Annotated in this window: 98 protein-coding genes, 1 tRNA gene and 1 riboswitch (1 of these 100 only partly in view); of the genes, 32 read left to right on the top strand and 67 right to left on the bottom strand. The window is 67.4% G+C overall.

Annotation, left to right across the window (positions count from 1 at the left end; all coding sequences use genetic code 11):
* The first annotated feature begins 532 nt into the window (after nt 1-532).
* Nucleotides 533-1780 (top strand): CoA transferase, encoded by a 1248-nt coding sequence (locus JF52_RS0112640; protein WP_033106906.1) that lies wholly within the window; start codon nt 533-535, stop codon nt 1778-1780.
* Here JF52_RS0112640 and JF52_RS0112635 read toward each other — a convergent pair.
* Genes JF52_RS0112635 through JF52_RS0112625 form a run of 3 tightly spaced genes read right to left on the bottom strand, consistent with a single transcriptional unit; the run spans nt 1707 to nt 4848 of the window.
* Nucleotides 1707-2516, bottom strand: coding sequence for a DUF4184 family protein (locus JF52_RS0112635; protein ID WP_033106905.1), 810 nt, complete (start codon nt 2514-2516; stop codon nt 1707-1709). The two genes, JF52_RS0112640 and JF52_RS0112635, sit on opposite strands and share 74 nt — an antisense overlap.
* Before the next feature lie 44 nt (nt 2517-2560).
* The gene (gene tyrS / locus JF52_RS0112630) at nt 2561-3862 is read right to left on the bottom strand and encodes a tyrosine--tRNA ligase (protein ID WP_033106904.1); all 1302 of its coding nucleotides are present in this window, start codon (nt 3860-3862) and stop codon (nt 2561-2563) included.
* Nucleotides 3863-3894: 32 nt separating this feature from the next.
* Nucleotides 3895-4848: an aldo/keto reductase gene (locus JF52_RS0112625; RefSeq protein ID WP_200881019.1), complete on the bottom strand. Its 954-nt coding sequence runs from the start codon at nt 4846-4848 to the stop codon at nt 3895-3897.
* A 53-nt stretch (nt 4849-4901) separates the two neighbouring features.
* On the opposite strand from JF52_RS0112625, the gene JF52_RS0112620 reads away from it, so the two are divergent.
* Nucleotides 4902-5258 (top strand): MerR family transcriptional regulator, encoded by a 357-nt coding sequence (locus JF52_RS0112620; protein WP_033106903.1) that lies wholly within the window; start codon nt 4902-4904, stop codon nt 5256-5258.
* A gap of 66 nt (nt 5259-5324) precedes the next feature.
* On the opposite strand, the gene JF52_RS0112615 is transcribed toward JF52_RS0112620, so the two are convergent.
* Nucleotides 5325-6488, bottom strand: a complete 1164-nt coding sequence (locus JF52_RS0112615) for an ATP-binding protein (protein ID WP_033106902.1) — start codon at nt 6486-6488, stop codon at nt 5325-5327.
* Between the two features lie 92 nt (nt 6489-6580).
* Here JF52_RS0112615 and JF52_RS0112610 point away from each other — a divergent pair, with 92 nt between their 5' ends.
* Nucleotides 6581-7153: a DUF1349 domain-containing protein gene (locus tag JF52_RS0112610; RefSeq protein ID WP_084595849.1), complete on the top strand. Its 573-nt coding sequence runs from the start codon at nt 6581-6583 to the stop codon at nt 7151-7153.
* 9 nt (nt 7154-7162) lie between these two features.
* Here the strand turns inward: JF52_RS0112610 and argH are convergent, their stop codons facing one another.
* The 19 genes from argH to JF52_RS0112520 form a co-directional block, all read right to left on the bottom strand.
* Nucleotides 7163-8593 carry an argininosuccinate lyase gene (argH, locus tag JF52_RS0112605; RefSeq protein WP_033106900.1) on the bottom strand — a complete coding sequence of 477 codons (1431 nt, stop codon included), beginning with the start codon at nt 8591-8593 and terminating at the stop codon, nt 7163-7165.
* Nucleotides 8594-8627: 34 nt separating this feature from the next.
* On the bottom strand, nt 8628-9749 hold the full coding sequence (locus JF52_RS0112600; RefSeq protein ID WP_052167016.1) for a heparan-alpha-glucosaminide N-acetyltransferase domain-containing protein: 1122 nt from the start codon (nt 9747-9749) through the stop codon (nt 8628-8630).
* Between the two features lie 3 nt (nt 9750-9752).
* Nucleotides 9753-10676: an ornithine carbamoyltransferase gene (argF, locus tag JF52_RS0112595; protein ID WP_033106899.1), complete on the bottom strand. Its 924-nt coding sequence runs from the start codon at nt 10674-10676 to the stop codon at nt 9753-9755.
* Complete coding sequence (locus JF52_RS0112590) at nt 10673-11890, bottom strand: acetylornithine transaminase (RefSeq protein ID WP_033106898.1); 1218 nt, start codon at nt 11888-11890, stop codon at nt 10673-10675. Before JF52_RS0112590 ends, argF begins: the two co-directional genes overlap by 4 nt.
* Entirely contained in the window at nt 11887-12804 is a 918-nt protein-coding gene (gene argB / locus JF52_RS0112585; RefSeq protein WP_033106897.1) for an acetylglutamate kinase, read from the bottom strand. The genes JF52_RS0112590 and argB overlap by 4 nt, the downstream gene beginning before the upstream one ends.
* On the bottom strand, nt 12801-13958 hold the full coding sequence (gene argJ / locus JF52_RS0112580; RefSeq protein WP_033106896.1) for a bifunctional glutamate N-acetyltransferase/amino-acid acetyltransferase ArgJ: 1158 nt from the start codon (nt 13956-13958) through the stop codon (nt 12801-12803). Before argJ ends, argB begins: the two co-directional genes overlap by 4 nt.
* Nucleotides 13955-14998, bottom strand: coding sequence for an N-acetyl-gamma-glutamyl-phosphate reductase (gene argC / locus JF52_RS0112575; RefSeq protein WP_033106895.1), 1044 nt, complete (start codon nt 14996-14998; stop codon nt 13955-13957). Before argC ends, argJ begins: the two co-directional genes overlap by 4 nt.
* A gap of 371 nt (nt 14999-15369) precedes the next feature.
* Entirely contained in the window at nt 15370-17583 is a 2214-nt protein-coding gene (locus tag JF52_RS0112570; RefSeq protein ID WP_084595838.1) for a bifunctional hydroxymethylpyrimidine kinase/phosphomethylpyrimidine kinase, read from the bottom strand.
* A complete protein-coding gene (gene thiM / locus JF52_RS0112565) occupies nt 17580-18449 on the bottom strand; it encodes a hydroxyethylthiazole kinase (RefSeq protein WP_033106987.1) in 870 nt (289 codons plus the stop codon). Before thiM ends, JF52_RS0112570 begins: the two co-directional genes overlap by 4 nt.
* Nucleotides 18441-18535, bottom strand: a riboswitch (TPP riboswitch). It overlaps the preceding gene by 9 nt.
* Nucleotides 18536-18561: 26 nt before the next feature.
* Nucleotides 18562-18987 (bottom strand): cupin domain-containing protein, encoded by a 426-nt coding sequence (locus JF52_RS17645; RefSeq protein ID WP_052167015.1) that lies wholly within the window; start codon nt 18985-18987, stop codon nt 18562-18564.
* A gap of 31 nt (nt 18988-19018) precedes the next feature.
* A complete protein-coding gene (locus JF52_RS17835) occupies nt 19019-19129 on the bottom strand; it encodes a pyridoxine 5'-phosphate oxidase C-terminal domain-containing protein (RefSeq protein ID WP_234001197.1) in 111 nt (36 codons plus the stop codon).
* A gap of 149 nt (nt 19130-19278) precedes the next feature.
* Nucleotides 19279-20535: an HNH endonuclease signature motif containing protein gene (locus JF52_RS0112555; RefSeq protein ID WP_033106894.1), complete on the bottom strand. Its 1257-nt coding sequence runs from the start codon at nt 20533-20535 to the stop codon at nt 19279-19281.
* A gap of 133 nt (nt 20536-20668) precedes the next feature.
* Nucleotides 20669-23203 (bottom strand): phenylalanine--tRNA ligase subunit beta, encoded by a 2535-nt coding sequence (pheT, locus tag JF52_RS0112550; protein ID WP_033106893.1) that lies wholly within the window; start codon nt 23201-23203, stop codon nt 20669-20671.
* Entirely contained in the window at nt 23203-24243 is a 1041-nt protein-coding gene (gene pheS, locus JF52_RS0112545; RefSeq protein WP_033106892.1) for a phenylalanine--tRNA ligase subunit alpha, read from the bottom strand. Before pheS ends, pheT begins: the two co-directional genes overlap by 1 nt.
* A 37-nt stretch (nt 24244-24280) precedes the next feature.
* Nucleotides 24281-25201 (bottom strand): amino acid ABC transporter permease, encoded by a 921-nt coding sequence (locus JF52_RS0112540; RefSeq protein WP_033106985.1) that lies wholly within the window; start codon nt 25199-25201, stop codon nt 24281-24283.
* Complete coding sequence (locus tag JF52_RS0112535; protein WP_033106891.1) at nt 25198-25845, bottom strand: amino acid ABC transporter permease; 648 nt, start codon at nt 25843-25845, stop codon at nt 25198-25200. The genes JF52_RS0112540 and JF52_RS0112535 overlap by 4 nt, the downstream gene beginning before the upstream one ends.
* A gap of 59 nt (nt 25846-25904) precedes the next feature.
* Complete coding sequence (locus JF52_RS0112530) at nt 25905-26807, bottom strand: glutamate ABC transporter substrate-binding protein (protein WP_033106890.1); 903 nt, start codon at nt 26805-26807, stop codon at nt 25905-25907.
* Nucleotides 26808-26842: 35 nt separating this feature from the next.
* Nucleotides 26843-27592 (bottom strand): amino acid ABC transporter ATP-binding protein, encoded by a 750-nt coding sequence (locus tag JF52_RS0112525; protein WP_033106889.1) that lies wholly within the window; start codon nt 27590-27592, stop codon nt 26843-26845.
* A gap of 103 nt (nt 27593-27695) precedes the next feature.
* Nucleotides 27696-28508, bottom strand: a complete 813-nt coding sequence (locus tag JF52_RS0112520) for a TrmH family RNA methyltransferase (RefSeq protein WP_033106888.1) — start codon at nt 28506-28508, stop codon at nt 27696-27698.
* An 86-nt stretch (nt 28509-28594) separates the two neighbouring features.
* Between JF52_RS0112520 and JF52_RS0112515 the strand changes: the two genes are divergently transcribed.
* Complete coding sequence (locus JF52_RS0112515) at nt 28595-29017, top strand: ribosomal maturation YjgA family protein (protein WP_033106887.1); 423 nt, start codon at nt 28595-28597, stop codon at nt 29015-29017.
* A gap of 68 nt (nt 29018-29085) precedes the next feature.
* Here the strand turns inward: JF52_RS0112515 and rplT are convergent, their stop codons facing one another.
* From rplT to infC, 3 genes are all read right to left on the bottom strand, one after another.
* The gene (rplT, locus tag JF52_RS0112510; RefSeq protein WP_033106886.1) at nt 29086-29472 is read right to left on the bottom strand and encodes a 50S ribosomal protein L20; all 387 of its coding nucleotides are present in this window, start codon (nt 29470-29472) and stop codon (nt 29086-29088) included.
* A 33-nt stretch (nt 29473-29505) separates the two neighbouring features.
* Nucleotides 29506-29700 carry a 50S ribosomal protein L35 gene (gene rpmI / locus JF52_RS0112505; protein WP_017828564.1) on the bottom strand — a complete coding sequence of 65 codons (195 nt, stop codon included), beginning with the start codon at nt 29698-29700 and terminating at the stop codon, nt 29506-29508.
* Nucleotides 29701-29771: 71 nt separating this feature from the next.
* Nucleotides 29772-30395: a translation initiation factor IF-3 gene (gene infC, locus JF52_RS0112500; RefSeq protein ID WP_084595836.1), complete on the bottom strand. Its 624-nt coding sequence runs from the start codon at nt 30393-30395 to the stop codon at nt 29772-29774.
* Nucleotides 30396-30665: 270 nt separating this feature from the next.
* On the opposite strand from infC, the gene JF52_RS0112495 reads away from it, so the two are divergent.
* Nucleotides 30666-31052 carry a DUF1844 domain-containing protein gene (locus tag JF52_RS0112495; RefSeq protein ID WP_372460284.1) on the top strand — a complete coding sequence of 129 codons (387 nt, stop codon included), beginning with the start codon at nt 30666-30668 and terminating at the stop codon, nt 31050-31052.
* Between the two features lie 116 nt (nt 31053-31168).
* Here the strand turns inward: JF52_RS0112495 and JF52_RS0112490 are convergent, their stop codons facing one another.
* From JF52_RS0112490 to JF52_RS0112465, 6 genes are all read right to left on the bottom strand, one after another.
* On the bottom strand, nt 31169-31972 hold the full coding sequence (locus tag JF52_RS0112490; RefSeq protein ID WP_033106884.1) for an SseB family protein: 804 nt from the start codon (nt 31970-31972) through the stop codon (nt 31169-31171).
* Entirely contained in the window at nt 31956-32702 is a 747-nt protein-coding gene (priA, locus tag JF52_RS0112485) for a bifunctional 1-(5-phosphoribosyl)-5-((5-phosphoribosylamino)methylideneamino)imidazole-4-carboxamide isomerase/phosphoribosylanthranilate isomerase PriA (RefSeq protein ID WP_033106883.1), read from the bottom strand. Before priA ends, JF52_RS0112490 begins: the two co-directional genes overlap by 17 nt.
* Nucleotides 32703-32813: 111 nt before the next feature.
* Nucleotides 32814-33449, bottom strand: a complete 636-nt coding sequence (gene hisH / locus JF52_RS0112480) for an imidazole glycerol phosphate synthase subunit HisH (RefSeq protein WP_033106882.1) — start codon at nt 33447-33449, stop codon at nt 32814-32816.
* Nucleotides 33446-34051 (bottom strand): imidazoleglycerol-phosphate dehydratase HisB, encoded by a 606-nt coding sequence (gene hisB / locus JF52_RS0112475; RefSeq protein WP_033106983.1) that lies wholly within the window; start codon nt 34049-34051, stop codon nt 33446-33448. The genes hisH and hisB overlap by 4 nt, the downstream gene beginning before the upstream one ends.
* An 8-nt stretch (nt 34052-34059) precedes the next feature.
* Nucleotides 34060-35142, bottom strand: coding sequence for a histidinol-phosphate transaminase (locus JF52_RS0112470; RefSeq protein ID WP_200881017.1), 1083 nt, complete (start codon nt 35140-35142; stop codon nt 34060-34062).
* A 13-nt stretch (nt 35143-35155) separates the two neighbouring features.
* The gene (locus JF52_RS0112465; RefSeq protein ID WP_033106880.1) at nt 35156-35530 is read right to left on the bottom strand and encodes a LysM peptidoglycan-binding domain-containing protein; all 375 of its coding nucleotides are present in this window, start codon (nt 35528-35530) and stop codon (nt 35156-35158) included.
* Between the two features lie 310 nt (nt 35531-35840).
* Between JF52_RS0112465 and lexA the strand changes: the two genes are divergently transcribed.
* Nucleotides 35841-36527, top strand: a complete 687-nt coding sequence (lexA, locus tag JF52_RS0112460; protein ID WP_033106982.1) for a transcriptional repressor LexA — start codon at nt 35841-35843, stop codon at nt 36525-36527.
* 63 nt (nt 36528-36590) lie between these two features.
* Entirely contained in the window at nt 36591-38450 is a 1860-nt protein-coding gene (locus tag JF52_RS0112455) for a S9 family peptidase (RefSeq protein ID WP_033106879.1), read from the top strand.
* 2 nt (nt 38451-38452) lie between these two features.
* Here the strand turns inward: JF52_RS0112455 and smpB are convergent, their stop codons facing one another.
* The 3 genes from smpB to ftsE form a co-directional block, all read right to left on the bottom strand.
* Complete coding sequence (smpB, locus tag JF52_RS0112450) at nt 38453-38929, bottom strand: SsrA-binding protein SmpB (RefSeq protein WP_033106878.1); 477 nt, start codon at nt 38927-38929, stop codon at nt 38453-38455.
* Between the two features lie 109 nt (nt 38930-39038).
* On the bottom strand, nt 39039-39953 hold the full coding sequence (gene ftsX / locus JF52_RS0112445) for a permease-like cell division protein FtsX (protein WP_033106877.1): 915 nt from the start codon (nt 39951-39953) through the stop codon (nt 39039-39041).
* Nucleotides 39950-40957: a cell division ATP-binding protein FtsE gene (ftsE, locus tag JF52_RS0112440; RefSeq protein ID WP_033106876.1), complete on the bottom strand. Its 1008-nt coding sequence runs from the start codon at nt 40955-40957 to the stop codon at nt 39950-39952. The genes ftsX and ftsE overlap by 4 nt, the downstream gene beginning before the upstream one ends.
* Before the next feature lie 170 nt (nt 40958-41127).
* Here ftsE and JF52_RS16585 point away from each other — a divergent pair, with 170 nt between their 5' ends.
* Nucleotides 41128-41919, top strand: coding sequence for a DUF2510 domain-containing protein (locus JF52_RS16585; protein ID WP_052167013.1), 792 nt, complete (start codon nt 41128-41130; stop codon nt 41917-41919).
* Between the two features lie 65 nt (nt 41920-41984).
* Here JF52_RS16585 and prfB read toward each other — a convergent pair whose 3' ends face one another.
* The gene (gene prfB, locus JF52_RS0112430; RefSeq protein ID WP_033106875.1) at nt 41985-43094 is read right to left on the bottom strand and encodes a peptide chain release factor 2; all 1110 of its coding nucleotides are present in this window, start codon (nt 43092-43094) and stop codon (nt 41985-41987) included.
* Nucleotides 43095-43199: 105 nt separating this feature from the next.
* Between prfB and JF52_RS0112425 the strand changes: the two genes are divergently transcribed.
* A complete protein-coding gene (locus tag JF52_RS0112425; RefSeq protein WP_052167026.1) occupies nt 43200-44414 on the top strand; it encodes an MFS transporter in 1215 nt (404 codons plus the stop codon).
* Between the two features lie 15 nt (nt 44415-44429).
* On the opposite strand, the gene JF52_RS0112420 is transcribed toward JF52_RS0112425, so the two are convergent.
* Genes JF52_RS0112420 through JF52_RS0112390 form a run of 7 tightly spaced genes read right to left on the bottom strand, consistent with a single transcriptional unit; the run spans nt 44430 to nt 48849 of the window.
* Entirely contained in the window at nt 44430-44855 is a 426-nt protein-coding gene (locus tag JF52_RS0112420; RefSeq protein ID WP_033106980.1) for a pilus assembly protein TadG-related protein, read from the bottom strand.
* Entirely contained in the window at nt 44852-45289 is a 438-nt protein-coding gene (locus tag JF52_RS0112415; RefSeq protein WP_234001186.1) for a TadE family protein, read from the bottom strand. Before JF52_RS0112415 ends, JF52_RS0112420 begins: the two co-directional genes overlap by 4 nt.
* Entirely contained in the window at nt 45276-45677 is a 402-nt protein-coding gene (locus JF52_RS0112410) for a TadE/TadG family type IV pilus assembly protein (protein WP_033106872.1), read from the bottom strand. The genes JF52_RS0112415 and JF52_RS0112410 overlap by 14 nt, the downstream gene beginning before the upstream one ends.
* Nucleotide 45678: 1 nt before the next feature.
* Entirely contained in the window at nt 45679-45879 is a 201-nt protein-coding gene (locus JF52_RS0112405) for a hypothetical protein (protein WP_033106871.1), read from the bottom strand.
* A 35-nt stretch (nt 45880-45914) separates the two neighbouring features.
* Nucleotides 45915-46853 carry a type II secretion system F family protein gene (locus tag JF52_RS0112400; RefSeq protein WP_033106870.1) on the bottom strand — a complete coding sequence of 313 codons (939 nt, stop codon included), beginning with the start codon at nt 46851-46853 and terminating at the stop codon, nt 45915-45917.
* Complete coding sequence (locus JF52_RS0112395; RefSeq protein WP_033106869.1) at nt 46850-47710, bottom strand: type II secretion system F family protein; 861 nt, start codon at nt 47708-47710, stop codon at nt 46850-46852. Before JF52_RS0112395 ends, JF52_RS0112400 begins: the two co-directional genes overlap by 4 nt.
* The gene (locus JF52_RS0112390) at nt 47707-48849 is read right to left on the bottom strand and encodes a CpaF family protein (RefSeq protein WP_033106868.1); all 1143 of its coding nucleotides are present in this window, start codon (nt 48847-48849) and stop codon (nt 47707-47709) included. Before JF52_RS0112390 ends, JF52_RS0112395 begins: the two co-directional genes overlap by 4 nt.
* Nucleotides 48850-48987: 138 nt before the next feature.
* Here JF52_RS0112390 and JF52_RS0112385 point away from each other — a divergent pair.
* Both JF52_RS0112385 and JF52_RS0112380 read left to right on the top strand, forming a co-directional pair.
* Nucleotides 48988-49069, top strand: a tRNA-Leu gene (locus JF52_RS0112385).
* Between the two features lie 45 nt (nt 49070-49114).
* Entirely contained in the window at nt 49115-49873 is a 759-nt protein-coding gene (locus JF52_RS0112380) for a DedA family protein (protein WP_033106867.1), read from the top strand.
* Between the two features lie 18 nt (nt 49874-49891).
* On the opposite strand, the gene ku is transcribed toward JF52_RS0112380, so the two are convergent.
* Nucleotides 49892-50698 carry a non-homologous end joining protein Ku gene (gene ku / locus JF52_RS0112375; protein ID WP_033106866.1) on the bottom strand — a complete coding sequence of 269 codons (807 nt, stop codon included), beginning with the start codon at nt 50696-50698 and terminating at the stop codon, nt 49892-49894.
* Nucleotides 50699-50758: 60 nt separating this feature from the next.
* On the opposite strand from ku, the gene ligD reads away from it, so the two are divergent.
* Nucleotides 50759-52762, top strand: coding sequence for a non-homologous end-joining DNA ligase (ligD, locus tag JF52_RS0112370; RefSeq protein WP_033106865.1), 2004 nt, complete (start codon nt 50759-50761; stop codon nt 52760-52762).
* Nucleotides 52763-52771: 9 nt separating this feature from the next.
* On the opposite strand, the gene JF52_RS0112365 is transcribed toward ligD, so the two are convergent.
* The 4 genes from JF52_RS0112365 to murI all read right to left on the bottom strand — a co-directional run bounded on the left by JF52_RS0112365 (nt 52772) and on the right by murI (nt 55443).
* Nucleotides 52772-53131, bottom strand: a complete 360-nt coding sequence (locus tag JF52_RS0112365) for a cation transporter dimerization domain-containing protein (protein ID WP_372460283.1) — start codon at nt 53129-53131, stop codon at nt 52772-52774.
* Nucleotides 53132-53243: 112 nt separating this feature from the next.
* The gene (gene rdgB / locus JF52_RS0112360) at nt 53244-53834 is read right to left on the bottom strand and encodes an RdgB/HAM1 family non-canonical purine NTP pyrophosphatase (RefSeq protein ID WP_033106864.1); all 591 of its coding nucleotides are present in this window, start codon (nt 53832-53834) and stop codon (nt 53244-53246) included.
* Nucleotides 53831-54580, bottom strand: a complete 750-nt coding sequence (rph, locus tag JF52_RS0112355) for a ribonuclease PH (RefSeq protein ID WP_033106863.1) — start codon at nt 54578-54580, stop codon at nt 53831-53833. Before rph ends, rdgB begins: the two co-directional genes overlap by 4 nt.
* Complete coding sequence (murI, locus tag JF52_RS0112350; RefSeq protein ID WP_052167012.1) at nt 54577-55443, bottom strand: glutamate racemase; 867 nt, start codon at nt 55441-55443, stop codon at nt 54577-54579. The genes rph and murI overlap by 4 nt, the downstream gene beginning before the upstream one ends.
* Nucleotides 55444-55505: 62 nt before the next feature.
* Between murI and JF52_RS0112345 the strand changes: the two genes are divergently transcribed.
* On the top strand, nt 55506-56831 hold the full coding sequence (locus JF52_RS0112345; protein ID WP_033106862.1) for a nicotinate phosphoribosyltransferase: 1326 nt from the start codon (nt 55506-55508) through the stop codon (nt 56829-56831).
* A gap of 42 nt (nt 56832-56873) precedes the next feature.
* Here the strand turns inward: JF52_RS0112345 and JF52_RS0112340 are convergent, their stop codons facing one another.
* Genes JF52_RS0112340 through JF52_RS17830 form a run of 3 tightly spaced genes read right to left on the bottom strand, consistent with a single transcriptional unit; the run spans nt 56874 to nt 60396 of the window.
* Nucleotides 56874-57140 (bottom strand): DUF3039 domain-containing protein, encoded by a 267-nt coding sequence (locus tag JF52_RS0112340; protein WP_033106861.1) that lies wholly within the window; start codon nt 57138-57140, stop codon nt 56874-56876.
* 50 nt (nt 57141-57190) lie between these two features.
* Nucleotides 57191-58720, bottom strand: a complete 1530-nt coding sequence (locus JF52_RS0112335; protein WP_235272424.1) for a hypothetical protein — start codon at nt 58718-58720, stop codon at nt 57191-57193.
* An 11-nt stretch (nt 58721-58731) separates the two neighbouring features.
* On the bottom strand, nt 58732-60396 hold the full coding sequence (locus tag JF52_RS17830; protein WP_235272422.1) for an ABC transporter ATP-binding protein: 1665 nt from the start codon (nt 60394-60396) through the stop codon (nt 58732-58734).
* A 233-nt stretch (nt 60397-60629) separates the two neighbouring features.
* On the opposite strand from JF52_RS17830, the gene JF52_RS0112325 reads away from it, so the two are divergent.
* From JF52_RS0112325 to JF52_RS0112315, 3 genes are all read left to right on the top strand, one after another.
* Entirely contained in the window at nt 60630-61322 is a 693-nt protein-coding gene (locus JF52_RS0112325) for a phosphocholine cytidylyltransferase family protein (protein ID WP_033106859.1), read from the top strand.
* A gap of 80 nt (nt 61323-61402) precedes the next feature.
* Nucleotides 61403-62341 (top strand): hypothetical protein, encoded by a 939-nt coding sequence (locus tag JF52_RS0112320; RefSeq protein ID WP_033106858.1) that lies wholly within the window; start codon nt 61403-61405, stop codon nt 62339-62341.
* Between the two features lie 75 nt (nt 62342-62416).
* Nucleotides 62417-62722: a hypothetical protein gene (locus JF52_RS0112315; RefSeq protein WP_033106976.1), complete on the top strand. Its 306-nt coding sequence runs from the start codon at nt 62417-62419 to the stop codon at nt 62720-62722.
* A 12-nt stretch (nt 62723-62734) separates the two neighbouring features.
* Here the strand turns inward: JF52_RS0112315 and JF52_RS0112310 are convergent, their stop codons facing one another.
* The 3 genes from JF52_RS0112310 to JF52_RS0112300 all read right to left on the bottom strand — a co-directional run bounded on the left by JF52_RS0112310 (nt 62735) and on the right by JF52_RS0112300 (nt 63659).
* Complete coding sequence (locus JF52_RS0112310; RefSeq protein ID WP_084595835.1) at nt 62735-63040, bottom strand: helix-turn-helix domain-containing protein; 306 nt, start codon at nt 63038-63040, stop codon at nt 62735-62737.
* 104 nt (nt 63041-63144) lie between these two features.
* The gene (locus JF52_RS0112305) at nt 63145-63384 is read right to left on the bottom strand and encodes a PIN domain-containing protein (RefSeq protein ID WP_033106856.1); all 240 of its coding nucleotides are present in this window, start codon (nt 63382-63384) and stop codon (nt 63145-63147) included.
* 2 nt (nt 63385-63386) lie between these two features.
* Nucleotides 63387-63659, bottom strand: coding sequence for a type II toxin-antitoxin system Phd/YefM family antitoxin (locus tag JF52_RS0112300; RefSeq protein ID WP_033106855.1), 273 nt, complete (start codon nt 63657-63659; stop codon nt 63387-63389).
* 164 nt (nt 63660-63823) lie between these two features.
* Between JF52_RS0112300 and JF52_RS0112295 the strand changes: the two genes are divergently transcribed.
* Nucleotides 63824-65419: an acyl-CoA carboxylase subunit beta gene (locus JF52_RS0112295; RefSeq protein ID WP_033106854.1), complete on the top strand. Its 1596-nt coding sequence runs from the start codon at nt 63824-63826 to the stop codon at nt 65417-65419.
* A complete protein-coding gene (locus JF52_RS0112290) occupies nt 65416-65682 on the top strand; it encodes an acyl-CoA carboxylase subunit epsilon (RefSeq protein WP_033106853.1) in 267 nt (88 codons plus the stop codon). Before JF52_RS0112295 ends, JF52_RS0112290 begins: the two co-directional genes overlap by 4 nt.
* Nucleotides 65683-65929: 247 nt before the next feature.
* Here JF52_RS0112290 and JF52_RS0112285 read toward each other — a convergent pair whose 3' ends face one another.
* The 6 genes from JF52_RS0112285 to JF52_RS0112260 all read right to left on the bottom strand — a co-directional run bounded on the left by JF52_RS0112285 (nt 65930) and on the right by JF52_RS0112260 (nt 71774).
* The gene (locus JF52_RS0112285; protein WP_033106852.1) at nt 65930-66934 is read right to left on the bottom strand and encodes a hypothetical protein; all 1005 of its coding nucleotides are present in this window, start codon (nt 66932-66934) and stop codon (nt 65930-65932) included.
* Nucleotides 66931-67680, bottom strand: a complete 750-nt coding sequence (locus tag JF52_RS0112280) for a sensor histidine kinase (RefSeq protein WP_052167011.1) — start codon at nt 67678-67680, stop codon at nt 66931-66933. The genes JF52_RS0112285 and JF52_RS0112280 overlap by 4 nt, the downstream gene beginning before the upstream one ends.
* Nucleotides 67681-67860: 180 nt before the next feature.
* Entirely contained in the window at nt 67861-69330 is a 1470-nt protein-coding gene (locus JF52_RS0112275; protein ID WP_033106851.1) for an IS1182 family transposase, read from the bottom strand.
* A 51-nt stretch (nt 69331-69381) separates the two neighbouring features.
* Nucleotides 69382-69894: a hypothetical protein gene (locus JF52_RS0112270; RefSeq protein WP_052167010.1), complete on the bottom strand. Its 513-nt coding sequence runs from the start codon at nt 69892-69894 to the stop codon at nt 69382-69384.
* The gene (locus JF52_RS0112265; RefSeq protein WP_033106850.1) at nt 69884-70546 is read right to left on the bottom strand and encodes a response regulator transcription factor; all 663 of its coding nucleotides are present in this window, start codon (nt 70544-70546) and stop codon (nt 69884-69886) included. Before JF52_RS0112265 ends, JF52_RS0112270 begins: the two co-directional genes overlap by 11 nt.
* Nucleotides 70547-70574: 28 nt before the next feature.
* Nucleotides 70575-71774 (bottom strand): class I SAM-dependent RNA methyltransferase, encoded by a 1200-nt coding sequence (locus JF52_RS0112260; protein ID WP_033106849.1) that lies wholly within the window; start codon nt 71772-71774, stop codon nt 70575-70577.
* Nucleotides 71775-71797: 23 nt separating this feature from the next.
* Between JF52_RS0112260 and JF52_RS0112255 the strand changes: the two genes are divergently transcribed.
* The gene (locus JF52_RS0112255; RefSeq protein WP_084595846.1) at nt 71798-72439 is read left to right on the top strand and encodes a Maf family protein; all 642 of its coding nucleotides are present in this window, start codon (nt 71798-71800) and stop codon (nt 72437-72439) included.
* A 78-nt stretch (nt 72440-72517) separates the two neighbouring features.
* The gene (locus JF52_RS0112250) at nt 72518-74284 is read left to right on the top strand and encodes an acetyl/propionyl/methylcrotonyl-CoA carboxylase subunit alpha (protein WP_033106847.1); all 1767 of its coding nucleotides are present in this window, start codon (nt 72518-72520) and stop codon (nt 74282-74284) included.
* Between the two features lie 33 nt (nt 74285-74317).
* On the opposite strand, the gene JF52_RS0112245 is transcribed toward JF52_RS0112250, so the two are convergent.
* Nucleotides 74318-75766, bottom strand: a complete 1449-nt coding sequence (locus tag JF52_RS0112245; RefSeq protein ID WP_200881016.1) for an NAD(P)H-quinone dehydrogenase — start codon at nt 75764-75766, stop codon at nt 74318-74320.
* Nucleotides 75767-75815: 49 nt separating this feature from the next.
* On the opposite strand from JF52_RS0112245, the gene JF52_RS0112240 reads away from it, so the two are divergent.
* Genes JF52_RS0112240 through JF52_RS0112230 form a run of 3 tightly spaced genes read left to right on the top strand, consistent with a single transcriptional unit; the run spans nt 75816 to nt 78595 of the window.
* Nucleotides 75816-76649, top strand: a complete 834-nt coding sequence (locus JF52_RS0112240) for a purine-nucleoside phosphorylase (RefSeq protein WP_033106846.1) — start codon at nt 75816-75818, stop codon at nt 76647-76649.
* The gene (locus tag JF52_RS0112235; protein WP_033106845.1) at nt 76646-78322 is read left to right on the top strand and encodes a phospho-sugar mutase; all 1677 of its coding nucleotides are present in this window, start codon (nt 76646-76648) and stop codon (nt 78320-78322) included. The genes JF52_RS0112240 and JF52_RS0112235 overlap by 4 nt, the downstream gene beginning before the upstream one ends.
* A 9-nt stretch (nt 78323-78331) precedes the next feature.
* Nucleotides 78332-78595: an HPr family phosphocarrier protein gene (locus JF52_RS0112230; protein WP_033106844.1), complete on the top strand. Its 264-nt coding sequence runs from the start codon at nt 78332-78334 to the stop codon at nt 78593-78595.
* Nucleotides 78596-78603: 8 nt separating this feature from the next.
* Here JF52_RS0112230 and JF52_RS0112225 read toward each other — a convergent pair whose 3' ends face one another.
* Complete coding sequence (locus tag JF52_RS0112225) at nt 78604-80526, bottom strand: BglG family transcription antiterminator (RefSeq protein ID WP_033106843.1); 1923 nt, start codon at nt 80524-80526, stop codon at nt 78604-78606.
* 126 nt (nt 80527-80652) lie between these two features.
* Between JF52_RS0112225 and JF52_RS0112220 the strand changes: the two genes are divergently transcribed.
* The 9 genes from JF52_RS0112220 to JF52_RS0112180 all read left to right on the top strand — a co-directional run bounded on the left by JF52_RS0112220 (nt 80653) and on the right by JF52_RS0112180 (nt 89478).
* A complete protein-coding gene (locus JF52_RS0112220) occupies nt 80653-80982 on the top strand; it encodes a PTS sugar transporter subunit IIB (protein WP_033106972.1) in 330 nt (109 codons plus the stop codon).
* Nucleotides 80979-81263 carry an HPr family phosphocarrier protein gene (locus JF52_RS0112215; RefSeq protein WP_033106842.1) on the top strand — a complete coding sequence of 95 codons (285 nt, stop codon included), beginning with the start codon at nt 80979-80981 and terminating at the stop codon, nt 81261-81263. Before JF52_RS0112220 ends, JF52_RS0112215 begins: the two co-directional genes overlap by 4 nt.
* On the top strand, nt 81260-82945 hold the full coding sequence (gene ptsP / locus JF52_RS0112210) for a phosphoenolpyruvate--protein phosphotransferase (protein ID WP_033106841.1): 1686 nt from the start codon (nt 81260-81262) through the stop codon (nt 82943-82945). The genes JF52_RS0112215 and ptsP overlap by 4 nt, the downstream gene beginning before the upstream one ends.
* Nucleotides 82942-84573, top strand: a complete 1632-nt coding sequence (locus JF52_RS0112205) for a PTS mannitol transporter subunit IICB (RefSeq protein ID WP_033106840.1) — start codon at nt 82942-82944, stop codon at nt 84571-84573. The genes ptsP and JF52_RS0112205 overlap by 4 nt, the downstream gene beginning before the upstream one ends.
* Nucleotides 84574-84628: 55 nt before the next feature.
* Nucleotides 84629-85063: a PTS sugar transporter subunit IIA gene (locus JF52_RS0112200; protein ID WP_033106839.1), complete on the top strand. Its 435-nt coding sequence runs from the start codon at nt 84629-84631 to the stop codon at nt 85061-85063.
* Nucleotides 85060-86205 carry a mannitol-1-phosphate 5-dehydrogenase gene (locus JF52_RS0112195; RefSeq protein ID WP_033106838.1) on the top strand — a complete coding sequence of 382 codons (1146 nt, stop codon included), beginning with the start codon at nt 85060-85062 and terminating at the stop codon, nt 86203-86205. Before JF52_RS0112200 ends, JF52_RS0112195 begins: the two co-directional genes overlap by 4 nt.
* 77 nt (nt 86206-86282) lie before the next feature.
* The gene (locus JF52_RS0112190; RefSeq protein ID WP_033106837.1) at nt 86283-87575 is read left to right on the top strand and encodes a flavin-containing monooxygenase; all 1293 of its coding nucleotides are present in this window, start codon (nt 86283-86285) and stop codon (nt 87573-87575) included.
* Nucleotides 87572-88525 carry a bile acid:sodium symporter family protein gene (locus tag JF52_RS0112185; protein ID WP_033106836.1) on the top strand — a complete coding sequence of 318 codons (954 nt, stop codon included), beginning with the start codon at nt 87572-87574 and terminating at the stop codon, nt 88523-88525. Before JF52_RS0112190 ends, JF52_RS0112185 begins: the two co-directional genes overlap by 4 nt.
* On the top strand, nt 88522-89478 hold the full coding sequence (locus JF52_RS0112180) for an SDR family oxidoreductase (RefSeq protein ID WP_033106835.1): 957 nt from the start codon (nt 88522-88524) through the stop codon (nt 89476-89478). The genes JF52_RS0112185 and JF52_RS0112180 overlap by 4 nt, the downstream gene beginning before the upstream one ends.
* A gap of 23 nt (nt 89479-89501) precedes the next feature.
* Here JF52_RS0112180 and JF52_RS0112175 read toward each other — a convergent pair whose 3' ends face one another.
* From JF52_RS0112175 to JF52_RS0112155, 5 genes are all read right to left on the bottom strand, one after another.
* Nucleotides 89502-90359, bottom strand: coding sequence for a carbohydrate kinase family protein (locus tag JF52_RS0112175; protein ID WP_033106834.1), 858 nt, complete (start codon nt 90357-90359; stop codon nt 89502-89504).
* A gap of 16 nt (nt 90360-90375) precedes the next feature.
* Nucleotides 90376-91494 (bottom strand): adenosine deaminase, encoded by a 1119-nt coding sequence (locus JF52_RS0112170; protein ID WP_033106833.1) that lies wholly within the window; start codon nt 91492-91494, stop codon nt 90376-90378.
* A 61-nt stretch (nt 91495-91555) separates the two neighbouring features.
* Nucleotides 91556-92848 (bottom strand): thymidine phosphorylase, encoded by a 1293-nt coding sequence (locus tag JF52_RS0112165; RefSeq protein ID WP_033106832.1) that lies wholly within the window; start codon nt 92846-92848, stop codon nt 91556-91558.
* Nucleotides 92845-93243, bottom strand: coding sequence for a cytidine deaminase (locus JF52_RS0112160; RefSeq protein WP_033106831.1), 399 nt, complete (start codon nt 93241-93243; stop codon nt 92845-92847). The genes JF52_RS0112165 and JF52_RS0112160 overlap by 4 nt, the downstream gene beginning before the upstream one ends.
* Before the next feature lie 7 nt (nt 93244-93250).
* Nucleotides 93251-93919, bottom strand: the 3' portion of a protein-coding gene (locus JF52_RS0112155) for an ABC transporter permease (protein WP_033106830.1). 612 nt of this gene lie beyond the right edge of the window; only the last 669 of its 1281 coding nucleotides appear in the window; its start codon lies off the right edge, out of view — the gene reads right to left on this strand; its stop codon occupies nt 93251-93253.

The raw sequence follows: 93919 nt of genomic DNA, 5'->3' as shown, positions 1-93919 counted from the left end.
AGTTTGAACTGACCAAAGAAATGAATCAAACTGACTTCATTTAAAATGCCAACCCCCGGAAGGGCTGGTCTTTGATCCAAAGGAATTCTCACCAGTCCGAAGACCGACGAGGATAATTTGGCATTTGACAAGTGCACGCTGTTGAGTTCTCAAGGATCGGACGCTCCCCCGACCCAACCATCACAGTCAGGCCCGAAGGGCAACTTCTCAATCTTACCCCGTGGCATCCGTTTGTCAAATCGGCGATCCGAGCGAACTCGGTCACGATCTGCGGAACCACAGAGAATCCCGACTCAGATTCTCACCGAAGTGATCTTCTTTGTTGGGAGGTGGTCCGCCACTTGAGGGGAGCTGAGCCTTGGCCCTTTCTCAACCCTGTGGGGCGAACAAGTAATAACTTACGTGGGATGCGAGGGTCGGGCAAATCACTGGGCCACCCCGGGCGTGTCGCTGACTCGCCGCGGAAGCATCATGCCTGATCAAATCGGCTTTCTGCTCGGAGGGCGCCTGCCTGGCGTACGATCGCGACCAGATGAACGCTTCCTCGCCCCTCCCCTCTCGACTCGCCACGGCAGACCTCGCCCTGGCGAGTGTGAGGTCGGTGATGAGGGCGGTCGACACGTCTGGGAAGGTCGACCCCGTCCGGATCGCGATGGCATTCCGCAGCGACCGACTGCTGCGTGTCGACGGCGAGGCCCCGTCGGTGTGGTCGCCGTTCTCCGGGTTCTGGCGAGCCGGTGACGGATGGCTGCGCACACACGGCAACTATCCCCATCACGCGAGAGCGCTGTGCCGCGGGCTCGGTATGTCGGCGGAGACGGGGGCGGATGAGCTCCACTCGCTGTTCGCCGCAGCAGCCGTTCAAGATTCCGTCGATCGCATCGTCGCTGCGGGAGGTCTGGCCGTCGCAGTCCGTCGTGAGAATCCCGACCACGATGCGGTGCTGCGCGAGCGCCCGCTCGTCGAGGTCACGCGCATCGGCGGCGGTGAGCCTTCGAAGCCTCAGGCATCACGCGACAGGGCTGCGCCGTTGCGCGGCATCCGCGTGCTCGACCTGACACGCGTGATCGCCGGCCCGGTCTGCACCCGCACACTCGCTCTCCTCGGCGCCGACGTGCTGCGTATCGATCCTCCGAATCTTCCCGAACCGGAGTGGCAGCACTTCGACACCGGGCACGGCAAGCGCAGCACTCTGCTGGATGCTCGATCGCCGCAGATGCCCGCGCTGCTCTCGAAAGCCGATGTCGTCGTGCTCGGCTACCGCCCTGCCGCGCTCGAACGCCTCGGCCTCTCTCCCGCGGTTCTCGCCAAACTGCATCCCGGCCTGATCATCGCGCAGCTGAGTGCCTGGGGCCTTGACCACCCCGACCGCGCCGGATTCGACTCATTGGTGCAGGCGGAGTCCGGGATCGCGATGATCGAATCCCCGGACGGCGAGCGGCCTGGAGCGCTTCCCGCACAGGCCCTCGATCACAGCGCCGGCTACCTGCTGGCCGCGGCGATCTGCGAGACACTGGCGCGACGAGAGCGCGAGGGCGGCACGTGGCACATCTCCACCTCGCTGCGGCGGGTGGCCGCGGAGCTGCTCGGGATGCCGCGCCGCGATGAGCCGCAACCGGAACGCGAGATCGATCCCGCCATTCACAGCCAGCAGTTCACGATCAGCGGACGCTCGGTCGCCACGGCAGCGCCGGCCCTGCCCGGATTCAGCTTCGAGGCGCCGCATGCATGGGGCGGCGACCGCCCACGATGGCGGTCACCACGCACAGCGCGAGAGTGAGCATCGCCCAGATCCCGCACGCTGAGGGCAGAGTGCGATACGCCAGATGCTGCAGCGTGAACTGCGCGGTGAACGGACCGTACGTCAGGTAGCCGATCACCCACGCGGCGACGAGGAGCACCGGAAGCGACATCGACCACACCACACGCACCCAGCCCGGCAGCACGCGATCGCGATCGGAATGCACAGCGCTTCGACGCAGCCACAGCGCCGCCCAGATGCCGATGACGACCAGTCCGACGATGCTCGAACCGTGCTGCAGCCACTTGAAACCCCGCAGCGGGCCCCACTGCTCAGCCAGCGCAGGGAACACATCGAGCCCGTCACGGCCTTCATGCGTGAAGGCGTCCCACAGGATGTGCGAGATGACGCCGAGCAGCAACGACACGATGAGCAGCGGAATGTACGACCGCCGCTGCCCGAATCCGACAGCCTCGGTCGCGGCATCCGCCGCCGGCTCCTCCCACTCGCTCGGGAGTCGACGCGCCAACCACGACGGTGACAACTCGGATGCCGCCGGCCGCAGCACCACACGCCAGATCAAGAACAGCCCGAAGGCGAGCACCATCGTCCAGAGCAGGTTCGCGTAGGTGTGCGTGAACGCGTACGTGAGGCCGAACCCTCGGAGGAACAGCGGCAGATCAGGCGACATGGCGCCGATCGCGATCGCCGCCGGGACCAGCGGTGTGCGGATGAACGGCAGGGCGAGCACCGCATGACTGGCCGTGAACGGCATCGTCCTCCTTCGCGGTCGTCCCCTGTCTCAGGAGCGACGGGTGATCAGCCGATGAAGACGCCGGCGAGTGTCTTCTTGCCGCGACGCAGCACCGACACCCCTCCGGGCAGAGTGCCCTCCACGACGGCGGTGTCGTCCTCTATGCGTGCACCGTCGAGCGTCACGCCGCCCTGGGCGATCGCCCGGCGCGCCTCGGAGAGGCTCGCGACGAGTCCGGTCGCCACGAGCGCGTCGACCACCGGCGCACCGGCCGCGACCGTCGCGTTCGGAAGCTCCTCGAGCGCAGAGCGCAGCGTCGCCGCGTCCAGCGCGGTCAAGTCACCCTGGCCGAAGAGCGCTTCGGATGCCGCGATGACCGCTGCCGTCGCCTCGATCCCGTGCACGGTCGCGACGACTTCGAGCGCCAGGCGCTTCTGCGCGGCGCGACGGAACGGCTCGCTCTCCACCAGCTGCGCGTATTCGTCGATCTCGGCGCGCGTGAGGAACGTGAAGATCTTCAAGCGCTCGATCACGTCGGCATCCGCCGTGCTGAGCCAGAACTGGTAGAACGCGTACGGGCTGGTGAGCGCCGCATCGATCCAGATCGCGTTGCCCTCGCTCTTGCCGAACTTGGTGCCGTCGCTGTTGGTGATGAGCGGCGTGCCGATCGCGTGGACCGACACGCCCTCGACGCGGTGGATGAGGTCGGTGCCGCTGGTGAGGTTGCCCCACTGATCGCTTCCGCCGGTCTGCAGCACGCAGCCGTATTGACGGTAGAGCTCGAGGAAATCGATGCCCTGCAGGATCTGGTAGCTGAACTCGGTGTAGCTGATTCCGGCATCGGAGTTGAGGCGCGCGGCGACGGCGTCCTTCTTGAGCATGGTGCCGACGCGGTAGTGCTTGCCGATCTCCCGCAGGAAGTCGATCGCCGACATCGGCGCCGTCCATTCGAGGTTGTTGACCATGCGCGCGGCGTTCTCGCCCTCGAAGCTCAGGTAGCGCTCGACCTGGGCGCGCAGGCGACCCACCCACTCCGCGACCGTCTCCGGAGTGTTCAGCGTGCGCTCTGCCGTGGGCCGCGGGTCGCCGATGAGACCGGTCGAACCGCCGACGAGGCCGAGTGGCTTGTGCCCTGCGAGCTGAAGTCGCCGCAGCACCAGCAGCTGAACGAGGTGGCCGAGGTGCAGGCTCGGAGCCGTGGGGTCGAATCCGCAGTAATACGTGATCGGGTCTCCGGCGAGAAGGGCGCGCAGCGCCTCCTGGTCGGTGGACACGTGGACGAGGCCGCGCCACACGAGTTCGTCCCACACGTTCTCGAACGTGTGATCGATCGCGGGTTCAGCAGTCGTCAGAGCAGGATTCGACACGCGCTCCAGGCTATCAGCGCGGCGCCGCCCCCTCACGCCGGCGCGTCCATCGCGGCGACCTCCTCCGGTGCGAGAGTAAGGGCTGCCGCATCCATCGCCGTTTCCAGTTGGTGGAGCTTGCTTCCACCCAGAATCGGACGGATGCCGTGAGCGAGCAGCCACGCGAGCACGATCTGACCGCGCTGGACACCGCGCTCACCGGCGATCTCATCGAGCACGGCGAGGCGCTGCGTGTTGCCGGGATGGTCGTAGACCTCCGCGATCGTCTTGTCCGGGTTGTCGTAGGCACCCGAGAGAAGCGGAGTATACGCCCACACCTCGATGCCGTGTTCCGTGGCGTAGTCGCGCTGTTCATCGTGGAGCGCCCCGAACCGGTGGACGACTCCGGGCAATTGTGTGCCGGGCCGGGCTCGCAGATAGGTGCTGTTGAGCTGGAACGCGTCGATCGGGAGGCTTCCGATCTTCTTCGCGTGCGCACGAGCGCGTTCGACCCGCCAAGCGGGGTGGTTGGATGCGCCAACGCGACGCACGGTGTTCTCCGAGGTCAGCTCGGCCAGTGCTTCCACCGTCTCCTCGATCGGCACCGACCGATCCTCCTGATGCAACCAGAGCAGATCGATGTGGTCGATCCCGAGCCGATCGAGACTGCCCGCCACCGCGTCGCGGATCGCACGAGTCGACAGCCCGGCCCGACGATCCGGCCAGGATCCGGGCCAGAGCGGTTCGGCACCGAGCTTCGTCGACAGGCGCACCTGCTCGCGCACCTCAGGACGGGCGGCGAACCAGCGACCGAGAACAGCTTCGGATGCCCCGCCGTGACCGGTAGGGCTGTCCCAGAAGCTGTAGCAGTCGGCAGTGTCGATCCAGACACCGCCGCGTTCGACGAAGCGGTCGAGCAGAGCGAACGAGGTGTCCTCGTCGATCCGGGTGCCGAAGGACATCGCACCGAGAACGAGCGGCGAGGCGGGGAGCATCTGATGAGTCATGTGCCCACTGTGCAACCTGGAGCGCACTCCAGGTCAAGCTCTATGCTCGGGACATGACGATGTACACACCCGCCGAGGCGTCAGAGCGCAGTGGATTCAGCATCGACACCCTGCGTTACTACGAGCGCGAGGGCATCCTCGCTCCGGTGCGACGCACCCCTGGCGGGCACCGGGTCTACTCGGACTCCGAGCTGGGCACACTCGATTTTCTCAAGTGCCTGCGCGACACCGGCATGCCGGTGGAGCGACTTCGTCGCTATGGCGAGTTATGCCGCGAAGAGGAGACGATCCCGGAGCGCATCGCCCTGCTCGAGGAGCACGCCGCGAGCGTGCAGCGTCAACTGGACGATGTGCTCGCGAAGCAGACACGACTCGCGGAGAAGATCGACTGGTACCGATCGACCCTCTGATAGAGATCTCGGCCGGTCGAATCGACGGTCGAAGAAGTCCTGCTGTTCGAATCGCCGGCTGACCGATCAGCGTGGATCGTCCTCGAGTTCGCGGATGTAGCCGGCGAAACCGGGGACCGGGATCGTGACGCGCCCATGCCCTTCAGAGCGGATGAGCCCCTTCGCGATCAGCCGGGCGCGCACCGAGGACAGGCTGCGAGATGACACGTCGAGCACGTCGGCCAGATCGCCACGGTCCGCGGCGTCGCCGTGCTCCTGCAACCAGGCCACCGCGACGAGGAAGCGGCGCTGGTTCGCTGTGGTGTTCGCCCAGCGCGCGGCGAAAAGATTCCGGAGATCACGATCGACGCTGGAGCGTGCGCTCTTCACATGACGCGGGGTGATCGTGCCACCGGCATCAGGTCGCCCGGCCGCGACCCACGATGCATCGCCGTACAGCTGAACCGCATACGGGTAGCCGGCGGCGAGATCAGCGGCGAGCTCGAGTGCGTCAGGCTCCCACGTCACGTCCAACTCGAACGCCGGATCGCGCAGGGCAGCGACCTGTGCGCCGACCGACAGCATCTCGAGCGGGCGGTACGCGAAACGCTCGCTGAAGGTGACGGCATCCGCGATCTGCTCCGGCGCGTTGGGGAGACCGGCAGCATAGACGGCGGCGGGGATGTCTGAGGCCTCCGCCTGCAGATGCTGCCATGCATACGCGAGGGTACGGATGCCGTCAGCATCTGCCGATTGCACCTCGTCGATGAACAGGATCAAAGCCTTCACGCGCTTCCGATCATCGGTGGTCGCGCGTATGAGCTTCTCCAGCGCCCTGGCACCGACGGCCTCGGGAGCCGGTGCCTTCGTCTTCGCGCTCACCGATGCGATCCCCGGTACCCCGACGGTGACGGTGAGCGCATCGAGGTTCTCGCGGATCGAGGCAGCCGTCGCCTGCGGCCACGAGTTGGTCGCCTCGCGGATGCCGTCGACGATCTGCGCGATCAGTCCGCTCTGCTCGCCTGCCGTGACCCAGATGCAGAGCACATCGCGTTCCTCGGCGAGGCGCTGATAGGCGCGAAGCAGCGAGGTCTTGCCGATCCCGCGCTCTCCGAACGCGACATGGATGCGACCGATCAGCCGTTGCAGGTCGACCAGCAGCGACAGCCGCTCGGTGAACTCGTCGATCAGCTCGCCTCGGCCGGGAACGGCGCGGGCGATCTCGCCCGGGGTGTACGGACTCGGCTGCATCGGTGCTCCATCATCTCGAGATACCTAGAGATACTTCGGGCCAAGTATCTCGAAGTATCCGGATGGCGTCAACGCCCGATATGGTGGCGACCATGATCGCCTGGACCGACGGAACATGGACCACTCCCCCCGCCGAGAGCAGCGAGTCCGGGAGCCACCTCGACGTGACCGCGCAGGAGGGAAGCGACGCCTGGCGCCACACCGCGTACGGCTTCGTCCACGAGAACGCCCACGCCCTGCTGGCACCCCTCGCCGTCGGCGAGGCGATGGAGATCTCGTTCCGCGCACCGTGGGATGGGCAGTTCGATCAGGCGGGACTGTATGTCCAGGCGGACGAGGAGCACTGGATGAAGGCGGGCCTGGAGTTCGCCGATGGGCACCTCGGGCTCGGCGCGGTGGTCACCGACATCCGCTCCGACTGGTCGGTCGGCAATGTCGATGACTGGCACGGTTCGGAGATCACGGTACGCGTGAGCCGCTGGGCTGACGCACTGATCGTGCGGGCGCGCGCGGACGACGGCGAGTGGCGCCTGGTGCGCGTCGCGCCGTTCGGCGGAGATGCCCTCGCCTCAGCCGGCCCGTTCCTCGCGGCGCCGACGAGTGCGAACCTCGTCGTGAGGTTCACACGCTGGGAACGCAGCGCCGCTGACGCCGCATTGCACTGAGCGTCCGCCTCAGAGCCCGAGCGCGTGCGCGGCGGTCTGAGCACGGGCGATCAACTCGGCCCGCTGCTCTGCGACGCGAATGGGTGCCGTGCCGCCGGCGCCGGTGCGCGAGCCGACGGAACCCTCGATGCTCAGGACCTCCCGCACCTCTGGCGTGAGGTGCGGTGAGACCTGCGCGAGCAGTTCGTCCGAGGCGTCTTCGAGGCCGATGCCCTGCGATTCGCAGGCCTTCACGAGCGCGCCCGAGATCTCATGCGCGTCGCGGAACGGCACCCGGCGCTTGACGAGCCACTCGGCGACATCGGTCGCGAGGGAGAACCCCTGCGGGGCGAGCTCTGCCATCCGCCCGGTGTCGAACGTGAGTGTCGCCACCATGCCTGCGAATGCGGGAAGCAGCACCTCGAGGGTGTTCACCGAGTCGAAGACCGGCTCCTTGTCCTCTTGCAGGTCACGGTTGTACGCGATGGGGAGGCCTTTGAGCGTGGCGAGCAGTCCCGAGAGGTTGCCGATCAGACGACCGGACTTGCCGCGCGCCAGCTCAGCGATGTCGGGGTTCTTCTTCTGCGGCATGATGCTCGAGCCGGTCGACCAGCTGTCGTGAAGGGTGACGAAGACGAACTCGCGAGTGTTCCAGAGGATGATCTCCTCGGCGAAGCGTGAGATGTCCACACCGGTCATCGCCGTGATGAACGCGAACTCGGCCACGACGTCGCGTGCGGCGGTGCCGTCGAGGGAGTTCTCCGCCGGTCGGTCGAGCCCCAGTTCGCGAGCGACCAGTTCGGGGTCGAGGCCGAGTGTGGATCCGGCGAGCGCTCCCCCGCCGTACGGGGAGACACCGGCGCGGACACGCCAGTCGACGAGGCGCTCGAGCTCGCGGACGAGCGGCCAGGCGTGGGCCTGGAGGTGGTGCGCGAGCAGCACCGGCTGCGCGTGTTGGAGGTGGGTACGCCCGGGAAGGATCGCTTCCGGGTGCGCCTCGGCCTGTGCCACGAGAGCGTCGATGACGCGCAGGATGTCGCGGGCGATGACCTTGGCATGATCGATCAGGTACATGCGCACCAGAGTGGCGATCTGATCGTTCCGGCTGCGACCGGCGCGCAGGCGCCCGCCGAGTTCAGGGCCGAGCTCGGCGATCAGCGCCTGCTCGAGCGCGCCATGCACGTCTTCATCGCCGGGTGCGGGGCGCAGGGAGCCGTCGGCGACGCGGAGCGCGATCGCGTCGAGTCCGGCGTGCATCTGCTGCTCCTCGTCCGGCTCGAGGTAGCCCGCCGCGGCGAGCGCCTTGGCGTGCGCGTGGGATCCGGCGATGTCGTACGGCGCGAGGATCCAGTCGAAGTGCGTCGAGCGGCTGAGCTCGGCGAGTTCGGGCGACGGTCCGCTTGCGAATCGTGCGCCCCAGAGTGCGCCCTCGTTCGTGCCGTCGTGCTTCGCGTCGCTCATGATTCCAGCCTACTGGCGCAGGACAGTGGCCCCATCAGCGCGTCGTACCAGGGCCGACCGCACGCGTCGCCCGTTCGAGGAGCCATTCCAGTGGGCCGCGGCCGATGAGCAGCGCCCAGGCCGTGCATCCGATGAGCATGCCGATCGTCATCGGCCAGAACGGTTCGAGCGCGATGAACCCCAAGTAGTCCGTGGTGTCGCCGACCGTGATCAGCGCGACGACAGCCCACACGAGCAGCTGTACGGCATAGGCCGTCAGCGGCAGCGCCCCGGTCGCGCGCAACGGCAGCGTCAGCATCCGCAGCACGCCCATGCGCGTCAGCAGCAGACAGGCCGCCAGCACGGCGATCGCGAATCCACCGGAGCCGACGGCCTCGAGCGCGCCGGACGAATGCGGATCCGCGGTCCACACCTCTTCCCAATAGGTGCCCTCAGCCGGTGCCGGCAGCTCGGCGAGCTGGTAGCCGACGGTCGCGAGCACGACTCCGACCACCAGCATCCGCCATTGGACCACGAGCCGCGTCACCCCGGCTCGAGCGACGCCGAGACCCGCGAGCACGAACGCGATCCACACGGTGAACGGGTATTGCCATCCGATCATGGCGTTCAGCTCGTCGCGGAACGGAGCCTCCCAGACCGGGAGCGCCTCGAAAACAGGCTGCAGGAACGGCATGACGACAGCGAGGCCCGCTGCTGTCCACAGCACGGTGCTCGCGCGCAGCCGTGTGAACGGCAGCGCCAGCAGGAACAGGATCGCGTAGGCGGGCAGGATGACGTATACCGGAACCCCGGTGAAGATCAGCAGGATGCCGAGAATCAGCAGCAGCAACGCGCGCAGCACCAGCTTCCACCGGGTCCACGTCATTCGCGCGTCCGGAAACGGCATGGTTCCGCCGGTGACGAGACCGATGGAGACGCCGGCCAGCGTGGCGAACAGGATCGACGATCGTCCGTCGACGACGGCCGTCCACGTGGCGGGCTCGGTCCAGACGAAGCGGTCGGCTGTCAGCAGCAGGTGCGCGGCGAACATGCCGACCACCGCGAGACCCCGGGCGAGGTCGACGCCCGCGATGCGTGACGGCCCGTTCAGCCGGCGCCAGTTGGCGCGCACGCGTTCCTTCCAACGGATCGGGGAACGCGTGCGCAGACTCGACATGACTCAGCTCTGGCGGAGCAGCCAGACCAGGAGCGCCTTCTGGGCGTGCAGGCGGTTCTCCGCCTCATCCCAGACGACGCTCTGGGGGCCGTCGATGACCTCGGGGTCCACCTCGTACCCACGGTCGGCTGGCAGGCAGTGGATGAAGATCGCCTCTGGGTCGGCGAGACTCATGGTCTCGCCGGTGACCTTGTACCCGCCGAGGTCGCGGATGCGCGCGATCTTCTCCTCCTCCTTGCCCATCGACACCCAGGTGTCGGTGACGACGACGTCGGCACCTGCCGCAGCCTCGACAGGGTCGGTGTAGAGGGTGATCGATCCGCCGGTCTCTGCGGCACGGCGGTCTGCTGCCTCGATGACATCGGCGCGAGGTGCGTAGGACTCCGGCGAGGCCATGCGCACGTGCATGCCCGCGGTGACACCGGCGAGCGCGTAGGAGTGCGCCATGTTGCTCTGCGCGTCGCCGAGGAACGTCAGCGTGAGCCCCTTCAGATCTCCCTTGTGCTCACGGATCGTGAGCAGGTCGGCGAGCAGCTGGCAGGGGTGGAAGTCATCGGACAGCGCGTTGATGACCGGCACGCGGGTGTCCCTCGCCATCTCTTCGAGCCCGGACTGGGCATACGTGCGCCAGACGATCGCCGCGACCTGACGCTCCAGCACACGCGCGGTGTCGGAGGGGGTCTCCTTGCCGCCGAGCTGGCTGTTCGCGGTCGAGATGATCAGCGGCGAGCCGCCGAGGTCTGCGATGCCCACAGCGAACGAGACCCGCGTGCGGGTGGAGGACTTGTCGAATATCACCGCGACGGTCTGCGGACCGGCGAGCGACTTGTCGGCCCAGCGATCCTTCTTCAGCTCGACGGCGAGATCGAGGATCTCGGCCTGTTCGGCTGGAGAGAGGTCGTCGTCGCGCAGCAGGTGGCGGGTCATACGTTGGCCTTTTCTGTTTCGGATGCTGCCAGCTCCACCCGCACGTCGGCGAGGGCGGTGGCGAACAGCGTCTGGAATTCTTCGATCTCGGCGTCGCCGATGTTCAGGGCGGGCGCGATGCGCACCGTGTCGGGGTTCGCGGCATTCACGATGAGTCCGCGCTTCTGCGCGGCGGTGACGACCTTGCCGGCGACCGGAGCTGTCAGAACGACGCCGATGAGCAGTCCGCGTCCGCGGACGCCGCTGACGAGCGGTGACCCGATGCCTTCGATCACGGTGCGCAACTGCGCCCCGCGAGCGGCTGCGTTCTCCACCAGACCTGCGCTCTCGATCTCGCCGAGCACGGCGTTCGCGACGGCGGTGCCCAACGGGTTGCCGCCGAAGGTCGATCCGTGCGATCCGGGCGTGAACAGTGAGCTCGCCGCGCCGAACGTGACGAGGGCGCCGATCGGGAAGCCCCCGCCGATGCCCTTCGCGAGAGTGATCGCGTCGGGAGTGATGCCCTCGTGGTTGAAGCCGAACCACGAGCCGGTGCGGCCTGCCCCGGTCTGGATCTCATCGACGATGAGCAGCGCGCCGTGCCTCAGTGTGAGCGAGCGCGCAGCCGCGAGATATCCCTCCGGAAGCTCGACGACGCCGGCCTCACCCTGGATGGGCTCGACGAAGACCGCGGCCACGCGGTCGTCGAGAGCTGCTTCCAGCGCCTCGATCGTGGCGGGGATGTGCTCGACGCCGCCGGGCATCGGCTCGAACGGTGCGCGCATCGCGGCCTTCGCCGTCATGGCAAGGGAGCCCATGGTACGACCGTGGAACGCGTTCTCCAGCGCGATGATGCGCGGCCGCTCTGCACCGCCGTGCAGGCGGGCGAGCTTGAAGGCGGCTTCGTTGGCCTCGGCTCCGGAGTTCGAGAAGTACACGCGGCCATCGATGCCGGCGCCGGCCAAACGCTTCAGTCGAGCGGCGAGCTCGAGCTGCGGAGGCGTGGCGAAGTAGTTCGAGACATGCGCGAGGGTCGCGGCCTGCTTCGAGATCGCGTCGACGAACACGGGATGCGCATGCCCCAGTGAGGTCACGGCGATGCCGCCGAGGAAGTCGAGGTGGCGCTTGCCCTGGTCGTCCCAGAAGTAGGAGCCCTCGCCGCGTGTGAGCAGCGCGAACCGCTCGCCGGCGTTGAGCACCAGATCCCGTGCTGCGTCTTCCTGCCAGACGGTCATGCCGTCACCCCTGATTCTCCGAGTACCACTTCAGTTCCGATTCCCTTGCTGGTGAACAGTTCGACGAGCACCGAGTGCGGCACGCGTCCGTCGATGATGGCTGCCGCGTCCACTCCGCCCTCTACGGCGTCGAGGCACGCGCGCATCTTCGGGATCATCCCCGATTCCAGCGACGGCAGCATCTCGGTGAGCTGTGCGGACGTGAGGTGCGAGACGAGCGACTCGCGGTTGGGCCAGTCGGCGTAGAGCCCTGGCACGTCGGTGAGGACGACGAGTTTGCGAGCGTTCAACGCGACCGCGAGGGCGGATGCCGCGGCATCCGCGTTCACGTTGAGCGACTGACCCGGGTGATCCAGGTCGGGCGCGATGCTGGAGATCACCGGGATGCGTCCGGCTGCCAGGTGATCGAGCACGGCCGTGGGGTCGACCTCGACGACGTCGCCGACGCGTCCGAGGTCGATGTTCTCCCCATCGATCACGACGCCGCGGCGTCGGCCGCCGAACAGCCCGGCGTCCTCACCACTCAGCCCGGTCGCGATGGGTCCGTGCGAGTTGATCTTCGCGACGAGCTGCGGGTTCACCTGGCCGGTGAGCACCATGCGCACCACGCTGATCGCCTCGGTGTTGGTGACGCGGTAGCCGCCCTTGAACTCGCTGGGGATCGCGAGACGATCGAGCATGTTCGAGATCTGCGGCCCTCCGCCATGCACGACGACCGGCTGCACGCCGACGTAGCGGAGGTAGGCGATGTCCTGCGCGAACGCCTCCTGCAGTTCGTCCGACACCATGGCGTTGCCGCCGTATTTGACGACGACGATCTGATCACGGAACTTCTTCAGCCACGGCAGCGACTCGATCAGCGTCGTCGCCTTGACCGCTGCGATCTCGGCGGGCGTGTCCTGGATGTCGGTCATGAGGCGTACGCGCTGTTCTCGTGCACGTAGTCGTGCGTGAGGTCGTTCGTGCGGATGGTCGCCTCGGCCTCGCCCACCTGCAGATCGATGAGCAGATCTGTTGCGCGCGGAGTGAGATCGACCTCTTCCCTCGGCCGGTCGGGGCCACCCTCGGAGCACACCCGGACGCCGTTCATCCAGACGTCGACGTTGTACGGGTCGAACTGCGCGCTCGTGGTCCCGATCGCCGCCAGCACGCGGCCCCAGTTCGCGTCGTTGCCGAAGATCGCGGCCTTGAAGAGGTTGTTGCGGGCGACCGAGCGGCCGACCTCCACAGCCTCCTGCTCGGACGCGGCGTTCGTGACGCGGATCGTGATGTCGTGGCTCGCGCCCTCGGCGTCGCCCTGCAGTTTGAGCGCGAGTTCATCGCTGAGCTCGGTCAGCGCGGCCGCGAAGTCGTCGATGTCGGGCCGGATGCCGCTGGCGCCGTTGGCGAGGAGCGTCACCTGGTCGTTGGTCGACATGCAGCCGTCGGAGTCGAGCCGGTCGAATGTCTGCCCCGTCGCGCGGCGCAGCGCGGTGTCGGCGTCGAGCGCGTCGAGGTCGGCGTCGGTCGTGATCACGACGAGCATGGTCGCGAGCCCCGGTGCCAGCATCCCGGCGCCTTTGGCCATGCCGCCGATCGTCCAACCGTCGCGTGAGACGACTGCGGTCTTCATGACGGTGTCGGTGGTCATGATGGCCTGCGCTGCGGCGTCTCCGCCGTCGGCGGCGAGTTCACTGATCGCCTGCTCCGTTCCGGCGAGCACCTTGGCGCGGAACGCCTCGTCTCCCGTGCCGATCAGTCCGGTCGAGCACACCAGGATGTCTCCGGCGCTGACGTCGAGCAGCTCGGCGGCCTTCTCGGCAGTCTGGTGCGTGGTCTGGAATCCGAACGACCCGGTGAAGCAGTTCGCTCCACCCGAGTTGAGGACCACTGCCTCGACGGTGCGGTCGAGGATGACCTGTTGCGACCAGATGATGGGGTTCGCCTTCGCGCGGTTGCTGGTGAAGACGGCCGCGCCGATCTTGCGCGGGCCGCGGTTGACGACGACGGCGACATCGGGCTTGCCGGTGGACTTGAGGCCGGCTGCGACGCCTGCCGCTTCGAATCCCTGCGGTGCGGTGACGCTCATGGCGCGACTCCGTTCAGTGACAGCGCCCGGTCCTCAGGGAGTCCGAGCGCGAGGTTCATGGACTGGATGGCGGCTCCCGCCGTGCCTTTGACGAGGTTGTCAACGGCGGTGACGACCGTGACGCGACCGGCGGCACGATCGATGGCGAGTCCGATCAGAGCGGTGTTCGCGCCGATGACGTCTGCGGTGCGAGGGAACTGCCCCTCTGGCAGGAGCTGCACGAAGGTCTCGTCACCGTACGCGTTCTCCCACGCCGCGCGGATCTCGGCATCTGTGACGCCGTCGACGATCGGCGCCGTCGAGGTGGCGAGGATGCCGCGCGCCATCGGCACGAGGACGGGGGTGAACGAGATGCGCACGTCGTCCGCGCCCGCCGCGAGCAGCGCCTGCCGGATCTCCGGGATGTGCCGATGCGTGCCGCCGACGGCGTAGGGGTTGGCGCTGCCGAGGATCTCGCTCGCGAGAAGATTCGTCTTGAGGCTCTTGCCCGCCCCGGACGGACCGACCGCCAGCACAGCGACGATGTCGCTCGGGTCGATCACTCCCGCGGCGACGCCGGGTGCGAGGCTGAGGTTCACGGTCGAGGCGTTGCATCCAGGGGCGGCGATGCGCGTCGCGCGGCGAAGAACTTCGCGCTGCTTGCCGTCGTCGACCGGGAGTTCCGGCACGCCGTACGCCCATGGCTCATGGAAGTCGCCGCCGTAGAACGCATCCCACGATTCGCGGGAGGTAAGGCGGTGGTCGGCGCCCGCGTCGATCACGAGCGGGACTTCGCCCAGAGCATCCGTGTACTGACCGGACTGGCCGTGCGGCAGCGCGAGGAAGACGATGTCGTGACCCGCGAGGATCTCGGGGGTGGTGTCCTGCAGAGTGAGGTGCGCGAGCGAGCGCAGGTGCGGTTGGTGCTGGATCAGCGGCTGGCCTGCATTGGAATGCGCGGTGACGGTGCGGATCTCGATGTCCGGGTGGCCGGCGAGCAGGCGCAGGATCTCGCCTCCCGCATAGCCGGATGCGCCGGAGACGGCGACGGAATACGTCATGTTTCTACCTTAACGGTCTGGACCTCTCGGTCCCTGAGCTTGTCGAAGGGCAGAGGCGGCGACACCGGTGCTCGACCCTCTCGTCGGCATTCGACGTTCGGGGAGCACGGGGTCGCCTAGAGTCGGCGGCCGCTCGTCAGGTTCAGAGACCGGCGGCTACGGCGTCGGCGCACCACGGTGACGCTCGGGGCGAGCGTCGAAGAGGCGGATGCAGCCGAAGGCATGTGGTGACAGTAGCGTCGTGGCGGTGCGATGCGCAAATCGACCGGTCGCTACAGCGCCTCGATCAGGAACGAGACTGGGTGCTCTCGCCGTGCAGGCCGGACACCCACGCCGTCCCGCCGAGAATGAGCACGTCAGTCATGTGCCCATCACGCCATCTTCGGCTCCCGTGCGGACGATGATCTGCTCAAAGCGGATGCGCGTCGGATGATGCTCGATCGGTCATGCTCGAGCGGTTCCGCGAAGAAGGCGAGCTCGTGCTGTGCGGAGGCTTCGAACGCACGCAGCATCCGCCCTCGGCCGGCAGCATCGGATGCCGCCGCCGCTGACGCGACGTACTCGATCGCCTGCCGCGTGGCCTCGGCGAACGACTCGTCCGCATACGTGTGCAACCACGACGCATACGGATGCGCCGGCGACCGAGCGTACTCGCCGAAACGGCCGTCACCCAGCCGCGTTCCGAGATCGGTGTACAGCCAGAAGCACGGCAGCAGCGCGGCGATCAGCTGCGCGTAGTCGCCGGCGTACGCCGTGGATCGGAGGTGGTCCAGGTACGCGGTCGTCGTGGTGGACGGCGCCGCCGAGAAGGTTTCATCGCTGACGCCGCCACCCGGTGTGAGCCACTGCGCGTGCAGCTCCAGTTCCCCGACGATCGAGCCGTGCGCGGAGTTCGCCCAGAACGCCTGCTCCGCCGCTGTCGGAGCGAGCCGTGCCGCGTCAGCGAGCACACGTGCGTACCCGCTGAGGTAGAGGGCATCCTGCGCGAGGTAGTGGATGAACGCACCCCGGTCGAGCGTTCCGTCGGCAAGCGCGCGGATGAACGGCAGTTCGTCGATACCCGCGCGGGTCGATGCGATGTGCTCCCACCACTGCGTCACGACCTCGTCGCTCGTGGGAGAGGTGTCGAGGCCGCCGCGTGCGCGGAGCCCGGCGAAATGATCGATCGGACCGTGGCCGAGGCCGACCTGCAGCGCCGTACCGGCGCGCAAGGACTCCCGCAGCCACTCCCGTGCCGCGGTCACAGCCTCGGGCCACTCCTTCCCCAACGCGCGCTGAGTGGCGAGGGCGGACGACAGCGAGCAGCCTGTGCCGTGCGTCGCATCCGTGTCTATCCGCATGCCGGCGAACTCCTGAACGGTGGCCGTCGCCGCGTCCACGAACGCATCGGGCGATTGATCGCCGCCGAGATGGCCTCCCTTGACGAGCACGGCCGCGCCGAGGTCGGCGGACAGACGCTCCGCGTCCACGATCGCTGCCGACCAGTCGGCTGCGACCGTCGCGCCCGCCAGCACGGCGAGTTCGAGGAGGTTGGGAGTGACCAGGTCGGCGCGCATGAGCAGATCGCGCAAGGCTTCCTCGGCGTCCGCCTCGAGCAGGCGGTCTCCGCTCGTCGCGACCATCACCGGATCGACGACGACGATCGGCGGGTGTACGTCGTCGAGCCAGGCGATGACGGTGCGGATTACTTCCGCATCCGCGAGCATCCCGATCTTCACGGCATCGATGTCGATGTCGTCGGCCAGTGCGTCGAGCTGTTCACGCAGGAAGTCGGCGGGAGGCACATGCACCGCCAGGACCTCTTGCGTGTTCTGCACAGTGAGCGCCGTGATCGCGGCCATCCCGTAGCCGCCGTTCGCGCCGATGGACTTCAGGTCGGCCTGGATGCCCGCACCGCCGGACGGGTCGCTTCCCGCGATGCTGAGGACACGGGGAATGGATGCCGCACCCCTCCAGCGGCGGCGGAACGCACGCGCCGCCGCTCTCGGATCATCCGCAGCGCAGAGGGCGGAGACCACAGCGAGCCCTGCTGCTCCGGCGTCGCGGAGTGCGTCGACGTCATCGATCCCGACACCGCCGATGGCGACGCAGGGGAACTCGCTGCGCTCTGCGAATGCGCGGAACCCCTCGATCCCCAGAGTCTCCGGGTGATCGGGCTTGGTGCTGGTCGGCCGGATCACTCCCACGCCGAGATGGTCGATCGTTCCTGCAGGAAGTGCGCGCACGGCGTCGAGGTGCGCTGCGGTGTTCGCGGTCAGGCCGATGATCGCAGCGGGTCCGAGCAGTTCCCTCGCGCGTTGGACCGAGACGTCGGACTGACCCAGGTGGACGCCGTCGACGCGGGCGCCTCGAGCACGTGCGTCGAGTGCCGCATCCAACCGGTCGTTCACGACGAGCGCTGCTCGCCCGGCGATGACATCGGACAGCTCGATGAGCTGTTCGACGATCTGCGCGTCGGTCGCGGTCTTGTCGCGCAGCTGGACGATGCTCACGCCCCCGGCGACTGCTTCGCGAACGACCTCGACGACTCCTCGCTCGCCGCACAGCACGGGGTCCGTGACGAGGTACAGCGACAGATCGATCATGAGGCGACCTCGGTCACGTGCGCACCGGCATCTGCGACGCGCGCGGCACCTGAGAGGTCTGCGGGTGTCGTGGCTGCGAGTTCATCGAGGAACGCGACCGCGAAACTGCCGGGCCCTGTGGATCGCGCAGCGGCGCGCTCTGCGGCGACCGTGTAAAACAGGGTCGCCGCTGTGACGGCGGTGAGCGGCGAGATCCGACTCCCGTGCGCTGCGCCCAGGAACGCGGCCATGACCGCGCCGAGCGCACAGCCGCCGCCGGTGACGCGGGTGAGCAGCTCGTCGCCGTTCGCGACGCGGTATGTGCGCTCCCCGTCGGTGATGAGGTCGACCGGACCCGACACAGCGACGACGCTGCCGTAGCGGGTCGCGAGCAGAAGGGCAGCTTCTGCCGCGGCATCCGGCGAATCCGTCGCGTCCACTCCGCGACCGCCCGCGCTCAGGCCCGCGAGTGCCAGGATCTCTGACGCGTTCCCCCTGATCGCCGTCGGGCGCTGCTCGACCAGGCTCTGCGCGTGCGCGGTGCGCACCGGCAGTGCGCCGATCGCCACCGGATCGAGCACCCACGGTGTTCCCGCGGCAGTCGCGCCTGCGGCTGCCTCGAGGCCGGCAGCACGCTGCTCAGGTGTGGGGGTGCCGAGGTTGATGAGCACACCGGTCGCGATGCCGGCGAAGAGCTCGGATTCGCCGACGATGTCGACCATCGCCGGTGCCGCGCCGACGGCGAGCAGAACGTTGGCGGTGAAGCCGGTGACGACGGCGTTGGTGATGCAATGGGTGAGCGGTGGTGCCTCACGCACCAGCTCGAGCAGTCGCATCGCGTCGGCGACTACGGGGAGGGCGGACGGTGGGCACAGAAGATCGCTCATGGGCGACATCCCTTCGCTAGTACGAACTAGATCAGGTTCGACGGGTGTGTTCTCAGCCGCTCGGCGCGGCACCCCGTGTCACTGCTCGAAGTCTAGCGATGGTGCGAGAGAGTCAGCGCGGCAGGTCGGAGAGTTGCGGGATCGACCACTCCGCGTTCTCGAGGTTCACGCACCAGCCTGCGAACGCCCAGTCCGCACCGGAAGCCTCACTCCAGAACAGCCAGACCGACCAGGGCGTGCCGGCCGCCAACCATGCCACCAGTCCCCGCTCATCGTCGCGCACGACGCGCATCGGCGCGATGTTCGACGCATCCCCCCGTCTGCCAGTTCGGCTTGCGGCAACGCCAATCGATCTGGCTTCCGGGACGCAGGAACGGTCCGATGCCGAGGTCTCTGGCTGCTCGCCGCCCGCCCTGATGCACAGCCAGCGCAGTTGCTCGGCGCTGTCCGGACGAGCACGCCACGTGCGCCAGACGTTCTGACCGACGCGGACCACCGAGCCCGGTGCACCGATCTGTGTCACCTGGTAGTCGCTCATGCCGTACTCGCTCCGTCCGCTTCGCCGTCGGTCACCGTGTGCGACCAGTTCTCGCCCTCGCGAAAGTCACGATCCGGGTGTGCCGACGATCGACCGCCCCGCACCAGAATTCGACCCTCGTCGGGATGAGGCGCCACAACACCCAGTCCCCCGGTGCGATGCCCTCGCGAGCAGAGGCCGAGCGTGCAGCCAGGTGGATACCGATTCGGAGGCCATGCTCTCATCCTGTCTGGCCATGAAGAGCGACGTCGACGGACACGCGAGTGAACCGGCCAGCGCGCTCAGCGGGGTTCAGAACGGTGGTGCGGTGACGGGTGCGTGAGGTGTCGGCTTGCTTTCATGCCCGGTCGGTGTGATGACCTGGACTGAATTGTCCGGCCGGCTGCGGTAGATCGCTCGCGTGAGATGTCGATGCACGTGGTCGCGGGGACACAGCGGCCGGAGCTCGTTGATGTCGGTCTTGCCGCCGCTCGCCCATGGGGTCTTGTGGTCGATGTCGGCGTCTTGGGCGAGGCGGTTGCAGCCGTCTCTGGCGCAGGTGCCGTGTTGGAGGATGAGCCATTCGCGCTGGGCTTGAGTGGCGCGGCGGGAGCGGCGGTCCATGTCGATGACGACGCTGCGGATGGGGTCGATGATCACCCGGCGGAAGGCCTTCGCGTCGAGGAACAGTTGCTTCGCGGTGAGCGGGTCGATCGGGCCGTGACCGACGAGATCGGCCGCAAGGAGTTCGATGGGGATGGTGACGAAGATCTTCGTCTTGACTGCCTTGTCGGTACCGATACCGCGCAACCACTCGGAGCACAGGTCGGCGCGGATCTGATCACGCGTACGGCACTCGTCCGGATGCTTCTGCAGATGCTTGGCCGCGGACGTCAACCGGCGTTTCGCGGCGATCGCCTCGATCGTCGGGATGTACGCCATGAACCAGCTCATGCCGTCCTCATCCTCGTGGACGACCACACGACGCTCGCGCACCTTCCGGCCGTGACGCTCGGCCGCGCCGACCGGGTCGAGCCGATCGACCAGAGTGCGCAACCGGCGAGCGAAGGCCGCCGGCGGACACGACAGCGCCCACTCCGACGCCGCCTGATCGATCAACCGCATCGCCTCACGCTCGAGATCGAGCTCTTCCTCCGATGCACCGAAATCGGCCCGCACCCGTGCCAGAGCGCCGACGGTGCGACCGACGAGATACATCGACACGAACCCGTCCCTGGCCTGCTGCCACAGCAACGGAAGATGCGCCATCGCCTGCTCTGCCGTGAACAGCACACCACGCACGTACTCCTCCGAGCACCGCAGCCGCAACGCGATATCGAACACCGCCGCACGCACCGCCTGATCCACGGCATCCTTATCCGTCGTGTGGTGCACATACACCTCGGGATTGCGACGCGCCAACGCGACAGCATCCGCAATCCTCACCGACCGCCGCGCCTCATACCGATTCAGATCGACATCCGCACACTGCAGATCATCCAACGCAGACTCCACGAAGAACGCGGCATCACGAGGCCGGTCATCCACATCGTCGAACCAAGGTTCCATGTGTTCAGTTTAGTTGATACATTCGATCCTTACAAGAGCTTTCTCGTAGTTTTATCGAAGATATGATCCAGAACCAGATACAGAACGCCGGCATCCCGAAAGAGACACCGGCGTTCCGAACGATACTCGGACGCTACTCGCGCAAGGTCGCCCCGAAGCGCTCAGCCGCGACAGCCACGCCGGCGAGCTTCGCCTCGGTCGCCTCGGCCGCAGTCAGCGTACGATCCTCGGCGCGAAAACGCAGCGCGAACGTCAGGCTCTTCTCGCCCTCAGTGATGCCCTCACCGCGGTAGTCGTCGACCAGTCGCAGCGACTCCAGCAGTTCGCCGGCACCTTCGACGAGAGCAGCGCGCAGCTCGTCCGCCGTCACCGAGTCTGGAACGACCAACGACACATCCTGCGTCGCGGCCGGGTACGTCGACAGCGACGCGGCGACGACGCGGTTTCCCGCCAGCGACAGGACGCCGTCCAGATCGAGCTCCAGCACCACAGCGCGACCGGGCAGATCAGCGTCGGCTGCGACATCCGGGTGCAGTTCGCCGACGTAGCCGACCTCGACGCCATCGACGCTCAGCACTCCGGTGCGTCCAGGGTGCAGCGCCGCGCGCTGTCCCTGCGCCACGACGATCTCGACTCCGGATGCGACCGCGATGACGCGCACAGCATCCAGAGCATCCGTCAGCCCTACGGCCTCCGCTGCGCGTCCGGGCTGGCGGACCGTCGCGTTGCCGGTGAAGAGCGCGGCGACATGGCGGTGCTGCGGCGGGATCGAGGCGTTGAGCTCGGCGAGAGTCTCGTCCGAGGGTCGCTGACCCAGCGGCGGCACCTCATCCGTGCCGTACACGACGCCCGGTTCCGGCAGGAACACGGCTCCGGTCTCGAAGATCGCGAGGTCGGTGAGTCCGCGCGCGATGTTGCGGTGCGCGATCTGCAGCAGACCGGGGATCAGCGAGCGGCGCAGGAACGGCGCCTGCCCGTCGAGCGGATTCGCGAGCTTGATGCTCGGAAGGTGCTCCCCCGACGCCGAACCGTGCAGATCGTTATGCGCCTCGGTGGTGAACGGGAAGGCGGGCGTCTCGACGAGCCCGGCAGCGGCCAGCGCGTTCGCGACGCGACGGCGCCCCTGCTGCAGCGCGGTGAGCCCGCGCCCGGATGGCGGCGTCGGCAGCACGGAAGGGATGCGGTCCAGCCCGTGGATACGGGCGACCTCCTCCGCCAGCGTCCACTTGTCGGTGAGATCGGGACGCCAGCTCGGCGGGATGACCTGCCAGCCGTTCGAGGTCTCGGTGACCTCCGCGCCGATCGTCTCGAGCGCGTCGACGATCTCCTGATCCGTGTAGTCGACACCGATGAGACCGGGGACGAACTCGGCGGACAGCGCGATGCCTGCGATCTCGACGTCGGAGAACAGTGCTCCGCCCACCTCGTCGATAAGGCCGCCTGCGAGCTCGACCATGAGGTCTGCCACACGTCGCGCTGCGGCGAACGGCACCAGCGGGTCGACCCCGCGCTCGAAACGCTTGGATGCCTCGCTGGGCAGCTTGTGCCGACGCGCGCTGCGGGCGATCGAGATCGGATCGAAGATCGCGGCCTCGATGAGCACGTTGCGCGTCTCATCGCCCATCTCTGTCGTGCCGCCACCCATGACGCCGGCGAGGCCGATCGGACCGGAGTCATCGGTGATGAGCAGATCTTCGACGTGGAGCGTGCGCTCCTGACCGTCGAGCGTCTTCATCTTCTCGCCGTGCTGTGCGCGACGAACCGTGATGCCGCCGGAGAGCTTGTCGAGGTCGTACCCGTGGATCGGGTTGCCCAACTCGAGCATCACGTAGTTGGTGATGTCGATGAGCACGCCCAGCGAGCGGATGCCGGCGAGCGAAAGCCGCGCGACCATCCACGGCGGCGTCGGACGGGAGGGGTCGACATCGCGCACGACGCGCACGACGAATTCCTGCACGGCAGGATTCTCGCGCAACGGCTCCGCATCGACGGTGATCGGGAATCCGGTACCGGGTTCCACCTCCGACCACTCGTGCTCCGCAGGGTCGCGGAAGTCTGCGCCGGTAGCGTGCGCGTACTCGCGGGCCACGCCGCGGATCGAGAAGGCATACCCGCGGTCGGGGGTGACGTTGATCTCGACGGCGACGTCATCAAGGCCCAGCAGGGCGATCGCATCCGCACCGACCGGCGCGTCGATGCCGAGCGAGGACAGGATCAGGATGCCGTCGTGCTCATCGCCCAGGCCGAGCTCACGCGCCGACGCGATCATGCCGTCGGACACATGACCATAGGTCTTGCGCGCGGCGATCGGGAACGGGCCTGGCAGCACAGCACCCGGCAGCGTCACCACGACCTTGTCTCCGACGGCGAAGTTGCTCGCGCCGCAGACGATGCCTCGAATGTCTCGATCGCCGCTGGCGGCGATCTCGGTCCCTGACCCTGTCGAAGTGCCGACATCGACCTGGCACCAGCGGATCGTCTTGCCGTTGGACTGCGGTTCGGCCTCGAAGGACAGCACCTGCCCGACGACGACAGGACCGGAGATCTCGAAGCGGTGGATCTCCTCTTCTTCGAAACCGACGGTCACCAACGACTCGAGGATGTCCTCTGCCGTGGCATCCGGCGCCACATCGACGTACTCACGCAACCACGAAAGCGGGACGCGCATCACACCACCATCCCGAACTGCTCACTGAAGCGCACATCGCCCTCTGCCATGTCGCGCATGTCCTGCACGTCGCTGCGGAACATCAGCCCGCGCTCGATTCCCATCCCGAAGGCGAAGCCGCTGTACACGTCGGGATCGATGCCCGCCGCGCGCAGCACGTTCGGGTTGATCATGCCGCATCCGCCCCACTCGATCCAACGCGCGCCGCCCTTGAAGGTCGGGTGCCACAGGTCGAGTTCGGCTGAAGGCTCGGTGAATGGGAAGTAGTTGGTACGGAAGCGCGTCTTGGCCTCGGGGCCGAAGAGGAGCTTCGCGAAGTGGTCGAGGGTGCCTTTGAGGTGCGCCATCGTGATGCCCTTGTCGACGACGAGGCCCTCGAACTGGGTGAACACCGGCAGGTGCGTGGCGTCGAACTCGTCAGTTCGGTACACGCGCCCTGGGCACAGCACATAGATCGGCACGTCGCGGTCGAGCATCGAGCGCACCTGCACGGGACTCGTGTGCGTGCGCATGACCAGGTGGCGATCGACGGGATCGACGAAGAATGTGTCCTGCATCTGACGCGCGGGGTGATCGACGTCGAAGTTCAGCGCGTCGAAGTTGAACCATTCGTGCTCGAGTTCAGGGCCTTCGGCGATCTCCCACCCCATGCCGACGAAGATGTCGGAGACGTCGTCCTGGAGCTGCGAGAGCGGATGCCGAGCACCGACGCGCGTACGAGAGGACACGGCCGTGATGTCGACACGCTCAGCCTCGAGTCGCGCTGCGGTCTCGGCCTCGGCGAGCTCGGCCTCACGCGCGGCGAGTGCCTTGGTGACCTGGCCGCGGCCCTGTCCGACGAGCTTGCCGAATGCGGCCTTGTGCTCGGGCGCGACCTGGCGCATCGACGCGTTCAGGACTGCCAGCGGCGATCCTTCGGCGACGTGCGCGGTTCGCGCGGCTTTCAGCTCTGCGGTATCGGCAGCGGCACCGATCGCCTCGAGCGCGGCGGCGACGGCGGATTCCACCGCCTCGGGCGTGATTTCTGGAGCGTCTGACACGAGACACGAGTCTACCGGCGCGCGGCTCCCTCTCCCGTCAGGCTCCGGGCCCCGTGCTCGTCCCGTCGAACTTTCCGGCGCCCTTCTGCGCCACGATGATCTCGGTGTCAGTGCCCTCGTGCATCACCGCCGCATTGTCAGCGGCGAGCGCCTGCAGCTTCGGCGAGTGGCGGGTGCGGATCTCGAGGTACTTCGCGATGCCGGACAGGATGAGACACATCACGATGTAGATGCCGCCGATGATGAACGCCGACTGCAGGATCGGTCGTCCCTGCTGCGAGCTGAGCAGTTTCGCGTAGTACAGCAGCTCGGGGTAGGTGATGATGAATCCGAGCGCGGTGTCCTTCATCGTCACCACGAGCTGAGCGACGATCACGGGGAGCATGGCTCTGATCGCCTGCGGCAGCAGAATCAGTTGCATGACCCCTGCCTTGCGCAGCCCGATGGCGTAGCCGGCCTCTTTCTGCCCTCGAGGCAGTGACTCGACACCGGCACGCAACACCTCGGCGAGCACGGAGCCGTTGTACATCATGAGCGCGAGAACGACCGCCCAGTAGGGATCCATCTTCACCCCGAGGGTGGGGAGGCCGTAGTACAGCAGCATCATGAAGACGAGGACAGGGACGGCACGGAAGAACTCGGTGATCACGGTCACAGGGATCCGCACCCAGGCATGTTCGGACATGCGGCCGATCGCCAGCACGAAGCCGAGCACGAGACTCAGCACCGCGGCCAGCGCGAACGCGGCGAGCGTGTTGCCGAGCGCCTCGAGAATCTGGCCCCATACCGCGGAGAAGGTGAAGATGTACCAGCGCGATGCGTCGAACTGGCCGGACTCCCAGAACCGGTAGCCGATGAACGCGATGACGGCGAGAACCACGGCGACCGTGAGGACTCCGATCAGGCGATTGCGGAGAACGGCCTTGGGCCCGGGGACGTCAAAAAGGACGGAAGTCATCGCGCGATCCTCCATTTGTTCTCGAGATATCGCTGCAGCCAGCTGAGCAGCATGACGAGGGCGACGAAGATCACGGCGACCCAGAGAAGGACCACGAGGGCGTTCTCACCGCGCTCGCTGAGATAGGAGCGGATCGCGCCGAGCTCGAGAACCGAGAATCCGGCAGCGACCGTCGTGTTCTTGAGCAGTGCGATGAACACGCTCACCATGGGCGGGACCACCGAACGGAACGCCTGCGGCAGGACGACGAGCGTCATCACCTGTCCGAATGGGAGGCCGATCGCGCGCGCGGCTTCGGCTTGACCGACCGGGACCGTGTTGATGCCGGCCCGCAGGACCTCGGCGACGTAGGTGGCCGTGTAGATGCCGATGGCCAGGATCCCGAGGATGACGGGGCTGAGTCGTGGAAGGCCGAGTTGCGGGTATCCGAAGATGAAGAAGAAGAAGACCAGCGTAAGCGGGGTGTTCCTGACGAGGTTGACGTAGAGCGTCCCCACTCCGCGTGCGATCGGGACCGGAGATACACGCGCAGCCCCGATGATCACACCGATCACGAGGGCGAGTACGCCTCCGCCAAAGAAAATCAGCAGCGTGTTGCTGATCGCCTCTCCCCATAGGTCGAGGTTCCCGAAGATGACGTCCACGCCGCCTCCCCTTCTGAAGATTGAGAGGGGGCGGCCCTACTGGACCGCCCCCGAGTCAGTCAGTCGACTGCGGGCTGTTCGACGGTGATCCCGGACGAACCGAGGTTCGCGTCGAAGATCGCCTGCCAGATGTCGCCGCCATCGGTGAAGAGGGTGTTGATGTGCTCCTGCAGAGCTTCGTCTCCCTTGGTGAGACCGACGCCGTAGCGCTCCTCGGTGAAGGGCTCTCCGACGACCTTGAGATTGTCGGGGTCTGCCGCGGCATAGCCGATCAGGATCGCCTGGTCGGTGGTGACGGCCTGGACCTCACCGTTCAGGAGAGCCTCGACGCACGCGGAGTACAGGTCGAACTCGCGAGTCGGAACGTCCGGGTAGTTGTCGCGGATGTTCTGAATCGGGGTGGACCCGGTCGCGGAGCACACCGTGGTGTCAGCAGTGAGATCTGCTTCGCTGGTGATGTCGCTGTCGCTTGTGACGAGCAGCCCCTGCCCGGTGATGAAATACGGGCCTGCGAAGCTGATCTGCTCCTTGCGCTTGTCGGTGATCGAGTAGGTGCCGACGTAGTAGTCGATGTCACCGTTGGTGATCGCCTGCTCACGGTTCGCGGACGCGATCGGCTTGAACTCGATCTTGTCCTCGTCGAAGCCGAGGGATGCCGCGATCCACCGTGCGATGTCGATGTCGAAGCCGGTGCGCTCCCCCGTCGTGACGTCGAGGTAGCCGAGGCCCGGCTGGTCTTCCTTGACTCCGACGACCACGCCGTCACGTTCGGTCATGGCGTCGAACGTCGGGCTGCCCTCGAGCGAGACGTCGGAGGCGACCTCGAACCAGGTCGAGGGCTCTTCCGCTTCGCCACCGGTGTCGTCACCGGGTGTCGCCGGGCTGCCGCTGTTGCAGGCGGTCAGGGCGAGCAGCGCAACCGCCGCGATCCCGATCCCTGCCAGTGTCCGTGTGCGTCGCATTTTCGTCTCCTTGTGTGCTGTGTGTACAAAAAAGGTCAGTGTGTGAGGAGCTTCGAGAGGAAATCCTTGGCGCGATCGCTCTTCGGCTTCGTGAAGAACTCCTCCGGCGTCGCCTCTTCGACGATCTTCCCGTCCGCCATGAAGACGACGCGGTTCGCGGCCTTGCGCGCGAAGCCCATCTCATGGGTGACGACGATCATCGTCATGCCGTCCTTCGCGAGTCCGACCATGACATCGAGCACTTCGTTGATCATCTCGGGGTCCAGGGCGCTGGTGGGCTCGTCGAAGAGCATCACCTTCGGACGCATCGCGAGAGCACGAGCGATCGCGACACGCTGCTGCTGACCTCCGGAGAGCTGGGCAGGAAGCTTGGATGCCTGCTGGGCGACCCCGACGCGTTCGAGAAGGGCCATGCCCTCCTTGTCGGCATCCGCCTTCTTGAGGCCGCGCACCTTGATCGGCCCGAGGGTCACGTTCTCGAGGATCGTCAGATGGGCGAACAGGTTGAAGGATTGGAACACCATGCCGACGTCGGCACGGAGCTTGGCCAGTCCCTTGCCCTCGGCGGGAAGCGGCTCGCCATCGATCGAGATCCTGCCGCTCGTGATCGTCTCCAGACGATTGATCGTGCGGCACAGTGTCGACTTGCCGGACCCGGACGGCCCGATCACCACGACCACCTCGCCCTTGTTCACGGTGAGGTCGATATCGGTCAGCGCCTGGAAATCGCCGTAGTGTTTCTGAACGTTCTCCACCACGACGAGGGGTGTACCAGTCTCGGTCATGACCCCACACTAGTGAGTGCATGCGGACGGGAACCAGCATCCGCGTCGGCGGGTTATCGAGTTGTAACCGACCGGTAACAGGGCGGAAGACAGGATCCGACGGTCAGCGGCCGTCTGCTGCTCGCTGCGTGAAGGCACTTTCGTAGAGACATACGCTCGCAGCCGTGGCGAGATTGAGCGACTCGGCGCGACCGAAGATCGGCAGCTTGAGCACGTGATCGGCCAGTGCGAGAGCTGAGTCCTCGAGCCCCCAGGCCTCATTGCCGAACAACCAGGCCGTGGGTTGCGCAAGAATGCCGTCCGCTCGCGCCTGCAGCAGATCATCGCCCTTCACGTCCGCGGCGAGCACGGTGATGCCCGCAGCGTGGGCGCGTTCGACCACGTCCTCAAGGTCTCCGCCGACAGATATGGGCAGGTGGAACAGCGAGCCGGTCGTCGCTCGAACGACCTTGGGGTTATGAGGATCGACCGTTCGACCTGTGAGGATCACTGCGTCGGCGCCGGCCGCATCCGCGGCACGGATGATCGTGCCGAGATTGCCCGGATCACGCACCTCCTCGCAGATCGCGATCAGGCGAGGGGATGCTGCGAAGATGTCGCGCAGCGACGTCGGGGTCTGTCGCACCACGGCGACGAGCCCCTGCGGCGTGACCGTGTCGGCCATGGCGTTGAGCACGTACTCGGTGACATGCTCGACCTTGACGGCGTTCGCGGCACTCGCGGCACGCAGATCGGGATGCTTCTCCCACCCGTTCGGCGTCGCGAACAATTCGACGATCGCCTCGGGACGGTACGCGAGGGCCTCTCGAACGGCCTGAGGCCCCTCGAGCAGAAAGAGCCCCGTCTCGGTACGCGCGCTGCGCTTCGTCAGCTTCGCGACGGCTCGGACACGCGGGGACCGGGGATTCTCCAGCACGATCCCCAGTCTAGAGACACCAGCGCGGCCCGCGCACACATCCCGGCGTCGAGCCTGCGCGCAGGTTCGCTTCGTACTGTGCTCATGTGACCGATCGCACCAGAGCCTCCTCCGCCGGACGCAGGGTTGCGCTCACGGCAGCGGCGGTGATCGTACTCGTCGCCGGTCTGCTGGTCCATCGATTCGGTTCTGGCGATACAGGCGACATCGCAGGCGACGCCCTGTACGCCGTGTTCGCGTACCTGCTGTTCGCGATCCTGCTGGCGCGGAGTTCTCGCACGCTTCCCGCGGCCCTCGCGATCATCTTCTGCACGATCATCGAGTTCCTGCAGCTCACCGATCTGCCGCGCACCTTGGCGCTCGCGTTCCCGCCGTCCGTTCTCGTTCTCGGGTCGGCCTTCGCACAGCGCGATCTGCTCGTGTATCCGGCATCCGTTCTGCTCGCATTGATCGTCGACGTCGCTGTCTCACGGGGCGCCCGACGCCGGAGGTCATCGCGAGGGCGCTGACAAGCCCGGCACCGAACGACGAAGACGGGCGCCTCCCCGAAGGGAGGCGCCCGTCTTCTGAAAGGTGCTTACGCAGCCGACTTCGGAGCGTTGACGTCGGAAGGCAGTGCCTTCTTGGCCGTCTCGACGAGCGAGACGAACGTCGCGGGCTCGTTCACCGCGAGCTCGGCGAGCATGCGACGGTCCACCTGGACGCCGGCAAGGCCGAGACCCTGGATGAAGCGGTTGTACGTGATGCCGTTCTGGCGTGCAGCGGCGTTGATGCGCTGGATCCAGAGGCGGCGGAAGTCGCCCTTGCGCTTGCGACGGTCACGGTACGCGTAGACGAGGGAGTGGGTGACCTGCTCCTTGGCCTTGCGGTAGAGGCGCGAACGCTGGCCCCGGTAGCCGGAGGCGCGCTCGAGGATGACGCGACGCTTCTTGTGGGCGTTTACCGCCCGCTTTACTCTTGCCATTTTCCTGAGTTCCTATTCCTGCGATCGGACGCGTCAGCGACCGAGAAGCTTCTTCGCGACCTTGGTGTCAGCCTTCGAGAGCACCTGGTCCTGATTCAGACGGCGGGTGCGACGACTCGACTTGTGCTCGAGGTTGTGGCGCATCCCGGCCTGCTGCTTCTTCAGCTTGCCGCTGCCGGTGATCTTGAAGCGCTTCTTAGCACCCGAGTGGGTCTTCTGCTTCGGCATCTTCTCTTCCTTCGTATGGCGCCTTCTCAGGCGACGGTTCAACCCGCGTTGCGGGAGTCTGGGGGCGGGTGTTACTCCGCGGCGGCTTCGGTCGAATCCGCTGTCTCACGCGTCGCATGCGACGCCTGCTTGTTGGCCGCACGCTGTGCGTCGCGCTGGGCGTTCTGCTCGGCCTTCGCGTCCGACTTGTTCTTCAGCGGCGCCACGACCATCACCATGTTGCGACCATCGATCGTCGGGTTCGACTCGACGGTGCCGAGCTCGGCGACGTCCTCGGCGAACTTGCGCAGCAGACGCACGCCCTGCTCGGGGCGCGACTGCTCACGACCGCGGAACAGGATCATGGCCTTGACCTTGTCGCCGGCCTTGAGGAAGCCCTCGGCGCGCTTGAGCTTCGTCGTGTAGTCGTGTGCTTCGATCTTCAGACGGAAGCGCACCTCTTTGAGAATCGTGTTCGCCTGGTTGCGACGAGCTTCCTTCGCCTTCTGCGCGGCCTCGTACTTGAACTTGCCGTAATCCATGATCTTGACCACGGGCGGCTTCGAGTTTGGGGCGACCTCGACGAGGTCTAGGTCGGCTTCCTGCGCAAGGCGCAACGCTGCCTCGATGCGGACGACGCCGATCTGCTCACCCGCGGGACCGACGAGGCGGACCTCGGGGACGCGGATGCGCTCATTGGTGCGGGGATCGCTGATGCGGAACTCCTTTTAGACGATGGATTAAGCCACCGCGACGCTGACTGCGACACGGGCGAAATCGGAATCGTCCCCCACCCACCGGCGTTCAGATGCCGGCTTCGCACCCTGAACATCGGACTTCGTCCGATCTGCCGACGTGAGCCGGTGGAGTGCAAGACCCGGTAGCCTTGAACGGCAAGCGCGGGTGGGAAGTGAATCCTCTTTCGTTCCGGAGCAGTTACGCTCCGAAGCCCGACAAAGTCTAACAGAAGGCAAGGCATAGTGACGATTCCGGTGCAGGATGACAGCCACGACGAGCGCCACGAGCGCTGGCAGCAACAGGAGGATGCGGCATCCGCAGCCACCCGCGACATCGCGGACGTGCCCGCCATCGAGGTGATCACCACGGCCGCCGTGCACCTCATGAGCGCGGCCGCGGTGAAGACTGGCCTCGCAGACGACCCAGAGGCAGAGCTCGACCTCGATGAGGCCCGCAAGCTCATCAACGCCCTCGCCGGACTCATCACGGCCGGCGCACCCGAGATCAGCGACATGCACGCGCGCTCGCTGCGCGACGGGCTGCGCTCGCTCCAGCTCGCCTTCCGCGAAGCATCCGCCATCCCCGACCCGATCGGCAAGGGGCCTGGCGAGAAGTGGACCGGACCGGTCAACTAGCCCCAGCATCCTGCGCACGAGGCGAGCATATTGCCGCGAGACCGAGCCTGCCGCACGAGACCGAGTCTGTGCACGTCGGTCTCGCGCCGCCAGGTCGGTCTCGCGGCGGGATGAGCTCAGGCGGAGCGGCGGAGCTTCACCGTCAGGGAGTCAGCCAGCACCGCGATACGGTCGTCGGCGGCCCAACGCTGCGCAAGACGCTCGAGCACGGCATCCAGCACATCGCGCTCGAGACCGTCGACGAGTTCGAGGATGACGATCAGCTCCGGGCCGCTCAGCCGCGCATCGGGATCGCCCGCGTCGACTGCGACATCGATCACGGCGAGCTCGCGCGCGACGCTCTCCTGAAGGGCCGTGAACACCTCGGGCGAGAGGAAGCTCGGCTCCCACCGCTGCCCCTGCGCGACCGCCCAGACGGCCGGGCGACGGATGACGAACTCGGTGTCGGACGTCGGATCCAGCACGATCAGGTCGGTCTGCTCGGACGATGCGGCCAGCGCGGCGCGCACTGCTTCCACCGGGATCGGTCGCGCGGTGCCGTCCCACTTCTGCATCGCGGTGACCGAGGAGAACACCGGCTGCACGGTGCGGCCATCGGGAGCCGCGACCGTCACGATCGAAAGCTCCTGCGTCTTGTCGACGGCGAGGCCGCTGGGCGCCACGCCCTCCTCGCCCTTCTCGGCGACGAGGGGAATCAGAACGCGCGCGGAGCGGAACGCGTCCACGACCTCGGCCTGACTGCCCTCCCCCGCGCGGAAGCGCAGCAGAGCGGCGAGCAGCGCAGGATCGGCAGCACCGTCATCGCCCGCATGCGGGTTCGACTCGAAGCTGCGGCCCTCCCACGGGACGCCGGCCGAGTCACCTCCTGCAGAGGCTGGACCAGCCCCGTGTTCGCAGGCGTCGTCAGTCCCCTGCGACATCCAGGGCCTCTGCCAGCGTGAATGCGCCGGCGTAGAGCGCCTTGCCGACGATCGCGCCCTCGACACCGAGGTGCACGAGATCGCGCAGTGCGGCGATGTCGTCCAGGCTCGAGATGCCGCCGGACGCGACGACCGGCTTCGGCGTGCGCGCGGTGACTTCACGCAGCAGGTCGAGGTTCGGGCCGCGCAGCGTGCCGTCCTTCGTGACGTCGGTCACGACGTAACGACTGCATCCGGCGTCCTCAAGGCGTTCGAGGACCTCCCAGAGATCGCCGCCCTCCTTCGTCCAGCCGCGGGCGGCCAGGGTCGTTCCTCGCACGTCTAGTCCGACGGCCACGGCCTCGCCGTAGCGACCGATCACGTCAGCGGCCCACTCGGGGTTCTCGAGTGCGGCGGTACCGAGGTTGAGTCGGGACGCGCCGGTCTCGAGCGCGGCTTCGAGGCTCGCGTCGTCACGAATGCCGCCGGAGAGTTCCACGTTCACGCCACGGAACTGCTTGATGACCTTGCGGAGGATGGCAGCGTTGGATCCGCGTCCGAAGGCGGCATCGAGGTCGACGAGGTGAATCCACTCGGCGCCCTGGTCGACCCATTCCGCTGCGGCATCCAGCGGGTCGCCGTAGTTCGTCTCACTGCCCGCCTCGCCCTGTGTCAGTCGGACCGCCTTGCCCCCGGCGACGTCGACAGCCGGGAGAAGGGTGAGCTTGGGCATTGACGCGAAGTCGTTCATGTCATCCTCGGGTGGAGATCGATGGGCCGTGAGCGGCACGACAACCGAGAGTAGCCCGGGTCGGCGCAGGGTTCAAAACGATGTCGTTGCTTTGCGCGGCGGCATCGCGGATCAGAGGCTCTGCACCCAGTTGCGCAGCAACTGGATACCGGCGTCGCCCGACTTCTCAGGGTGGAACTGCGTCGCCGAGAGTGGGCCGTTCTCGACCGCGGCGAGGAACGGCGTGCCGTACGTCGTCCATGTGAGCGCGGGCTGCGGGAACGGTGGGATCACGTCGAGCTCCCAGCTCTGCGCGGCATAGGAGTGCACGAAGTAGAACCGCTCGTCCTCGATGCCGCGGAACAGCACGCTGCCCTCATCGGGCGTGACGGTGTTCCAGCCCATGTGCGGCAGCACCGGTGCCTCGAGTTGCGTCACGGTTCCCGGCCATTCGCCGAGTCCCTCGACGTCGCGTCCGCGCTCGACACCGTGCGAGAACAGCACCTGCATGCCGACGCACACTCCGAGCACCGGCCGACCACCGGCGAGACGCCGTTCGATGATCTCATCGCCGCCCTTGGCGTGCAGCGCCTCGCGCACCGCCGCGAACGCACCCACGCCGGGCACGAACAGGCCGTCGGCCTCCAGCGCCGCGGTGCGGTCGCCGGTGAGGGTCGCATCCGCGCCCGCCGCGATCAACGCCTTGACCGCGGAGTGGACGTTACCTGATCCGTAGTCGTAGACCGCGACGGTGGGCCTGCGCGTCACAGTGCTCCCTTGGTGGACGGGATGCCGACCACGTCGGGGTCGAGCGCCTTGGCCTGACGGAAGGCACGCGCGAACGCCTTGAACTCGGCTTCTGCGATGTGGTGCGGGTCTCGGCCGCCCAGCACCCGCATGTGCACGGTCAGCCCCGCACCGAACGTGATCGCCTCGAAGACGTGCCGCACGAGTGAGCCGGTGAAGTGGCCGCCGATGAGGTGGTGTTCGAATCCGGCCGGCTCGCCCGAGTGCACGAGGTACGGTCGGCCGCTGATGTCGACGACCGCCTGCGCGAGCGCCTCATCGAGCGGGACGAGCGCGTCGCCGTAGCGGGAGATGCCGGACTTGTCACCCAGGGCTTCACGGATCGCCTGTCCGAGCACGATCGAGATGTCTTCCACGGTGTGGTGCGCGTCGATGTTCGTGTCGCCGGAGGCACGCACGGTCAGATCGGTGAGCGAGTGCTTCGCGAACGCCGTGAGCATGTGGTCGAAGAACGGAACCGAAGTGTCGATGTGGCTCTCGCCCGTGCCGTCGAGGTTCAGCTCGAGCTCGACCGTCGACTCGGACGTGCTGCGGGTTCGGGTCGCGGTGCGGGAAACGCTCATGACGCCGATCATATCGAGGCCAGCGCGTCCAGGAACGCCGTGGTCTCGGCCTCGGTGCCGGCGGTGACCCGCAGGTGGTTCGCGATGCCCACGTCGCGCACCAGCACGCCGCGCTCGTACAGCGCCTGGAACGTCGCCTGCGGATCTGCCACTCCCCCGAACAGCACGAAGTTCGACCACGATTCGTGCGGCTCGTAGCCGAGCGCCTCCAGGGTCGCGGTGATCCGGTCGCGCTGCTCGACGATCTCGTCGACCATGCCGAGCATCGCCGGCGCATTGCGCAGCGCAGCCACGGCCGCCGCCTGGGTGAGGGCGCTGAGGTGGTACGGAAGCCTGACGAGTCGAAGAGCGTCGATGAACGCCGGGTCGGCGGCGAGATACCCGACCCGTGCGCCGGCGAACGCGAACGCCTTGCTCATCGTGCGCGAGACGGCAAGACGGGGGCGACCTTCGAGAAGCGTGAGAGCGGATGCCGCGTCACGAGGCGCGAACTCCTGATAGGCCTCATCGACGACCACGACACCACGTGCCGCGTCGTAGACGGCCTCGATCACGTCGAGGCCGAGCGGCGTTCCGGTGGGGTTGTTCGGCGTGCACAGCATGATCACGTCGGGATCGGACGCAATGACCTGAGCCACCGCGTCCTCGGCGGTGAGCGTGTAGTCGGGCTGACGTTCGCCGGCCACCCAGCGCGCACCGGTGCCCTGCGACAGCAGCGGGTACATCGAGTAGGTGGGCGCGAACCCGAAGACCGTGCGACCCGGCCCTGCGAAGGCCTGCAGGATGTGCTGCAGCACCTCGTTCGATCCGTTGCCTGCCCAGATCTGCGAGGCGTCGACGCCATGGCCGAGGTAGTCGGCGAACCCTTCCCGCAACGTCGTGAACTCGCGATCGGGGTAGCGGTTCACGTCGCGCAGCGCGACGGCGATGTCGTCGAGGATGTCGCTCGCGACTTCATCCGGCACGGGATGGGTGTTCTCGTTCACGTTCAGCGCCACGGCCAGCGGGGCCTGCGGTGCGCCGTAAGGGGTGAGACCGCGAAGATCGTCGCGGAGGGGTAAGTCGCTGAGTGAAGCAGTCACCCTCCCCATGTTAACGGTGAGATCAGTCGGCGTACTCCGCGGGGATCGCGAGCTGCTGCCCGACCTGCAGGGAGCCACCGTTCAGAGCATTGAGCTTCTGGATCTCACTGATGACCGTGCGAGGGTCTTCGGCGGGGGCGACATCTTCGGCGATCGCCCAGAGCGTGTCGCCGGGCATGACCGTCACGGTGTCGAAGCTGACCGGGGTGGACGAGTCACCCGATGCAAGTGCCGAGCCACCGCTGATGGCTGCGAAGCCGATGCCGACCGCGAGTGGGAGCGCCGCGAGAGCGACCAGCAGTCGACGCCCGCGCGTCGTCAGTCGCAGCCGCGTCGCGGCGCCGGTCGCGGTGCGCACGGGAACGACTGCGGGTGCGGTGATGCTGATGGTGCTCATGTGATCTCTCCTCTGCCTCTGGTTGCCTCTGGGCTTTGAGCCGTTTGGCGTAGCGTTCGCATTCGCCGCTCGGCCGGGAGCGGGGAATGCGAAGCTACGTACCGAATGTATATTCGAATTCGAACATCTGTCAAGACTTATTCGAAACCCGTCCTTCGAATCACCCGACACGCTCGAACAGATCTTCCGTTTCGAGGCGTTTCTCGGATACGGTTTCGATATCCACACCACATCACGGACCACAGACATTCGAAGACGAGGGTCCGTGCAGGCGAACATCGGCACCGTGAACGCGCACGAAGGAGCACCCATGAGCGACATCTCCGCACCCGGCCCTGAGGTTCCGCGCACCCGTCGGCGCAAGAACCTCAGCCCCAAGCAGCTGGCGATCCTCGAGGTCATCCAGACTTCGATCGCCAGGCACGGCTATCCGCCGAGCATGCGCGAGATCGGCGACGCCGTCGGGCTCAAGTCGCTCTCGAGCGTCACTCACCAGCTCGGTCAGCTCGAGCTGAGCGGCTACCTGCGCCGCGATCCGGGCAAGACGCGCGCGATGGAGGTGCTCATCGACCTGCCAGGCACGAGTAGTGAGAACCCGGCGGACTCCAGCACTCCCGTCGGCGACGCGGCGATGGTGCCGCTCGTCGGTCAGATCGCCGCCGGCGTGCCGATCACTGCCGAGCAGCAGGTCGAGGAGATCTTCCCGCTTCCCCGCCAGCTCGTGGGCAAGGGCGACCTGTTCATGCTCAAGGTGTCAGGCGAGTCCATGATCGACGCCGCCATCTGCGACGGCGACTGGGTCGTCGTGCGCACGCAGAACACCGCGGAGAACGGCGAGATCGTCGCGGCCATGCTCGACGGCGAGGCGACGGTGAAGACGTTCCGCCAGCGCGACGGACACACGTGGCTCCTCCCCCGCAACTCGTCCTTCGAGCCCATCCTCGGTGACGACGCAGTAGTGCTCGGCAAGATCGTCGCGGTGCTCCGCGCGGTCTGACAGACAGCAAGCGCTGCCGGCTCCGAACGACGACGGTCGATCGGAGCCGCATAGGCTCGAAGCATGCAGCCGTACGGAACCTGGACCTCTCCCTTCCACGCCGCCGATATCGCATCATCAGCGCCGCGAATCGATGGCGCCCGCTTCGTGGGCGACGAAATCTGGTGGGGCGAATCGGTGCCGGCCGAGGGCGGCCGTGTCTCGGTGCGCAGCTCGACAGGGAAGGTGGTCCTCCCCGCGCCGTGGAGCGCCCGATCGCGGGTGCACGAGTACGGCGGCGGAGCGTGGACAGCGGACGCAGGCGGCACCCTGTACTTCGTCGATGCCGGCGATCAACGGGTGTATCGGATGCTGCCAGGCGAGGAGCCCGAACCGTTGACGCCCGCCGGACCGAACCACGGCGGGCTCCGCCTACAGGACGGGCGCCTGCTGGCCGTGCGCGAAAATCTCTCGGTGGAGCCGCACCGGCGGGCGATCGTCGAGGTCCCGACCGACGCATCCGCCACCTCGGACGAGGCCGCGATCCGTGTGCATATCCAGGGCAGCGCCTTCTTCGCACACCCCGCGCTCTCCCCCGACGGGACCCGCATCGCGTGGGTCGAGTGGAGCGGTCGACGGATGCCGTGGCAGGAGGCCAGGCTGTGCGTCACGGAGGTCGGCGACGATGTCTTCGCCGACACACCCGCACGCGCGGCGCTGCAGCCGGAGTGGATCAGCGACACAGAACTCGTATACGCGGACGACCCCACCGGGCGCTGGAATCTCTATCGCCGGGAGATGCACGGCCTCGACGCGGGCGCACCGGAGCCGATCGCCCCGGCCGACTCCGACACCGGCTACGGACTCTGGGTGCTCGGAAACCGCTGGTATCAGCCGCTCGCAGACGGCCGTATCGTCATCGTGCGCACGAACGGTGCGGACGAGGTCGCGCTGATCGAACGCGACGGCTCCGAGAGGCGCCTCGATGTTCCCGCCACCGCGCACGTGAGCATCGACGACGTGTCAGGCACTCGCGTGCTGCTCTCCGGCGGCGGGGCACGCGTGAGCGCAGGCCTCTGGTGCGTGGACGTGGATTCCGGCGAGGTCGAACGCGTACGCGGCGGCCTGCCAGTGGACGAGCGCTGGATGCCGCCGGCCACCCGCATCACCCTCGACGGCGCGAACGGCCCGGTGCATGCCTTCGCTTACGCACCGGCGAACCCCGATGCCACGACGCCCGAGGGCGAACTCCCGCCGTACATCGTCTTCGTGCACGGAGGACCGACCGCGCACGTCGCGGGAGCGGCATCCGCAGCCATCGCGTTCTACACGAGCCGCGGCATCGGCGTGCTCGACGTCAACTACGGCGGCTCGACCGGATACGGCCGCGCCTATCGTGAGCGTCTCGACGGCCAGTGGGGCATCGCAGAGGTCGATGATGTGCTCGCCGCGGCGCGCGGACTCGCGGACTCAGGGCGTGCGGACCCGAAGCGCATCGCGATCCGGGGCGGCTCGGCAGGTGGATGGACCGTGCTCGCCGCACTCGTACGCGGCGGCGTGTTCGCCGCAGGCATCAGCCGCTACGGCGTCACCGATCTGCGCGCTCTCGCCCAGGACACGCACGACTTCGAGAAGTACTACCTCGACGGACTCGTCGGCCCGCTGCCCGCGGCCGAGCATATCTACATCGATCGCTCTCCGCTCACGCACGCGGAACAGATCGATGTGCCTGTTCTGCTGCTGCAGGGCGAAGACGACCGTGTCGTGCCGCTGGCGCAGTCGGAGTCGATCCGCGATGCTCTGGCCGCACGCGGCATCCCGCACGAATTCGTCGTGTATCCGGGCGAGGGGCACGGTTTCCGGCGCGCGGAGACGATCATCGACGCGCTCGAGCGCGAACTGCGCTTTCTCGGAGCGGTGTTCGGATTCGCCCCTGAGGTGTAGGGCTACTCCCCCACGCGGTTGCGCATGCGCATGGCGCGCTGCGCCTCGCGGGTGTCCTGGCGTTCGCGCAGCGTCTGACGCTTGTCGAACTCGCGCTTGCCCTTCGCGAGGGCGATCTCGACCTTCGCCCTGCCGTCGGAGAAGTAGAGCTTGAGCGGGATCAGCGTGTAGCCGCCGGCGGACACCGCGTGCTGCAGCTTCTCGATCTCCTCGCGGTGCAGCAGCAGCTTGCGGATGCGCTTGGCCGAGTGGTTCGTCCAGTGCCCCTGCGAGTACTCGGGGATGTGCACCGAGTCGAGGAACACCTCGTTGCCCTTGACGAACGCATACCCGTCGCTGAGGTTCGCGCGGCCCTGCCGCAGTGACTTCACTTCGGTGCCGGTGAGCACCATCCCCGCCTCGTACGACTTCTCGATGGTGTAGTCGTGACGTGCGCGACGATTGGTCGCGACGACCTTCTCCCCGCGTTCCCTGGGCATGATGCTCTCCTGATCCGTGCCGCGCCGAACGCACGACAGCCCATCAGTCTACAACGACGGCTGCGGATGCCGAGACGTCGCGGGCGGATGCTGCCTGCGCATCCGGATGCTACGTGCGCAGCCAGCGACGTATCGCGAAGCCAGCCGAGAGGGCGGCCAAGATCACGCCGATGCCGATGAGCACCGGCACGACGAGCGCAGCATCCTGCATCGTCACCCACGTGGTGATGAACGGCACCCGGCCCTTCAGATAGCCGTTGACACCGAAGTGCACTCCGGCGACCACGGCCGCGCTGGCGAGCACCGAGCCGATGAAGGCGGCGAACACGCCCTCGAGGATGAACGGGGTCTGGATGAACCGGTTCGACGCGCCGACCAGGCGCATGATGCCGATCTCCTTGCGTCTGGCGTAAGCGGACAGCCGGATCGTCGTGGCGATCAGCAGAATGGCTGCGATGAGCATGAGGACGGCGATACCGACGGCGATGTAGGTCGCGACCGTGAGCGCGGAGAACAGCGGGTCGAGGTACTGCAACTGGTCGCGCACCTCTTCGACGCCGTTGATGCCGGCGAACGCCTCGACGATCACCTGCGATTGACCTGGGTCCTTGAGGGTGACGTAGAACGTCTCCGACATCTGCTCCTCGGTGAGAACGCTCGCCTGCTCCTCACCGAGCAGCTCGGTGACGTTGGCGTAGGCCTCGGCCTTGTTCTCGAAGCGGAGGTCGCCGATGAGTGAGGCGAGAGGATCGCCCTCGAGCTCCGCGCGCACCTGCTCGACCTGCTCGGGTGTCGCGGCGCCGTCGAGGCAGCTCTCACCGGTCGAGACCGTCGAGCACATCGAGACGGACACCTGGGCGCGCTCGGTCCAGTAGGCGCGCATGGTGCTGATCTGGCCCTGCATGAGGATCGCCGCGCCGACGAACGTCAGCGAGACGAACGTCACGAGCACGACCGAGATCACCATCGAGATGTTGCGCCTCAGGCCCCCGAGTGCCTCGGTGAGGATCAGACCCACTCTCACGATGTCGGTCCCACTTCCTCGTCGTCGCCGCTGTCGGAGAGTCCGAGGCGATCGGCCACTCCGAGCTCCGCCACGTTCACATCCGGAAGGACGATCGCAGACGTGTCGGCAGGCCTGGCCTCGGTCGCCGGCGCCGCATCGGCCGGCGCCGCATCGGCCGGAGCCGCGTCAGCGATGCGCGCTGCGCGCATCGACGCGATCATCTCGGCGGTGAGCGGCTCGAGCGACTCGGTCTGGCGCTGCACCTCCTGCACAGCGGTGAGGGCAGCTGTCGCGGCTGCGCCGCGCTCCTGCTCCGGGACGAGCTGCGGGATCATCGACCGATCGCCGTAACCGCCGTGCACCTCGTCTCGCACCATCTCGCCGTCACGCAGCTCGATCACACGGCGCTGCATCTGATCCACGAAGGCGGCCTCGTGCGTGGCCATCAGCACAGTCGTGCCGCCGGCGTTGATGCGCGCCAGAAGCTGCATGATGTCGACCGAGGTCGCGGGGTCGAGGTTTCCGGTCGGCTCGTCGGCGAGCAGCACCTGCGGGCGGTTGACCAGCGCGCGGGCGATGGCGACGCGCTGCTGCTCACCACCGGACAGCTCGTGCGGCATCCGCTTCTCCTTGCCGGCAAGGCCGACGAGTGCGAGCGCCTCCGGCACGGCCTGCTGGACGAATCCTCGAGAGGATCCGGTCACCTGCAGGGTGAACGCGACGTTCTGGAACACGGTCTTGGTCGAGAGCAGGCGGAAGTCCTGGAAGACCGAGCCGATGTGACGGCGGAAATACGGCACTTTACGGTTCGCCAGTGCACGAAGATCGCGGCCGAGAACGGCGACGCGTCCCGTGGAGGGCACCTCCTCACGGAGGATGAGCTGGAGGCAGGTGGACTTCCCCGACCCCGACGCACCGACGAGGAAGACGAATTCGCCCCGCTGGATCTCGAAGTCGACCCCGGCGAGGGCCGGTCGCTTCGTCCCGCGGTAGCGCTTGGTGACGTTCTCGAACCGAATCATGGCTTTACGAGCCTAAGCGCGGGTTCCGCGCTCACCGCGAGCGACACCCCCTGAGACGGAGAGCGCTCCCCATGTGAACGCGAGCGGAATCCCTGATAAGCATGTCCCAGTAGTGGTTCGCGTCAGTGCGTACCCGGGGACATCGCCGAACACCGGTATCGAGGAGAGACATGAGCACGCCTGCAGGCTGGTACGACGACGGATCCGGACGCCAGCGCTGGTGGGACGGTCAGCAGTGGACCGAAAACTTCGCGCCCGAGACGCCGGCAGTACCCGCCCCGCCGTACGCTGCTCCGGGCGCATACCCTGCGCCGACCGGCGGCGGGTATCCGGCCGCCGCGGGGAATTACTCGTCCGCACCGGCGTCTCCCCCGGCATCCGGCCCGTCCATCGTGGGCTGGATCGCGCTCGGCGCAGCCGTGCTCGGTTTCATCACGGTGTGCATTCCACCGATCCTCGGCGTCGGCTGGTTCCTGCTGGCGACCGCCTTCGTCCTCTCGATCATCGCGTTCTTCCTCCGCGGGAAGAAGTGGGCTCCGATCGTCGCCATCTGCCTTTCCGTCGTCGGCGCGATCGTCGGCGCCATCATCGCCTTCGTGATCCTCACCGCCGCGTTCGTGACCGCCGTCGACGAATATTCGCCACCCACGCCGTTGCCGTCGATCTCGGCGGACGCCGATGACGAGTCAGACGCCGATGCCGGAGCCACCGGCGATCGCCCGAGCACGGACGAGGTCGCCGAGGGCCTGCGGGTGATCGTCGGCGCGCAGGGCGCCACCGGCTACGAGAACGACACGATCCCGTGTCTCGCCCAGGAGTTGGTCGACAATCCTGATGTGTCGGACGAGACACTGTCCGCGATCGCGCTTGGTGAAGGCGACTTCGGCGATTCGACGGGGGCATTGGAGTTCGCCACCGGGCTGTCCGAAGCGGTCGTTGTCTGCGCCCCAGACCTTCAGTAACGGATGTGAAGCAACGAGACCCACGACATCGTGCATCGTGGGTCTCTCGCTCTGTCGTCTGACTGTCAGTCTTCGTCTCTGCGCTTGCGCCAGCGGATGCCGGCCGAGATGAAGTCGTCGAGATCGCCGTCGAACACGGCGGCGGGGTTGCCCGACTCCTGACCTGTGCGCAGGTCCTTGACCAGCTGCTGGCCATAGAGGAAGTACGAGCGCATCTGATCGCCCCAGCTCGCCGTGATGTTTCCGGCGAGCTCCTTCTTCTTCGCGGCTTCCTCCTCCTTCTGCAGCAGCAGGAGTCGGGTCTGCAGCACGCGCATGGCGGCGGCGCGGTTCTGGATCTGCGACTTCTCGTTCTGCATCGAGACGACGATGCCGGTCGGAAGGTGCGTCAGGCGCACGGCCGAGTCGGTCGTGTTGACAGACTGACCGCCGGGGCCGGACGAGCGGAAGACGTCGACGCGGATGTCGCCCTCAGGGATCTCGACCGCAGTGGCCTCCTCCATGAGAGGGATGACCTCGACTGCGGCGAAGCTGGTCTGGCGCTTGTCCGCAGAGCCGAATGGGCTGATGCGCGCGAGGCGGTGCGTGCCGGCTTCGACCGACAGCGTGCCGAAGGCATAGGGCGCCGTGATCTCGAAGGTGGCGGACTTGATGCCGGCGCCCTCCGCATATGAGGTGTCCATGACCTTGGCCGGATACTTGTGCTTCTCCGCCCAGCGCAGATACATGCGCATGAGCATCTCGGCGAAGTCGGTGGCGTCGTCGCCGCCGGCGCCCGAGCGGATCGTGATGATCGCCGAGCGGTCGTCGTACTCGCCATCGAGGAGCGTCTGCACCTCGAGTTGGTTCATCACATCGGTCAGCGCGGCGAGTTCGCCCCGCGCCTCCTGGCCGGATTCCTCATCGCCCATCTCGTTGGCGAGTTCGACGAGCACCTCGAGATCGTCGAGGCGCTGTGCGATGCCGGTGATGCGGGCGAGCTCGGACTGGCGATGGCTGAGGGCACTGGTCACCTTCTGGGCGCGCTCGGTGTCGTCCCAGAGGTCGGGTGCGCCCGCTTCCTCACTGAGCCGGGCGATGTCCTCGCGCAGCCTGGAAACATCCACGACCTCGCTGATATCGCCGAAGGTGTGCCTGAGCGCCTGAATTTCGGCGGAGAGATCTAGTTCGAGCATGACACCCCAGCCTACCGTGGATCGTCGGTGATCTGAGGGGGCGCCTTCGCGGAGTAGCGTGGCCGTGTGAGCAGCGCGTCAGCGGTCCTGAGGCAGTTCGGACCGATGGTGTACCTCCCCACGATCCTGTTCGCCCTCGGAGAGGGCGCCGTCATCCCGCTGATCCCGGTGATCGCCGCGAACATGGGTGCCGACGTCGCCTCGGCCGCGCTGGTCGCATCGGCGCTCGTGATCGGGCAGCTGTGCGGCAACCTCCCCGCCGGATGGGCGGTCGCCCGAATCGGCGAGCGCTTCACGATGGTGATCGCCGGCGTGATCTCCATCGGCGCCGTCATCGGGATGGTGCTCGCTCCGGTGCTTGCGATCTTCGCAGCATCCGTGTTCCTGCTGGGGTTCTGCGCTGCGGCCTTCGGACTCGCCAGGCACGCGTTCATGACGACCAGGGTGCCGGTCGCGTTCCGGGCCAGGGCACTGTCGCTGCTAGGCGGCAGCTTCCGCCTCGGCGTGTTCGTCGGCCCGTTCGTCACCGCCGCTCTGCTGCAGGTGTTCAACGAGCATGCCGCGATCTGGTTCTTCCTCGGCTGCCTGATCGTCATGGTGGTGCTGGTGCTGTTCGGACCCGATCCGGAGAAGACGACGCCGTCGATCGGGTCGAACTCCACTCTCGCGGAGGACACCGGAGAGGCGGTGACCGGCTCGATCCCGACGGCCGAACGTCTCGGGATCTTCCGCACCATGTGGGAGTACCGTGGCGTGCTCGGGCGACTGGGGCTGGCTGCCGCTTGCCTGTCCGGGGTGCGATCGGCACGGCAGGTCGTGCTGCCACTGTGGGGCGTGTCGCTGGGGCTCGACGCGCAGACCATCGCGCTGGTCGTCGGTGTCTCCGGAGCGATCGACTTCGCCCTCTTCTACGCGAGCGGCCAGGTCATGGACCGCTTCGGGAGGCTGTGGGCGGCGATGCCGGCGATGGTGCTGATGGGCATCGGGTTCCTCGTGCTCTCGTTCACGCACGACGGCGATTCCGCAGTGCTGTGGTTCGGGATGCTGGCGGCCGTGCTGGGCGTCGGAAACGGCCTCTCCAGCGGCATTCTGCTGACGCTCGGCGCCGACACCGCACCGAAGCAGGAACCGGCGGCTTTCCTCGGCTCGTGGCGGACGCTCACGGACGCCGGTGGCGCTGTCACCCCGCTGATCGTGTCCGCGGTGACCGCGATCGCCTCGCTGTCCGTGGCATCGGGCGTGATCGGCGTCGTGGGACTGATCGGGGCGCTCGGTTTCATCCGCTGGATCCCCCGGTTCAGCCCTCGGCCGGATCGCTGACGTCCATCGGCTGGCCTACCGCAGCGCCGTGCGGCTCGTCGCCGTGGCTTCCAGCGGTACGCCTTCCGGCACGAACGGTGAGAACAAGGGCGGGCGCCAGGCGGTGGCGACAGTCACACGTGCGGTGACGCCGTCGGGAGCGGATGCCGAGACGAGAGTCGCGTCGGCCGCCACTGCGTCGACGATCGCGAGCGCCTGCTCCTGCACTCCGGCATCCGTCAGCTCGGCACGCACCGCGTCGCCGTCGACGACGAGGGTGAATCCGTCGGCTCCGGCGAGCGCCGCGGCATCCGCGAGGGAATCGAGCCGCTTCTGCGCGATGTACAGATCGGTCGCGCAGGTGCAGACGAAGATCACGGCGATCGCGAGCGCGACGTATCCGAGCAGGAGCGGGAGGATGCTGCCGTCCTGGTCATCCGCGAAGATCGAAGACCGCGTCATCCGGTGCCCCACAGACGCGACACCTTCTGCGCAGCGGCGGCTTCAAGCGGAATGCTCGCAGCCTTGTCGAGGCCGAAGATCGGCGGCACGAACGGCAGCGAGACGCGCGTGGTCACCGTGACGATGACCGTCGCGCCGGCCGAGGGGCACGCGGCTCCTGCCGGGGAGCACGACATGGACACCTCGACGTTCTCGGCATCCATCCCGTATTGGTCCACGACGCTCGCGAGCACGGCGTCGCCGTTGACCGCCGCTGACTCGACGTCGTCGGCCTGGCCGATCACCCTGGCGGTGTGTCTCGCCGCGGCCTCGACACCGAGAAGGCTCTCCTGCACCGCGCCGAGAGTGATCACGAGGTATGCGAGCGGGACGAGGAGGATGACGCCGACCGTGATGAACTCCAGGGCTGCCGAGCCGTCGTCACTCTTCGCCAAGTGTCTCCAACGGCGCATCCGCGTTCACCTCCATCGCGTACGGAATGCCGAGCAGGCCGATGATGGGCAGGGTGGTGCGCACTGTCACGACGGCCGTCGCATGCCCGAGCCGGTCGCTCTCGGCGACGGCGATGTCCTCCGCATAGGTCGCACCGACAGCGCGGGTGATCGACTGCCGCGTGCGCTGCGCCCCCTCCTCGAGCGCGGTGTCGGCGAGAGCCGCGTACTGCGCGCCTTCGACGGCGGCATCGTGCACGACATTGCGCACGTACACCGCGAACCCCAGCTGCAGCACGGCAAGGGTGAGGACGGTGAGCAGCGAGCCGACGAGAACGAACTCGACCGGGCTCGACCCGCGCTCGTCCGCCGCCGCCTCTCGCCAGTGCATGTCAGAGTCCGGACACTCGTGAGATCGCCTGCTCGAACAACCCGGTCAAGGCCGGGCCGGCCACCGCCCAGATGAGGACCACCAGACCGGCCGTCATGAGCGTGACCAGCACCCAGCCGGGCACATCCCCGGTCTCGTCCTCGGCGAGCTCTCCGGCATCGGCGGTGAGCGCCGCCCACCAGCGTTCGATTGCTCTCATCATCAGTCCTCTCGTAGTGGATCGTTCGGGGTTCTGTTTCAACCGAGTCCGAGTCGCAGGATGAACAGTCCAGGGAACACGGCGAAAAGCACACTCAGCGGCAGGATCAGGAAGACCAGCGGCAGCATCATGTAGATCTCGCGCCGACCCGCCTGCTCGATGAGAACGCGTTTCGCGTCCTCACGCGCGTCTGCGGCCTGCGAATGCAGCACGCCGGCGAGCGGGGCGCCGTGCTCGAGCGCAGCGATCACCTGGTCGACCGCGCGCGACAGGCCCGGCAGTCGCAACCGCGCGGCCATCTCCGCGAGAGCATCCGCCAGCGGTGATCCTGTTCCGACGGCGAGCACGACCTGTCGCAGCTCTTGAGTGAGCTCGCCGGAGCCGATCGCGGCGACACGGCGCAGCGCGTCGAAGAAGCCCTCGCCTGCGGACAGGCACAGCGCGACGAACTCCAGAGTGGTCGGCAGCTCGTCGCTGAGCCTGCCCAGCCGCGACTTGACGCGGGATGAGAGAAGCACGTCGACGACGATCGCTCCCGCCGCCGCGACGAGAAGAGGCAGCACGGCCGCCGGTGGCGTCATCCGCCCTGTCAATGCGAGGATCACGACGAGTATGCAGCCGACGCCGAATCCCGTGACCGCCCACCCGAGCTGGCGGGCACGGAATGATGCCGGCGCCTCGTCCGTCCCCGCCTGGGCGAGCCGCAGAGCCAGCGCATTGCCGCCGCCGAGACTGCGCGCGAACATGTCCTTCAGCCGCTCCCACATGCTCCCGGTGCGGAGGGGAAGCACTCCCGCCTTCGGAAGAATCCCGGACGGCAGCGCGGCATCGTCGACAGCATCCCGCACATACGGTGCGATGCGCGTGGTCAGTGAAGCGGCGCCCCACCGCGGCGCGGCTGCCAGGATGCAGAGGATGCCTGCGGCCAGGATTCCGCCGAGCAGGATCGCCATCGCCGCATCGGTGACACCGCTCATGCGAACCACCGCCTGGGTTCCGGCAGCCGTCCGATACGCACCATGATGCGGAACGCCACGACCGAGACGGCGGCGCCACCGCAGATCACGAGCACACCTTCAGGGCTCGTGTACGCCTGTGCTCCCTCCGGGCGCAGCGCCAGCAGCCCGAGAATGATCCACGGCGCGACGACGCCCAGCACGGCCGCCCCGCGAATCCACGACTGTCGCGCTTCGACCTCGCCGCGCAAGGCCGCATCCGCCCGCACGGAGGACGACAACGCCCGCAGCACGCCGGTGAGTTCGGTTCCGCCCACCTGCCTCGCCATCTTCAGGGTCTCGACGATCCGGTCGGCGATGGGATCGGCGAGCGAGGTCTTCAGCCTCTCGATGCTGCTCTCGAAACGACCGGTGGAGTGGAGATCTCGCGCGAACACGACGAACGCCGGGCGCACCATCGCAGGTGCCGATTCGGCCAGCGACGCCACGGCATCGGGTAGGGACAGCCCGACGCGGATCGATGCGATGAGGAGATCGCAGACATCCGGCCACAGCTGTCTGCGGGCCTTCAGCAGTCGGAGACGGCGCGAGCGCAGGAACGCGATCGGAGCAGACGCTCCCCCGATCGTGGCGAGGACCGCCAGTGTCGGGATGCCGGTGATCAACCAGACGGTCGCAGCAGCCGCCAATGCGATCGCGATGACGATGGCCACGACGGTGCGCTGCTGCACGGAGGCGTAGCCTGCCTCGTCGATCAGGCGAACGAGCCATCCGCTCCTGGTCGCCGGGCGCATATCCTTCTCACGCTGCGGCCAGAGCCACGGCGACGCGGACAGGAGCAGCCCCGCCGCGAGAATCGCTCCGACCAGCAACGTCATACCGGAGGCTCCGCCCGGTAGAGCGAGCGGGTGATGATGCGTCCCTCCACGACCTCGCCGGTCGGAGCGATCACCTCGGTGACGCGGCGTCCACCCGCGGCATCCCGCGCGCAGTGCACGACCAACGAGACCGAGGCGGCGAGGGCGGGGGCGATGAACGAGCGATCGATGTTGCGGCCGGCGAGCAGTGGCAGGATCGTGAGCTTCTCCAGCGCCTCCACTGCGGAGTTCGCATGGACCGTTCCCGCGCCCGGTACTCCCGTGTTGAGAGCGAGCACCAGGTCGAGCGCTTCCGCATCTCGGACCTCACCGACGACAAGACGATCCGGCCGCATGCGCAGAGCTTCTTTCACGAGGCGGCGCAGGGTGATCTCGCCGGTGCCCTCGAGGCTCGCCTGGCGGCCCTGCAGCGCGACGAGGTCCGGCCCGTCCACTGCGAGTTCGAATGTCTCCTCGACCGTGATGATGCGCTGGTTGTCGGCGCAGGCCGCGAGCAGCGCGCCGAGCAGGGTGGTCTTGCCTGCGTGAGTCGCACCAGACACGATCACGCTGAGGCCGTCGCGCATCGCTCTGTTCAGCATCTCCGCGACTTCCGCAGGGAGCGTCCCCAGCTCGACCAGCGCCCCCAGGGTGCGGTAGCGGGGCAGGAACTTCCTGATGTTCACCGCCCATGAGCCGCGGACGACATCGGCGATGGCGACGTGCAATCGCGAGCCGTCGGGCAGCGACGCGTCGACGAAGGGCTGGCTGATGTCGACGCGGCGGCCGGTGGCCTGCAGCATCCGCTCGACGAGATCCCGCACCATCGCATCCGTGAGCCGCAGGCTGATCCGCTCCGAGACGCCCTCTCGCGCGACGAAGACACGATCGGGCCCGTTCAACCAGATCTCCTCGATCTCGGGATCATCGAGGAGCGGTTGAAGGGGCCCGAAACCGCTGACAGAGGCGAGCACGTCGCGCACGCAGGCGATCTCGTCGTCGATCGTCTCTTCGCCACGCGACAACGCGAGGTCGTTGTGCCGTCGCACCTCGGCCTGCGCGATGCGCCTGGCCTCCTCCGGCGAGAGCGAGGGATCAGTCCTCTCCGCGCGCAGACGCCGACGCACACGCTCGGCGACGACGAGGGTGCTCTGGCTCACACCGGCATCCTCGCAAGAATCCGCCGACGACCTCGAAAGTTATCCACAAGCGGTGCCACGCAGACGAAGAACCCTCGGCATTCACTCCGGATATCCCCCGGTGATCGCGGCCGACGCACTGGCTAGACTTGACCACGCGCGGGAGTGGTGGAATTGGTAGACACGCAGGATTTAGGTTCCTGTGCCCCAGGGCGTGTGGGTTCAAGTCCCACCTTCCGCACAGCACGTTCGATTGACCTCCGCACGAACCGCTCGACGGGACACCATGAATCAGATCTCACTCATTCCTTGGCTCGATCCTGCCGTCATCATCGGAGCAGCCGGTCCATGGGCTCTGCTCGTGGTCTGCTTCATCGTGTTCGCCGAGACCGGACTTCTGGTCGGCTTCCTTCTCCCCGGCGACACTCTGCTCGTGATCGCGGGCCTGCTGACCCACACCAGCAACGTCTTCGGTATGAACATCTGGTTGGTGGCGCTGCTCATCGCCCTCGCGGCATTCGTCGGAGGTGAGGTCGGATATCTCATCGGACACAAGGGCGGCCCGGCCGTGTTCGAACGTAAGGAATCGGGCCTGTTCAGCAGAAGGAACGTCGAGCGCACGAACGCGTTCTTCGAGCGCTACGGCGGCCTGACCGTGATCCTCGCGCGGTTCGTGCCGATCGTGCGCACGTTCACCCCCGTCGCTGCCGGTGTCGGTCATATGCCTTGGAAGCGCTACAGCCTCTACAACCTCATCGGCGCCGTTCTGTGGGGCTTCGGTCTGACCATGCTCGGCTACGTGATCGCATACATCCCCTGGATCCGGGATCTGGTCACCGAGTACATCGACGTCATCCTCCTGATCGCCGTGGGCGGCACAGCGGTCGTCACTCTGTGGCACTACTTCTCAGAGCGCTACAAGATCAAGAAGGAACTCGCCGCCGGCGGCGACGCGACGGTCGACGCCGCAGAGGCCGAACATCTCACACTCGACAAGGACGTGTTCGACCGTGCCCCCGACCTGGACGGCGACGGCAAGCACTAGCCGGTCAGCGGCAGCGCCTCACCCGGCATCCTTCTTCTTGGCCCGTGAGCGTTCGACGCTCGCCTTGAGCGCCTCCATCAGGTCGATGACCTCGCCGCCCTTCTCGTCCTCGCCCTCGTCGGCGAAGGTCTCCTTGACGTCGAAGGTCTCACCCGCCTCGATCTTCGCGTCGATCAGCGTGCGGAGTTCCTTCTGGTACTCGTCGACGAACGATTCCGGATCGAAGTCGCTGGAGTAGCTGTCGACGAGGCTCGATGAGAGTTCGAGCTCCTTCTTGGAGATCTTCACGTCCTCATCGAGCGACGCGAACTCGGCCGCTCGCACCTCGTCGGCCCACAGCAGCGTCTGCAGCACGAGCACATCACCGCGCACGCGCAGCGCGGCGAGCCGCGTCTTCTGGCGGAGGGTGAAGCGCACGATGGCCGTGCGGTCGGTCTGCTCCAGAGTCTTGCGCAGCAGCACGTACGCCTTTGCCGACTTGGAATCCGGCTCGAGATAGTAGGCCTTGTCGAGCGTGAGCAGATCGACCTGCCCGCTCGGCACGAACTCGACGACGTCGATCTCACGGCTGCGCTCTGCGGGCAGCGCGTCGAGGTCTTCCTTCGTGAGGACGACCATCTGACCGTCATCCTCATAGGCCCTGTCGATGTTCTGATAGGCGACGACCTCGCCACAGACCTCGCACGTGCGCTTGTAGCGGATGCGCCCGCCGTCCTCATCGTGCACCTGATGCAGCGAGACGTCGTGGTCCTCGGTGGCGGAGTACACCTTCACCGGGACGTTCACGAGCCCGAACGTCAGGGCGCCTTTCCAGATCGACCTCATGTGACCAGTACACACCGCGGAAGCAGTCGAATGCCAGGGGCTTGCGGTTACTCTTTCGTCATGGCCACAAGTGCGCAGGTCGTCGATGTCGACGGCCGCCGTGTGCGCCTCACGAATCTCGACAAGGTCCTCTACCCCGAGACCGGGACCACCAAGGGCGAGGTGATCGCCTACTACACGGCGGCCGCTCCCCGGATGCTTCCGCTGCTGGCCGGTCGGCCGATCACCCGCAAGCGATGGGTGGAGGGCGTCGGGACAGCGGATGCTCCAGCAGATGCGTTCTTCGCGAAACAGCTGGATGCCGGGGCGCCGAGCTGGGTGCACCGGATGCCGATCGAGCACTCCGGCGGCCAGAAGGAGTATCCGATCGCGGACGACCTGCCCACGCTCGTGTGGCTGGCCCAGGTCGCGAGCATCGAGCTGCATGTTCCGCAGTGGAGATTCAGCGCGTCGGGCGAACGACAGGGCCCTGACCGCCTCGTGCTGGACCTCGATCCTGGCCCCGGCGCGGACCTTCCGCTGTGCGCCCACGTCGCCGGACTCGCCAGGGACATCCTGCATGACATAGGCCTGGATCCCGTCCCCGTCACGAGCGGCAGCAAGGGCATCCACCTGTACAGCCATCTGGACGGCACGCAGACGAGCGACCAGGCCTCGGCGATCGCCCGCGAGCTCGCCCGCGCCATCGAGGCAGATCACCCCGACATCGCCACCAGCACCATGTCGAAGGCGGTCCGCGGCGGGAAGGTGTTCCTCGATTGGAGCCAGAACAACGGCAAGAAGACGACGATCTCGCCGTACTCCTTGCGCGGACGTGCGCATCCGACGGTGGCGGCTCCCCGCACCTGGGACGAACTCGACGACCCCGACCTGCGCCAGCTGCGCTTCGACGAGGTCATGGACCGCGTCCACGCCGGGGTCGATCCCCTCGTCGGCCTGATCGCCGCCTCGAACTCCGACCCGCTCGATCCGTACCGTGAGAAACGGGATGCCGCCAAGACGCCGGAGCCCATGCCGCAGGCACCCCCGGCACCGGATGCCGGCGGGGCGCTGGTCAGCTGGACGATGCCGAAGGGTGTTCCTGAGGCTCCCGCTGGATCTCCCCCTCGTCCGATGCTCGCCGACTCAGGGACAGTGGGCCTGGTCCGTTCGTTGCGCGATCCGTGGATCGAGATCAAGTGGGACGGCATTCGAGCGGTCGGCACGTGGGCGCACGGCCGGATGACGCTGCACGCTCGCAGCGGCACGGAGATCACGGCGAGGTACCCCGAGCTCACTGCCGACGGTGCTCCCCATCTCGCGGTCGACGACGCCATCATCGACGGCGAGATCGTCGCGCTCGATTCCTCGGGGCGTCCGAGCTTCAGCCGGCTGCAGAGCCGGATGCATCTGACGAAGGCCCGCGAGGTCGAGCGCGAGGTGATCCGCACGCCGGTCGCCTACTACCTCTTCGATCTTCTACGACTCGACGGGCATGACCTCACCGGGATGCCGCTGCGCGACCGACGAGCGCTGCTGGAGACTCTGGTGGACGGTGTCGACGCGCCGATCGTCGTGCCGCCGGTGTTCGACGATCTGGATGCTGCGCTGGAGACCAGCGATGCGTTCAACCTGGAGGGCGTGGTGGCGAAGGAATCGGGATCCACCTACCGCCCCGGCATCCGCTCCGGTTCCTGGCTGAAGATCAAGCACACCCGCACGCAGGAGGTCGCGATCGCCGGCATCCGCCCTGGCAAGGGCGACCGGGAGGGCCGGATCGGCTCCCTGCTGCTCGCGATTCCGGATGCTGAGACCGAGCTGCTGCGCTATGTCGGACGCGTCGGCAGCGGTTTCACGGAGCGGATGCTCGGCGATCTGGCGGCACAGTTGGAGCCGCTGCGCACGAAGAGCGCCGAGATCACCGGCGTTCCGGCATCTGATGCACGCGATGCACTCTGGGTGCATCCGAGACTGGTCGGTGAAGTCGAGTTCGCGAACTGGACGCCCGACGGAATACTCCGTCACGCGCGCTGGCGAGGATTGCGTCCAGACAAGTCCGTCGACGAGATCGTCGTGGAGTCCTGATGCGTCCGCTCAGGCGTGTGCGTCTTCGCACTCCCCCGCCTCGGCGGATTCGATCTGGAATGTCGAGTGCGCGACATCGAAGTTGTCGGTGAGGCAGTCCTGCAGCTCTTCGAGAAGCAGATCAGAGCGTCCGGTCGCGAGCAGTGCTGGGTCGACCTTGACATGCGCGGTGAACACCGGTGCACCGCGGGTGAGTTGCCAGACGTGCACATCGTGCACGCTGCGCACACCGTCGAACGGGAGCAGATGGTCACGGATCTCGCTGACGTGCGTGTTCTTCGGCGCCGACTCGGCGAGCACCGAGAACACCTCGCGCAGCAGCGAGATCGCCCGCGGGATGATCATGACGGCGATCAGCACAGAGAGCACGATGAGGCGGTAGCGGCGGTAGCGGCGGTCCGGGCATGTTTCCCAGAAGAGTTTCCCCGGTTTCCGTCCGGCGAAACCCGCGAAATCCTTCTGGGATGGCCTCAAGCGCCGGCTACAGGACCTGAAGCAGCGGGATCAACGCCTGGAAGGCGCGCGCCCGGTGGGACTGGGACTGCTTCTCCTCGTCGGAGAACTCCCCGACCGAACGCTCAGGCCCGTCCTGGCCGTCAGGGATGAAGATCGGGTCGTACCCGAATCCGCCGCCACCGGCAGCCTCGCGCGCCAGGCGACCGGGCCAGACACCGGCGACCGTGTGCTCGGTGCCCTCCGGCGTCACCAGGGCGATCGTCGACACGAACTGCGCGGCACGATGCGGGTCAGCGATGTCGGCGAGCTGGTCGAGCAGCAGATCGAGATTCGCCTGCGCGTCCTTCTTCTGCCCCGCCCAGTACGCCGAGAAGATTCCTGGCGACCCACCGAGCACATCGACGCAGATGCCCGAATCATCGGCCATCGCAGCCAGTCCGGTGTGCGCAGCCGCGGCGCGGGCCTTGAGCAGGGCGTTCTCGGCGAAGGTCACGCCGTCTTCGACCGGTTCCGGGCCGTCGTAGCCGACGACCTCGAGGTCGGGCCTGGTCATCGCGAGGATCTGCTGGAACTCCGCGATCTTGTGCGGGTTGTGAGTGGCGAGGACGACCTTCACGCCTGCGACTCCGAAGAACCGAGCGCCTCCAACTGATGGCCCTTCAGCGTCTCGCAGCCGGCGAGGCCGAGTTCGAGCAGCGCATCGAGTTCGCGCTTGTCGAATGGCGCTCCCTCTGCGGTGCCCTGCACCTCGACGAACAGACCGCGACCGGTGACGACGATGTTCATGTCGGTCTCCGCACGCACGTCCTCGACATATGGCAGATCGAGCATGGGCGTGCCGTCGATGATCCCGACCGAGATCGCCGAGACCGAGTCGAGCAGCGGCTTCGCGTTCTTGCCGATGAACTTCTTCTCGCGGCCCCATTCGATCGCGTCGGCGAGCGCGACGTATGCGCCGGTGATCGCTGCGGTGCGGGTGCCGCCGTCGGCCTGCAGCACGTCGCAGTCGATCACGATCGTGTTCTCGCCGAGCGCCTTGGTGTCGACGACGGCGCGCAGAGCGCGGCCGATCAGCCGCGAGATCTCATGCGTGCGCCCGCCGATACGGCCCTTGACGCTCTCACGGTCGTTGCGGCTGTTCGTCGCACGCGGGAGCATCGCGTACTCGGCGGTCACCCATCCCTTCCCCTTGCCGGTCAGCCAGCGCGGCACGCCGTTCGTGAAGGATGCTGTGCACAGCACTTTCGTGCCGCCGAAGCTGATCAACGCTGAGCCCTCGGCATTCGCGCTCCAGCCGCGCTCGATCGTGATCTCGCGGAGCTGGTCGGTTGCGCGGCCGTCGGCGCGGACGATGTCGGTCATGAAGTTCCTTCTGGGTTGGAGAGAGCGGCCTCAGCCAGTTCGGAGAGGTCGGGAAGCGTGATCACACCGGTCTGCACGTGCTGCACGTCGCGCACCTCGCGGCCCATGAGGCGGTTTGCGAGCGCGGTGAACTCCTCGGTGGACTCACCAGTGGCCTCGTACACGGCAGTGGCGACGGCATCCGGCGGCGCGAGAAGGTCGCCGCGCACGAGTTGACGGTACACGTCGCCGGCCGTCTCGTCGTCGCTGGAGACGAGAGAGACGCCGTCGCCCATGACGTAGCCGATCGCTCCGCGAAGGAACGGATAGTGCGTGCATCCGAGCACGAGTGTGTCGACGTCGGCATCACGCAGCGGAGCGAGGTACTCCTCGGCCACGGCGAGCACCTCTTCAGTGCCGGTGATGCCCGACTCCACGAACTCGACGAAGCGGGGGCATGCGGCGGTGAACACGGAAAGCCGCTCGTTGACCTCGAGCATGTCCTGGTAGGCGCGCGAGCCGATCGTCCCGACCGTGCCGATGACGCCGACGCGGTTGTTCCGCGTGGTCGAGACCGCACGGCGGACTGCGGGACCGATCACTTCGATGACGGGGACGTCGTAGCGCTCGCGCGCGTCGCGCAGCATGGCGGCGGATGCCGTGTTGCAGGCGATCACGAGCATCTTCACGCCCTGATCGACGAGCGTGTCGAGCACTTCGAGCGAGTAGCGTCGCACGTCGGCGATCGGCTTGGGACCGTAGGGCGAATGAGCGGTGTCGCCGATGTACACGAACGATTCTCTCGGCAACTGGGCACGGATCGCGCGAGCCACCGTGAGCCCGCCGACACCGGAGTCGAAGATTCCGATCGGCGCGTCATTCATGACTATCGAGCCTACCTGCGCCACCACCACGTCGCACTCGCCACGCTCACTAAACTGAGCGCATGACCTCGTCGACGGCGCTGCTCACAGACCGATACGAACTCACGATGCTGGGCGCAGCACTGCGTGACGGCACCGCAGCGCGGCCGAGCGTCTTCGAGCTCTTCTCCCGGCGGCTCTCCGGTGGGCGGCGATTCGGCGTCGTGGCCGGCACAGGACGCCTTCTCTCGCTGCTGCGCGATTTCCGCTTCGGCGACGATGAGCTGCGATTCCTGCACGACGGCGGAGTCGTGGATGCCCAGACGCTGAAGTACCTCGAGAACTATCGGTTCACCGGTTCCGTTCACGGCTACCGCGAGGGGGAGCTGTACTTCCCCGGCTCCCCCATCCTCACCGTCGAGGGCACGTTCGCTGATGCCGTGGTGCTGGAGACCCTCGCGTTGAGCGTGCTCAACCACGACTCGGCCGTCGCGACCGCCGCCTCGCGCATGAGCATGGCCGCCGGTGAGCGACCGTTGGCTGAGATGGGCTCGCGCAGAGCAGCGGAGATGTCCGCCGTCGCCGCGGCCCGTGCGGCCTTCATCGCCGGGTTCGGCTCGACGAGCAACCTCGAGGCCGGGCGGCAGTGGGGCATCCCGACGATGGGCACGGCAGCGCATTCGTGGACGTTGCTGCACGACACAGAGGAAGACGCCTTCCGCGCACAGATCGAGAGCCTCGGCACCGACACCACCCTGCTCGTGGACACCTACGACATCCGCACCGGCGTCGAGACCGCCATCCGGGTCGCCGGCACCGGGCTCGGCGGCGTGCGGCTCGACTCCGGTGACCTTCCGACGGTCGCCGCGGCCGTACGCACTCAACTCGACGCACTCGGCGCGACCGGGACGAAGATCACCGTGACAAGCGATCTCGACGAGTACGCGATCGCAGCTCTGGCCGCATCACCGGTCGACTTCTACGGCGTCGGAACATCGGTGGTGACCGGGTCCGGCTACCCGACGGCAGGCATGGTCTACAAGCTCGTCGCCCGTCAGGATCCCTCAGGATCCTGGGTCGGCGTCGCGAAGGCGTCGACCGACAAGGCGTCCAAGGGCGGACGCAAGGCCACTTTCCGCACACTGCGAGACGGCGTCGCTGTGGCGGAGACCGTGGTGGTGTCGGACGGTTTCGAAGCGATCAGCACCGGCGCGGAGCATCCGGACTCCCGCTCGCTGCAGGTGATGCTCGTCGACGGCGGCGAGATCGACGACGCCCACGAGGGAGTGCAGGGCACGGCATCCGCTCGCGAGCACCACCTGCGCGTGCGCGAGGAGATGCCGGTGCGAGCGCTTGCGCTCAGCAAGTCCGACCCGGCCATCCCGACGGTCTTCGTCGACGCGGAGTAGATCGAGGCGCCTCCGAGCCCGATCCCTGAGCCTGTCGAAGGGTCAGTTGACCATCGACTCGTAGATCTCCTTGCACGTAGGGCAGATCGGGAACTTCTCCGGGTCGCGGCCCGGGGTCCACTTCTTGCCGCACAGGGCGCGCACCGGCTTTCCGGAGATCGCCGACTCGAGGATCTTGTCCTTCTTCACATAGTGCGAGAAGCGCTCGTGGTCGCCCGGCTCGAGGTTCTCTTCATTGAGAAGTTCTTCCAGTTCGCGATCAAGCGTTGCCACGCCGCCCTGATCGGGGCTGTCCAGCGGAGTACTCATAGCGGTGAGTCTAACCGCCCTGAGCCCGCTGCGGGGCCTGCATCGTGCACTCAGGCGGTCTCGACGAATTCCATGAGACGCGCTCCGCCGCGGTCGTAGATCCGTCCGCCGGCGAATGCGCCCAGCGCGAGGATGACCACGCCGGTGCTCAGACCGATCCAGAACGTCAGGGGGTTGTAGATGCCATCAGTGATGACTGTCATGACGAACAGCCACAGAGTGGGAGCGCTGACGATCAGAGTGCCGATGAACGCAGCGGCCGGGCCGAAGGATCCGCGGGATGCCGACCGCTGCGGCTGCTGGAACGGGCTGTCTCCGGGGCGTGAGACGGCGTACGGCGATACGACGGACGAGATGCTGGACAGGCCGAGGCCGGAGAGGAACAGGCTTGCAGCGAGCCCGACCATCGGCATCAGCAGATACCAGCTCTCGATGATGGCGAGCGTGAGCGGAATCGCGATCGCGAGCACCGGGAGCGCCACGAGTGCCACCGGGACCAGTCGGCCGAGGCGATCCGGAAGCCCGCGTACGCCGCTGGCGACGTGCGTCCACAGCGCGGTCGAGTCGTAGGCGACGTCGTTGTGCGGGAGCCAGCCGAAGAACAGCGCCATGACGGGCACGGGCACGAGGGCGGCGATGTACAGCGGCACGCCTGCGACGAGCAGAGGGAACACCGTGAGGATGCCGGCGATGGGCACGACGACGATGTTCACGATGTACCGGCGATCGCGGAGCCAGTACACCAGGCTTCGCGCCGCGATCGCGCCGAAAGCGGTGCTGGGCAGCAGCGCGAACCAGCCGAGGCCGGTGCGTTCTCGCGATGCCGCCGGCCGCCCCGTCGTCGTCAGCAGTCGGCGTACGACCCACGACCAGGTCAGCCACACCGCGACGACGGTCACGGCCGCGACGATTCCGCTGACCCACGCCCCCACGACGTCGCCGGTGGCGATCGCGAACGGGAATGCCGGAATCGCTGCGAAGGGGGTGAAGCCGACGATCGTCGTCACGACGGCGACCGGACCCGGGACCGCACCGTCCCATTCCAGCGAAGCGAGGAACACTGCGACGGGGAAGGCCACCACGACCACAGCGAGGGCGAAGAGAGCGGTCAGCTCCCTCGAACGCCGCTCGGGCAGCAGAAGTGCGCTCAGCGCCATCCCGATACGAGCGGCCAGCGCGGAGGCGAGAACGCCGATGAGCGACACGAGCACCGCAGTGATCCACGGAGCGCCGAGCTGTACGGCGAGCACGACGATGCATGCGCCGACCGCGAGCAGGGCGAACGAAGGCACGCTGAGCAGCGAGGCGAGAGCGAGGATCCACGGCATCTGCCGCTCGTCGACTCCGAACACGCCGAATCGGCGCGGGTCGAGCTGGTCGGACGCGCCGGTGAGGATCGGCCCGATCAGGAAGCCGAGCAGCACGGCTGCGCCGCCGAGCACGACCACAGTGCGTGCCACCGCGAGGGGCGCATCCGCAAGGCTGAGCACGGCGATGCAGACCGCGACAGTGACGATCACCACCGCGGCGAGTCCGAATACGGTGCGCAGCGCTCGTCCCCCACGCAGGGAGCCGAGCATCAGCGTCAGCCTCAGTCGGAGAACGTGTGCAACCATTCGAGGCCCTCCACCTCGCTGACGCCGCCGGAGAGCTCGACGAATCGGGACTCGAGCGTCTGTCCTGCGCGCACTTCGTCGATCGTCCCCTCGGCGAGTACTTCGCCGCCGACGATGATCGCGACGCGGGAGCAGACGCGTTCGACAAGATCCATGCCGTGGCTGGAGAGGATGACGGTGCCGCCGTGTGCGACGTACGCGCGCAGGATGTCGAGGATCACGGCTGATGAGACCGGGTCGACCGCTTCGAACGGTTCATCGAGCACGAGCACGCGAGGCGAATGGATCATGGCTCCTGCGAGCATGATCTTCTTGGTCATGCCCGCGGAGTAGTCGGAGACGACCCGGTTCAGCGCATCCGCGAGATCGAATGCACGGGCGAGATCTGCCGTGCGCTTCTCGATCACCTCGGCCGCCAAGCCACGCAGCAGCCCGTAGTAGTGCAGCAGCTGCCGGCCGGTCAGACGGTCGAATGTCCGCAGCCGGTCGGGAAGCACTCCCATCAGTCGCTTGGCGCTCAGCGCGTCCGAAGCCTGATCGATGCCGCATACGACGACCTGACCCGAGGTCGCGCGCAGGAGCCCTGCCAGGATCGACAGCGTGGTGGTCTTGCCCGCACCGTTGGGGCCGACGATGCCGTAGAACGAACCGGCGGGAACGGTCAGGTCGATGCTGTTGACCGCTCGCTGGTCGCCGAAGTCCTTGATGAGATCGCGCAGGATGACAGCGGGTGGTGCGGATGCCGGCACCGAGGTGGTCTCTTCGGCCACGGCGGCGGCAGCAGCGGCAGTGGCAGCGGCAGCGGCCACAGTCTCGGTGTCTCGCTCCGGCGCGAGCTCGACACCCATGACTTCTTCGGGTTCGGCTTCCGCGGGCTCGGGCCCGACGGGTGTCACCACCGTGGCGTCCGTCACGGGGTCCACGATCGCAGCTCCGGTGCCCGATTCAGCATCCGCCGGATCCAGGGCGAGGAGGTCGGCGAACAGAGTGTCGTCGGCAACGGCATCCTGTGCCGGGATCTCGATCTCGCCGATCGGAGACGCAATGGCCTCGCCTGTCGGCGCGGCGTCGTCGGCAGCGACGGCCGGTCTGGGACGAGCCGTGGGTTTCGCTTCGCGTGGCTTCGTCGTTCGCGACGTCGCCGGTGTGGGCTTCTTCGCCGGCGTGGTCTTCGCCGTCGTGGTCTTCGCCGGTGTGCGCTTGGCGGGCGTGCGCTTCGCGGCCGGCGTGCGGGATGCTGTGCTCGCGGTCGACTCGTCGAGAGCGGCGGCCTTCACTGCGGCGGCCTTCGCTGCGGCGGCCTTGGCCGCGGCAGTCCTGGCCGTGGTGGCCTTCGCTGCGGCGGTCTTCGCGGCGGTTTTGCTCGCAGCCGTGCGCGCGGCAGCGCTCTTCACGGCGGCTGTCTTGGCGGCTGCCGTCCGTGCGGTGGCGGATTTCGCGGCCGCGGCTTTGGCTTCGCCCGATTTCACGGCGGCGGCCTTTTCGGCGGTCGTCTTGGCAGTCGACGTCCTCGGCCGAGCCGCCGCGGCCTTCGACTTCGCAGCGGCTGTCTTCGCCGGGGGCTTCTTGGCAGAGCCGTCGACGGGGGCTGCCGTCACATCGTCCGGGCGATCGGAGCCGTCATCTGGAGAAGCAGTCACCGTCCTAAGGTATCAACGGCTCTGGACTTTCCGAGGGTCAGGCGAAACAATTCAGTCATCGCCTGATCGCGAGCCGCGTGACCTGTGCGTCAGGTGTGTACTCGATCACGAAACGGCAACGGCGATGTCCTGGTCCGGGTGTTCCCAGGGGGCATCGCTAACATGAACACGGCACGAAGAAGTGTCTGGTCGGTGAACCGACTGTGAACACAGATTTCTTGTTAGGAGTAATCGTGACTCTTCAGACCGTCATTCTTGCCGCGGGCATGGGCTCGCGCCTCGGCCGCGCCCTTCCGAAGCCGCTGACCGAACTCAGCGACGGACGCACCATCATGCAGCAGCAGCACGAGAACATCCGTGCCGCATTCGGCAGCGATGCCCGCATCACCACCGTCGTCGGGTACCGCGCAGAGACGGTCATCGAGGCCTTCCCGCACGTGAACTACGTGCACAACGAGCGCTACGACGAGACCAACACCTCCAAGAGCCTGCTGCGCGCCCTCGGCGCCACGGGCAAGAGCGGGGTGCTCTGGATGAACGGCGATGTCGTCTTCGACCCGCGCATCCTCGGCCGCGCGATCGAGTTCATCGAACGCGACCAGTCTTTCGTGGCCGTCAACACCTCGAAGGTGAGCGACGAAGAGGTCAAGTACACCGTGACCGCCGAGGGCTTCATCGACAAGCTGTCGAAGAGCGTCAAGGGCGGTCTCGGCGAGGCGATCGGCATCAACTACATCTCGTCCACGTACAAGAAGGCGTTCATGCGCCAGCTGTCGCGCGTCGACGACCAGGAGTACTTCGAGGGCGGCCTCGAGCTGGCGATCGCCGAAGACGGCCTGCTGCTCGAGCCGATGGACGTCTCAGACCTGTACGCGGTCGAGGTCGACTTCGCCGAAGACCTCGAGCAGGCGAATCTGTACGTCTGATCTTCGCGTTCAGAGAGCCGCGTCCTGTTGCAGGGCGCGGCTCTCTGCGTTCTCCCTGCCGACGAACCTAGGATCGTGCTGTGGCTAAGAAGGTGCACAAGATCCATTCCCTCCCAGACGATTCCGCCTGGGACAAGGGGGTCCCACCCGTGGGTTCGGACGAGCATCCTGGTGCGGTGCGCGGCCTTGACCGCGTGCTCGCGATTCAGCGCCCACTCGTGCTGGCTCACATCCGCAGCATCCGTCTGCGCAATCCGCACGCCACGCCCGACCAGCTCGTGCGCATCCTCGAGCGCCGCTATCTCGCGGCTGTGACGACCGGCGGCGCCGCGGTCGGGGCGACGGCCGTCGTCCCAGGGATCGGAACCGGCATCACGCTGGCTCTCTCGGGTGTGGAGACTGTCGGATTCGTGGAGTCGACGGCGCTGTTCGCGCAGTCTCTCGCCGAGGTGCACGGAATCGCGATCGACAATCCCGATCGAGCTCGGGCGCTGGTGATGACGCTGATGCTCGGCAAAGAGGGCGTCGACCTGGTCGGTCAGCTCGCGAAGCAGGTAACCGGTCGCGGCGCGAGCCGCTCGTCGTACTGGGGCGAGCTCGTGACGAAGTCGCTCCCCCGCGCGGCCGTCGGCCCCGTCGTCGATCGACTCAAGACCATGTTCATCAAGCACTTCGCGGCGGCCGGGGGCGCGTCGTTCATCGGGAAGGCGCTGCCGTTCGGGGTCGGAGCGGTGGTCGGCGGTGCGGGAAACAATCTGCTCGGCAGGCGGGTTCTCACGACATCGCGTCGCGCTTTCGGCGTGGCGCCCGCTGTGCTCCCCGCCGAGCTCGAGCCTGTGACAGGCGCCGAGAAGATCGAGACCCGGATGCTGCGCGGAGCGCGCTACGCAGGCGCTGCCGTCTCAGGCGCTGCGGGGACCGTGGCACGGGGCGCGGGCTGGGTCGGGCACAAGGTCGGAGATCTCACGCATCGGAAGCGCGGGGAACTCGACTCGCCCTCCACCGACCCGACTGTCTGAGTCTTCTCCCCCGGTCGTGGAGGGCGCCTGCTGAGCAGGCTCGAGGCGTCGGATGCCGCTCCTACCGTGACGGTCATGCTGAGACCCATCGATCCGAACGAGCTGCCCTCCCCTCCTGCGTACCGCGTGCCGTGGCGGGTGGTGCGGTCGGATGCGTCTCATCCGGTCGTCATCAACGATGGGCGCGATGCGGCTGATTTCGTGCGGGTCTTCCGAGATGACGGGGCTGCTTCCGAGCGCACGCAGTTGTGGGGTCAGGTGCTTCCGGCCGAGGAGATCGAGCTCTGCCTGTGTGCTGCCGACCCGGATGAGGCTGTGGTCACGCTCGCGTGGTTCCGTCCGACGGACGGACTCGAGTACGTGTGGCGGTTCGTGGTGTGAGGCTGCGGGCTGTCAGGCGCCTTCGCGCCGACGCAGTTCACGACGGAAGTCTGCCTCCGAGTACGGCTTCACGTCGTCGGGCAGATCCGCCGCGCTGAGACCGTCGAGGAACACCGTCGGTTTGACCTCGAGCGCCGTGGCGAGCTGGATCAGCACGAACAGGGTCGGATTGCCCTTGCCGCCTTCGATGCGCGCGAGGTGACTGGTGTCCATGTCTGCACGCTCGGCGAGCTTCGATCGGCTCATCGTCGTCTTCGCCCGCAGCTCCCGCACGAGCATTCCGACATGCTCGGATGCTCGGGAACGGGGCGCATTCATCCCTCAAGCATCAGGGCGAGCGACTCCCGACACGGTTGTTTCCATGAATGGGCTTATATACCGTAGTGGATAAGCGTGCCCTGTGATACCCGAGTTGAGATCGATCAGACCCCAGGATTCATCACTCGCAGGCCCGCCCCACGCGCAGCATCCGCCAGCTCAGCGTCATAGGTGATGATCTCACCGCGTCGTCTTGCGACCGCGCCGTGCAGTTCGGTATGCAGCAACCACGACGCGACGAGAACCCGTTCTTGATCGATCATGATCTCGTCGAACAGGTCGTCAGAATGCTCTTCACTGAGCACCAGCTTCGCCGCGGCCGAGGTATCGAGGTAAGCGGCCACCGTCAGTAACCGCGGTCGTATCCGCGGACGTCGGAGATGAGCTCCGCCGTTGTCACGTCAGACTTCAACCTCGGCCGTGACAGCGAAGCGAGCAGCAAAGTCTCCAGCCTCACCTGGCCGAGCTGTTCGAGTTCTTCGAGCACGGTTCTCGTCATCGGAGACAGCCGCGCCACGGGGTGCCCGTGGTTGGTGACAGTGATGGTCTCGCCCGCCTCGACGCGACGCAACACTTCGGCGCTGCTGTTGCGCATCTCACGGTGCGTGATCGTTGTCATGTAGCACGGCGTAGCACTCTCCTGCGGATCTCGCACACGAATCAGTGTCTGCCGGTCACTTGTAGCCGCTCCCCCTCATTTGATCGTGATCGGCCCACACCACCAAAGGATCAGCCGACCCGTTGTGGTGAGCATCCAACGTCCGCCCGCTCCCCGCCGCTAGTGTGGAATCCGTGACGGACACCCCTGACCTCTCCACGACCGCCGGCAAGATCGCCGACCTCCGCGCGCGCTACAGCGAAGCAGTGGTCGACGCCGAGACGAAGGCGAAGGAGAAGCAGCACTCCAAAGGCAAGATGACCGCCCGCGAGCGCATCGAACTGCTCGTCGACCCGGGAAGCTTCGTCGAGTTCGACGAGTATGTACGCCACCGCACGACCGCGTTCGGCATGGATCGCAACCGCCCGTACGGCGACTCCGTCGTGACCGGCATCGGCACCATCCACGGCCGCACCGTCGCCGTGTACTCCCAGGACTTCACCACGTTCGGCGGCTCGCTCGGCGAGGTCTCCGGCGACAAGATCATCAAGATCATGGAGTACGCCCTTCAGGGCGGCATCCCGGTCATCGGCATCCTCGACTCCGGCGGAGCCCGTATCCAGGAAGGCGTGCTCGCCCTCAGCAAGTACGGCGAGATCTTCCGACTGAACACGCGCTCGTCCGGCGTCATCCCGCAGATCTCGATCATCATGGGCCCGGCGGCCGGAGGCGCCGTCTATGGTCCTGCCCTCACCGACTTCGTCATCATGGTCGACAAGACCAGCCAGATGTTCGTCACCGGACCCGACGTCATCAAGACCGTCACCGGCGAAGACGTCGGGATGGAAGAGCTCGGCGGCGCCCTCACGCACAACACGCGTTCGGGCGTGGCGCACTATCTCGCCGAGGACGAAGACGACGCGATCGACTACGCGCGCACTCTGCTCGGGTTCCTCCCCGACAACAACATGGCCGAGATCCCCGGCTATGAGAGCGACTTCGAGTGGGAGACCACGGATGCCGATCGCTCGCTGAACACGATCATCCCGGACTCCGCGAACCAGCCGTACGACATGCACACCGTCATCGACCACGTCATCGACGACGACTTCCTCGAAGTGCAGCCGCTGTTCGCCCCGAACATCCTCATCGGCTTCGGCCGCGTCGAAGGCCGCTCGGTCGGCATCATCGCCAACCAGCCTTCGCAGATGGCGGGAACGCTGAACATCGAAGCCGGCGAGAAGGCCAGCCGATTCGTGCGTTTCTGCGACGCCTTCTCGATCCCGATCGTCACACTCGTCGATGTGCCCGGTTACCTGCCGGGCACCGATCAGGAGTGGACCGGCGTCATCCGTCGCGGCGCGAAGCTCATCTACGCGTACGCCGAAGCCACCGTGCCGCTGGTGACCGTGATCCTCCGCAAGGCCTACGGCGGCGCATACATCGTGATGGGCTCCAAGCAGCTCGGTGCAGACGTCAACCTCGCTTGGCCCACAGCCGAGATCGCCGTCATGGGCGGCCAGGGAGCCGTCAACATCCTCTACCGCGGTGAGATCAAGAAGGCTGAGGAGGCCGGCGAGGACGTCAAGGCGGTACGCACCCGTCTCGCCAACGAATACACGTACAGCGTCACATCTCCGTTCCTCGCTGCGGAGCGCGGTGAGATCGACGGCATCATCGAACCAGCGAACACGCGCGTCTCGATCGCCAAGGCACTGCGCTCACTGCGCGGCAAGCGCAGCGAACTGCCGCCGAAGAAGCACGGGAACATCCCGCTGTGACCACATCGCAACAGCCCTCAGGCGACGAGAGTCCGGCCCGCGACAGCGCGGCAGCGCAGAGCGCAGCCGACGTGCGGATCATCCGCGGCACCGCCAACGAAGAAGAACTCGCGGCTCTCATGGCTGTGGTCGGCGACGCCTATGCGACCGAGTCGGCGGATGCTGTCGCCGAAGAACCTCGCAGCTCGGCGTGGCGGCGCACACAGCGACCGCTGCGCGAACCTCTGCGCCGCGACATCCCCTGGGGACGATTCTCGGGCTGACGGCTGCGCGTTCGATGAGCTCGAGCGTGCGCGTTCGACGAGGTCGGGCCCGAAATCGCTTGTCCCCCAAAATACCTACAGACAAGCCGTGCGCGCCGCAGCAGAATTGGATCAACGCTTCGCGTTCGGTCGGTCTCTCTGCTCCAGGGTAGGCAGACGGTGATCGACCATCTGCGGTCAGTTTTCGGGTAACTGAATCGCAACTGGCGAGGGGCGGGCGGCTTCGCCGCCCCTCGCCCATCTCACCTCATTCGCGCTCGCGCGGAATCTCGTGCCACAGTCCGACGGAGTCCTCGTCCGAGGAATCACCGGAGCCGGATCGTCCGACGACGGTCACGGCCGTCTGCGGGTCTCGAGCAGCGCGGATGATCACACGACCTGCTTCCGCGCTCATCAGGACGCGCGCGAGTTCATCACGGATCTCAGCCCGACGATCCTCATCGAGCTCGTCCAGCCCGCCCTCGTCGAACACCGTCACTGCGGCTCCACGCAACCGCGCCTGCTGGATAGCCTCGCGCACAGCGTCATTGAGCAGACTCGCACCGCGCAGCTCGTCGCGCAGCCGCCCCTCGGCGAGCCGCGCCTCCAGACGATCCTCATCCGTGAGCAGGCCACGTGCGGCGACAGTCCTGGTCAGCACGGGACCGGCGACCGCCAGCGCGTACTTCACACGGACGCGACGCTCACGCTGGCGCACCAGCTGAGTGGCATGCCACGCCGACACCGCCTGCTGGATGTCCGCCAGATGCTCGGTGTCGTGCACGGCACGATCCCAGAACAGCACCAGCAGCTGCGCCACCACCGTCCACATCACCGATCCGACCAGTCCGAGTTCGAGTGCGACGAACGGACCGATGCACACCGCGGACGACACCGTGAGCGCAGCGAGCACCAGCCAGCCCGCGATCGCCCTTCTCCGCACGATGCACACCACCGCGAGCAGACCGACGGCGCCGATGTACCAGGTCGCGAACGGCGCCGTCCGGTGAGCGGGACTCAGTGATTCGCTCACCATCGCCGGGATCACCGCGGCGACGACCACTGCGACCACACCCCACCACCGTGGCAGTTGCGGCCCCGCCGGCGCCTCCAGCAGCACCGTCGTCACCACGACGACGAGATACAGCAGGATCGCCGCCACCATCAGCAGCGGAGCAGTCGGCTGCACGGTCCACCACACGGCGCGCGCCGCGAAGTACACGGCGAAACCTATCGCGAGCGAGGTCGCGACGCTGCGGACCGAGCGGTTCATTCGCGCATCCAACCCAGCACCACAGTGGTGCCCTCACCGTCGGAGTCGATCGTGGCCGTGCCCGCGACACCCGCCATCCTGGCGATGATCGACGCGCGGATGCCGAGCCGGTCCTCGCCGACCGTGTCCATGTCGAATCCGCCTCCGGTGTCCATGACCGTCACCGTGAGTCCGTCGTCGCCGTGGCCCTCCACGATGAGATGCAGTCCGCGTCCGTGTGCGTGGGTGACCGCGTTTCCGACGGCTTGACGAGCGGCGAGAACCAGAGCACGGGCCGCGCGACCGGGTATGAGGCCGGATCCGCCGCGCTCCTCGACGATCGCGTCCGCTCCGCGTTCGGAGAGCGCGCGCCGCAGCTCGATCACGATCTGTGCGGTACCGACCGGCTCGTCGCTCCCCTCTTGAGCCACGGCCGCCTCGGTGTTGGCGAGCCGTGTCAGCGCCTCACGCGCCATGGCGACGGCGAGGTCTCGCGCGCGATCGCTGTCCGCACGCTCGGCGGCGATCAGTGCCGCGAGCACGCTGTCATGCATGAGCGCTGCCATCGCGACACGCTCCTCCTCGGCGGCGGCAGCAGCGGCCGCCCCGGCATACGAGGCGACGGCCCGTCCGCGCGCGTCGTCCACTCCGGCGGCGACGGAGCGGAACATCCATCCCAGCGACAGGATGACGATGCCGAGGATCAGCGTGAACGAGACGTCGAATGCCGTCAGAGTCCAGACAGATCCGGCGAACTCGCCCTCCACTAGGTGCGCGGGTCAGAATCGGGTGGCGTGGCGCGCGGCGTTGACTCTGGCATCGCGCGCTGACGGTCGCGAACGGGAACGGGCGGGCCGTTGCGGTGTGAGAGCGTGCGGGATCGCACGGCGAGGGGCTCGTGGCGACTGTCGGTGCGTGCTGTGACGCCCCGGGACCCCTGGGGAGGCCTATGCGGGCGCCAGCCCGGCGGCTGTAGCGACGCGGAGCTTGCGGAGGTTGTGGCAGATCGTGTGGAGTAGCCATTCGCCTTGGGCGCCGGCGAGTCCGCGTAGCCGGAGCTGTCCGGCGTTTTGCCGGGTCTTCATCTGCCCGAACGCGGGTTCAACGATGGCTTTGCGGCGCGCGTAGTCGGTGCGGCCCTGCTCGGTGCGCAGCGCGTGCGCCATCCGCTCCCGCCGGCTCGCGTCCTCTGGGGCCGGGTCCGGGGCGCCGGCGGTAGGGAAGCTCTCGCCGTGACGTTGCCGTCCCGTCGCGATCAACACCTGTGCGTCCAGATCGTCGGCGGCTTCGAGGTTGGCTTCCGAGCAGTAGCCCGCGTCAGCGAGGACGACCTCTGGGGAACGCTCGATTCCTGCCGCATCGAGGTTCCGTAGGGTCTGCTCGGCCATCGGGACGAACTGCTGGATATCGGTGGCCTGCTGGGTGACCTCGGCGCTCAACACGATCTGGTGGCCCTCATCGACAACGGCCTGCGCGTTGAACGCGTAATCGAAGCCGCGGACCGTCTTCATCATCCGCGCCTCAGGATCGGTGAAATTGCGTTGCGCTTTCGGCTTCGGCGCCGCCGTGTCCACTGCAGTCGCGACGGCCGCGTCGGCCTGCTCAGGGGGCTGACCGGCGGCGTCGGCCTTCTTCCGCGCTACGGCTGCCGCCTTCTCGGCGGCGTCGGCCTCGATCGCGTCCTTCGCGGCACGTAGTTTTACCAGGCGCCCCTCACGGCGGGCCAGCTCCGGGGCGACCTCGTCCCCGCGCCGGTCCTGGCCGAACTGCTGATCCTCGGCCTCATCGACCGCCTCCGCCTCGGCGAGCAGCGCAGCGACCTCGGCTTGGAGCTGATCGATCTTCGGCACGATCCGGTCATAGCTCATCGCCTTATGCCGCGACGCGTTCGCAGCCAGCTTCGTGCCATCCAGCGCGACACGCCCCAACCGCACCAGCCCCGCCTCCGCGCAGACCCGCAGCACCTGCAGGAACAACCCCGGCAGGGCATCCAGGTGACGCCGACGAAACCGGGCCAGCGACCGGTAGTCGGGCGCCTGGTTGCCCGACAGCCACCGGAAGGCGATGTCGCGCTTGCAGCGCCGCTCCAACTCACGAGACGAGGTCACGCCCGTCGCGTACGCGAACAGCAGCAGCTTCAACATCATCCGCGGGTCATACGGAGGCGCACCCGAGGCGGACGCGTACGACGCGTAGACCGGCGTCAGATCCAAGAGCTCTTCGACGACCTCGGAGATGAACCGGGCCTCATCATCCTCGTCCAGCCAGTCATCCAGACTCGGCGGGAGCAGGAAACACTGCCCCTGGTCATACCCACGGAACGTCTTGCCCGCACCCGCCGGTGCAGCCGATCCCGGCGCCCGCGCCTCACCCGGCTCGACCTCGAACAGACCCTCCAGGCTGGCAGTCACCGTCATGAATCGATTCTCCCAGCACCCCGCGCTATCCACCGGATTCACCCCGGCGCGTTAACGGAAGGATCTGACCCACGCACCTAGGCGCACACAGCCGTAGACGAGCGGCACCGCCACAGCCCAGAGCATCTGGATCCGCACCGGGAAGGCGAGCATGGCCGCCGCGACGCCGACGTTGACGAGGAAGAAGATCCACGGCTGGTTGACCGCGCGATGGTCACCTGCCCCGACGGTGAGCGGCCAACTCGCGAGCGCGACGAGGTAGGCGACCGCGAACGAGCCGGAGGCCACGCGCACCCCTCGGCCGATGACGCACGCCACCAGCATCGCGATCAGCGGAATGTAGACGATCACGAGCAACGTGATGTGGACGGGCGAGGTCCCGGACGACATGGTACCGATGGCTGCGAACATCGCCTGCGTCCCCAGCATGGCGGAGCCGATCGCCACGACTGTCGCGAGGATGCGTTCCATCCGCTTTCCAGTGAAGCGCTCGAACGCCGTCTCTGCCGCCCCGAGGGACGGAATCCGGCTCCAGGCGTCCTTGAGGGCGGTGTCAGCCTGCATTGGAGGCCCCGTCGGCCGCCACGATTCCGTCCTCCATCGCGCGGCGCAGCAGGTCGATCTTGGTCGATGCCTGCCGGCCGACCTCGACGTACTTCACGCGCACACGGGTGATGTTCTCCTTGGCTGTGGAGTACGCGACTCCGAGCCGCTCAGCAACGACCTTCAACGGAAGCCCCGCCGCATACAGGCGCAGCACCTCGCGCTCGCGCACCGACAACTGCGCGTCTGCGAACTCCCGGTCGCCCTCGACGGCGCTGGCCCATTCGACATTGTTGAGCGCGTCGCCACGTGCGACGGTGCGGATCGCGTCGAGCACGTCATCCAGCGCTGAGGACTTGCTCACGACGCCCGCGGCGCCGGCTGCGAGCGCTTCTCGCACGGCGGCCGGGCGGTCGGCGACGCTGTGGATGACGACGCTGGCGCCGTCGGAGACCAGGCTCCTCACATTCTCTGTGACGGTGGTGCCGTCTCCGAGAGTCAGATCGAGCACGACCACGTCAGCCGGAGCGGAGCCCGTGGAAGCACGCCATCCCAGATACGAGCCGACTGTGCTGCCTGAGAACACGACCGTCTGCGCGCCGTCGCGTTCGCATGCGAGCTCGAGCCCCAGACGAACGGACTCGTGGTCATCGATGAATGCGACCCTGCTCATTGCTCCACCCTATCGATCTGCTGAGAACTCACCGACTGAGCAGCGCGATGACCTCGAAATGGTGCGAGTGCGGGAACAGGTCGAAGCCCTGCAGGGACTCGACGTTCCACCCGAGATCGCGGAACGTGCCGAGGTCACGCGCCAGAGCGACCGGGTCGCATGCGACGTAGACGATCGCGTCGGGGCTGAGGGCGTGCACGCCCTCGACGACAGCGCGCCCGGCGCCGGCGCGCGGCGGATCAAGGACGACGGTGCCCGCCTGCATCCCCGAGGGAAGCCCGCTCAGGTAGCGGTCGACGCGATCGGTGACGGCGGCGACGTCGAACGGATCGAGGTTGTGCTTCGCGTGCTCAGTGGCGCGGCGGCTCGATTCCACAGTGACGAGATCTGTCGCACCGAGCTCGGCGAGAGAGGCTGCGAAGAGGCCGACCCCGCCGTACAGGTCGAGATGGGTCTTTGCCGGGTCGATCCGGCCCTCGAGGACGGATCGAACGGCCGTGTCGAGCGTGTCGGCGGCGCGCGCATGCACCTGCCAGAATCCGTCGGCATCCACTCGGAAAGTGCGCTCGCCGACCTGCTCCTTGATGACCTCCGAGGGCTGGCGCTTGCCCCGCTCCGGGCGACGGATCACGTGCACGTTGCCGTCAGCATCCTGTACGAGGTCGATGCGACCGGGCTTGGCGTTCTTGAGCGAGAGCGCCTCGGCCGCCACGCGGCGACGTGCCAGCGGATGCGACTGCACGGGGATCACCCGGTGGCTGCGAGCCGCGAACGGCCCGACCACGCCATCGGCATCCACATGCAGCGAGACGCGCGTGCGCCACCCTGTACCGTCGCCGTCATCGATCGCCGCGATCTCGGGAGCCTCGAGGCCGGAGCCTGCGAACTTGTCGAGCGCCTCGGTGAGCACCTGACGCTTGAGCGTGCGCTGGTGCGCCAGATCGATGTGACCGAGGTCAGCGCCGCCTGCGCGATCGACGGGATCACGCGAGATGTCGGCTTCCTTCCACACGTGCGGACGACGCTGCGGCGATTCCTCGAGCACTTCGAGCGCCTCCGCCCGCCAGAACGACGACTTGGCGCCGTCGGTGACGCGTGCGCGCACACGCTCGCCCGGAATCGCGTCCGAGACGAACACCACGCGACCTTCGTGACGTGCGATGAAGGTGCCACCGTGCGCGATGCCGGTGATGTCGAGGTCGAGCGTCTGGCCCGCAGAAGAAGTCATCCCTCCAGGATACGGTGATGGACATGCGCGTCTGCCTGGCTTCCACCTCCCCCGCCCGTCTCATGCTGCTGCGTCAGGCGGGGATCGATCCGCTCACACTCTCTCCGGAGACGAATGAGGATGCCATCGCCGCCGCGGCTGCGGCCGAGCGGGGCGCTGATCTGCCTCCTGCCGACCTCGTGCTGCTGCTCGCCCGCGCCAAGGCGGCCGACGTCGCACAGCGCCTGGCGACGGAAGACCCCGGCTTCGACGGGATCGTGATCGGCGGCGACTCCATGTTCGAGCTGGGCGGTCACGTGTACGGCAAGCCCTACACGCCGGAGGAAGCGACGCGCCGGTGGCACGAGATGCGCGGCGCGACTGGAATCCTGCACTCGGGGCACTCGGTGTTCCGCGTCGCTCCGGGCACGGCGCCGAGGGAAGCCACCGCCATCGCCGAGGCATCCGTCACCTTCGCCGAAGACATATCGGACGACGAGATAGCTGCATACGTGGCGACCGGCGAGCCCCTGAATGTCGCCGGCGCATTCACCGTCGACAGCCTCGGCGGAGCGTTCATCACCCGCGTCGACGGCGATCCCTCCACGGTCGTGGGCATGTCGCTGTCGACGATCCGTCGGCTGGTGGGTGATCTGGGCGTCACCTGGACGGACCTGTGGTCGTAGAGATCCCGCCATGTTCTGGCGAGTTTCTTGTGGAGGGTCGTCAAAAGTATCGAGGTCGATCTCGCTAGGCTGACATTCATGCCTGCTATCGCCAAGGTCCTCATCGCGAACCGCGGCGAGATCGCCGTACGCATCATCCGCGCCGCTCGTGATTCCGGGATCGGCTCCGTCGCCGTCTACGCCGACCAGGATCGGGATGCCCTGCACACCCGCCTCGCGGACGAGGCGTACTCCCTCGACGGCGACACCAGTGCCACCACGTACCTCCAGATCGACAAGATCCTCTCCGTCGCTCGTCGTGCCGGTGCCGACGCCGTCCACCCCGGCTACGGCTTCCTGGCCGAGAACGCCGAGTTCGCACGTGCTGTGATCGGCGCAGGCATGATCTGGATCGGTCCGTCGCCCGAGGCGATCGAGTCACTCGGAGACAAGGTCACCGCACGCCACGTCGCCGAGAAGGTGGGCGCCCCACTCGCACCGGGCACACCAGGGCCGGTCGAGTCCGCAGACGAGGTCGTCGCGTTCGCGAAGGAATTCGGCCTCCCGATCGCCATCAAGGCCGCCTACGGCGGAGGCGGACGAGGACTCAAGGTCGCCCGCGAACTCGACGAGGTAGCCGAACTCTTCGAATCGGCCACCCGCGAGGCGGTCGCGGCCTTCGGTCGCGGCGAGTGCTTCGTCGAGAAGTACCTCGACAAGCCCAGGCACGTCGAGACGCAGTGCCTGGCGGATGCCGAGGGCAACGTCGTCGTGATCTCCACCCGCGACTGCTCGCTGCAGCGCCGCCACCAGAAGCTCGTCGAAGAAGCACCGGCGCCCTTCCTCACCGAGGAGCAGAACCGCCAGCTGTACGAGTCCTCCAAGGCGATCCTGCGAGAGGTCGGCTACGTCGGAGCCGGCACCTGCGAGTTCCTCATCGGCGCCGACGGCACCGTGTCGTTCCTCGAGGTGAACACCCGACTGCAGGTCGAGCACCCTGTCTCCGAAGAGGTCACCGGCATCGACCTGGTGCGCGAGCAGTTCCGCATCGCCGCCGGCGGGACGATCGACTACGACGACCCGACTCCGAACGGCCACTCCTTCGAGTTCCGCATCAACGGCGAGGACCCCGGTCGCGGGTTCCTCCCCCAGCCCGGTCCGATCCACGTCTTCAAGACGTTCGGCGGACCAGGCATCCGCCTCGACTCAGGTGTCACAGCCGGCGACGCCGTCTCGGGAGCGTTCGACTCGCTGCTCGCGAAGATCATCGTCACCGGTCGCGACCGCGCCGAGGCGCTGGAGCGCGCCCGCCGCGCTCTCGACGAGTTCGAGGTCGCCGGGCTCCCGACCGTGCTTCCGTTCCACCGCAAGGTCGTGCGCGATCCCGCGTTCACCGCCGAGGACGGCACGTTCGGCATCTTCACGCGCTGGATCGAGACCGAGTTCGACAACGACATCCCGGCCTGGGATGGCGAGCTGGATGCTCCGGCACCGGCCGAGAGCCGCCACACCGTGGTCGTCGAGGTCGCAGGCAAGCGTCTCGAGGTCAGCCTGCCCGATCGCGTCGCCGTCGCCTCCGGTGTCTCCGGCCGCCCGGCCGCCGTGCCGCCGTCCAGGCGCAGCCACACCACGTCGGTCTCCGCCGGGGCCTCCGGCGACGCTGTGAAGTCGCCCATGCAGGCCACGGTCATCAAAATCGCCGTCGAAGAGGGCCAGCAGGTCGTCAAGGGCGACCTGGTGGTCGTGCTCGAGGCGATGAAGATGGAGCAGCCACTGCAGGCGCACAAGGACGGCGTCATCGGCGGCATCAACGCGACCGCCGGCGCGACTGTCTCGTCAGGACATCAGCTGCTGCTGATCTCCTAGCCGCGTGGAACCGGTAGCCGGGCGGAGCCGACGTCAGCTGATGTTCACCAGGTGCATCGCGCGCGACGCATCTGTGATGCTGCTCGACAGCGACGGGTACGCGGCGAACACACGTGAGACCTGGTCGACCGTGAGGCGACGCTCGACGGCGACGGCGATCGGGTAGATCAACTCCGACGCCTTCGGCGCCACGATCACACCGCCGATGACCGTGCCAGAGCCCTTGCGTGCGATGATCTTCACGAAGCCGTCCTTGATGCCCATCATCTTGGCGCGCGGGTTCGCTGCCAGCGGCAGCTTGTAGACGAGCCCGTCGGCGACACCGTCTTCGACGTCCTTCTCGCCCCAGCCGACCGTGGCGATCTCGGGGGCCGTGAAGATGTTCGAGGTGACCTTGATCTTCTCGAGCGGGATGACGATGTCGCCGAGCGCGTGGAACACCGCGGTGCGCCCCTGCATGGAGGCGACGGATGCGAGCGGCATGAAGTTCGTGCAGTCGCCGACCGCGTAGATGTTCGGCACTGAGGCGCGGGCGACGCGGTTGACGCGCACGTGGCCGGACTCGGTGAGTTCGACCCCCGCCTCCTCCAGGCCGATCCCCGCGGTGTTCGGAATCGATCCCACCGCCATCAGGCAGTGGCTGCCCTCGACGGTGCGACCGTCGGAGAGCGTCACGAGCACGCCGGTGTCCGTACGCTCCACCTTGTCGGCGCGCGACTTGGACAGCACGGTCATGCCACCCCGCTTGAAGACCTTCTCCAGCACGTGGGCTGCGTCCTTGTCCTCGCCCGGCAGCACCTGATCGCGACTGGAGACGAGCGTCACCTTCGCGCCGAGGTTCATGTACGCCGAGGCGAACTCGGCGCCGGTGACACCCGAGCCGACCACGATGAGGTGCTCGGGCAGCGCCTTCATGTCGTACAGCTGCGTCCAGGTCAGGATGCGCTTGCCGTCCGGCTTCGCGCTGTCGAGCTCGCGCGGCGATGCGCCGACCGACACGATGATGGTGTCGGCTTCGACGCGGTCGAAATCGGTGCCGCCCGGTCCGGTGGCGACCACGATGGCGTTCGGGCCCTCGAGACGCCCGTGACCGGAGAGGATGCGGACACCCGCCTCGAGCAGCGTCTCGCGCATGTCCTCCGACTGCTGCCCCGCGAGCGCCAGCAGACGCTTGTTGACCGCGGCGAGGTTGATCGCGATCTCGGGCTTGAGCGGCTTCCCCGCCGCCCCCTTCGCGTAGAACTGCACTCCGAGATCGCTCGCCTCGGAGATCGCGACCGCTGCATCGGCCGTGGCGATCAGGCTCTTCGACGGCACGACATCTGTGAGTACGGCGGATCCGCCGACTCCGACGCGCTCGACCAGCGTCACCTCGGCTCCGAGCTGGGCGGCGGCGAGCGCCGCTTCGTAGCCGCCGGGACCGCCGCCGAGGACGGCAACCCGCTGAGTGCGCTCGAAAGGAGTGGAAGACATGACTCCCATTCTTCCGCAATCCTGAGTGCGTTGCCGTCACCACTCTTAGAGTGGATCCATGACCGACATTCACGACAACCCTCTCGACGACCCGAACACCGACCCGTTCGAGGTCGCAGCCCTCGCCGCCGCGGACATCGCGCGGCTCAGCGGCGTCGAGAAGCACGACATCGCCCTCACCCTCGGAAGCGGCTGGGGCAAAGCCGCCGACCTGCTCGGCGAGACCGTCGCCACGATCCCGGCCACCGAGGTCACCGGCTTCTCCAAGCCTGCTCTCGAGGGCCACGTCGGCACTCTGCGCAGCATCCGCACGCCCGGCGGCAAGCACGTGCTCGTCATCGGCGCCCGCACGCACTATTACGAGGGCCACGGCGTCCGACGCGTCGTCCACAGCGTCCGCACCGCCGCCGCCGCAGGGGCTGCGATCATGGTGCTGACCAACGGCGCCGGCGGTATCCGCGAGACGTGGAAGCCCGGCCAGCCCGTGCTCATCAGCGACCATATCAACCTGACTGCGGACTCTCCGCTGGAAGGTGCGAACTTCGTGGACCTGACCGACCTGTACTCGCCGCGACTGCGCGACATCGCACGCACGATCGACCCGTCACTGGATGAGGGCGTCTACACGCAGTTCCGCGGACCGCACTACGAGACGCCGGCCGAAGTGCAGATGGCGAAGGTCATCGGCGGGAACATCGTCGGCATGTCGACGGCTCTCGAGGCGATCGCTGCCCGTGAGGCCGGCATGGAGATTCTGGGCTTCTCGCTGATCACGAACCTCGCCGCCGGCATCCAGAAGACGCCGCTCAGTCACACCGAGGTCATCGAGGCCGGCCGCGAGGCAGAGCCCGTGATCTCGGCGCTGCTGGCCCGCGTAGTGGAGGCGCTGTGAGCGAGCAGACCGAGGCGCGATTGGCTCAGGCGCGTGCGTGGCTGCGCCAGGATCCGGATGCCGCGACCAGGGACGAGCTCGCCGCAATCGTCACAAGGGCAGCCTCGGGCGATGCCGCGGCGATCGCCGATCTGGAAGACCGCTTCGGCGCGCGCCTCGCGTTCGGCACCGCCGGCCTGCGTGGCGCACTCGGCGCCGGCAGCAACCGGATGAACCGCGTGCTGATCGCTCAGGCCGCCGCCGGCTTCGCGTCGTATCTGCGCGAGCGGGTGCAGGGCACCCCCTCCGTCGTGGTCGGCTACGACGGACGCCGCAACTCCCGGCGGTTCGCCCATGACTCCGCCGAGTTGTTCGCCGGCGCTGGACTTCGCACGATTCTGCTGCCTCGCCTGCTGCCGACGCCGGTGCTCGCATTCGCTGTGCGCCACTTCGGCGCGGATGCCGGTGTCATGGTGACCGCGAGCCACAATCCGCCGGACGACAACGGCTACAAGGTGTATCTCGGCGGCGCGGATGCCGGCTCCCAGATCGTGGCCCCCGCAGACGCCGAGATCGCCGCCCACATCCAGCGGGTGGCGGATGCCGGCGACATCTCCCGACTGCCGCGTTCGAGCTCGTACGAGACGGCCGCCGAAGACGTCGTCTCCGCCTACATCCGCGATACGGCCGCCGTGGCTCCCGCGCCGGCGTCGGCGAAGGGCTTCAACTGGGTCTACACGGCGATGCACGGCGTGGGCTGGGAGACCTTCTCCCGCATCCTGCGCACGGCCGGCTATCCGCAGCCGACGACCGTACGCGAACAACTGCGTCCCGACCCCACGTTCCGCACCGTGTCGTTCCCGAACCCCGAAGAGCCGGGGGCGATGGACCTCGCATTCGCCGCGGCCAGACGCACCCGCGCCGACTTCATCATCGCGAACGACCCTGACGCCGACCGCCTCGCCGTCGCGATCCCCGACGACTCCGCCGAGGGCGGCTGGCGTCGGCTGAGCGGCAACGAGGTCGGACTGCTCCTGGGAGCTCGCGCCGCGCGTGCCGCGGAGGGCATACCAGGGGCCTCGCTGGCCTGCTCGCTGGTCTCATCCCCCGGCCTCGGCGCGATCGCCGCACATCACGGACTCGACTTCCACGAGACGCTGACCGGCTTCAAATGGATCTCGCGAGCACCGGGAATGGTGTTCGGCTTCGAGGAGGCGCTCGGATACCTGGTGAACCCGGAGAAGGTACGCGACAAGGACGGCATCTCCGCGGCGATCGCCGTGCTCGGTCTTGCCGCCGAGGCAGAAGAGAGGGGCGAGACTCTGGCCACGCTCGTCGCGGAACTCGGCGAGACGTACGGCCATTTCGCCAGCGGTCAGGTCTCCGTGCGCGTCGATGACCTCTCGATCATCGACAGGATCATGCTCGCTCTGCGCACGTTGCCGCCGGCGCGCATCGGCAGCACGGCGATCGACTCCGCCGAGGACCTCATGCAGGCGTCAGAGGGACAGCCCTCCGGCGATGTGCTGCGCTACCGGCTCGCAGACGGCTCGCGCGTGATCGTGCGCCCGAGCGGCACCGAGCCGAAGCTCAAGGTGTACATCGACGCACGGGCCGATACGGCCGACGGCTCCCGCGCGGCGGTCGCAGATCTCGAGGCGGGTGTGCGCGCGCTGCTCGAGGAGCGAAGCTAGCATCGCTGTATGCCGACCCGACATGTGATCATCAGGGCGCACAACGGTGTGCACGCCCGTCCCGTCGCCGAACTCGTTCGCCTTGCGCAGGCGCATCGCGACTCGATCACGCTGCGGACCGCGACCGGTACGCAGGTGGATCTCAGCAGCGTGCTGGCCGTGATGGACCTCGCTCTCAGACAGGGCGATGAGGTCGTGCTGTCCACGGCGGAGTCGGCAGGAGCCGCGAGCGTGCTGGATGCGCTGACCGAGGTGCTCGCGAGGCAGGACTGAGATGATGCTCAGCCGTCGATCACGGCGACGAGCTCATCCAGGAACGCCTCGAACGACGTGCCACGGCGGACGATCCGCTGCACGCTCTCGCGTTCGCTGAAGACCTCGACGAGCTGCTCGAACACCGTCTGGAACGCGGTGCGGTCGCTCTCGCTGAACGCGGCGAGCGCCACGACCTGCACACGCCCTTCTCCCCACGCGACCGAACCGTCGGCCACGCCGATCGCGATAGCCGTGCGCTGAGCCGTCATCTGCAGCGCGTGCGGAACGGCCAGCGCGTCCGTGAACGCGGTCGATGACATCCGCTCCCTGACGATCGTGTTCTCCACGTAGTCGCCGGCGATGAGACCGGTATCCACGAGCAGTCCGCCGAGACGGCGGATGACGGCATCCTCCCCCTCATCCGGCAGTGGGCGAACGAACGCATCAGCCACGAAGTAGCGCGACAGCTCCTCGCGCAGACGGGTGAGCCGGCGCGCGCGACGCATGCGGGCCGCCGCCTGCGACACGCGCTCGACGTCGGCGTCGGTGAGGAACGGCTGGATGCGCACATAGCGGTCGCCATTGGCACCTGGTTCGATCGTGCTCAGCACGAGGTCGGTGTCGATCGCCTCCCAGTCGGGATCCACGCTCGTGACGACGCTGGTGACCTCCACCGATGAGCCGAGCGAGCGATCGACGCTCGAGCGCAGCAGCTCGTGCAGCTCGTAGTAGCCGGGGCAGACGATCGTCGCCGTGAGGATCGACTCGGCCTTGCGGCTGCGCTCCAGCCTCCCGCCGATGTGCATCGCGATGTAGGCGATCTCGTCGTCGTGGATCGGAGCGCCCAGCCGGTCATGCAGGCCGCTCGCGATCGACACCGCCACTTCGAAGATCATGGGGTACGACGACTTCAGCGACCTCGTGAGCGGGTTGCGCGTCCAGGCCTGCTCCTCGGCTCGGCGCAGCAGATTCTGCACGTGCAGCGCCAGCCGCAGGATGAACGCCTCATCGACGAGATCCACCTGATAGTCCGCCGCAGCCTGGACGATCTCCGCGCGGACGGCGGCCTCGACCGCCTGATCGACCCCGCTGCGGGCGGCATCGTGCCCGGCGCTCTGCCCTGGCGCGATCGCCCTGGTCAGCACGAGCGTGGCGAGATGCGCGCTGTCGCCCTCGCCGAGAGCGACGCCGAAGTGCTCTGCGGCGAGCTGCGTGATCACGCCGCCCAGCTTCGGGATCTCCTCCGAGGCTCCCGACTGCGGGGTGTCGAGGGCACGGCCGGCCGAGACGCGGTCGGCGGCGATCGCGATGTGCAGCAGCACGTCGGAGATCGCGAGCTCGTTGACGTAGTAGCCGAGCGCACCCAGCTCGCGCACGAGGGCGGTCTTGAACGGAGCGACGGCGTGCGCGGCGACGGCGCTGCCGGTGAGGGCGCGGCGGATGCTCTCGGGGTGGAACGAGCCGGCGTCCATCTCGTCGTGGGCGAGCCGGCTCAGCAGCCGGCGCTGCGCCACCTCCGTCCCCTGCAGACGGACGATCTCGCGATCGCGCTCGAGCCGGAGATCGGTGCCGTCCAGCAGCCCGCGCACTCGGGAGAGATCGGATTCCAGGGTGGCCTCGCTCACGTGCAGTCGCTCCGCCGTGGCGAACACATCGATGCCAGCCGATTCGTCCAGCAGCATCCGCACCACCGTGTGCAGGCGGTCGCGCGGTGCGGAATCCCCCGTCGCCCGTGTCCGCAGCGTCGCATGCGCACTCGCACCGGCGCGGTATCCGGCCGGGCCCGACTCGACGGCGTCGCCGCCCGTCGCGCGGGCGTTGAGCGCGGCGACATATGAGCGGATGCTGCGCGGCGTCACGCCGAACAGATCGGCGAGGCTCGCCGCCGTCGCCCAATCGTCCTGCCGGAGGAGGGTCTGCAGGAGCTGATCCTGACGCTGGCGCGACATGCTCCCATGATGCCAGCACCGTCGCGACCGCGGGTCGCGGCGGAAGGTTCCGCAGGGGCGGAAAGGAACGTGGTGGCGCCGCTCACAGCTTCTTCCCAGAATGGAGAGCAGGAAGAGGTGGCATCGATGAGGATCCTGGTGGTGTGCGGCGCGGGAGCGTCCAGCACATTCGTCGCACAGCGGCTGCGGCGCGCAGCATCCGACGCCGGCCTCGACTGGGACACCGCTGCCGGCACCGAGCAGACGATCTCCGCCGCCTTCGCGGACCTCGTGCTCGTCGGTCCGCATCTCGCCGACCGGGTGGACGCCATCCGCGCCGCATCCCACGCACCCGTCGCGGTACTGCCCGACGACGTGTTCGCCGACCGCGACGGCATCCGCACGCTCGCGGTCGCCCGCATGGCGCTCTCCTCCTCGAAGAACGATTCACCGTCCACCGCGAAAGGAACATCATGACCGAGATCTCACGCACTGTCCGCATCGGCTCCTCCCACGGGTTGCACGCGCGCCCTGCGAAGCTGTTCGCGCAGGCAGCCAAGGACTCCGGCATCTCCGTGACGATCGCGAAGGATTCCGGGAAGCCTGCCAACGCGGCCAGCATCCTCGGCGTGATCGCGCTCGCGATCGAGTACGGCGACTACGTGACGCTCACGGCCGACGGAGAAGGCGCCGAGGGCGTGCTCGACTCGCTCACCGAGTTGCTGACGACCGATCACGACCAGGAGGCGGCCGGATGACCGAGCTGCGCGGCGTGGGCGTCGGCCGCGGTATCGCCCAGGGGCCCGTGATCCGCATGGCGGAGCCGCTGCCTGCACCGGAGAACACACCGAGCACGATCGGTGCGGATGCCGAGCGCACCAGGGCGCGCGAAGCTGTGGCGGCCGTCGCGGCAGAGCTGCAGCAACGTGCGGACACAGCCGGAGGCGCTGCCCAGGAGGTGCTCGAGGCGCAGGCGATGATCGCGGAGGATCCGACTCTTCAGGACGAGGTCGATTCCCGCATCGATGACGGCGGCAGCGCCGAATGGGCGGTGCACGACGCATTCGCCGGCTTCCGCGCCACGCTCGAGGCGGTCGGCGGCTACCTCGGCGAGCGCGCGGCCGACCTCGACGACATCGCCCAGCGCGTGCTCGCGCACCTGCGCGGCCTCGACGCTCCCGGCGTGCCCGATCCAGGGCATCCGTTCGTGCTCGTCGCCCGTGATCTCGCACCCGCCGACACGGCCCTGCTCAACCTCGAACAGGTGCTGGCGCTGGTCACCACCGACGGCGGCCCGACCTCGCACACCGCCATCCTCGCGAGAGAGAAGGGCATCGTCGCGATCGTGGGTGCGACCGAAGGGTCGATCCTCGAGACCGGGACGACCGTGATCGTCGATGCGGCGGCCGGCGTCGTGACGATCGATCCCACCGGCGAGCAGCTGGAGAAGGCCGCCCAGCGCGCGGCGGCCCGCGACGCCGCCGAGAGCGCGCCGCTCACTCCCGGCGCACTCGCCGACGGCACGGCGATCGCTCTGCTCGCGAATCTCGGCAAGCCCGCCGATGCCGCGGATGCGGTCGCGCGCGGCGCCGAAGGCGTCGGCCTGTTCCGCACCGAGTTCCTGTTCCTCTCCTCCGCCCAGGCCCCCACTGTCGCCGAGCAGCGCGAGTCGTATCGCGAGTTGCTCTCGGCGTTCGGTGGCAAGAAGGTCGTGGTGCGGATGCTGGATGCCGGCGCCGACAAGCCCCTCGCGTTCCTCAATGACGCGCACGAGGAGAACCCTGCCCTCGGGCTGCGGGGCCTCAGATCGCTGCGCGCCAGCGAGGACATCCTGCGCGAGCAGCTCACCGCTCTCGCCGAGGCGGATGCCGAGACCTCCGCAGACCTGTGGGTGATGGCACCGATGGTGGCCACCGTCGAGGAGACGAAGTACTTCACCGCCCTCGCCCGGGAGTACGGGATCAAGACCGCTGGCGTGATGGTCGAGATCCCTGCCGCCGCGCTGCTGGCCGATCGCGTGCTCGCCCACACCGACTTCGCATCCATCGGCACGAACGACCTCACCCAGTACACGATGGCCGCCGACCGCATGCTCGGCTCCGTCGCGGGCTTCCAGGACCCTTGGCACCCCGCGGTGCTGCGACTGGTCGGCGAAGTCGGCGCGGCAGGAGCCCGCCTCGGCAAGCCGGTCGGGATCTGCGGCGAGGCGGCAGCGGACCCGCTGCTGGCGGCCGTGCTGGTCGGTCTCGGCGCCACAAGCCTGTCGATGGCGTCAGCGGCCCTCGCCGACGTACGACTCGCGCTCTCAGAGCGCACCGCCTCCGAGGCGAAGCACCTCGCCGAGGTGGCACTTGCGGCAGACGATGCCGCGAGCGCCCGCAATGCCGTGGCTGAAGCCGTCACGGCCCTCCCTTCACACCAGAAAGAGACGACATCATGACGACGACGTCAACAGCCGCCCCGAAGCAGAACGGGGTCAGGGTCGGCGTGCAGCGACGCGGCACGTTCCTCTCGGGCATGATCATGCCGAACATCGCAGCCTTCATCGCCTGGGGCTTCATCACGATGCTGTTCATCCCCGCCGGGTTCTTCGGCGCCGACAGCCCGTTCGGATGGCACTGGGCCCCCGTGGCCGAGATCATCGGCGGCGGTGGCGACTCCGCGCTCATCAACTGGCCCGGCGCCATGACAGCACTGACCGAGGGCGAAGGCGGCAACTTCCAGGGCTACGTCGGCCTGGTCGGCGCCATGGTGACCTACCTGCTGCCGCTGCTCATCGCGAACACGGCCGGCCGCCTCGTATACGGCGAACGCGGCGGTGTCGTCGCGACGATTGCGACGATGGGTGTCATCGTCGGCACGAACATCCCGATGTTCCTCGGCGCGATGATCATGGGACCGCTTGCGGCATGGATCACCAAGCAGATGGACCGGCTCTGGGACGGGAAGATCCGCCCCGGATTCGAGATGCTGGTGAACAACTTCTCGGCCGGTATCCTCGGCATGATCCTCGCGATCGCCGGTTTCTTCGCATTCGGTCCTGTGATGCTCGGCATCAGCACCGTGCTCGGAGCGGCTGTCGACTGGCTCGTGACGCTGCAGCTGCTGCCGCTCGTCTCGATCATCGTCGAGCCGGCGAAGGTGCTGTTCCTGAACAACGCCATCAACCACGGCGTGTTCACACCGCTCGGCATCGAGCAGGCGACCGAGAACGGCAAGTCGATCCTGTTCCTCATCGAGGCGAACCCCGGCCCCGGCCTCGGTCTGCTGCTCGCGTTCACGTTCTTCGGCGTCGGCGCTGCGAAGGCCTCGGCACCGGGTGCCGCGATCATCCAGTTCTTCGGCGGCATCCACGAGATCTACTTCCCGTACGCGCTCAGCAAGCCGACCACGATCCTCGCTCTGATCGCCGGTGGCGCAGCGGGCGTCACGACCAACATGCTCCTCGGCGGCGGTCTCGGCTTCCCGGCAGCCCCAGGAAGCATCATCGCCGTGACGGCGGCCGCGATCGGCGGCGGCGTCTGGAACCTGGTTGTGGTGTACCTGTCGGTCATCATCGCCGCCGTGGTGACGTTCCTGATCACGGCTGTGATCCTGCGGGCGTCGCGCAAGCGCGATCTGGCCGCTGAGGGCGACACCTTCGGCGCGGCGATCGCGCAGACCGAGGCGAACAAGGGCAAGAAGTCCGAGCACCTGTCGAATCTCGCAGCCTCTGCGGCCGCAGGTGGCACGGCTGCTGCCGCGACGTCGGCCACGGCGACCGCGACCGCTCCGATCCAGAACATCGTGTTCGCCTGCGACGCCGGCATGGGATCGTCCGCGATGGGCGCGAGCGTGCTGCGCAACAAGCTGAAGAAGGCGGGCATCGAGGACATCAAGGTGACCAACCAGGCCATCGCGAACCTCGACGGCACCGCCGATCTGGTGATCACCCAGCAGCAGCTCACCGATCGCGCGAAGGGCAAGTCCCCGAACTCGATCCACGTCTCGGTCGACAACTTCATGAATGCGCCGCAGTATGAAGAGGTCGTCGAGATGGTGCGCGAGCAGAAGGAATCCGGCGAGTAATCGATCCGGTGGGGCGGATGCGAACAGCATCCGCCCCACCTCAGAAAGGAACATCATGGCCGTTCTGTCAATCGGACAGGTCCGCATCCACTCCGGCTCCGCCACCCAGGACGAGGCGCTGCAGGAGGCGACCGACATCCTCGTCGCCGCCGGCGCCGTCACCCCCGCCTACGTCGATGCCATGCGTCAGCGCGAGGAGACCGTGTCCACGTTCATGGGCAACGGCCTCGCGATCCCGCACGGCACGAACGAGACGAAGGAGGCCATCCTCGACTCCGGTCTCTCGGTCGTGCGCTACGACGGCGGTGTGGACTGGGCAGGAGATGAGGCCACGTTCGTGATCGGCATCGCCGGACGGGGCGACGAGCACCTCGAGATCCTGTCCCAGATCGCCATCCTGTTCTCGGACGAGGATGATGTCGCCAAGCTCAATGCCGCCGGCACCCCCGACGAGCTGTACGCGCTCCTGTCGGCGGTGAACGAAGGATGAAGGCCGTCCACTTCGGCGCCGGCAACATCGGGCGCGGCTTCGTGGGGCTGCTGCTGCACGAGGGCGGGTACGACCTGGTGTTCTCGGATGTCGCTGACGCCCTGGTGGACGCGATCAACGCCACCGAGTCGTACACCGTTCATGAGGCGGGCCCCGGCGGCGTCGATCGAAAGGTCAGCGGCTACCGCGCGGTGAACAGCCGGACAGACCCGGATGCCGTGGCCGACGAGGTCGCGACCGCCGATGTCGTCACCTGCGCCGTCGGCCCGACTGTGCTGCGCTTCATCGCCCCCGCGATCGTCGAAGGACTCAAGCGCCGCTCCCCCGACCTCGCTCCGCTGAAGATCATGGCGTGCGAGAACGCGATCGGCGCCACGGATCTGCTGCGTGCCGAGATCGACAAGCTGGATCCGTCCGTGACGGGTCGCGCCGCGTTCGCGAACACGGCCGTCGATCGCATCGTGCCGGCACAGCCCGACGGCGGCGGCGTGGATGTGACGGTCGAGCCGTACTTCGAGTGGGCGATCGAGTCCGCACCGTTCGGCGGGGATCTGCCGATCATTCCCGGCGCGCACTTCGTCGACGATCTCGGCCCCTACATCGAGCGCAAGCTGTTCACCGTGAACACCGGCCATGCGGCGACCGCGTACTTCGGCGCGCAGGCTGGTCACGCGCGCATCTCGGATGCACTCGCCGATCCGTCGATCGCCGCGAGAGTCGGTGCAGCGCTGGAGGAGACATCAGCGGTGCTCAGCGCCGTGCACGGGCTCGATCCCGTCGAGCTCGCCGAGTACCGCGCCACGATCCTCGAGCGATTCCGCAACCCGGAGCTGGTCGACACCGTGCAGAGGGTCGGCCGCCAGCCGCTGCGCAAGCTCTCCCGCAACGAGCGCTTCATCGGCCCAGCAGTCCAGGCCGCGGAGCGCGGGCTCTCGACCTCTGCGCTCGTCGCCGCCGTCGCTGCGGCCGTCGCATTCGACGACGAATCGGATGAGCAGTCCGTGGAGTTGCAGCGGATGCTGCGCTCTGAGGACGCCGATGTACTCACCGCCACCGTCACAGGCCTGGAGCCGGAGCATCCGCTCTTCGCCGCCGTGCACGAGGCCTTCGCCGCGAGACAACAGGAGCTGCGCGCCCTCTGACGACTTCCCGCACGACGATGCCGCTACGATCGAGCCTGGGGGCGACAGATCGAGCACAGCGTCGTGCGGGGAGCATCATGAGCAGATACGCCGTCATCGGCGCTGGGCCGTCCGGCCTTGCCATCGCGCGAGCGCTGCAGGTGCAGGGCATCGAGGTCGACGGCTTCGAGGCGTCGCACGGCGTCGGCGGCCTCTGGGACATCACCAACCCGCGCAGCACCATGTACGAGTCCGCGCACCTCATCTCGTCCCGCACGACGACCGAATTCGCCGAGTTCCCGATGGCTTCGGGCGTCGATTATCCGAGCCATCGGGTGCTGCGCGACTACTTCCGCTCGTACGCCGACCATTTCGGGCTCACTTCGCTGTTCCGCTTCGACACGCGCGTCACCCTGCTCGAACCGCGCGACGGCGGATGGGACCTCGCTCACGCGGGTCCGGACGGAGTGGGCACGCGCTGGTACGCCGGGGTCATCATCGCGAACGGCACGCTCGCGGAGCCGAACGTGCCCTCCTTCGATGGAGACTTCGCCGGCGAGCTCATGCACACGAGCGCATACAAGAGCGCCGCGCAGCTGGACGGCAGACGCGTGCTCATCGTGGGTGCGGGCAACTCGGGGTGCGACATCGCGGTGGATGCCGTGCACCACGCCGCATCAGTCGACATGAGCGTGCGCCGCGGCTACTACTTCGTTCCGCGCTATCTGTTCGGCAGGCCGAGCGACACCCTCAACCAGGGCAAGCCGCTGCCTGCACGCATCAAGCAGGCAGTGGACTCCCGGGTGCTGAAGGCGTTCACCGGCGACCCGGTTCGTTTCGGATTCCCCAAGCCCGACTACCGCATCTACGAATCGCACCCGATCGTGAACACGATGGTACTGAACCACCTCGGGCAGGGTGACCTGCGTGTGCGCGCCGATGTCGAACGGTTCGACGGTCACACGGTCCGCTTCCGCGACGGTTCCGGCGGCGATTACGACCTCGTGATGCTCGCGACCGGATACCGCCTCGATTACCCGTTCGTCGACCGGGCGCACCTGCAGTGGCGCGGGTCTTCGCCGCGACTGTTCCTGAACATGTTCCCCGCGTCCTTCAACGGCCTGTACCTGATGGGCATGATCGAGGCGTCTGGCATCGGCTGGCAGGGCCGCTACGAGCAGGCCGAACTGCTGGCGAGCTACCTCGCCGCAGCGGAGAACGCGCCGGAGCAGGCCGTGCGGTTCCGGGACCGCGTGACCGGCAGCCCGTGGCCTGATGTCACCGGTGGCTACCGTTATCTCGGGCTCGCCAGGATGTCGTACTACGTGAACAACCACGCCTACCGCGCGGCCGTCCGCCACGAACGCGAGGCACTGGAGCAGACGCGATGAACGTCGACGACGTCGTCCTGAGCTTCACGCCGGGAACCCTCACGATCCTGAACATCGTGCTCGGGCTCATCATGCTCGGCATCGCCCTGGACACCGCACCCAGCGACTTCCGCGTGGTGGCACGGCATCCGAAGCCCTTCATCATCGCGATCCTGGCACAGCTCCTCCTGCTGCCCGTAGTGACGTTCCTGCTCACCCTCGTGCTTCCGGTGACACCGTCGATGGCGCTCGGCATGATCCTCGTGGCATGCTGCCCGCCCGGCAACATCTCGCAGGTGCTCACGCATCGCTCCGGCGGCAACGTCGCACTGTCGGTGTCGATGACGGCGGTCGGAAACCTCGTGTACATCGTGGCGATGCCGTTGAGCATCGCCTTCTGGGGGTCGCTGCATCCGACCGCCCGCGACCTGCTGCGAGAGGTGGCGCTCGACCCGTGGAAGATGCTGCTGGAGATCTTCCTCATCGTCGGCCTGCCCTTCGCGGTCGGGCTGCTGCTGCGCGCGAAGCTCCCGACTTTCGCGGCGCGCGTGCAGCCGTTCGTGAAGTGGTTCAGTCTGCTCGCGCTCGTGGGCTTCATCATCGGCGCGCTGGTCGGCAACTGGGCGGTGTTCATCTCGGTGCTCGGCATCGTGGTCCTCGTGGTGACCGTGCACGATGCCACAGCGCTCGCGCTCGGCTACGGCACTGCGGTCCTCGGCGGCCTGGGCACGCGGGAGCGCAAGGCGATGACGTTCGAGGTCGGCATCCGCAACGCCGGGCTCGGTCTGGGACTCGTCTTCGCCTTCTTCGGCGGTCTCGGCGGCATGGCGATCGTCGCCGGCTGGTGGGGCATCTGGGACATCGTCGCCGGACTCGTGCTCGCAGGACTCTGGGCGCGGCACACCAGGCGGCGCACCGGCAATGCGACCGGCGACAGCACCGGGAAGACAGCCGTCGAGGCCGCGCCGTGACACGCGTGCTCATCACCGGCGGCGGCGGGTTCCTCGGGTCGCACGTCGCGGCGGCGCTGGCCGCGCGAGGCGACGTCGAACTCGTCGTTGCGGCCGACCTCAGAGCCGGCGCCGTGTCGCCGGGCGTCCTGCCCGTCGTCCTCGACGTGACGGATGCCGCGGCCATCGCGCCTGTGCTCCGTGAGCACCGCATCGACACCGTCGTGCACCTCGCGGCGATCGTCAACCCAGGCCGTGATGTGGATCTCGACTACCGCGTGGATGTCGAAGGCTCGGCGAACGTCCTGGCCGCGTGTGCTCTGAGCGGTGTGCGCCGCATCGTGGTCTCCAGCTCAGGGGCGGCATACGGCTACCACCCGGACAACCCGGAGTGGATCGACGAGGACCAGCCGCTGCGCGGCAATGATGCCTTTTCGTACTCGCGGCACAAGCGCCTGGTCGAGGAGATGCTCGCCGGATACAGATCGGCGCATCCCGAACTGGAGCAGGTGGTCTTCCGGATCGGCACGATCCTCGGCCCCACCGTTCAGAACCAGATCACCGCTCTCTGGAACGGGCGCCGCATCCTGCGGATCGCGGGGTCGGACTCGCCGTTCGTGTTCGTGTGGGTTGATGACGTCGCCGCCGCCATGGTGCGCGCGGCGACGGATGGCCCGGCGGGGGTCTTCAACGTCGCCGGCGACGGGCGGATGACCGTGCCGGAGCTCGCCGATCGGCTCGGCAAGCCCTTGTTCACCGTGCCGGCATCCGCGCTCGCCTGGATGTTGAGAGCCGGGCGGATGCTGCGCCTCACAGAGCACGGACCAGAGAAGGTTCCTTTCCTCCGCTACCGGCCGGTGCTGTCGAATGCCCGGTTGAAGGACGAGTTCGGTTTCACCCCGGCCCGTACGAGCCGTGAAGCGTTCGAGGAGTATCTGAGAACGCATCCGCAGGTCGTGGCGCGGCCGCGCTGACCACGGTCAGGGCAGGTCCACGGTCAGGGCACGCCGTCCAACAGCGGGTGCAGGTGCTTGCTGCCGAGAGCCGTCGATGCCGACGCCGCGCCGGACGCGAGCGCCTGCGGCAGCGCGGCGCCTGCCAGCCGTGCAGCCAGGACTCCTGCGAAGAAGGCGTCACCTGCGCCGTTGGTGTCGACGACGTCCACCGGCACGGCATCCACTCGATAGGTCTCACCGTCGACGTCGACTGCCACCGCGCCTTCCGGGCCGAGCGTGCACACTGCGAACGACGCCCCGGACGAGACGCGTGAGCGCAGGAATCCGACGGGGTCACTCAGCCGATCGGCGTTGCAGAACACCGCATCCGCCGCGTCGAGGAACGGTCTGTGGAACTCCGCCTCTCCGTCGTAGTCGTGCACGTCGACCCACACCGGCCTTCCGCTCGCCTTCGCGAGCGGAAGCAGCCGCAGCGGCTCTGCCGCGAGATCGAGCACGATGATCTCGGCATCCGCCATGGCCGCGAGCACGTCATCGGGGACCGCGCCGGACTGCTCGTCGACCCCTGAGACGTAGATCGAGACTCGCTCCCCCGCTCGAGTCATCAGGTTCAGGTGCCGCTCCGTGGCCGCGCTCGAACCCCACCGAACCTCGATTCCGGCCGCACCGAGCGCGGCGCGGACCCGCCTGCCCGGCTCATCGTCGCCGACGAGCGCGTACAGCGTCACCGGCGTGCCGAGGGCTGCGAGACTCAGCGCCTTGCCCGCGCTCGTCCCGCCCACCGTCTCCCAGCTGTCCTCGGCGAACTGGATGTGCGGAGTCGGCTCCGGCAGACGATCGAGGACGACGATCGAGTTCCAGGATGCAGGACCGGCGATGAAGACAGCGGGCGCGGTCATGGCTCCGGGGTCCGCGTCAGGAGTTCTGGAAACCGTCGGCGATCATCTCGACGAGTTCCTCGCGCTCCTCGATCGGCAGGAATGCCGCGGATGCCGCGTTGAACTGGAACGCCTCGAGGTCATCGAGGTCGTAGCCGAAGGCGTCGACGAGCAGCGCGATTTCACGGGTGAGGGACGTGCGACTCATCGTGCGGTTGTCGACGTTCACCGTGACGGCGAAGCCCAGCTGGTAGAGCAGATCGAACGGGTGATCGGCGAGCTCGGTGCCCCATGCCTCGATCGCGCCGGTGTGCACGTTCGACGAAGGCGACAGCTCGAGCGGGATCTCCCGGTCGCGAACCCAGCGTGCGAGGTCGCCGAACTTGACCTGGACCTCGTCTCCGTCCCGATCGATCACGTCGAGGTCGCTGACGATGCGTACTCCGTGACCGAGGCGGAGCGCCCGCCCGTCGAGGAGTGCACTGCGGATCGACGCGAGTCCCGCCGCTTCGCCTGCGTGCACGGTGACCGGGAAGAAGTTCTCGGCGAGCAGATCGAACGCCTCACGATGATCGGAGGCGGGGTAGCCGTCTTCCGGGCCTGCGATGTCGAAGCCGACCACGCCGCTCTCGCGATGATCCAGGGCGAGCTCGGCGATCTCAAGCGATCGATCGCTCTGACGCATCGCGCTGAGGATCTGCCCCACGCGGATGCTGCGCCCGCTGCGGTCCACGGCGTCCTCGCCGTCCTCGATCCCCTGCTGGACGGCCTCGACCGCGTCGTCGAGCGAGAGTCCGCCCGACTGGTGCTGCTCCGGTGCCCAGCGGACCTCGCCGTAGATCACGCCGTCGTCCGCCAGGTCCTCGACGAACTCGCGGGCGATGCGCGTGAGGTTCTCGGCCGTCTGCATGACAGCCACGGTGTAGTCGAACGATTCCAGGTAGTCCACGAGCGAGTCGGATCCGCTCCGCTTCGTGAACCAGTCGCCGAGACCCTCGGCGTCGCCCGCAGGCAGTTCCAGGCCGATCTCCGCCGCCAGTTCGACGATCGTGCCCGGGCGCACAGCGCCGTCGAGATGGTCGTGCAGCGAGATCTTCGGCAGCGACCGCAGCGATACGCCCTCGATCTTGATATCACCGTCGGAAGCGATCGACATGGGAATTCGTCCTCTCAGAGACCGGCGCTTCGCCAGTCTCAGCGAGCGGTGAGACTCCAGCCTACGCGGTGATGCGCTCGCGGACGAGTGGCCCGATCTCGGGCGCGGTGTCTCCGATGGACCATGCGTCGTCGAGCGCCTCGAGGGCACGGGAGAAGCGCGCGTCGTCGTCTGCGGAGAGCGTGAACAGGGCCTGACCGGCAGTGACGCGGTCGCCGGGCTTGGCGTGCAGATCGATGCCCGCGGCGTGGACGACCTGATCCTCGGCGCGGGCGCGCCCGGCTCCTAGGCGCCACGCCGAGATGCCGAACGGCAGGGCGTCCATCCGCGTCACGACGCCGTCGGCCGGAGCCGTGACGACATGCGTCTCGCGCGCGGTCGGCAGCGCAGCATCCGGATCGCCGTCCTGTGCGCGGATCATCGCCTTCCAGCTGTCCATGGCGCGCCCGTCATCCAGAGCGGCCTCGACGTCGGCATCCTGGACTCCCGCGAGGGCGAGCATCTCACGTGCCAGCGCGACAGTGAGCTCGCGCACGTCGGCCGGCCCCCCGCCTGCGAGGATCTCGACGGACTCGCGCACCTCGTTGGCATTGCCGATCGCGAGACCGAGCGGCACGTTCATGTCGGTGAGGAGCGCCGTCGTCGCGACTCCGGAATCGGTGCCGAGCGCGACCATCGTCCGTGCGAGCTCACGAGCACGGTCGATGTCCTGCATGAAGGCGCCGGAGCCGAACTTCACATCGAGTACCAGAGCATCCGTGCCCTCGGCGATCTTCTTCGACATGATGCTCGACGCGATCAGCGGGATAGCCTCGACCGTGCCGGTGACATCGCGCAGCGCGTAGAGCTTCTTGTCGGCAGGCGCAAGGCCCGAACCCGCGGCGCAGATCACCGCGCCGACGTCGCCCTGCATCTGCGCGAACATCTCCTCGTTGCTGAGCGCCGCACGCCAGCCGGGGATCGACTCGAGCTTGTCGAGCGTGCCGCCGGTGTGCCCGAGGCCGCGCCCGCTGAGCTGCGGGACGGCGACGCCGAAGCATGCCACCAGGGGGGCGAGCGGCAGGGTGATCTTGTCGCCGACGCCACCGGTGGAGTGCTTGTCGACGGTCTTCTTGCCGAGGGAGGCGAAGCTCATCCGCTCCCCCGACGCGATCATGGCGTCGGTGAGAACACGGATCTCATCGCGCTGCATGCCGCGCTGGAACACCGCCATCGCGAACGAGGCCATCTGCGCATCCGATACGTAGCCGCGCGTGTAGGCATCGACCATCCAGCGCAGTGCGGGCTCAGAAACCTCGGCGCCGTCGCGCTTCGCGCGGATGACGTCGATCGCGTCGTACGCCTCAACACTCATCGGACATCCTCCAGGTCGCGCGGTCCGAACGCATCCGGAAGCACCTCATCGATCGTGCGGATGCCGGACACGGTCTCCAGCAGCATCTCGGGCATGGAGTGCTCGAACAGCAGCTGACGGCACCGGCCGCACGGCATGATGGTCTGCCCATCGTTGTTGACGCACACGAACGCCACGAGACGCCCGCCGCCGGACATGTGCAGGTCGCCGACCAGCGCGCACTCGGCGCACAGCGTCACGCCGTAGGAGGCGTTCTCCACGTTGCAGCCGGCGACGATACGACCGTCGTCCACGAGAGCGGCCGCGCCCACCTTGTACCGCGAGTACGGCGCGTACGCCTTGTGCATGGCGTCGGTGGCGACCTGACGCAGCTCATCCCAGTCGATGTCAGTCATCTGTCCTCTAGCTCTTGATGTATGGCTCGCCGGATGCCGCCGGCGGACGCGAGCGCCCGACCAGACCGGCCACGGCGAAGATCGTGACGACGTACGGCAGCATCAGCATGAACTGACTCGGCACCGGCGATCCGATGACCGACAGCACACCCTGCAGGTTCGTGGCGAACCCGAACAGCAGTGCCGCCAGGGTGGCGCGCACCGGGTCCCACTTGCCGAAGATCACGGCCGCGAGTGCGATATAACCGGCGCCCGCCGTCATCTCACGGCCGAACTGCGGGTTGGTGACCAGCGTGTAGAACGCACCGCCCATCCCGGCGATCGCGCCGGCGAGCATCATGTTCCAGTAGCGGGTCGGTGCGACCTTGATGCCGACGGTGTCCGCCGCCTGCGGATGCTCGCCGACCGCGCGCAGGCGCAGGCCCCAGCGGGTGCGGTAGAGGCCGAACCACACCAGGAAAACCGTGATGTACATCAGGTAGACGATGATCGTCTGGCGGAACAGCACCGGACCCAGCACCGGGATCTCGCTGAGCACGGGGATCGAGATCACCGGGAACAGCGGGGGCGAGTTCAGCGTCTCCGGGTTCGCGTTGAGCACCTGGCGGTAGAGGAACGTGGTCAGTCCGGCGACGAGCACGTTCAGCACCACACCGACGATCACCTGGTTGACGTA

It is taken from the genome of Microbacterium profundi (genome assembly GCF_000763375.1).
GTDB classification, from domain to species: Bacteria; Actinomycetota; Actinomycetes; order Actinomycetales; family Microbacteriaceae; genus Microbacterium; species Microbacterium profundi.
This window is presented reverse-complemented; position numbering and strand designations above follow the sequence as displayed.

Bases quoted from the DNA above. Each gene is read 5' to 3' on its own strand.
- JF52_RS0112400 (WP_033106870.1), bottom strand. From the start codon at position 46,853: ATGAGCGGTGTCACCGATGCGGCGATGGCGATCCTGCTCGGCGGAATC.
- JF52_RS0112395 (WP_033106869.1), bottom strand. From the start codon at position 47,710: ATGACGTTGCTGGTCGGAGCGATTCTCGCGGCGGGGCTGCTCCTGTCC.
- murI (WP_052167012.1), bottom strand. From the start codon at position 55,443: ATGAATGACGCGCCGATCGGAATCTTCGACTCCGGTGTCGGCGGGCTC.
- priA (WP_033106883.1), bottom strand. From the start codon at position 32,702: ATGAACGACTTCGCGTCAATGCCCAAGCTCACCCTTCTCCCGGCTGTC.
- JF52_RS0112220 (WP_033106972.1), top strand. From the start codon at position 80,653: ATGAGGATCCTGGTGGTGTGCGGCGCGGGAGCGTCCAGCACATTCGTC.
- JF52_RS0112240 (WP_033106846.1), top strand. From the start codon at position 75,816: ATGACCGACATTCACGACAACCCTCTCGACGACCCGAACACCGACCCG.
- rph (WP_033106863.1), bottom strand. From the start codon at position 54,580: ATGACCGACATCGTCCGCGCCGACGGCCGCGCAACCGACCAGCTCCGC.
- JF52_RS0112265 (WP_033106850.1), bottom strand. From the start codon at position 70,546: ATGAGCAGGGTCGCATTCATCGATGACCACGAGTCCGTTCGTCTGGGG.
- JF52_RS0112185 (WP_033106836.1), top strand. From the start codon at position 87,572: ATGAACGTCGACGACGTCGTCCTGAGCTTCACGCCGGGAACCCTCACG.
- JF52_RS17645 (WP_052167015.1), bottom strand. From the start codon at position 18,987: ATGAGCGACTACCAGGTGACACAGATCGGTGCACCGGGCTCGGTGGTC.
- JF52_RS0112420 (WP_033106980.1), bottom strand. From the start codon at position 44,855: ATGACGCGGTCTTCGATCTTCGCGGATGACCAGGACGGCAGCATCCTC.
- JF52_RS0112245 (WP_200881016.1), bottom strand. From the start codon at position 75,766: ATGGGAGTCATGTCTTCCACTCCTTTCGAGCGCACTCAGCGGGTTGCC.
- argB (WP_033106897.1), bottom strand. From the start codon at position 12,804: ATGACCGACATCCAGGACACGCCCGCCGAGATCGCAGCGGTCAAGGCG.
- JF52_RS0112175 (WP_033106834.1), bottom strand. From the start codon at position 90,359: ATGACCGCGCCCGCTGTCTTCATCGCCGGTCCTGCATCCTGGAACTCG.
- argJ (WP_033106896.1), bottom strand. From the start codon at position 13,958: ATGAGCGTCACCGCACCGCAGGGATTCGAAGCGGCAGGCGTCGCAGCC.
- lexA (WP_033106982.1), top strand. From the start codon at position 35,841: ATGAGCGACATCTCCGCACCCGGCCCTGAGGTTCCGCGCACCCGTCGG.
- ku (WP_033106866.1), bottom strand. From the start codon at position 50,698: ATGAGGTCGATCTGGAAAGGCGCCCTGACGTTCGGGCTCGTGAACGTC.
- JF52_RS0112380 (WP_033106867.1), top strand. From the start codon at position 49,115: ATGAATCAGATCTCACTCATTCCTTGGCTCGATCCTGCCGTCATCATC.
- JF52_RS0112555 (WP_033106894.1), bottom strand. From the start codon at position 20,535: ATGGAACCTTGGTTCGACGATGTGGATGACCGGCCTCGTGATGCCGCG.
- JF52_RS0112260 (WP_033106849.1), bottom strand. From the start codon at position 71,774: ATGACTTCTTCTGCGGGCCAGACGCTCGACCTCGACATCACCGGCATC.
- JF52_RS0112615 (WP_033106902.1), bottom strand. From the start codon at position 6,488: ATGCAGCCGAGTCCGTACACCCCGGGCGAGATCGCCCGCGCCGTTCCC.
- JF52_RS0112635 (WP_033106905.1), bottom strand. From the start codon at position 2,516: ATGCCGTTCACGGCCAGTCATGCGGTGCTCGCCCTGCCGTTCATCCGC.
- JF52_RS0112610 (WP_084595849.1), top strand. From the start codon at position 6,581: ATGATCGCCTGGACCGACGGAACATGGACCACTCCCCCCGCCGAGAGC.
- JF52_RS0112310 (WP_084595835.1), bottom strand. From the start codon at position 63,040: ATGAATGCGCCCCGTTCCCGAGCATCCGAGCATGTCGGAATGCTCGTG.
- thiM (WP_033106987.1), bottom strand. From the start codon at position 18,449: ATGAGCGATCTTCTGTGCCCACCGTCCGCCCTCCCCGTAGTCGCCGAC.
- JF52_RS0112345 (WP_033106862.1), top strand. From the start codon at position 55,506: ATGACCTCGTCGACGGCGCTGCTCACAGACCGATACGAACTCACGATG.
- JF52_RS0112195 (WP_033106838.1), top strand. From the start codon at position 85,060: ATGAAGGCCGTCCACTTCGGCGCCGGCAACATCGGGCGCGGCTTCGTG.
- JF52_RS0112525 (WP_033106889.1), bottom strand. From the start codon at position 27,592: ATGACCGAGACTGGTACACCCCTCGTCGTGGTGGAGAACGTTCAGAAA.
- JF52_RS0112530 (WP_033106890.1), bottom strand. From the start codon at position 26,807: ATGCGACGCACACGGACACTGGCAGGGATCGGGATCGCGGCGGTTGCG.
- JF52_RS0112275 (WP_033106851.1), bottom strand. From the start codon at position 69,330: ATGACGGTGACTGCCAGCCTGGAGGGTCTGTTCGAGGTCGAGCCGGGT.
- JF52_RS0112160 (WP_033106831.1), bottom strand. From the start codon at position 93,243: ATGACTGACATCGACTGGGATGAGCTGCGTCAGGTCGCCACCGACGCC.
- prfB (WP_033106875.1), bottom strand. From the start codon at position 43,094: ATGCTCGAACTAGATCTCTCCGCCGAAATTCAGGCGCTCAGGCACACC.
- JF52_RS0112405 (WP_033106871.1), bottom strand. From the start codon at position 45,879: ATGATGAGAGCAATCGAACGCTGGTGGGCGGCGCTCACCGCCGATGCC.
- JF52_RS0112465 (WP_033106880.1), bottom strand. From the start codon at position 35,530: ATGAGCACCATCAGCATCACCGCACCCGCAGTCGTTCCCGTGCGCACC.
- JF52_RS16585 (WP_052167013.1), top strand. From the start codon at position 41,128: ATGAGCACGCCTGCAGGCTGGTACGACGACGGATCCGGACGCCAGCGC.
- ftsE (WP_033106876.1), bottom strand. From the start codon at position 40,957: ATGATTCGGTTCGAGAACGTCACCAAGCGCTACCGCGGGACGAAGCGA.
- JF52_RS0112255 (WP_084595846.1), top strand. From the start codon at position 71,798: ATGCGCGTCTGCCTGGCTTCCACCTCCCCCGCCCGTCTCATGCTGCTG.
- JF52_RS0112190 (WP_033106837.1), top strand. From the start codon at position 86,283: ATGAGCAGATACGCCGTCATCGGCGCTGGGCCGTCCGGCCTTGCCATC.
- pheT (WP_033106893.1), bottom strand. From the start codon at position 23,203: ATGCGCGTCCCGCTTTCGTGGTTGCGTGAGTACGTCGATGTGGCGCCG.
- JF52_RS0112570 (WP_084595838.1), bottom strand. From the start codon at position 17,583: ATGATCGATCTGTCGCTGTACCTCGTCACGGACCCCGTGCTGTGCGGC.
- argF (WP_033106899.1), bottom strand. From the start codon at position 10,676: ATGACCCGCCACCTGCTGCGCGACGACGACCTCTCTCCAGCCGAACAG.
- JF52_RS0112590 (WP_033106898.1), bottom strand. From the start codon at position 11,890: ATGACCGTCTGGCAGGAAGACGCAGCACGGGATCTGGTGCTCAACGCC.
- JF52_RS0112250 (WP_033106847.1), top strand. From the start codon at position 72,518: ATGCCTGCTATCGCCAAGGTCCTCATCGCGAACCGCGGCGAGATCGCC.
- JF52_RS0112335 (WP_235272424.1), bottom strand. From the start codon at position 58,720: ATGCTCGGCTCCCTGCGTGGGGGACGAGCGCTGCGCACCGTATTCGGA.
- JF52_RS0112620 (WP_033106903.1), top strand. From the start codon at position 4,902: ATGACGATGTACACACCCGCCGAGGCGTCAGAGCGCAGTGGATTCAGC.
- JF52_RS0112540 (WP_033106985.1), bottom strand. From the start codon at position 25,201: ATGACTTCCGTCCTTTTTGACGTCCCCGGGCCCAAGGCCGTTCTCCGC.
- JF52_RS0112340 (WP_033106861.1), bottom strand. From the start codon at position 57,140: ATGAGTACTCCGCTGGACAGCCCCGATCAGGGCGGCGTGGCAACGCTT.
- rpmI (WP_017828564.1), bottom strand. From the start codon at position 29,700: ATGCCGAAGCAGAAGACCCACTCGGGTGCTAAGAAGCGCTTCAAGATC.
- JF52_RS0112455 (WP_033106879.1), top strand. From the start codon at position 36,591: ATGCAGCCGTACGGAACCTGGACCTCTCCCTTCCACGCCGCCGATATC.
- ptsP (WP_033106841.1), top strand. From the start codon at position 81,260: ATGACCGAGCTGCGCGGCGTGGGCGTCGGCCGCGGTATCGCCCAGGGG.
- JF52_RS0112300 (WP_033106855.1), bottom strand. From the start codon at position 63,659: ATGACAACGATCACGCACCGTGAGATGCGCAACAGCAGCGCCGAAGTG.
- JF52_RS0112470 (WP_200881017.1), bottom strand. From the start codon at position 35,142: ATGGGGAGGGTGACTGCTTCACTCAGCGACTTACCCCTCCGCGACGAT.
- JF52_RS0112640 (WP_033106906.1), top strand. From the start codon at position 533: ATGAACGCTTCCTCGCCCCTCCCCTCTCGACTCGCCACGGCAGACCTC.
- JF52_RS0112410 (WP_033106872.1), bottom strand. From the start codon at position 45,677: ATGCACTGGCGAGAGGCGGCGGCGGACGAGCGCGGGTCGAGCCCGGTC.
- JF52_RS0112285 (WP_033106852.1), bottom strand. From the start codon at position 66,934: ATGAACCGCTCGGTCCGCAGCGTCGCGACCTCGCTCGCGATAGGTTTC.
- hisB (WP_033106983.1), bottom strand. From the start codon at position 34,051: ATGAGCGTTTCCCGCACCGCGACCCGAACCCGCAGCACGTCCGAGTCG.
- argH (WP_033106900.1), bottom strand. From the start codon at position 8,593: ATGAGCGACGCGAAGCACGACGGCACGAACGAGGGCGCACTCTGGGGC.
- argC (WP_033106895.1), bottom strand. From the start codon at position 14,998: ATGACGTATTCCGTCGCCGTCTCCGGCGCATCCGGCTATGCGGGAGGC.
- JF52_RS0112270 (WP_052167010.1), bottom strand. From the start codon at position 69,894: ATGCAGGCTGACACCGCCCTCAAGGACGCCTGGAGCCGGATTCCGTCC.
- ligD (WP_033106865.1), top strand. From the start codon at position 50,759: ATGGCCACAAGTGCGCAGGTCGTCGATGTCGACGGCCGCCGTGTGCGC.
- JF52_RS0112315 (WP_033106976.1), top strand. From the start codon at position 62,417: ATGCTGAGACCCATCGATCCGAACGAGCTGCCCTCCCCTCCTGCGTAC.
- JF52_RS0112625 (WP_200881019.1), bottom strand. From the start codon at position 4,848: ATGACTCATCAGATGCTCCCCGCCTCGCCGCTCGTTCTCGGTGCGATG.
- JF52_RS0112225 (WP_033106843.1), bottom strand. From the start codon at position 80,526: ATGTCGCGCCAGCGTCAGGATCAGCTCCTGCAGACCCTCCTCCGGCAG.
- JF52_RS0112600 (WP_052167016.1), bottom strand. From the start codon at position 9,749: ATGTCGAGTCTGCGCACGCGTTCCCCGATCCGTTGGAAGGAACGCGTG.
- JF52_RS0112425 (WP_052167026.1), top strand. From the start codon at position 43,200: ATGGTGTACCTCCCCACGATCCTGTTCGCCCTCGGAGAGGGCGCCGTC.
- JF52_RS0112205 (WP_033106840.1), top strand. From the start codon at position 82,942: ATGACGACGACGTCAACAGCCGCCCCGAAGCAGAACGGGGTCAGGGTC.
- JF52_RS0112490 (WP_033106884.1), bottom strand. From the start codon at position 31,972: ATGTCGCAGGGGACTGACGACGCCTGCGAACACGGGGCTGGTCCAGCC.
- JF52_RS0112200 (WP_033106839.1), top strand. From the start codon at position 84,629: ATGGCCGTTCTGTCAATCGGACAGGTCCGCATCCACTCCGGCTCCGCC.
- rplT (WP_033106886.1), bottom strand. From the start codon at position 29,472: ATGGCAAGAGTAAAGCGGGCGGTAAACGCCCACAAGAAGCGTCGCGTC.
- JF52_RS0112230 (WP_033106844.1), top strand. From the start codon at position 78,332: ATGCCGACCCGACATGTGATCATCAGGGCGCACAACGGTGTGCACGCC.
- JF52_RS0112165 (WP_033106832.1), bottom strand. From the start codon at position 92,848: ATGAGTGTTGAGGCGTACGACGCGATCGACGTCATCCGCGCGAAGCGC.
- smpB (WP_033106878.1), bottom strand. From the start codon at position 38,929: ATGCCCAGGGAACGCGGGGAGAAGGTCGTCGCGACCAATCGTCGCGCA.
- JF52_RS0112215 (WP_033106842.1), top strand. From the start codon at position 80,979: ATGACCGAGATCTCACGCACTGTCCGCATCGGCTCCTCCCACGGGTTG.
- JF52_RS0112170 (WP_033106833.1), bottom strand. From the start codon at position 91,494: ATGTCGATCGCTTCCGACGGTGATATCAAGATCGAGGGCGTATCGCTG.